Genomic DNA, 112,185 nt, shown 5'->3' with positions numbered 1-112,185 from the left:
GCCTTCGTGGCTGCACTGCTCTCAAGCAATCATCCAGCCACATCCGCAGTCAACCTGTCCTAGTGAAGGGCGGGCTACGCCTAATGCACCTTCGCTCCACCCAAAGACGATGTTGTGCGTAAGCTTTCAGCCGGTGTTTACCCAAAAGACGGGTCTTCATGACCGCGGATTGCCCTTAAGAGCAGATGTTGCGCATGTCCGTTCACCGGTACCGTGGCGATGAATGTCCTGTGACGCGTGGTAGGGAAGCCACGATTTCACTGGAATGAGGCAACAATTCTGACAGAGGTTCACTCTGCAGTCGAAGCCTGGAAGGTTTAGGATTGCTATGTTTCTGCGTCATGATCCTAGTTCTCTATGCACCGCGACGGGCGCTCTACTCGTCGTAACGATCTCATCGGCTCTGCGGGAGATGCTGTTCGGCCGACAAGGTATTTTGGATATCACCATCACCGAGGCTCTAAACCTCGATGGCGGTAAGGTCGGCCTCATGAGCAACTTTGCACTGCTGTACAGCGGTGCATCGCGGCAATCCGCCTGAGGGCGCGTCATGGAGCGGCCGGCCCTCAGTGTCCTCATCAACAATTACAACTACGCTCGCTTCGTTGGGCGGGCGATAGACAGCGTGTTGAGCCAAGACGCTGTCAACGTCGAGATAATCGTCGTCGATGACGGCTCTACCGACCAGTCGCGGTCTGTTTTGGAAGCCTATGACAGCCGCGTGAAGGTGATCTTTCAGGAGAACGCGGGACAGGCCGCTGCAATCAATACCGCAGTGGCATCCAGCATGGGCGAGATCCTCTGTTTTCTCGATGCCGACGACTGGTGGGCGCCGGGCAAGCTGTCGGCGACCGCTGCAGCGTTCCGCGCAAACCCTCAGGCGTCGCTCGTCTATCACCGACTGCAGCCAACGCTTGTCGATGGCACGCCCACTTCCAAGCCGATCCCTCGGACCCTGTGTTCGGGCGCTTTGTCGCCGCTGCTCACCAGATCGGCCGGCTGGTGGCCTTTTCCAATGACGTCGGCCGTCGCGGTGCGACGCAGCGCGTGGAATGCCGCGGGCAGCATTCCCGAACAATTCCGCATATCAGCCGATGCCTGGCTCGTGGGGATCTATCCGTTTCTGGGGGACGTCATCGCCATTCCGGATCCGCTTGGATTCTACCGCATCCACAATAACAACTGGTATCGCACGACCGAGGACGCCACCACGCTAAGGAGGCGGATGACGCACTGGAAGCGTACCGTTGAAGCAACGAACCTATTTCTCTCAGCTCATGAGCTGCCGGCAAGACTACATCTGACGGATCACTATCCCTATCGCATCGCGTCGGCAAAGCTGCAGGGAGCCGATGCACACACCCGGTTCAAGCTTGCCGTCGAGGGCCTCTTCTTTGCCGGCGAACCGAACCTGCTCAGGCGGACGCGCGATAGTTTGCGCGCGGCGCGCGGCCTGTCACGGCTCGGTCTGGACGTCGGCTTGTCGGAGGCAGCGACATGAAGGCGCTGCTCCTGGTTTCCGAACTGGAAGATTATACCATCTCGTTTGCCAGCGGCGTTGCCCAACACCTCGACGTTGTGCTTGCCGTGCCGCGCCGGCGCTACGCACATCTCGCCTCTTCCATCGATCCGGCTGTCGATCTGCACCTTCTGGACTGGCCAAGACACCGTTCTCTCTCCAATCCCTGGTTTCTGTACCATCTTACGCGTCTGATCCGGCAGGAACGGCCGAACCTCATTCATCTCCTCAGCAATTCTACACTTTGGCTGAACCTCGCCGTGCCGTTCTGGCGCCCGATCCCGCTTGTGACGACCGTTCATGACGTGGCAATCCATCCCGGCGATTCCGATACGCGTACGCTGCCCGGCTGGGCCCCCGAATTGATGGTGAAGCAATCCGGACATATTGTCGTCCACGGCGAGGGACTGAAGCGGCTGGTCCTCGACCGATATTCGAAATCGCCGGGCTGCGTCCATGTCCTGTCGCATCCCTCCATCCTTCGCTATGCGGAGCTCGCCCGGCAACAGAAAATGGCGCCGCGCGAAGCGGATGGAACTGTCCGCGTGCTGCTCTTCGGACGGATTTTTGCCTACAAGGGCCTGGAACATCTGGTCCGGGCCGAGGCGATGCTCAAGGACGCGCTTCCCAACCTGCGCATCACGGTCGCAGGTCGCGGCGACAATCCGCTGATATTCAAGCCGCTTATGGGGGATGCCAACCGCTACGATATTCGCAATCGCTTTATCGAGGATGCAGAGGTCGCCCAGCTTTTCCTGGATACCGACATCGTCGTGCTTCCCTACACGGAAGCATCTCAAAGCGGTGTGCTCAACCTTGCCGCTGCGTTTGGCAAACCGGTCATCGTTACTGATGTCGGCGAGTTGCGAGACACGGTTCAGCCCAATGGGCTGGGATTGGTGGTCCCTCCCGGAGATGCCAAAGAGCTCGCGGCAGCGATCAGGACATTGGCGGACAACGGCGCGCTCAGAAGCATTTTCGGCGACAACGCGCTCGAATGGGCCAAAGGACCGAATTCGCCTGAACGGGTCGGCGCCCAGGCTGCGGCTGTTTATCGGGAGGTTGTGGGATCATGCTGATGGAGGCCCTCACGGACAGAAATCGAATGGCTGTGGGGAGCGCGGCTAGCGTCCGCCACTATGTTCCGGGCGGTTGCGAGAACGGCGGCGGCATTGGCAGGCTGGTCGGCTATATAACAGAGACGGCGAAAGAGACCGGCACGAAACATTTCGTCACCGATACCAGAGGAGCTCGATGGTCGAAGGTGACGTCACCCGCACGCCTGCTCGGCGCCGTCCTGACGATGGCAAAGGACCGGATCGTTGCGCCAGCCCGCATTCACCATATCCATATCGCCGGCCGCGGCAGCACCTCCCGAAAACTGATCCTGACGGAGGCAGCCCGCTTGTTCGGGTGTTGCCACATGTTGCACCTGCACGACTACGATTACGCCGGCGATTTTGCACAACGCTCGCCGCGTCAACAGCGGCTCATACGTCGGATGTTTCAGAACGCCGATTGCGTTGTGGCGCTGGGCGAGCGCGATCGCTTGACGCTGACGACACTTCTTGGCGTTGACGAGCACCGCACGGTCGTGGCCCATAATTGCGTCCCCGACCCCGGGGCGCACAATATTCGTGTCGGCCAGACACCCTTGATCGTATTCCTCGGCCGGTTGAGCGAACGCAAAGGTGTCACGGAGCTCCTGTTGGCGCTCAGCCATCCGGTCATGAAAGCACTCCGGTGGCGGGCTGTGCTGGCAGGCGACGGACCCGTCGAGGATTATCGCCGTCAGGCTGACGCCCTGGCGCTTTCAGATCTGGTAGAGATGCCCGGCTGGCTTGACGCCGGTGAGGCGCGGGCCTTGTGCGCGCGTGCAGATATCCTGGTCTTGCCTTCGCACGCCGAAGGTCTGGCGATGGCCGTGCTCGAAGGGCTGTCCCACGGGCTCGCGGTCGTTACCACGCGCGTCGGGGCGCATGAAGAAGTCATTACCGACGGTGAAACCGGGATCTTCGTCCCCGTCGGAGACCCGAATGCCCTGGCTGCAGCCCTGGCCAAGCTGGTGTCCGATCCTGAAATCCGCATCCGGCTCGCGGCCCAGGGGCGCGCGCATTACCTCAACCACTTCAGCATGAGGGCCTATATGCGGTCGCTCGAGAAACTTTACGAAACCGTTTCCGCGAAACCTCAAGTAATGGTTGGCGCACGATGACGATTTCCACCCTTCCGCCCGACCGCAACCTTCCGATCTCGCCGATGCGCTATGATCCACGCTTTCAGGTCGAGACCAAGGCGGACCAATTCGATCTGGCAGCTGCCGTCGGTCTCGTCCGGCGAAGAATGATCATGATCATCACGATAGCGGTGCTGCTGATGGTGCCCGCGGCGATGATGATCTCTGGGTTGAAGCCCGCCTATCAGGGATCGGCCCGATTGATTATCCGCCAGCCTCTCGCAACATTACTTGGTGTGGACGATACCAGCCGCAATGATCTCATTGACGTGAAATCGGAGACCGAGCGGCTTCTCTCCAGAGGCATCTCAGAGCGAGTCGTCCGCGAGCTGCGGCTTAACGAGCTGCAGGAATTCAATCCAGCGCTGCGGAAGATCTCGTTCATTGACAGGATCCGAGCGACGTTGCGCAGCCTGTTCGACACGAAAAAACCCACCTTGCCGGCAGGAGACGGCATCGAAGCCACCATCCCGGAATATTATCAGGCGCTCGGCGTATGGCACGAAGATAAGAGTGAAGTTATCCAGATCAGCTTCACTGCGAATGATGCTGAACTCGCAGCCGCGGTTCCGAACCGGGTCGTCAGCATTTACCTCGATGAGCGGAAGGACAGTGTCCGTGGCCGCCTGGTTTCAGCGGGAGACTGGCTCCGACAGCGCGTCGCCGAACAGCAGGCTCGCGCAGATACCGCTCGCGACGCTGCCCGCAACTATCAAGAATCGATGGAGATCGTCTCGAAAGAGGATGCTCAGGATGAACGTATCAAATCACTCCTGGAACTCACTGGCCGCGAAGGGAAAATCGAGGAAAGCCGGGTTGAGGTAAAGGCGACGATATCCACGCTGGAAGCAGCGGATAACGCTTCTGCCGCGACGCAGAATATCGCCATGCCCGACAACATTGCCACAAAGCAACGCGACCTTCACGCGCAGGAGCAAGATCTCGCCCGTCTTCTTGAAACATATGACGGCAATGCCGAGGCCGTGGTGGATTTACGTGGGAAGATCGAACAATCCCGTGCCGATCTCGACCGTGCGACCAAGCAATATCTGCAAACGATGCGCGCCAAGCTTTCCGCACTTGATCATGAAGCTAGCGCATTGGAATCCCTCTTGGCTGATGCTCAGGAAAAGCGCACGCGCGATGCCCTGGCGCAGACGGAATTGACGCGACTGCAGCGTATTGCCGACAAGGAGCAAGCGGCACTCGACAAGCTTGAGGACCAGCGCCGCGACCTTGCCGCCAAGGCCAGGTTGCCGGGGGCGGAACTGGAGGTTTTCTCACCGGCTTCAGTGCCGCTCAATCCACAGGGGCGTGGACGGCTTTTCTATCTGGTGGGCGCCCTCCTGGCTGCAATCTCGGCAGCCGTAACGGCTGCTTTCGTGATCGAAATGTGGGATCGGACGGTTCGGAGTTTCGACCAGATAGCTGGAATAGCGCGCACGATACCGGCTGGCCTTATCCCGCGTCTGGCGCGGCGGGAAAATTCAAAAACGATGTTCGAGCATATGCCGGTCCCGATGTTTGACGAAGCAATCCGTACCGTGGTGCTTTCACTCAAGCAGTCCAACGGCGGCAAGTTGCCGAGCAGTATCGTCGTTACCTCGGCTCACAGCGGGGACGGCAAGTCGCTTGTCGCGAGATCGCTGGCTATCGAACTTGCCGCCGCCGCAATTCCGGTGCTGCTCGTCGATGGCGACCTTCGGCGGGGAAAACTCGATTCGTTTTTCAGGTCGGGGTTAGTGCACGGACTGAACGAATTCCTGAATGGTCAGGCCGATCTCCGCGACATCGTCTACCACCATCCAAGCGGTATCGATTTCATTCCATCTGGAAGATTCAGTCTCCAGCGGCGCGTCCGTTCGAACGGCCTGGCAGACATCATCGAGTTGGGGGGCGCGGCCGGCCGGATTGTCATCTTCGACAGCGCGCCGGTGCTCGCCTCGGCAGACACCGTGCATCTGGCTGCCCTGGCGGAAAGAACGCTTGCAGTTGTCAGATGGGGAAAAACGAGCCGCCGCGCATTCGAGTTCAGCCTGCAGCAAATGAAAGGCTCGCGAAATTCGGAAATAGTTGTGGCGATCAATAACGTAGATCCCAAGATACACGCCTTGTATAACTTCAGCGACTCGGAGTTATTTTCTAGATCTCTTATGAAGTACTACAGCTTAAAATCCTAATACATCATACAGAATCATCTGCTTCTGCATTCGTACTCGAGTTGGAGAGCATCATGGATACCGGAATGAGACATGACAGGAAAGTTGCGCTGATTACCGGCGTAACAGGTCAGGACGGTGCTTACCTGGCCGAGTTGCTCCTGGACAAGGGCTATATCGTTCACGGCGTCAAGCGGCGTTCGTCGTCCTTCAATACCAGTCGCATCGAGCATCTCTACGAGGATCCTCATGTCGAGAACCCGCGCTTCATCCTGCACTACGGGGATATGACCGACGCGACAAACCTCATCCGGATCGTCCAGGAAACGCAACCCGACGAGATCTACAATCTTGCCGCACAAAGCCACGTCCAGGTGTCTTTCGAGACGCCGGAATATACCGCCAACGCGGATGGGACGGGCACCCTGCGGCTGCTTGAAGCCATTCGCCTTCTGGGCCTGACCAGGAAGACCCGTTTCTACCAGGCATCCACCTCCGAACTCTACGGTAAAGTTCAGGCGGTCCCGCAGAACGAAACGACGCCTTTCTACCCCAGATCTCCCTACGCGGCTGCCAAGCTCTATGCCTTTTGGATCGTCGTGAACTATCGCGAGGCCTATGGCATGCATGCCTCGAACGGCATCCTGTTCAACCACGAAAGCCCGATCCGCGGCGAAACCTTCGTGACGCGCAAGATCACCCGGGCGGTGGCTGCCATCCATCTCGGCCTGCAGGACCGGCTCTTTCTCGGCAATCTGGATGCCAAACGCGATTGGGGACATGCGCGAGAATATGTCCGCGGCATGTGGCTGATGCTGCAGCAGGACGAACCGGAGGATTATGTTCTTGCCACCGGCGAAACGCATTCGGTTCGCTCCTTTGTCGAGAAGGCCTTTGCCAGGGTAGGCATGCCGATTGATTGGCGTGGGGAGGGTGTCGAGGAAAAGGGATACGACAAGATATCCGGCCGCTGCGTGGTGGAGGTCGATCCGGCCTATTTTCGGCCCACTGAAGTCGACCTTCTGCTTGGCGATCCGACGAAGGCGCACACAAAGCTCGGCTGGAAACACGAGATCAGTCTTGACCAGCTGGTTTCGGAGATGGTTCGCGAGGACCTGAAAGTCATGGCCCGCAATGTTCCGTTGGTCGGTGCGAACAAGGGCTTGGTCCATGCCTGAGGTCATCTACAGCCTTGCCGGAAAAAAAGTCTATGTCGCAGGGCACCGCGGCATGGTGGGCTCTGCGATCGTGCGGCGTCTCGCGTCCGAGGGCTGCGAGATCTTGACGGCCCTGCACGCCGAGGTCGATCTGAGACGGCAGGATCAGGTGGAGGCATGGATGGGAAAAAACCGTCCCGATGCGGTCTTCCTGGCGGCTGCGAAGGTCGGCGGCATTCTCGCCAATGATACCTATCCGGCCGACTTCCTCTACGACAACCTGATCCTCGAGGCGAACGTCATTCACGCCGCTTATAAAGTTCGCGTCGAAAAGCTGATGTTTCTGGGTTCGTCCTGTATCTACCCGAAATTCGCCGATCAGCCGATCGTCGAAGAGGCGCTTCTCAGCGGATCGCTCGAACCCACGAATGAATCCTATGCGATCGCCAAAATTGCCGGATTGAAGCTTTGCGCTGCCTACCGAAAACAGCACGGCAAGGATTTCATCTCGGTCATGCCCACCAATCTCTATGGGCCAGGCGACAATTTTGACCTCGATTCAAGCCATGTCATGCCGGCGCTGATCCGCAAGGCGCATGAGGCCAAGGTCAAAGGCGAGAAGGAAATACGCATCTGGGGCACCGGAACGCCGCTGCGCGAGTTCCTGCATGTCGACGATTGCGCCGACGCCTGCATCCATCTCATGAAGACCTATTCCGCCGAAAGTCACGTGAATGTCGGCTCAGGCGAAGACATCAGCATCCTCGAATTGGCAGGGCTTGTCGCAGAGGTCGTCGGATTCGAAGGCCAGATCACGCGAGATCTCACCAAACCGGACGGCACGCCACGCAAGCTCATGAGCGCCGACAAGCTCCGCGCGCTCGGCTGGTCACCGAAAATAGGACTGAGGGAGGGCATTGCAGACGCCTACCACGCCTTCCTTGATGGGCATTATCTCGAGCGAGGCAACGGGACTGTGTCCGGCGATTTGATCGGTCAAAGCGACATCAGTTTTGAGAGGGCCAAGACCTCCGCGCGGCATGCGCCCACGCACGCGACAGTCGCACATCATCCCTCGCGATAGCGAATTTGCGCGAGGGGTGAAGAAGGTTTTGCTTGGGGGGAGGCATATGCTGGGACCAGTAGAAATCAGGATCGCAGCACTAATTTTCGTAATAGCGGCGTGGGTGATAATTATCGGTGCTCTAATGGATCTTTTCCCGGCCGAAATGCCAACATCGCTTGTCGCGCTATTAAGCGGGTAGTCCACGTCGGGTGACTCCGCGGGATTACCCTCGGCTCGACTGTCGGACAACAATCGTTCCAGTAAAGTCGACAGACGCGGCCGCACCATGTGCGAACAGCAGGTCTACCCCTTCCTGAAGCAGGGCGTTCAGTTTCTCCTCGCCGATTTTTGGGCGAGGTCGTGCCTTACCCGCATTGAGCACGCCGATAGCAGATCTGCGAAAAGCGGGCATATCCCCTGCCCGCATCCATATCGAAGTTTTCGCGTTTCGATGACGTCACTCTTTCCCGCCGGCTTGCTCCGGCGGGAAAGAGTGACGCGCATGCGGTGTCGTCAGGACGCCATGGCGTAATGGCGATGTTCCGATGCCCGGCCGCTGCCCGTCCTGAACCGGCGCAGCAGTTCTGCGAGGCTTTCGGTTTCATGCGTCAGGCTCTGGGCGGCCGCCGTGGTCTCTTCGACCATCGCGGCGTTCTGCTGCGTCACCTTGTCCATCTGGTCGCCGGCGGCCGAGACCTCGCGCAGGCTTGTGGCCTGCTCGCGGGCGGCGACCGCGATCTCGGCGACCGTCGCACTCATCGCGGTCACCTGCTCGACGATCTGTTCGAGCGAGACGCCGGATTCGCCGACCAGCTCGACACCCGTCTTGACCTGCGTCGAAGAGGTGGAGATCAGTTGTTTGATCTCTCTCGCCGCATTGGCCGAGCGCTGGGCAAGCTCGCGCACTTCCTGGGCGACGACGGCAAAGCCTTTGCCCGCCTCGCCGGCGCGGGCCGCTTCCACGCCGGCGTTCAGCGCCAGCAAATTGGTCTGGAAGGCGATCTCGTCGATGACGCTGATGATGTTGCCGATCTTCGACGACGAATTCTGGATCTCCGTCATCGCGGCGATGGCGCGGGAGACGATCTCGCCGCCCTTTTCGGCATTGGTGCGGGCCGTCGCCACGACGGCCTGGGCGCGGCCTGCGCCCTCAGCCGTTCCGTTGACCCCGCGGGTGACGTCACCCAGCGCCGCAACGGTTTCCTCGAGCGAAGCGGCCTGCTGTTCGGTGCGGCGGGCGAGATCGTTGGAGGCAGTGGAGATTTCCGCAAGGCCGGAGCGGATCGTGGTAACCGCGCGGATGACGGAGTCGATCGCCTCTTCGAGGCTCGCGACCGAGTTGTTGAAATGATCGCGGATTCTGACATAACGCGCGTCGACTTCGCCGACGCGGACGGTGAGGTCGCCCTTGGAGAGTGCGTCCAGGCCCAGTGAAATCTGGCGGAAGGCATGCTCCATCACCTGCGCGTCGCTGAGCCGCTCGGCTTCCTGGCGCAACCGCTCTTCTTCGGCGGCGAGGCGCGCGCGCTCGGCATTGGCTTCGGCGATCAGCTTGGCGCGTCCCGTCTCCTGGAACACCTTCAGCGACCGCGCCATGGCGCCGAGTTCGTGGCGGTGCTCGACGCCGGTAACGACGATCTTTTCCTCGCCACGGGCAAGCTGCTCCATGGAATGCGCCATGTTGCGCACCGCCGAGGAAATCAGCCGGCCGACGAAGTAGGACAGCACGAGACCGATGACGATCAGGAAGCCGCTGATGACGAGGGTCGTGCTGGTCGCGGAGGAAACCATGGATTCGACGGAACCGTCCAGGTTCTTCTGCGCGTCGGCCACCGTCGCCTGCAGATCCTTGAACTCGTCCGATATCTTCGGCGCCAGCACGTTGAGCTGCGTCTGGCGGATATTGCCGGAGGCCTGCAGCACGTCCTTCATGTCGCTGAGGCGGGCGGTGTAGTTCTGCATGAGCTGGCCGGCGCCCATCAGGCGCTTCTTTTGCAGCTCGTTCTTTGCGGCCGCGGCGGCGGCATCGTTGAGCGAAACCGCTTCGGCAAGGGCTGCCTGCGCCGTGTCGTAAGCGGCAAAATCGTTGGAATGCACGAAGCGCTCGGAGAAATAGAGGCTGCGGTTCAGGGCCTCCAGCGTCGCCGCCGTCATGTGCAGCAGAACCACGTCGTTCTGGCGCCAGGCACTGCGCATGACGTCGTTGAGCGCGATGCTGGTCCAGGGGCCGAATTCGGTGACCTTGGAGATCAGCAGGTCGCGGCGGCCCTGAAGGGAGACAATCTGTTCGAACGCCTTGCCGTAGGCGGCAATGTGCTCGCGGATCGCGACAAGACCGGACTGCAGGTCCTTGTTGCCAGCAAAACGCGGATCGTCGGCATCGAAGGCCTTCACGCCGGCGCGGAAGCTGTCGACGACGGCCTGGGTCGGCGTGGAGCGGAAGGCTTCCGCCGACATCTGGATCTCGTGCAGCTGATTGCTGTAATCGGAGATGGCGAGACTCTGGCCTGCTGTGGCGCGGTAGGAGGCAAAGATCGAGGCAAGCCCGTTCATGCCCGAAATCGCGCTGACGGTCAGCAGGCTCATCAGCAGGATCAGCGGCACGAAGCCCGAAGTGATCTGCGCGCGAATGCCGAATTTATTCCAGAAATGCAACATGATAGCTCTCTTACGCTCACTGGCTCTTCGGCAGATATTTGGAGATGTTCTCGGGTGTCACGAGCTCGAAGGGAACGCTATTTTCGCGCGGCACCTTCTCCTTGTTCGCGAGCTTCACGGCAGCGTCGACAGCTGCCGCGCCTTGGCCGACGGCGCTCTGGAGAATGGTGACGTCGAGATCGCCTGATACCATCGCGGCAAGCGCGTCGTCGGTCGCATCGACGCCGGCGACGACGACATCCTTCATCGGCATGCCGGCCTTCTTCATGGCGCGGATCGCGCCGAGCGCCATCTCGTCATTGTTGGCGATAACAGCGTCGAACTTGACGCCGGCCGAGAGCCATTCCTGCATCTGCTGGTCCGCATAATCGCGCGACCAATAAGCCGCCTGCCGCTCAACGATCTCGAGGCCCTTGCATTCCGGCGTGGCAATGACGTCCGATATGTCCTGGGTGCGGGCGCGAGCGGCCGCATGGAAGGTTTCGCCCATCAGCACGACGACGCGGCCCTTGCCCTTGAGAAGCGCGCAGACCTGCTTCGTCTCCAGCGTTCCGGATTCCTTCTCGTCGGAGGCAACCACCACCTGATTTTCGGGCAGGTCGAGCAGGTTGGAGGGGACGTTGTTGATATAAACAAGCGGAATGCCGGCATCCGCCGCCATCTTGGTCATTTGCGGCCCGAGATCGCCATCGGAGACGGCAAGGATGATCGCATCAACCTTGTCGGCGATGAGCTTCTGGACCTGCTGCTTCTGCACCTCGTTGTCGCCCTTGGCGTTTTCGGTGACGAGCTTGAGGCCGGATATCGTCTGCCCGTGCGAGACGACGCCGTTCAGGAGCGCCGTCCTGAATTTGTCGAGATTGGACATCGAGATACCGATCGTCTGGGCACTGGCGGCAGTGACCGACATCGCCAGGGCGATGGATGCAAGGGTGGCCGTTTTCATGAATTTTCCTGCGCGATGTGAATGCAATGCCGTTATGTCAAAACATAGTTAAATTTTACTTTGCGCCGGCAAAGGAGAAGTAACGGATCGGGGCGTGGTCCCGCCACGTTAGCCGACTGGTTTGGAATGGCTCAAGCTAGACTTGATGAGGTGACCGTAAGCCTTTGGTTTTTTTAGATATCAACGACCACCAAAGCCGGAGCTGACGCTGATGCCCTTGTAGATCACCCGCTGCAGCACGATCGCCAGGATGACGCCCGGCACCATCGAAATGGTGGCGCCCGCCATGATGTAGTTCCAGGCGGTGCCCTGCTGCGTCTGGAACAGGGTGAGGCCGAGCGGCAGCGTGGCTTTTTCGACGCCGCTGGTGGCGATCAGCGGCCAGAGGAAGCTTTTCCACTGCGCGATGAAAGTGAAGAGCGCGAGCAGGCCGATCGCCGGCATGGCAAGGGGAACGATGACCGTGACCAGAATACGCAGGCGCGAAGCCCCGTCCATCATCGCCGCCTCGTCGAGATCCTTGGGAATGCCGAGGATGAACTGGCGCAGCAGGAAGGTGCCGAAGGAAGAGAAGGCGACCGGCAGGATCATGCCGTGATAGGTGTTGATCCAGCCGAGCTTGCTGACGACGAGAAAGAGCGGAATGACCAGCATCACCTGCGGGATCATCAGCGTGCTGAGATAGGTGAGCAGCAACCCCTCCCGACCGGGGAATCGCAGCCGGGCGAAAGCATAGGCCGAGAGGCAGGATACCACGATCACGATCGCGGTGACGCCGCAGGCGACGACCAAGGAATTCAGCAGGAAGGTTCCGAAGGGCAGCGAAACCAAAGCCTCGACGAAGTTGCCCCACTGATATTCCTCGGGAAAGATGCGAACGGGCACGGCCAGCACCTCGGTATCGGAGCGCACCGCATTCGACACCATCCAGAAGAAGGGGAAGAGGAACAGCAGCGCGACCAGCGAAAGCCCGGCGTAGCTGGTAAAGACGCCGATGCGCCACAACAGGCGACGCCGGTTCGCCGACACGGAATGCGGATGCCGTGAGGTTGGGCTATTCGTCATAGTGCACCCATTTGCGCTGCATGCGGAACTGCAGGACGGTGAGCGCCATGATCATGACGAACATCACCCAGGCGAGAGCGGAGGCATAGCCCATCTGGAAATTGGCGAAGCCTTTCTGGTAGATGGCAAAGCCGAGTGTGGCCGTCGCCGAACCCGGGCCGCCGCGTGTCATCGCATAGATCTCGTCGAAGACCTGCAGCGAGGTGATGGCCGTCATGACAGTGGCGAAAAAGATGGTGGGCGAGATGAGCGGCAGGCGGATGCGCCAGAAGCGTTGCCAGGCATTGGCGCCGTCGATCGTCGCGGCTTCCAGATAATGCTTCGGCACCAGATCGAGTGCCGCGTTGAACATCACGACGTTGTAGCCGACATTCGCCCAGAGCGTGACGAGCACGATCGCCTGCATCGCCCAGCTCGGGTTCAGCAGGAAATTCGGCAGGCCGAGACCGAGCGCGCGGATGATGGTGTCGGCCAGCCCGTCCGGCGTGAAGATCAGCAGCCACACCACGGAGGCCGCGATCGTCGGCGTAAAGGTCGGCAGGAAGAAGATCACCCGGAAGATCGCCTTGCCGTGTTTGATGCTCGAAATCCAGACGGCGAGCGTCAGCGACACGATGATGTTCAGCGCCAGATACTCGACGGCGAAGAACAGGGTGTTCCTCAAGATGGTGTAGAAGGCAGGATCGACGGTGAAGAGCCTGACGTAATTCTGAAAGCCGACGAAGGACGGCGTCGAGATCAGCTGCCAGCTGGTGAAGGAGAGCGCCAGCGACGCCACGATCGGCAGGGCCATGAAGATCATGAAGCCGAGGAAGCTCGGCAGCAGGAACACCATCGCCGTCCGCGTTTCAGGCTTCAGGAAGCGCCGTGATTGAACCGGCTGCAAGGGAAGTTCGGCCACGGCGCTTTCCGACATATCTTCCTCCATGCACGGCAATTCCTGCCGCAGCGAGAGCTGGCGCATGACCCCTCAAGTAGAAATCGATTCCGGAAGGGTCATGCGCGGATTCAAGGCGACGGCGCGTCTCGCGACGCACGGTGCCTTATTGCTGCGCGAGGCTTTGGATGGCGTCCATCGTCTGCTTGGCATCGGCGCTGCCGGCGAAGGCGGGCGGGAAATACTGGTTGAAGAGGTTTTCCACCGCCGCCCAGTTATTGGTGATCACGTAGGGCACGGAATGCGACAGGGAATAGTCGATCGCCTCGCCGCCATTGGTGATGTCCTTGGCCGCCACCTTGTACCAGGAGGATTGCGAGGCGGTGCGCGCCGGCAGGGCACGCCCTCCCTCGGCAAGGTAAGCCAGCGCTTCCGGGCTGGTCAGCACCTGGATCGCCTTCCAGGCCGCATCCTTGTTCTTGCTCGCCGTTGAGATGCCGAAGCCTGAGCCCGCAGTGACGGCGGTAAGCTCTCCCTCTCCGCGCGGCAGGGTGGTGGAACCAACTTTGAACTTGACCTTGTCCTTCATACCGATGATCGACCACGGACCGTCGACATACATGGCGACATTGCCCGAATAGAACCGGCCCTGGATGACGTTGCCGGCATCCGCGCTGGAGGGTACCAGCGGCGCGATCTTGTCCTTGGCGGCAAAGCCGATCACCTTGTCGGCGGCGGCAACGGCGCCGGGATTGGTAAGGTCGAGCGCCCCTGAGTCGTTGACGTATTTATCGCCCCAGGCCGAGGCCAGGACCGAATAGTTCTGCGGAGTAATGCCGAAGCCGTACTTGCCGTCCTTCGTCAGCTTCTTGGCGGCATCGGTAAACTCGGCCAGCGTCCAACCCGGTTTCGGCAGCGGAATGCCGGCGGCATCGAAGACGTCCTGATTGTAGTAGATGACCCACGGACCGACGTCATAGGGTAGCCCATATAGCTGCTTGTCGACCGACATGCCGCCGATGATCGACGGAGTGAAGGCGGCGACGTCGAACTTGTCGGCCGCGATGCGGTCGTTCAGCGGCTCGAGCAGCGAATAGAAGTTCGGCATGCGCAGCGACTGCATGGAAACGATGTCGGCGAGCTGGCCCGATGCCGCCAACACCGGCAGCCGCGTCCAATAGTCGACCCAGCCTGTCGTTGTCAGCGTCACTTTGATATCGGGATATCTGGCAGTCACCATGTCGGCGAGGTGCTGCCAGCTCTTGGTATCGGCATCGGAACCGGTCCACATCTGCCAGGTCAGGTTGACCTGTTCGGCCGATGCGGCTGTAGCAAAAAGGCTGCCACCGATTGCGGCAAGCATAAGCGTCTTCTTCAGAACCTTCATGGGTTTCTCCTCCCTCCATGAATGCAATGGACACGCACGTGGGATCGACTACGCCTTGAGGACGATCTCGATCACCGGCACGGTGACATCAGGCCGCCGAACCGGCAGTTCCAACATGACAATGCCTTCCGGCACCATCACGCCGACATTGGGATCCACATCCCTGGTGTGGGTGACCCAGTGGATCTCGCTGGCATCATGCAGGAACTGCACATAGGCGACCTTGTCGGCGATGCCCTCGATGTGGATGTGGCGGTAAGGCCAGTTGTAGACATGCAGGTAGAGGCGGTTGCCGCGCTGGGTGTAGCGGCAGCCGGCCGGCGCCGGAAGTTTGGACGGGCCGGCTCCGTAGATGGCGCGTGCGTTGACGGCCATCCAGTTCTGGTAGACTTCGAGCGCGTCGATGGCGCGGGCATCGAACGTGCCCCGCCCGGTCGGGCCGACATTCATCAGGAGGTTCCCGCCGAGCGCAACGGAATCGATCAGCAGCTGGATGATCTGTTCCGGGCTCTTCCAGCTATCCTCGTCACGGTGATAACCCCAGGAGCCGCTGAAGGTGTGGCAAGCTTCCCAAAGCACACCCTGGCTGGCGATGGCAGGTGCCACGCGCGGCGTATATTGCTCCGGCGTGGTTATGTCGGGCAAAGTTCCCGGCGGCAGATCGAGGCGGTTGTTGATGATGATTTCGGGCTGCAGCTCGCGCGCCAGCTCTACCAGCCGCTCGCTCTGCCAGTCGTTGCGTCCCTTGCCGGGAAGGCCGCGATATTCGCGCGCGGGTCCGGGATAGCTGAAATCGAACCAGATGATGTCGACGCGGCCGAAACCGGTCAGAAGCTCGCGCACCTGTTCGCGCATATAGGCCGCATAGTTGGCGACGTTGCGGCCGGCATTCAGCGCCTTGGCGTCAGGATGGTTGCGCAAGGGATGGTGGAGGTCGATCGGGAAATCCGGATGATGCCAGTCGAGCAGCGAATAATAGAAGCCGATCTTCAGTCCCTCGGCGCGGAAGGCCTCGACCAGCGGCGTCAGAAGATCCTTGCCGCAGGGCGTGTTCGGCGCCTTGTAATCGGTAAACTTGCTGTCCCAGAGGCAGAAACCCTCGTGATGCTTGGTCGTCACCACGACATATTTCATGCCGGCGAGACGCGCACGGCGCGCCCACTCCTTGGGATCGTAGAGATCGGGATCGAAATTGTCGAAATAGCGCTGGTAATGCTCGTCGGTCAGCTCTTCGCGGTTCTTCAACCACTCATGCCTGGCGCCCAGCGCATAGAGGCCCCAATGGATGAACATGCCGAGGCGATCGTGGCTGAACCAGGCGTGCTTTCCCGCCCCTTTCAATGCCGGATTTTCCGGGAAACGCTCCGAAATCGTCACAGGTTACTCCTCCCTGTTTCCGGCCAACATCATGTCGAACCGGTTCGGTGATGGATCATCTTTCCTGAACCTGCTCCTGTCAAGCCGAAAATCGATAGTCGCAAAACTTTGGAGGAAACGCCTTTAGAGGGCGCAATTTGGTCAGATGTATTGCAACGGCGCATAAAATCTGACAAAAGAAAGCTTTAGAACCGGTTCGATAGATATGACGACCATACGAGATGTCGCGCGCCTTGCGGGGGTTTCAATCTCGACCGTCTCGCTGGCGCTCAACAGCCCGAAGCGGGTCGGCGCGGAAACGCTCGACCGCATCCAGCAGGCGATAAAATCAACGGGCTACCGCATCGATCCGGTGGCCCAGACGCTGGCGCGCGGGCGAAGCTCGCTGCTCGGCTTCGTTGCGGCCAATCTCGGCAACATGTTCTTCGGCGACATCCGCCGAGAGATCGAGCATCAAGCGCTCGACAACGGCTATTTCGTCCTGATTGCGGATTCCGCCGGCAGGGCCGATCTCGAACGGGCGCTGCTGGAACGGCTGGAGGCGCAGAAGATCGCCGGCATCGCGCTGGCGGCAAACGGGCACGGCGAGGAATACGCAACCTTCCTGCGCGACTTCAGGACGCCGATCGTGATGTTCGACCAGAAGGTGGAGGGTGCCGGACGCGATTTCATCGGCTCCGACAATCCGCTGACGACGACCATCCTGACGGAGCACCTGCTCCAGCTCGGCCATCGGCGCATCGCCTTGATCTCCGGCCCGAGCAGCCTGCACACCGCCAACGAGCGCCTGACGGGATTCTTGAACACGATGGCCGGCGCCGGGGTCGAAGTCGATCCTTCGCTGGTGGTCGAGGGCGGCTTTACCAGGAGCGGCGGCCACGCGCAGGCGATGCGGCTGCTGACCCGCCGCGACCGGCCGACTGCCATCATCGGCGCCAACAACATGACGGGCCTGGCAGCCCTGCAGGTGATGCAGGAGATGGGCTTCCGCTGCCCCGACGACGTATCGCTGGCCATGGTCGACGACGTGCCCTGGAGCAACGTCATTACGCCCCGCATCACCATGGTCGTCCAGGATGCGCACAAGCTCGGCCAACTGGCCGCACAGCGGCTGCTGGCCAGAATTGCAAGCCCCGAGGCCGCCGCCGAGCCGCCACAGGACATCATCCTGACGCCGAGATTCGTGCGCGGGGAATCAACCAGGCGGCTGTGAGATAACCCCGTAGAGGAGAGCCATTCGATGAGTTGCGCTTGGCTGGCACCGACGTTGGGATCTCATGCCAGGCAAAGCTTCTGCGTTGCCCTCCGATCTCGCCGCCATCTGCCGAGCAGGCTTATCGCCCATTCCTGATGTCGCGGAGGAGGTCGAGGCCACGCTGGTATTTTTCTGGGTTTTTACCCGCTTGTTCGGCCTGCTGAAGATTGTCTTCGAGGTCTGCCTGCTTGACCGGCAAAGCAAGCGGGTTCGAGGCTGCCCGTCGGACGAATTGATCGTCCGCCTCGTCCGGCCGCCGCGTCAGTGCGTCGACGGCGGAGACCACCGCTGGCGGAAAGCCCTCTTCCCTCAGCCTGTCGAGCGTCCAGCCGCTGCCTTTCTCGACGACGTCATGGAGATAGGCGATCGTTCGTTCCTCGTCGCCGGAAACGAGACCCGCGACCCTCTGGCAATGCGCAAAGTAGGGGCCGCCGGTCTTGTCCATCTGTCTGTCATGCGCGTCGTGAGCGATCTGAATGGCATGGTCGAGATGCTGCATGGCAATCACTGTCCTTCGATCTTCCCGATCTTCGGCCGGGAAAGCTTTTCGCCGGTCGTGATCTCGATTTCGGGCACGGTCGCTTCGACAGCCCGGCCGGCGCCGGCGCGAGGCGGATCGAAATCACCGCTCTCGCCTGCCCCTTGAAGCAGAGCCGCATCGTCCCGGTCGTCCTGGTCGATCAGATCCTGCAGCGTCTTATCTTCGTCCTCGCCGGCCAGCTCGTCGCAGGCCTGCAGCCAATGGCGCAACTCCGCGCCCTCGGGTCGGCCCTCAGCCTCCCAGATCTCGTAGGCGCGGCGACGTATCTGCTCGTGCTTGTCTGTGGCCATGATCTACTCCAATTCGCGCGGCCGATCGAGAACGTCAGGCTGCCGTCTCGCGGCAGCCTCCAGCGCAGCATCGGCAGGTATCGACGCCCTCAGGGCGTGTTGATGGTCGGGAGAAAATGCTCCACCTGGTGGCGCTCATACCCTGAAAGCGTCTCCACGCGCTCCTTCCAGAAGCGCTCGGCCTCCGGCGGATCCTCCTCCCAAAGGCGAACTGTGATGATGTTGTCGTCGATCTTGGAGCGGCGATGGCCGCCAAGGCGCAGATATTCCCTGGCAAGCCTCAAGCTCGGGGTTTCGGTGTCTTGCCCGCGAACCGACGCCTCTCTCGCATTGCGGTGGGCGTTTTCCAATGCCCTTTTGCGATCGTTTTCGGCCTCTTCCGTGTCAGCGCAACGCGCATCGTCGGTGCCGCTTTCCGGCGGCACGGTGGATATCGAAATCATGCCGTGGTCCTCCTTCCCTTCATGCGAAGGCGCCCATGGCTTGCCGCCGCGCGGAAGCATGATCCGAGCAGCGGCGGGCATCATGGATCAGCTTTCGCTGTTGTGATCCAATAACCCTTGCAGGCCCAGAGAGTTCCGGCCGGCGATGATAGAAGTGAGGATTGATTGAGGCCGGGCGCCCGGCCGGCATCAATGAACGGCCATGCTCACCATGCGATAAGGATGCACGGCCTCGAACTGCAAAATCACAGCCGTTGCTTCCTGCAATACACGCTCGGCATTCTCGGGATCGTCACGGGCGAGTTCGTCGGCGTTGACGCGGATCGCTTGGGCCATATTGGTGGAAACGGCCGCAAACTGCCTGTTGCCCTCGACCAGCGCCTCACGCGCCGTGTCTTCCAGCGTACGAGCGATATCGACGAAGATTTCCTCGCGTTCCTCGATGCTGAGGTCTTTGATTAGATTGGTCTTCTCTTCCATTTCAGCCACTCCTTTAGACGTGGGGTACAATCGAGCTCATCAAGCCTCGATCACCCAAGAGCTGGGAATGCCGAAATCCGGATTCAAGCCTTACGGCGACTTGAACTCGCCTTCGAAATCCGAGCGCGACGACTGTCGCCGTTGTTTCCAACGCGAAAGCCGTTTTTCCGTTCCCTCGGCGCGTTAGCAGTCAACGACCGAGAGTGCTAAATTTTTCCTCTAACCTCTTGAAATCGAACCCCGCCAAACCAGATCAATTGCACAAAGCGCTCGCGGCTCCGCCCCCGCCCGCGCGGGTTCTGCAGGCCGCCCAGCGAAGTTTTGCCACTCCGCCTGGACTGATCATCCGGTCCGGCGGGGGAACAACGCAGCATCGTTTATTCATGGAGGAAGACATGTCGTTCCGACCGCTTCACGATCGCATTCTCGTCCGCCGGGTCAGCTCCGAGGAAAAGACCAAGGGCGGCATTATCATTCCCGACACCGCTAAGGAGAAGCCGCAGGAAGGCGAAGTCATTGCCGCCGGTCCCGGCGCGCGCAACGACGCCGGCCAAATCCAGGCACTCGACGTCAAGGTTGGCGACCGCATCCTGTTTGGCAAGTGGTCCGGTACCGAGATCAAGATCGCCGGCGAGGAGCTGCTGATCATGAAGGAAAGCGATGTGATGGGCATCATCGAGGCGCAGGACGAAAAGCGACAGGCCGCCTGAGACAAGCTGCACAGATCAACACTGGGGCGCTTCGGCTTTCATGAAAACGGAGAACCGCTCCAACCTCTTATTTTTACGCAATTCCGAACGGAATTGCACCAGTTGCCGATGAAGGAGTGAGGAAATGGCTGCTAAAGAAGTCAAATTCAACATCGAAGCCCGCGACAAGCTGTTGCGCGGCGTCGATATTCTTGCCGATGCGGTCAAGGTCACGCTCGGTCCGAAGGGCCGCAACGTCGTGATCGACAAATCCTTCGGCGCTCCGCGCGTCACCAAGGACGGTGTTTCGGTCGCCAAGGAAATCGAGCTCGAAGACAAGTTCGAAAACATGGGCGCCCAGATGGTCCGCGAAGTCGCGTCGAAGACCAGCGACATCGCCGGCGACGGTACGACGACCGCAACGGTTCTTGCCCAGGCGATCGTTCGCGAAGGCGCCAAGGCAGTTGCCGCCGGCATGAACCCGATGGACCTGAAGCGCGGCATCGATCTTGCGGTCAGCGCCATCGTCGGCGAACTGAAGACCAATGCCCGCAAGATCTCCAACAATGCGGAAATCGCCCAGGTCGGCACGATCTCGGCAAACGGCGACGCCGAAATCGGCCGCTTCCTGGCGGAAGCCATGGAAAGGGTCGGCAATGACGGCGTTATCACGGTGGAAGAAGCCAAGACCGCCGAGACCGAACTCGAAGTCGTCGAAGGCATGCAGTTCGACCGCGGTTATTTGAGCCCCTATTTCGTCACCAATCCCGACAAGATGCGGGCGGAGTTCGAAGATCCCTATATCCTGCTTCACGAAAAGAAGCTGTCGAACCTGCAGTCGATGCTGCCGGTTCTCGAAGCCGTCGTCCAGACCGGCAAGCCGCTCCTCATCATCGCTGAAGACGTCGAAGGCGAAGCTCTCGCAACGCTCGTCGTCAACAAGCTGCGCGGTGGCCTGAAGATTGCTGCCGTCAAGGCTCCGGGCTTCGGCGACCGCCGCAAGGCCATGCTCGAAGACATCGCCGTTCTGACCGCCGGCACCGTCATCGCCGAAGACCTCGGCATCAAGCTCGAATCCGTCACACTCGATATGCTCGGCCGGGCGAAGAAAGTGTCGATCGAAAAGGAGAATACGACCATCATCGACGGCGTCGGCTCGAAATCCGATATCTCGGGCCGCATCGCCCAGATCAAGGCGCAGATCGAAGAGACCACCTCCGACTACGACCGCGAAAAGCTGCAGGAGCGTCTTGCCAAGCTCGCCGGCGGCGTCGCCGTCATCCGCGTCGGCGGCTCGACGGAAGTCGAAGTGAAGGAGAAGAAGGATCGCGTCGACGACGCGCTTCACGCAACCCGCGCGGCGGTCGAGGAAGGTATTCTGCCGGGCGGCGGCGTGGCGCTGCTGCGCTCCGTCAAGGCGCTCGACGGCATCAAAACCGCCAATGACGAGCAGCGTGTCGGCATCGACATCGTCCGCCGCGCACTCGAGGCGCCGGCGCGCCAGATCGCCGAAAACGCCGGAGCGGAAGGTTCGGTCATCGTCGGCAAGCTGCGCGAAAAGACCGAGTTCTCCTATGGCTGGAACGCCCAGACCGGCGAATATGGTGATCTCTACGCACAGGGCGTGATCGATCCGGCCAAGGTCGTTCGCACCGCGCTTCAGGATGCCTCGTCGATCGCCGGTCTCCTTGTCACGACGGAGGCCATGATCGCCGAGAAACCCAAGAAGGACGCCGCACCGGCGATGCCTCCCGGCGGCGGCATGGATTACTGACAAGCACTGGCCTGCCCGCATCGCCGGACAGGCCGTGGCGCAGCCTGCATGACGCTATGTCAGCGCAGGCGCCGCCCGGGCGAGTTCGGCCGAATGACGCTCATCTCCTCATGCTGCACTTCGTTCTGGTCGTTCAGCACTGCGCGCCAAAGCCTGTTGCCGAGGCGAAGCGACACCCGCTTCGTGCCCGCGTGTTCGGCGGTGCCGATTTCCACGGAACTGACGACGGCGCCATGGCGCATGTGGCGGCGAAGATCGGCCAGCGACAGACCGAACCGCTCCGCGAGCTCGGATGAAGCAAGGATAAAATCGCCGTTCGCGTCGCGTTCGATCAGCATCGGCTTTTTCTCCAGTGGTTCACAACCGTTGCTCATGCGACATCAGGGATGGCGGCGCTGTCGTTCGGCAGCAGCCGCGCCACGGCGCTCAGCAGATCCGTCTGCGATATCAGGCCGAGGATCCGGTAATCGTCGTCGACGATAATGACGGCATGGGTGCGCCCGTCCGTCAGCACAGGCAGCAGCGAAAGAGCGGCATCCGAAGGCCTTGCGACCGCCGGTCTTGCGATTGCGCCCGAGATCGTTTCGGTGCTCGTCGCCAGTTCCCGCAAGCCGACGGTGCCGATCAGGCGGCCCTCCGGGTCCCTCACCGGCAGCGTGCGGATATTGTGCTTCAGGAGCAGATGCCGCGCGGCTTCCGGTTCGGAAGCTTCTCCGACGGCGATCACGTCACGCGACATGATATCGGCGCAGCTGATCTCAGCGTTCGAGCGGATGACCGCCTGCAGCTCGACCTGCTGCAGCAGCCGGCTCAAATCCGCCCGGTCGATATCGAAGGTTTCATCAAGCGCTTCGAGAGCCGCATCGACATCCTCCTCGCGGAAGCCGATCCGCGCTGCGGAGGGCAGGTCCACGGTTTTATGCGTGTTCTCGGCAGGCTTGGGAACGACGTGCGGATAGTTTCTCCTGGACAGCTTGTGGAACAGCAGGCCGAGGCCAACGAGGATGCAGGAATTCAGCGCGACCGGCACGAAGGGAAAGAGAAAGCCCCAGCCGGCAACGACAGGGCCGCCGAGGACGGCGGTCAACGCCGCCGCCCCTCCCGGCGGATGAAGGCAGCGCGTGAAGGACATCGCGCCGATCGCAAGTGACACTCCGACGCCGGTCGCGATGATCGGATCTCTGAAGAAATAGGAAGCGATGATGCCCATCATGGCGGAAATGGTGTTGCCGCCGATGATCGACCACGGCTGCGCGAGCGGGCTTGCCGGCACCGCGAAGAGAAGCACCGCTGACGCGCCCATCGGGGCGACGATCAGTGGAAGATGCGGCCCCTGCCCGAAGAGATAGCCGCTGATGACACCGGTGAGGCCGATCGCCAGCAAGGCGCCGAAACAGGCGATCAATCGCTCCCGCAAGGTCGCGCCCGCGAGGATCGGCGAGAACAAGCGGAAGCGCCGAAAACGGCTCTGCCCCACCTTGGGGGAAACGGGATACTGCATGACAAGACCAATATTGCTGAGGATTATTCGGCGGACCAGGGGAAGAGAGGCGCTAGTTCGTTGATAGCCTGGGATCTCTGCTTTTTGTCGCGCTGAGGACTTCATGGAATGCGTTGAACGCACTGGGGCGGTCGCTCTTGCGGGTGACGAGCAGTGTCTCGACAGGCCCGAGCGGATGGGTCTGAACCACAGTTGGCCAGTGCATGAGATCGAGAACGGATTTCGGCATGACGCCGGCCGTGTTGCCGGTCGCAACGCTTGCCAGGATTGCATGATAGGAGCCGAGTTCGCTCGTTGGCAGGGCGGTCGATTTGCGCGCCCAGCTTTCGGCGATCCGGCGATAGGTGCAGCCGGGCTCTAAAGCGGCGAGCGCGCCGACGCGGAGGTCGGCAGCGGATTTGATCGAGGGATGGCCGGACGGCAGCACGATTAGCAGTTCCTCGACGAAGATCGGCTCCATGTCGAGCGCCATGAGCTCGGAATCGAAACCAGCGTCTTCCCCACGCATCGCCCTGGGAAGGCGGGCAATCAGCGCGCAATCCAGCGCATCGGCCAGGACGTCACGGGCAAGATCGCGGGAGGCGCCCATCGTCAGCTGAAGCGAGACATCGGGCCACATCTGCTTGAATTGGGTCAGCGCCGCCGGCAGCCGGCTTGCCGCCGTGCTTTCCATCGTGCCGACCCGCAATGTTCCGGACGGGGCGAGCGGCCGCACGGCCTGGCGCGCCTCCAGCGCAAGCGCCGTCAGCTTGTTGGCATAGGCGAGGAAGGTTTCGCCCTCCCGTGTCAACGTCATCTTCTTGCCGTCGCGGCTGAAGAGGGACGTGCCGAGATCTTCCTCCAACTGCTGGATGCGCGTCGTCACATTCGACGGCACCCGCCCGACGGCCCTGGCGGCCTTCGTGACGCTGCGATCGCTGGCGACGGCGAGGAATATCTCGATCGACGAAAGGTCCAATGAAAATCTCGTTTCCGGAATTATGGAGGCGGATAATTCTCTATATAAAAATCATTTTCGCAGCTCAAGTCGTATCACGATATAATTGGGACCAATCGAGCGAAGTGGGAAATAGTTGCCGAAAAAAGGATCGCAACGCCGAGGAAATAGCCATGCAGGCTGCGACATTGCCTCCGCAGGAGAACGATTCCGGGGTTTGCGGCTGGCATGGGGTTTGCATCCACAAGTCTATCTGCGGATCGATCGGCGACGCCCCATGTTGCACCTTGTCTTGACCTGTCTTCTCCTGAGCGTCGCTTCGGGCCTGAGCATGCGGCGTTTTCTTCTGCCCTATTTCCAGGGCGGCGATCTCGCCCAGAAGTCCGCCCCGGTGACGGTCGTCGCAAGCGCCGTTTTTCTGGCAGCGATCGCCTTCACCGTCTCCGATCAGAATCTCTGGGCAAAATCCGTCATCCTGATGCTCGGCCTTTTCCTGGCGGCCACCTTTGACGATGCGAGGCCGAAGCTGACGATCGCCCTTTCCGCCGTCAGCCTGGCCGCCTATCTCGGGCTGCGTTCGATCGGCTAAACCGTCCGGCAGGCTGCGCGGCACTGCCTACGCTGCGGTATCGAAACCCCGGTCGAGGTGATCGTAGCCAGCGAGAAGCCCCCAACGGTTTCTCGCAATACCGCGCGTTCAGCCGAAGGCTTTACCCTCAGGAGGCCAAGGACATTGACTGGCCGGCCGCGTACGTCCTGCGGCCATCGGCGACAGCGGTCTGGAAGTGCGAGATTCTTTCGTTCAGGACTTCCACCTGGTGGCGGAGCCTGTGAATTTCCGCGGTGTTTTCTTCCACCATGGCGGCGTTGTGCTGGGTGATGTGCTCGACGTCGCGAACGGCGTTGTTGACCTCCTCGATACCCTTGTATTGCGTGGTCGTGGAGGACGTGATGACCTGCACCAGCCCGTTGATCGAGGTGAAGTGCTCCATGATCGCCGACAGCGCCTGGCCGGTCTCCTCGACGAGCTTGACGCCCGCGCCGACCTGCGATGCGCTGGTGGAGATAAGCCCCTTGATCTCGCGGGCGGCGGTGGCACAACGCTGCGCAAGCTCGCGAACCTCTTGCGCGACGACGGCAAAACCCCTGCCGGCCTCTCCCGCGCGGGCGGCTTCCACACCCGCATTGAGCGCGAGAAGATTGGTCTGGAAGGCGATCTCGTCGATCACACCGATGATGCTGCTGACCTTCTCGGACGACCGGTTGATCGCTCCCATGGCGTCGACGGCCTTGGCGACGACGGCCGCTGAATGCTCCGCCTGGCGGTATGCCTCGGCGACCGAGCGCGACGTCTGGTTCGCGTTTTCGGCCGTCGTCCGCACGCTGACCGTGAGTTCGCCGAGCACGCGCGAGCTGTCTTCCAGGGCTGCGGCCTGCTGTTCGGTGCGGCGGGCCAGATCGTCGGCGGCACCCGAAAGGTTGGTGCTGCCCTCGGCGATCTCGTAGGTGGTGTTGCGAACCTCGGCGAGCGTCAGGCGCAGCGCATCGATGGCGTGATTATAGGTCCGCGCCATCGCGACATACTCCGCGGCGAGATCCTCGCTCATCTCGGCGGCGAGATTGCCGTTGGCAAGCTTGCCGAGCATATCTGACAGGGCGCTCAGCGCCTCGCTCTGTTCGGCCTCGATACGCGCCTGCTCGGCCGCGCGGCGGGCCTGCTCCTGTTCGTCACGTGTCCTGTTTGCCTCGGCGACCTCTTCCAGCCTGGTCTTCTCCAGCGCCTGGTCGCGGAAGACGGTCACCGAGCGGATCATGTCGCCGATCTCGTCGCCGCGCTTGCCGTCGCCGATCGCGACGTTGAGATCGCCGTCCGCAAGCCGCATCATCGTCTGGGTGATCCGCTTCAGCGGTCCGCGCAGCGTTTCGATCAGCATCAGGCCGCCGATAATCGCCAGCACGGTGCCGGCAATCATCGCCGAGAGCGACATCGTCGCCGAGCGCTGGCTGATCTCCCTGCCGCTCTCCTGAGCCGTGCTGACAAATTGCTCCAACGTGTGGCTTGCCGCCGCCACAAGCTCGGTTGCCGCCTCTCTGTTTTTCTGCCACCGGTCCGCGATCGAGATCAGAAGCGAGCTGTCCTTTTCGATCGAGGCAAGAGATGGCTCGATCTTCTTCGCAAGTTCCTGCAAGGCGGCGTTTTTCCCGCTCAAGGATACGAGCTGTGCGGCGCTTTCGCGCAGCGCCTTGAGATCGGCGAGAACGGCATCCCGCGCTTCGGCATCGACCCGCCTGTTCAGTTCACTCAGATGCAGGCGCAGATCGTCGATCGATTTGAAGGCGGTATTGACGATCGCCACCATCGAGCGAAGCGTGGCGATGTTCGCATCCATGCCGACAAAACGCTCAATAGCAGTATCCGCATTCCCGGAGGCGAGCTTTCCGAACTTCTCTTCAAAGCCCTGCAGATCCTGGTCGACGGGAGCATAGCCCTCGAGCGTCAGGTTGGCGCTGTCCTTGGCCATCGCCGCGAGCTTGTCCAATACCGGCTTCAGCGCGGCAATCTGGCTTTGGGCCTTGTCGGAGGCGACTGCGGCGCTAGCGCCGACCTCCTTGACGAGCGGCGGCAGGAGGCTGCCGAGAGCCTCTGCGAGATCCGCAGGCGCTGTGGCCTGCGTAGTTCCCTTGCGCAACTTCGCAATACGCTGCGCGATATTCTTGTAGGCGGAAGCGTCGAGAAGAAGCGCCCGGACGAAGGCTTCCTTTCCGTTCGCCTGATCCTGGAGAACGTCGAGCTGCTTGCGCGCGGTCTGGCTTTCCTTGAAAAGCTGCGCCACGGCGTCGTCGATCTCGTGTTCGGTATTCGTGCGCTCCTGCGACACTGCCCATAGCGCGTCGGCGCTGCCCTGCATCTTGCCGCCGAGCTCACGCACCGCGGAGATCTGCTGCTTCTGCGCGGGATCGGAGAGCATGGCATCGAGCGTCGCAGCGCCCTTCTCCTGATCGGAGATGCCGGCGATCAGCCGATCGCGCGTGGCCGCTGTCGGAAGGTCGGTAAAGGCTGTCAGCAAGGATCGGAGCTGCTGGAAACTGGAAAGGGTGTCGATCGTCTGGCGGGTGAGCGTCATCTGGCCTTTGAGCGTACCGGCGGTGAAATAGCCGAAAAGACCGATGCCGGCGATCAGGACGATCAGCGGCACCACGAAGAAGAGAACCTTCGTCACGATCCGCATGCGCTGCAACAGTCGATCAATGAATGCCATAAAATAGCCCCGCCCCAGGAATGCTCACGCCTGATGGCGCGACCATAGCCGCAACTGCTAAAAAAATGGTCAATGGTGTCGAGTTTGCTGAGAGTCATTGGAGGCGCGGTCGACGGCCCATCCGGCGTCATCCCAGGCCCTGTGCCGAGGACCGACCACATATCGACCGCCGCAGATGCTTGGGGCACAAGCCCGAGCATAACGAAAGAGGAGTTGGCAGTTTCGTCAGCCGCCTGGAGCACGCATTTCAGCGCGTGCTCAGCCAATGGCCATGAGGCTCGCATTGCCGCCGGCAGCCGCGGTGTTGATCGAGGTCGACACCTCCTCCAGCAGCCAGTTGAGGCAATAGGTCTCAGGATCGCTCGCCAGTTCCTCGGTGGTTGCGGCCTGGACCAGCAGAAGCGGGCCGGGCAGCGCAGCAATCCTCCGGTTGACGGCAAGAACCCTGTCGCGATCGCCTTCGACGAGCGCGCCCGAGAACGGCCCGTCCTTTTCCCAGTCCGAGGTCCAGGAAATCCGGCCGGCGACAGCCGCCGGAAGATTCGCCAGCACCGACGTCGATATGGAAGCCGCGTCGACGACCACGTGGTTGCCCGTGGAAAGGGCGGCGGCGATCTGGCGATAGAGCCCGCTTTCCGTCTGCGGCACGAGAAGAATGCGGCCGCGGGGATGGAGCGCGTAGAGATTGCGCTCCCCGACGGGGCCGGTGAGTTCGCGTTCGAGCCCGAGCGCCGAGCGGCTCGCATAGAAGCGCGCCGCTTCGCCCTCGCCCGGCAAGCCCTTCTTGTCGAGCCAGATGATGTAGTCGCGAAGGGCGAGATCCGTATGAACGGAATCCTGCTGCGGCGGCACGGGGGCGCGTTGCACCAGCCGGCCGATATAGAGCGGACCGCCGGCCTTCGGGCCGGTTCCCGACAGGCCGCGGCCGCCGAAGGGCTGGACGCCGACGACCGCGCCGATGATGTTGCGGTTGACGTAGAGGTTTCCGGCCTTGATGCGGCTCGTCACATGCGCGATCGTTTCGTCGAGGCGGGTGTGAAGCCCGAATGTCAGGCCGTAACCCGAGGCGTTGATATCGTCGATCAGGCGGTCGAGCCCGTTTCTCTTGAAGCGGACGACATGCAGGACGGGTCCGAAGACCTCCTTCGTGAGGTCCGACAGCGACTTGATCTCGATGATCGTCGGCGGAACGAAGGTCCCGGCCGCCGCACTTTCCGGCAGCGGCAGCTGATCCACCTTGCGGCCGGCGCCGCGCATTGTTTCGATATGCTGATCGATCTCCGCCTTCGCGCCGTCGTTGATGACAGGCCCGACATCGATGCTCAGCCGATCGGTGCGGCCGATCGTCAGTTCACGGAAGGCGCCCTTCAGCATGGCAAGCGTCCTGTCGGCCACGTCGTCCTGCAGGCAGAGAACACGCAGCGCCGAGCAGCGCTGGCCGGCGCTGTCGAAGGCAGACGTCACGACGTCGGCCACCACCTGCTCGGCCAAGGCCGAGGAGTCGACGATCATCCCGTTCTGACCGCCGGTTTCGGCAATCAGCGGGATCGGCTTGCCGGTCGCCGACAGCCGTTCGGCAAGCTGCGCCTGGATCATGCGGGCAACTTCGGTCGAGCCGGTGAACATGACACCCGCCGTTTCCTGAGCCCCGACCATGCCGGCGCCGAGGCGGCCGCTGCCGGGCACGAACTGCAGGGCGCCGACAGGCACGCCGGCCTCATGGAGGATCTTGACGCTTTCCGAAGCGATGATCGGCGTGACACCGGCGGGTTTCGCCAGTACCGGATTGCCGGCCACCAGTGCAGCGGCAACCTGCCCGGTGAAGATCGCCAGCGGGAAATTCCACGGGCTGATGCAGACGATCGGGCCGAGCGGCAGATGCGATGGGCCGAGCGTCTTGCGAGCCTGATCGGCGTAGTAACGCAGGAAATCCACCGCCTCGCGCACCTCGCCGACCGCATTGGCCGCGGATTTGCCGGCTTCGCGCATGATGATGCCCATCAGCACCTTGATGCGGGCCTGCATGATGTCGGCCGCCCGATCGAGGCAGGCGGCGCGCTCGGCCGGCGGCACGGCCGCCCATTGCGGTGCATATTCGGCCGCCATCGCAACGACACGAGCAGCCTCCTCGACCTTCAGTTCGGTGACCGTGCCGACGATGTCGCCGTGATCGGCAGGATTGAGGACGTCACGCGTCACCCCATCGGCGGAACCATCGGCGAGAATCGGGAGCGCATGCCACGGGGCCGTGGCCGTGGACGCGAGCGTCTGCGCCAGATCTTCAAGCGTCGCCTCGCTCGAGAGATCGAGGCCGCTCGAATTGGCGCGGGCACTGCCGTAAAGGGCCTTCGGCGCGGCGATCTGTACATGCGGCGCGCCGACGACGGGCATGGCCGAGACGGTCTCGGCCGGATCGGCGATCAGCGCCTCGACCGAAACGTTCGGATCGGAGATGCGGTGCACGAAGGAGGAGTTGGCGCCGTTTTCGAGAAGGCGCCGCACGAGATAGGCGAGCAGCGTTTCATGCGTTCCGACGGGCGCATAGATGCGGCAGGGCCGGTCGAGCTTTTCCTTGCCGACCACTTCGTCATAGAGAGGTTCGCCCATACCGTGCAGGCATTGGAATTCATATTTGCCGACGGCGAAATCGGGACCGGCCAGATGATAGATCGTGGCGAGCGTCTGCGCATTGTGGGTGGCGAACTGCGGGAAAACGGCATCGGCGGCGGCAAGCAGCTTGCGGGCGCAGGCGATATAGGCGACGTCGGTGTAGATCTTGCGGGTATAGACCGGATAGTCGTCGAGACCGTCCAGCTGCGCGCGCTTGATCTCCGCATCCCAATAGGCGCCCTTGACGAGACGGACCATCATCCGGCGCCCGGAACGGCGCGCGAGATCGATGATGTAATCGAGGACGAAGGGGCAACGTTTGCCATAGGCCTGCACGACGAAGCCGAGCCCGTTCCATCCCGCCAGCTCCGGGGCAAAGCAGAGCTCTTCGAGAAGATCGAGCGAAAGCTCCAGCCGGTCGGCTTCCTCGGCGTCGATATTGAGGCCGATGTCATAGGACTTGGCGAGGACGGCGAGCGCCTTGACCTTCGGCAGCAGCTCTCCCATCACCCGGCCGGCCTGCGCCCTGACATAGCGGGGGTGCAAGGCCGAAAGCTTGATCGAGATGCCGGGGCCGTCAAAGATCCCGCGCCCGTTCGACGCCTTGCCGATGGCGTGGATCGCCTTTTCGTAGTCCTTGAAATAGCGCTCGGCATCGGCGGCGGTCGTCGCGGCCTCGCCCAGCATGTCATAGGAATAGCGGAAGCCGCGCGCTTCCAACGGGCGTGCGCGCTTCAGCGCCTCTTCGATCGTTTCACCGGTGACGAACTGCTCGCCCATCATACGCATCGCCATATCGACGCCGCGGCGGATGACCGGCTCGCCGGCGCGCGCGATCAGCCGCGTCAGCGCCGCCGACAGGCTGCGGTCGTTGACCGTCGAGGTGAGCTTGCCGGTGACGACAAGCCCCCAGGTGGCGGCGTTGACGAACATGGATTTGCCGCCGCCAATATGCGAGGTCCAGTTGCCCTCGGCGATCTTGTCGCGGATCAGCGCATCGCGGGTTTCCGTATCGGGAATGCGAAGCAGCGCTTCGGCGAGACACATGAGCGCCACGCCTTCCTGGCTGGAAAGCGAATATTCCTGCACCAGCCCCTCGACGCCGGTGCCCTTATGCTTGGCGCGCAGGGCCTCGATCAGGGTGCGGGCCGTGCTGCGGATGTCGTAACGCTTCGCCTCGGAGACGCGCGCGGCAGCAACGAGCGGCGGCAGGCATTCCGTTTCCGGGCGGCGATAGGCAGCCGTGATGGCCTGGCGAAGGTCCGATTGCGGCCGGATCGGCGGCGCAAACGCCGAGAACGGCGCGGGATCATTGGATGGCGTATTGTCGATCGCTGCGTTCAACATGAAGATACCTATCAATCGAAGACTGGTTTAACGGATGAATGAAACGCCGGGCTCGTCGTCTGAGAGCGCATCGTCCGTGACAGCAGGGCCGGAATATTCCGTCTCGCTGAGCGGGCGCGCATCCGGCTTATCGCGCTTGAGGGTGAGTGCGGCTGCTACCGCTCTTATCGCCACTGGTCGGTAGTGAGCGAGCAGGTCCGGCTTCTGATCGTCATCCGGTTCTTCCCTCGGCATGCATGTCCCCATTTTGCGTGCGGCGCCGATGCGATCCTGACGATGCGTCAAGCGCCTGCGCCTTCCATCTCATTGCCGACGCATAAGGTATCACAGATCGCCGATCGCGATCTCACTTGATTTTCGCCATTTTTAACCTGTAGGAACTTATTAAATGGCGCTTGAAAGTTCAAATGGCTAGCGAACCCGACATCTTTAGTGAATTGGACCAGTTCGACAGAAAAATCCTCGCAGCCCTCGCGGAGGATGGAAGGCTGTCGATCACCGATCTTGCAGCGCGCGTCGGCCTCTCGAAGACGCCGTGCCAGCTCCGCTTCAAGCGGCTGATCAGCGAAGGCTATATCGAAGGCTTCAGAGCCGTCCTCAATCCGTCGAAAATGCAGCTCGACCACATCGCTTTCGTCGAAGTGAAACTCTCCGATACCCGCGAAGATGCGCTGAAAAGCTTCAACGAAGCCATCAAGAAAATCAGCGAAGTCGAGGAGTGCCACATGATCGCCGGCAGGTTCGACTACCTCCTTAAAATCCGCACCCGCGATATCGGCCGCTACCGCCGCGTCCTCGGCGAGCGCATCTCGACGCTGCCCCACGTGGCCAACACCTCGACCAATGTCGCAATGGAGACGATCAAGGAAGGCTGGGACAAGTTCGGGTCGAGTCTTTCCTGAACCTGTTGCCGGCGATGGGCCTGAAGCAGTTCAGCCATCTCCCAGAATAGGGAGTCGTCGGAAAACCCCGCCCACTTTTCAGCGTCATACTCTCGCTTTCCGGCCGCGTGCGCTCGGCTTCACCGGCACGCTTTTGCCATACTCGTTCCACCACGCCGTCAAAGCTTCCATCGTGGGGCCGAGACCCCGCGCTTTTTGCGTGATCTCATATTCGACGCGCGGAGGAACCTCCGCAAAGACGGTGCGCGATACCAAACCGTCCGCTTCGAGTTCGCGAAGTTGCGCCGTCAGCATGTGTTGGGTGATGCCGGGAATGGCCTTTCTCAATTCGCCGAACCGGTAGACCCGCTGATTGAGCAACCACATGATCTCAAGCTTCCATTTGCCGGAAAGCAGCGCGAACGCCCGCCGCATCTCCTCATGCATATTGACATCTTCTTCGGCCATGGTCTGCTTTTCCATACTAACGGCAAGTAATTCATCCTACTTGCAAATATAAATCTTAGACGACATTTCTCTGCATGCACAAGGGAGCGCAAGAAAAGCGCCTCTCAAAACAAACCGACAGACTCGACGAGAGGAATGTTGCTGCGTGGGCAGCGACAGGGATGAACTCATGCCTGAATATTACGCGTATTGGATCAGCACGGCACTTCTGTCCGCGCTCTACCTCGCCTCAGCCACCATCTATGTCATCAAGCGAGACTGGGTTCGCCAGGCTCTGGCCGACCTCGGATACACGGCTTCCTATCTCATTCCGTTCATGATCGTCATCAAGGTTCTCGGCCCGGTCGCGATCCTTTCCCGCGTCAGCGTGACCCTCAGCGATCTCGCCTATGCCGGCATCTTCTTTCACCTGCTGCTCTCGGCCCTCGCGCATGCCGGCGTTCGAAAACCGGCCGGCGCCCTGCCCGCGGCGATCGGCCTGGCGCTGCTGGTCACCTCGTTCATGACGCAGAACGACGTCCGCAGCGTCCCTTCCCCCTATGTCCAGGCCGCAGTGCGCTGACGTCCGATAACTCCAACCCAGATCAAGGAGATAGAAATGGGTCGACTCAATGGAAAAGTTGCCATCGTCACCGGCGCGCGCCACCGCAAAGTTTTTTCAGCCGAAGGCGCAAAGGTCGCAATTCTCTCACGCACATCCGAAGGCGTCGAACGTGTCGCCGCTGACATCGTCGAAGCGGGCGGCACGGCAGTCGGCATCGTCTGCGACGTCGGTGAGGCCGAGCAGATCATGGCAGCAGTGGACAAGGTTGTCGCGGCGTACGGTCGTATCGACATTCTCGTGAACAATGCTTTCGATGGTTCCGCGGTCTTGTCTTCGGTCATCGACCTCTCGGTCGAGCAATTGCAACGGAACTTCGATACCGGTCCGATCGCCTATCTCAGCTTCATGCAGGCCTGCTATCCTCATCTCAGGGAAAGCGGCGAAGGCCGGATCATCAACTTCGGCTCGATGGCCGCCACCAGCGGGCTGGCTGGTTATGGCCCGTACAACATGGCCAAGGAGGCGGTGCGCGCGCTGACCCGCACGGCGGCCCGCGAATGGGGTGCTGACAAGATCACCGTAAACAACGTCCTGCCGATCGCCGACACCTGGGGGGCTGCGGAAAAGGATGTTCCTCCGCCGATGAGTGCGCTCGCTCGTTTCGGCTCGCCGGAAGAGGACATTGCCCCGGTGGTCCTGTTCCTTGCCAGCAAGGATTCGCAGTTCATCACGGGCTACAGCCTCACCCCCGACGGCGGGGCAATCATCGACAGCGCCCGATAACCACCAGCAAGCAAGGGGCGCGGGGCGCGCGCCCCTTCGGCTTACCGTTGCCGGTGGCGGAAGGCTTCGACGAAAGCGGAGAAGGCAGGGGATGGATGGCGCCGGCTCGGATAGTAGAGATGATAGCCCTGAAACGTTGGCGCCCAGTCCGCGAGCACTTCCTTCAACTGACCGCTTTCGTAATAGTGCCGGACGAGGTCTCTCGGCACATAGGACAGGCCCGCGCCATCGAGAGCGGCGTTGATCGCCGGCCCTATGTTGCTCATCACAAGTTGGCCCTCTACGCGAACGCTGAACTCGCGCCCGTCCTTTTCGAACTCCCAGGCGTAGAGCGCGCCTGAGCTGGGAAGCCGCAGGTTGACGCAATTGTGGTCCGTCAAATCGTGCGGGGTCGCAGGTGCAGCGCGGCCCTCAAAATATCCCGGCGATCCCACGACAGCATAGGAGACGTCGGGACCGATGCGCACGGCCACCATGTCGCGCGCAATTGCTTCGCCGAGCCGCACACCGGCATCGAACTGACGCTCGACGATATTCGTGAAACCGTTGTCGACGATGAGTTCAACGCTGATATCGGGGTAATCCCGCAGAAATGCCGGCAGCCTTGAACGGAATACGAGGTCGACGGCATCGTCGGGACACACGACCCTGATGTGACCCGAGGGTTTGTCGCGCAGTGCGCGGATGGCGCTGACTTCCGCAGCGATGCCTTCGAAGTGCGGCTGAATGCTTTCCACCAGGCGCGCACCGGCCGCCGTAGGCGCCACGTCACGCGTCGTGCGGGAAAGAAGGCGGACGCCGAGCCGTGCTTCGAGCGCGCTGATCGTATGGCTGAGCGCCGAGCGCGTGACGCCCAGCTTCGATGCAGCCCGCGTGAAACTCCGCTCCCGAGCCACCTCCAAAAACGCACGCATCTCGGTGAATTCGTCGCGCCGCATTGTTGAATCTCCTTCATCACGGCGTTCAGATTATAGCTTCTAGTCGCGCAAAACCAGCCCGGCTATCTCTTAGGCAACGGACAGGAGACCCTGCATGAGCATCGAGCTGACATTGAATGAGACCGTGCTGGAGGAAGGCGAGGCGACCCGGTGGAGCGCGGTGACCTGTCTCTCGCTTCTGACTTTCCTTCTGGTGGGTTTGGAATTTCTCCCCGTGAGCCTTCTGACGCCGATTGCCAGCGACCTGTCGGTGTCGGAGGGGCAGGCCGGATTGGCGATCACCGTGTCCGGTGTCTTCGCGGTCATCACCAGCCTTTTCGGCAATGCGCTCCTGACGAAGATCGACAGGAAGATGGTCGTTCTGCTCTATACGGCGGTTCTGGCTGCTTCGAGCCTCGCCGTTGCGCTGGCGCCCAACTTCCTTGTCTTTCTCATTGGGCGGGTCCTGGTCGGTATTTCGATCGGCGGCTTCTGGTCGCTATCGACCGCTATCCTGGCGCGCCTGGCTTCAAGCCGTGACTTGCCCAAGGCCATTGCCTTGCTTCAGGGCGGCACCGCATTGGCGCTCGTGCTGGCTGCGCCGCTCGGCAGTTTTCTCGGCGGGTCGATCGGATGGCGCGACACTTTCCTGATCACGGTGCCGATCGGAATTGCGGGGCTCGTCTGGCAGCTGGTCGTTCTGCCGAAGATGCCCGCGACATCAACCGTCTCGGTAGCCAGAATATTCGGTTTGCTGCGCAATCGCACATTCGCGATCGGAATGGCGGCGACCGGTCTCGCCTTCATCGGCCAGAACGCATTGTCGATCTACCTTCGCCCGTTCCTCGAAGGCGTGACGGGCCTGGACTTGAATGTTCTGTCCATGGTGCTTCTCGGCCTTGGCGTCGGCGGACTGGCCGGAACCTCCGTCATCGGCTTCGTCGCCCGGCGGCGCCTCCTCCTCGTTCTCGTCGGGTTGCCGGCTGCTCTTGCAATCCTCGCCCTGCTGCTGATCGCACTCGGACCGTTCGCGGCGGCGACCGCCTCTCTACTCGTGCTGTGGGGATTCTTCTCGACCCCGATCCCCGTCGCCTGGAATACCTGGATGGCTGCCGTCGTCCCCGGCGAACTGGAAGCTGCGGGCGGACTGCAAGTGGCACTGATTCAGCTCGCCATTGCAGGCGGCGCCTTCGCCGGCGGCCTCTTGTTCGACATCGCGGGTTGGTGGAGCACCTTCCTTTTGGCCGCCTGTCTTCTCACGGGCTCGGCTATCCTCGCCGCCGTCGCCGGCCGCCGTGTCTAACCCTCAAAACAGGAGATCATCATCATGTCTCAAGGAATCGAAAACAAAATCGTCGTCATCACCGGCGCGAGCAGCGGGCTTGGCGAAGCCGCTGCGCGCCACCTTGCCGAGCGCGGCGCGTGGGTCGTGCTTGGGCGCGGCGAGACCTTGGCCGAGTAGACGCTGACGATAAATCCTTCGAGCCAACATGCCGCCTACAGCGGTCTTTGAATTTCACAGTAGACAATGCTGCGGTTTGAGCCGGACCAAACAGACACCTTCAAATCCACCCCCGTCGCGCTTTCACTGGCGATCAAGCCCATCTCTCGTTCTGACCGCAACAGCAGCGCCCAGTTCATAAATGTCTCCATATAGCCATCGACATCCGTCTCCGGAGAGAAATTGGCGAATAGGAATGTGCCGCCAGGCTTAAGCATGCTGACGCACTTCTTGGTCAACTTTACGGCTACTGCGTCCGGCAAATAGTCATAGAGACCCGCGGCATAGATGAAATCGAACATTCCCAGCACATGTCTTCCACCGATCAGAGACTTGACCGAACCGCTCATCGCCTGGACTGATGTGCCGGCGAAATCGCGGGCGACGGTTCCAACGCTCATCGGGTCTTGATCCAAAGCTACCCAGCGTCTGATCGCGCCGGCGCTGAGAGCGCGCGACAAAGGCCCCTCACGAAGATGCCCGGCCGCGATGGCGAGGACTTCGGTGAAACCAGGCCGGGCCGAAGCGATTTCGTCAACGCGGCGAGCCAGAATGTCTCGACGCTCCCTTACCGCAAGGGATGACGAAGCATTTTGAGTGTAGGCGTAGATCGAGCGTCCCAAGTTGCTCGCTGATAAGACGGCGTCCTCAATCTCCGGTCTGCCGTAGATGAAGTCGAGAAGGCGTGCGTCGCCAGAATAGCCGCGCGGCTTTTCGAACGACCAGCGGGTCAATGGATCTTGATGAAGATAGTGGGCAACTGGATGAGATTGCGCGATCGGAACGATGGCGTCCCACACCTCCGGATGAAAGCGCCGCCGCATCTGATGCAAGGCGTCGGTAAGACGCTCGATTATCGCATTAGGCTCGACGCCGGACTTGAACTGACGGATCGACACCTCAAGGCTGAGGGCAAGCTCGGCTCTGGCAACGACAAGGTGGCCGGGATCTGGAGCAGCAACCCTCCTTGCCGCCCGACGAATCTCGCCGGGCACAACAAGACTTTCACCGTCCAAGACCAGGTTTTGTGCCATTTCGAGACCCCTTGACCTAGCGTTAAGCATAATCAACCTCGAAACAGGATGCGACTAGAATCTACACGGGATAAGGGTATTTCTACTCTTGCGGGTCTGATGCTACCCCTCTAACAAAGCTAAGCAATAAGACAAACCGGTTGCAGGTTGCCGAATGTGATTTTGGAGGGCGCCGAAGTATGGCTTACTTTTCAGCTTACTTTAGATCATTGTCAGACCGGTGTTGTTGCATGATCGCGGCTTACGCTAATTTCCAGCGCGACGAACCAACCGCCAGCTTTTCATTCGCCGAGGCCCTAAAGTCTCTGAAAATCGAAAATGATGCTGTCCGAAGGCGGAGCTCGCGGCATGGTCTTTGGATCGCAGTTGCCGTTTATGTGGCCTTCGCACTTCCCGACCGTTGGCTGATTCCCGATGTTGCGCCTGTGACGATCGCCGCGCGATTCGCCGTTGCAACGATCGCTCTGCTGGTATTCGAGACCCTGCGGCTGGCAAAAGCGAAAACCGTCTGGCTTGACATCACATGTGCCGCTGCACTGCTGGTGGGCTATATGGGCTGGCTTTACCCGGCGATTGCCACCCGCGACGTCATCGCCATGTCGTACTACATGATATTCGGCGCCATCTTCATGATGGGCGCCAACCTCTTTTTCAGTTTCCCGTTTCGGCTTTCGGTGATCACCTCGAGCCTCGTTCTATGCGCATTTTTCGTTACGATCGAGGACTTTTTCCCTTCAAGCCAAACCTACAAGCTGGCCTTCGGGATGTTCTACATTTCGTGCTTTGTCTTCACGTCTTTCGTCAATTGGCGATTGAACGTGGAGCGTCGAAACGTGTTGCTGAACGCGGCGGAAGCTCGCCACCAGCACTGGGAAGCGTCCGAGCGCGGAAGGTCACTGCTCGAGCTTTCACATACTGACTACCTGACAGGCATAAGCAACAGACGCGCGCTGGATCGGCGACTCGACGAATGCTGGGCTGCTTGGAAAGACGAACGCCGCGACTTCTCCGTGTTCCTCATCGACGTCGACTTCTTCAAACGCTTCAATGATCGCTACGGACATCAGGAAGGAGACCGGTGTCTGACCGTCATCGCCAATGCGCTGAAGGCGGTGGTAGAGTCGTCCGATGGCATGATCGGCAGGTATGGTGGCGAGGAGTTTATTGTGGTCATTCCGGCCGCCCTCCCCAAGGTCGCGATGAACCTTGCCGAGAAGATCAGACTGGAAGTCGAGTCTCTTGCGGTTGGTCACGACGAGCGACCAGATGATATGTCGATCGTAACCGTCAGCATCGGCGTCGCCTTCACCCGCGAGAAAGTTGGAGAGAAGGTTGAACGAATAGTACGTGAAGCCGACCTCGCTCTCTACAATGCCAAAGCAAGTGGTCGAAACTGCATTCGTAGTTTTGATCCGTTGTTGCCTCGCCCCGACGACTATGCTGGTAAACTCGTCCCGCTGCTGGCGGCCGCCATTGATCGCAAACTGGTCTCGCTCGTGTACCAGCCGATCTTCGACCTGACGAACGAGAAAGCAAGAGCTGTCGAGGCTTTGATGCGCCTCAGGATGCCGGACGGCACTGCGGTTTCGCCGAAGACATTCATTCCGGTTGCCGAACGAAGTGGCGCTATCCTCGAACTGGGCAGGTGGGCGATCGAGACGGCATGCCGTGACATACTGATGACCGATCGCATGGCTACCGTCAGCGTCAACGTGTCGCCAATACAACTACGTTCCCCCGGCTTTGCTGCCAGTGTCGCTGATATCCTCGATCGTTGCGGGGTCTGCGGGTCGCGGCTAGCCTTAGAAGTCACCGAGGGCCTGGACATGGATATGCAGTCGGAGGTGCTCAAATGCATTGCCGACCTGCGGGCACTCGGCGTCGAGATCTGGCTTGACGACTTCGGCTGCGGCTTCGCGGGCCTCTCTTGGCTGAGGGCAATCGAGTTTCAGACGGTCAAGGTCGATAGAACCTTCCTGCATGACTGCTCGAACCCACGTGGTTTGACGATGCTTCAGGACATGATTGCTCTCATCCGCAATCGTGGAAATACGATCCTGGTGGAAGGCGTCGAAACTGCAGCACAATTTTCCCTTCTCAAGGATCTGCGCATCGACCGCGTCCAGGGCTTTCATATGGGAATGCCGGTTAGCGCTGAACTCCTGAACGCGGCATAATTCGACCTCAAGGTTTGCAGATGGCTCAGCTCGTTGTGGGGGCTTGACGTCTGTGGCTTTCGGTCAACCGTGCAGTGACGCCGTCAGCCAGGCGGCAGCGAGATTTCGTGCATTGCTTCGTTTCGCCTTGATAGGCACGATCACGTTGTAGCGGTCTTCGGCGGCAAGCTCGTCGCCGCTGGCCTGCACCAGGGTTCCGTCCTCCAGAAAAGTGCCGATCAGCATGCGCCATCCCAAGGCAATTCCCTGCCCTGCGCGTGCGGCAGCGATGGTTTCGGTATAGTGGTTGAACCGGAGCGACGGCTTGAACTCGACGTGGTCGCCGGTCAGCGAAAACCATTGCGACCAGCTGTACCAGGAACGGTCGACCACATCGGTTTCGATGAATTCGTCGGCGCCGCCGAGCGACCCATCGCCCCGGCGCTTGAGATAATCCGGCGAGCAGACGGGGCAGATGACGTCGCCGCGCGAGGCGATGACCGTTCCATCGCTGAAGGGCGGCATGCCGTATCGTATGGCGACGTCGATCTCTCCGTCGTCGAGAGCGATCGGGCTGTCCTGGGAGATCACCCGCACCAGAATGCCCGGGTTCGCCCGGCGGAATTCGGCGAGCCGCGGCAGCAACCAGAAGGACGAGAAGGCGACGGTCGCCCCGATCGTCACCACGTCCTGGCCGCGCGACTGGATCGCTTCCACGCTCTCGGCGATATCGGCAAAGCTCTTGGCGAGCGTTGCGCCGAGGCTGACGCAGGCCGCCGTCGGCTCGATCGCCCGATGCTTGCGCAGGAACAGGGGCTGGCCAAGTTCTTCTTCGAGAGCGGCGATCTGCCTGCTGACCGCCGCCTGGGTGACGCCGAGTTCGCTCGCAGCAAGCGTGAAGCTTTTTCTTCTGAGCACCGCCTCCAGCGTCACCAGCGCCGTCAGCGAGGGGAGCCGTTTTCGAAACTGCATTCGAAACTCCTTTTCGCATGAGATTAAATTATGCGAACGTAATTTTTTATGCCGTTGAAAGCCCGTAACTGCAAGAGCAATCTGGGGAAACTCTCACATAAGGGGTCATCATGCTAAACAGGCTTCCATCTTCCATTTCAGCATTGCTGGACTCCCGCTCGGAAGGCCATTCGCTGCCGGCTGGTCTCTACACACGCGAGGACGTGTTCGAAGCTGACATCGAGGTCTTCTTCCACAAGCACTGGATCTGCGTCGGCCTCGATTGTGACGTTCCCGAACCCGGCGACGCCACGGTGATCGATATCGGCAAGACGAGCCTGATCCTTCTGCGCGACGACGACGGCGAAATCCGCGTACTGCACAATGTCTGCCGCCATCGCGGCTCCCGTCTTCTCGACCCGGGCAAGACGATCGTTTCGAAGCTCGTCTGTCCCTATCACACCTGGACATACGAGTTGACGGGGGAACTTAGCTACGCTCCCCATATGGGCAAGGAATTCGACAAGGACTGTCGCGGCCTCAAGCCGGTCACCTTCAAGTCCATCGGCGGGCTCATCTATGTCTGCCTCTCCGACAATCCGCCTGACGATATCGCCGTTCTCGAGCAGACCATGACCGAGCGGCTGGCTCCCTACGACATCCGCAACGCCAAGGTCGCCCACCAGACCGACGTCATCGAAGACGGCAACTGGAAGCTGACGATGGAGAACAATCGCGAATGCTACCATTGTTCCGCGAACCATCCGGAACTCTGCGTCTCCTTCGTCGATCTCGACTTCGGTTTCGATCCGGAGACGCTGAGCCCGGAGGACCGCGCACAGGCCGAGGAACACTTCCGGCTCTATGAGGAACGCACGCGGGCATGGGAGGCCGACGGCTTTCCCTCGGCTGCCGTCGAGCAGCTCACGGACTGCGCCACCAATTTCCGCACGCAGCGGCTGATCATATCAGGCGCCGGTGAATCCCAGACCCACGATGCCACCGCCGCGTCCTCCAGGCTGCTGGGGCAGATGACCCGCAAGGATCTCGGCGACACGCATCTCTGGGGCCACAACAGCTGGAACCACTTCATGGGCGACCATGCGGTCGTGGCGATCGTCATCCCGCTCTCGGCGGGCAAGACGCTCGTCCGCACCAAATGGCTGGTGCATAAGGATGCCGTCGAAGGGGTCGATTACGATCTCGACAAGCTGACGGACGTCTGGGTCCAGACGACCGACCAGGACGCCGATCTCGTCGCCCGCTCCCATGCCGGCACTCTCGATCCCGCTTATCAGCCCGGCCCCTATTCCCGCTTCTCCGAGACGAACCTCGACAAGTTCGCCGCCTGGTACATCGATCGGATGCGCGCCCATGGATACTAGGAGCCCACAGGCATTATCAGCGAAGGCCGCCCTCCCCGACATCTGGAATCCCGAGACAGACGACGCGCTTGTCTGCCTCGACGTCCAGCAGGAAACCCATGACGTCAAGACGTTCACCTTCGCATCGCGCGAGGGCAAACGCTTCGCGTTCAAGGCCGGACAATATTTCCTGTTCGACCTCGAACATAATGGAGAGGCCGAAAGCCGATGCTACAGCATCTCGTCGTCGCCGCATCGCACGAACGCCTTCTCCGTGACGGTGAAGCGCGTTCCCGGCGGCAAGATCTCCAACTGGCTTCATGACACGCTTGCTGCAGGCGCGACCGTCAAGGCGAACGGCCCGCTCGGCCATTTCACAAGACCCGATGCGTCAGGACAAAAGCTTCTGCTGCTCTCGGGCGGGTCCGGCATCACGCCTGTGATGTCCATTCTGCGTGAACTCGCTGACAGCTGCGAACCGGCCGACGTCGTTTTCATGCACGCCGCCCGCGCGCCGCAGGATCTGATCTTTCGCGACGAACTGGCCTGCATTGCCCGACGGCTGAAAGGCCTTCGTCTCCACTTTCTTCCCGAAACCGTCGCGGGCGAGCCGTCCTGGCCGGGTCTCACCGGTCGCATTTCGGCGGAGTATGTCAGGCTTGCAGTTCCCGATATCGCCGATCGAACGGTGATGTGCTGCGGCCCCGCCCCGTTCATGGCGGCGGCGCGCGGCACTACCGCCGAGCTCGGCGTGCCCGCTTCGCGCTATGTGGAAGAAAGCTTCGACGCCGCGGTCATCGACGAACCGGAAACAACAGCGGTCCGGGAGGCGGCCGCCAAGGTCTTCCAGGTCACCTTTTCCAAGCAAGCCCGCAATATCGAGGTCACGGGCAATCAGAGTGTGCTCTCCTGCGCCAAGAAGGCAGGCATCAGGATACCCTCGTCCTGTGCCAACGGCGTCTGCGGCACCTGTAAGTCGAAGCTGACTTCGGGCGCGGTCGACATGAATCACAATGGCGGAATTCGCCAGAGGGAAATCGACGCCGGCTTCTTCCTGCCGTGCTGCTCGAAACCGCTCAGCGATCTCGTCATCGAGCGCTGAGCGCCGGCAATCTCGCCTCAAATGGACAAGCAGGAATTCTCAGATGTTGCGGGATGAAAGCGATTCCGCAAGGCTCCTCATGTCGATATCCTGATCAACAATGCGGGCATCTTCCAGCCCCTCGACTTCTTCGACGCGGACGACGAGGTGTTGCAGAACGTTGACGGGGGTCGCGTTATCGTCATCGCATCTCGAAGCCGAACGATCTTTTGGCCGCGCTTCGCGAAAGTGCCGGGATGATGAAGGCCGCCGATAACAAACCGAAACGCACTGCCGCCAACGGCACCGGTCGGGAGCGCGCCGCGCGCGCAGTAGCTTCCAAAGGCGCCTCTTCCGGGGCTACTCCGCGGCGCAAGGCCAGCTAGGGAGATCGGTCATGGCTCTGAGATACTACTGGAAGGGCTATCTTCGTTAGCAGCGTGAATGCGGGCGGACCAACCGTCGTGGCCGGAAAAATTTCCGTATAACGGGACCTGCCTTCGCAACCATGAAAGGAATTGAATCGAACTCGAAAGATGCTGCCCTCCAAAATTTCGGCAGGATCGACCGCTTGGAACAGAACCTCCTAATATACGTTTGTGGGAAGCTTGCCCCACGGAGGACGCCATGATCAGCATCTGGGACGCGAACGTCGAATTGAAGATAGATGATCGTGTCCACGTCATCAGGAACGCTCGAGAGGCGGTCGCATGTTTGAAAAAATACTGGCCCGACAACAGAACCGCGAGCTACGCGGCAGCGCGTAAGGCATGCCTGGACGCGGCGAGTGGCGTTGTTCCCGATGTGGAAGCGCGAGCTGCGTTTGAAGCTGCGGCGAAGGAGGCCGGCATTCTGCGGCAAACGTAACATCGCTTCGTTTGAAGTGAGAACCTGGATCATGCCGCCACCCGGCCGGAATGGTTCTTGCACGGTTACTAATATATTCACCGTGGGGAGGCATAACGTCATGAAGTGGCACATAACCGAAGAGTTTACCCCTCTGATGCTCGTTGTCACTGGGCCGGAAAAATACAAGCTTGTCGCAACCCTTTGGGATGCCGCCCAGTTGCTGACGGCTTGCTGGCCAATCGACGACGGCGATGAATATCTTATCGCGATCAGGGCGTGCCGGGACGCCATCCACGGGGACATTTCCGCTGAGGACGCGCGAGAAGCGCTGATCCGTGCCGCCGACGAAGCTGGCATTCCGGTGATCACCGTCGTTCACTGAGAGTACTCGATGCCACGGCGGATTTCCGGTCTGTAACCCCGGCCAGCGCCGGGCAGGCCAAGCGCTGATTTACACCGCCAGTGGGTTCAAAATTGGATGCCGATAAGGGGTGAATTTTGGATGCTGATTGACAACCAGGCTATGGCGAAACTCGCCCTATACTTCCCGGATTCCATTTGGTAACGAGTAATAGCAACAACTGGTTGCAGATTTTTCTGTCGCGTTGACTAAAAAGCCGCGCGATTTAGCCGGGGACAAGACTCGCATGCCAATCCAAGTAAGGCAGACTCGATATTTTTTTGTAATTTCGGCGGCTCTTCTAAGCGCCGCGAGCATCCTTCAGGGATGTCAGAGTGAGACACGAAACGCCCAAACATTTCGGCCGAATGACAAGTTTCTTTCGAACAAAGGCGGCTCGTCAAGCAGTGCTGAAGACGCGCCAAGCCAACCTAACTCGCCGACCCACTCAAGCCCGCCGAGCGGTATGGGCCCAGCCGGCAACGGTTTTGGGGGCCCAGCCGGCAGCCCTATGGGTGGCCCTCTGCACTAAGCCAGCGCCGATCGGCCTCGTCGACTGCCGGCGCGATGTCAGGTTCGACCTGGCCGGAAGGTAGCAAATCCTTAAAGCGCCGGATTTAAGACCGCCAGCCACCGTTGTTGATGTGCTCAACTGGAAAGCCTGATCGCCGAAGCTGGATCCGAGAGCATCAAACTGGAAACCCAGGCCCTGATCACGAAGAAGGGCGCGGAGCGGTTGGACAGCTTTCCCTGGGAAGAGATCTGAACGGTCGCCCGCTTCAGTGTGCTCTCGAAGCCGCGCGATGCTGCGAGGGCGTCTGCCCGAATGTGCGCTTGAACGTCCGCGTGAACTGCGAGGCGTTTTCGAAGCCGACATCGAGCGCAATCTCGATCAGCGGCGCCTTCGACTGGGCAAGGATCGATTTTGCCCGTTCCATGCGAACGCGATTATAGGCCTTGGCCGGAGACATTCCCGTCTTGTCGATGAAGATCCTCTCCAGCTGGCGCCGCGAGAGCCCGACCATGGCGGCAAGCTTCTCGATCGGCATGCTGCCGTCGACGAACTGTTCCATGGTGATCATCGCCGCCTTGACGCGGGTATCGTCGTAATCGTCGTAGAGCGGACGCCGCGGCTGGATGTCGGCCGGAGCGCGGGCCTTCTCGATCTGCAGCACTTCGAGCGCGTTTCGCTCGGCATCGCGGCTGATGTATTTCCTGACGAGCAACGCCGCCATATCGGCGGCACTGCTGCCGCCGGCGCAGGAACCGCGCTGGCGATCGAGATTGAAGAGCCGGTCGGAGCGAACGCTGAGATCGGGAAACCGCTCGCGAAACTCCTTGTAGTGCAGCCAGCTCACGCAGGATTCGTGACGCTTCATCAGGCCGGCCGCCGCAAGAATGAACGAACCGGTGCACACGCCGATCAACGGCACTTTCTTGGCGTCCGCCTGTTTCAGGAAGGTGATGGTCTGCTGGTCGACAGGATTTTCCACCGTCAGCAGACCGCCGACGACGACGATGTAATCGAACCGCGAGGGATCGACGAAGTCCGAGGTCGGGGCGACCTGGACGCCGCAGCTCGAGGTTATCAGATGCCGCGTGCTGCCGATCACCTGCCAGTCGGCCAGCACCCTCCCGGAACGATCCTGCTCATCGCTAGCAAGCCGCAGCGTATCGACAAAGAGCGCGAAAGCCGACAGCGTGAATGACCGCGACAGAACGAAGCCCACCTTGAGCCGGGCCGTCTGCTTCGCCGCGTCGTCTGCCAGCCGATGCTGGCCGGGCCGCATGGTCATCTCATCACCGTTCCTGAATGCGCTCATCGAATCTGGAAACCGTGCGCTAGCGGATCACGATCGTCAACAAAAATGGTGTTGTGGCCGATAATACGCGCCCAACCTCCGATGCTCGGGAGAATGCCGCGATAAGATCCGATGTCTGCTTCGGCTTCGACCCGGCCCTCGAAGATCGTTCCGATCAGGCTTTCGTGACGATATCGACTTCCCAAGGTAAGCCGTCCCTTTCCATGGAGCTGCGCCATACGTGCCGAGGTGCCGGTTCCGCCCGGCGACCGATCGATGGCTTTTTCCCCATAGAACACCGCACAGCGCCCGTCAGAGACGTCGTTCACAGCGCGGTCGCACCAGATTGCGTGATGCACGCCTGATATCCTGGCATCGTCCGGATGAACGGGATTGCAGACATTCACAAGTGCCGCCCTGAGCTTCTGGCTGCATCGGACGATGTCGGATGCGTTCATGCCGTCGAGACCGACCCAGTTCTCCTGTGGTTCGACGACCGCATAATAATTGCCGCCATAGGAAATATCGACGCGCAGGCGGCCCATTCCGGGCACATCCACCTCCACATCGCTCTCATGGAGATAGCTCGCGACATTGTGGAGACGAACGGAATCGACATAGCCGCCCTTCTCTTCATAGGTGACGTCGACCCTCCCCGCCGGCGTTTCGATGGCGACCCGGCCAGGTTCGCGCGGCCTGACCAGCCCTTCCTCAATCGCGGCGGTCACGGTGCCGATGGTGCCGGCGCCGCACATCGGCAGGCAGCCGCTCACCTCGATGAAAAGAACGGCGAAATCGCAGTCGTTGCGATAGGCGGGATAGATGATCGCGCCCGACATGATGTCGTGCCCCCTCGGCTCGAACATCAGCGCTTTGCGCACCCAATCATGGTCGCGGACGAAGATCTCCCGGCGTTCGCTGATCGGCGCGTGCGGCAGCAGCGGACCACCTCCCGCGACGAGGCGGACGGGGTTGCCGCAGGTATGCGCATCGATGCAGAAGAAGCTGTTTCTCATTCCGTCATCTCCTTGCTCATCTCGGCTTCGGCAGCCTGTCCCGGTCGAGCAGGCCGCGGGACAGCCGGTCGAGCAGAAGGGCGACAGCGACGATCGCAAGACCCGCCCTGAGGCCAAGCCCCATCTCCATGCGCGTCAGACCGCGCGTGACTTCCGCGCCGAGGCCGCCCGCGCCGACGAGGCCAGCCAGGACGACCATTGCCAGCGACAGAAGAATGCACTGGTTGAGCCCGACGAGCAGCGTCTGCTTGGCCAGGGGAATTTCGATCTTCCAGAGGATCGAGCGCGGCGGCGCGCCGATGGCGTTGCCAAGTTCGACGAATACCCTCGGCACCTGATTGAAGGCCAGCGTGGTCAAGCGCAACATCGGCGGAATGCCGTAGACGATGGTGGCGATGATCGCCGGCACGCGTCCGAGACTGAAGATCATCACCGCGGGAATGAGATAGACCCATGGCGGCACGGTCTGCATCACATCGAGAACGGGGCGAACCATCGCTTCCAGCGTCTTGTGGCGCGAGCACAGGACGCCGATCGGGAAGGCGACGAGCACGGAGATCAGGACGGCGACGGTAACAAGCGCAAGGGTTTGCATCGATGCCGTCCACAGCCCGACAAGAAGGCAGAAGCCGAGGCAAAGGCCGGCAAGGATGGCGGCGCGCAGGCTGACGGCCAGAAATGCCAGGACAACGACGATTGCGATCAGCGCATAAGGCGGCACGAAGAGGAGCGCCGCCTCGATTGTGGAAAGGACCGCTTCGACCAGGGTGCTGATGGCCGCAAAAAGCGGGTGAAGATTGGTGTTGAGCCAATCGACCGCCGGCGCCAGGAAGGCGCCCGGCGAAAACTGCAGGACCGAAGAATTCATGACTTCCTCCCTGTTCCCAGGCGGGCTGCGCTCTGGGTGATCCGGTCTAGCACCATGGTGAGCACCACGATGGCGATCGCTCCGTTGATCGAGGTCGCAATGTCGAGCGTCCTGATCGCGCCGTAGATCGTCTCCCCGAGCCCGCCGGAACCGACGATGCCGGCGATGACGACCATGCCGAAAGCCATCATCAGGCTCTGGTTGATGCCCGCCATGATGCTTGGCAGCGCAAAGGGAAGGCGGATCTTGAAGAACATCCGTGCCGGCGTCATCCCGAGCGCCTCTCCGAGTTCGACGAACTCCCTGGGCGTCATCCGGATACCGAGAGATGTCAGGCGGATCGCCGGCGGCATGGCGACGATCACGGTGGCGATCATTGCGGTGGCCGGTCCGTAGCCGAGCACGGCGATCGCCGGCAGCAGGTAGATATAGGGCGGAAGCGTCTGGATGAGATCGAGGCCCGGCTCCATGAAGCGGTCGAGGCCGGTGAAGAAGCCGGCGGCGATTCCGATCGGGATGCCGATCACCAGGGCAAGCGCGGTCGCGGTCAGGACCAGCGCCAGCGTGCTCATCGTCTCCGGCCAGAGCCCCATGGAAAAACACAGCGCCAGCGCGATGCCGGCGAGAACGCCGAACCAGACATTGACCAGCCGGCAGCCGATGAGCGCCACGATGAGCGCGACCACATAGAAGGGCGGAAGCTGAAGAAGCCACAGGATCCCGTCATAAATCCCTTCGAGAACCTGCCTGATATGGTCGAACAGGAACTCGCCGTTGTCGCTCACCCATTCGAGCCCGGAGTCCGTCCATTCGTCGAAAAGATCGGTAAAGGCTGAAGTATCCATCTCAATCAGCTCCCCTTGGGCTCACGCCGCTGTCAGATCATGGGCGGAGGTTCCCTTGACGCCCATCAGGAGGCTACGCGGCGTGACCACGCCGACGACCTGATCCTTGTCGACGACGGCGATGGCGTCTCGCTCCGACTGCATCGTCAGCGTGATGAGCTCGTCGATATCGGCGTCCGGCCCCGTGCGCATCAGCGACGCGATGTCGGAATTCGGCGCGCTCTGCTGGAATTCGGCGACGCTGCGCATGACGGAATGCGCCTTGATCAGATGGAGGCGGGAAATGCCGGCGACGAATTCGGCGACATAGGCATCGGCCGGGTTGAGGATGATGTCCTCCGCCGTGCCGGTCTGGATGATGACGCCGTCCTTCATGATCGCGATACGGTCACCGATGCGGATCGCCTCGTCGAGATCATGCGTGATGAAGACCGCGGACTTGCCGAGCGACTTGGTCAACTGACGGAACTCGTCCTGAAGCTGGCGCCGGATCAGCGGATCGAGCGCGCTGAACGGCTCGTCCATGAGAATGATTTCGGGGTCGGAGGCAAGCGCGCGGGCAAGGCCGACACGCTGCTGCATGCCGCCGGAAAGCTCGTTGGGATATCGGCTCACCCAGTCGGCGAGGCCGACTTTTTCAAGAGCGGCGGCAGCGGTCTTGTTTCGCTCCGGCTTGGTTATTCCCTGGACCTCGAGGCCGAAGGCCGCATTTTCCAGCACCGTGCGATGCGGCAGCAGGGCGACGCTCTGAAATACCATGCCGATGTTCTTGGCGCGCATCTGTCTGAGATCGACCGGCGACAGGGCAGCGAGATCGCGTCCCTTGACGAGAACCTTGCCGGAGCTCGGCGCAATCAGCTTGTTGAGAAGGCGGATGAGCGTCGATTTTCCGCTGCCCGACAGTCCCATGATGCAGAAGATTTCGCCCCGCCGGACCTGGAGGCTCGCCTCGGATACGCCGACGACGCAGTTGAATTCCTGCAGGACCTCTTTCTTGCCGAGGCCGCGCTCCTTGATCGACTTCATCGCCGCAGCGGACTTGTCGCCGAAGACTTTCCAAAGGGATTGGCAGTCAATCAGGACGTCATCGATATCGACATTCGCGGTTTTCATAGCGATCCCCTTGAGCCAATAGCGCTGGCTTCTTTAGATTGGGCCTCTGGATGGCCGCCCGATGAGGATCGGACGGCCAAGTCGCGGTTCAGCTCTTTTTGATGTTTTCCCAGCGCTTGATCAGGTCGGCATGGGCGCCAATCCAATCCTGCACGGCCTGGTCCATGGTCTTGCCGTCCTTGACCTCACCGTTGATGGTGGTGATGTCTGCGATCGGCACGTAGACGCTGGCCATCACTTCGCGTGCATGCGGGTTTTCTTCGGTAAAGCCCTTGTGGCCAATCCAGTAGTAGCTCTGCGGTGGCGGGAAGACGCCCTTCGGATCCTTGAGGTACTTGACCTCGTACTTCTGGACCATCCACGACGGCTCCCAGATCGTGACCGCAATCCATTCCTTGCGGTCGTAGGCCGACTTCAGTGCTGCCGTCATTGCCGCTGTGCTGCCTTCGACGAGCTGCAGCTTGAGGCCGTAGTCCTTGACGGCGTTCGAGGTGTCGCGCATCAGACCGGAGCCCGGCTCGATGCCGATGATCTTGCCGCTGAACTTGTCAGCGTTTTCATTCAGCTGTTCCAGCGAGTCGATCGGGACGTATTTCGGAACGGCAACACCCTGGTAGAGGCCGTGCGAGACCGGCGAAATCTTTTCGAGGCGGCTCTTGTTCTTGTCCCAGTAGTCCTGGGCGACGTAGTCCGTCTGCGAGGCGAGAACCTGGATGTCGCCCTTGGCAAGAGCGGCATAGGCGATGCCCCATTCGGAGAATTCGGTCACCTTCACGGTGTAGCCGGCGTCTTCGAGCACCTTCTTGGTGATGCCGGTGATGGGCGTCAGGTCTTCCCATGACAGCGTGCCCATGGTGATCGTCTTTTCCTCCGCGCGGGCGGGAAGGATGCTGATCCCGATCATCGCGGCGGCGCAAAGCGCCTTCCACAAACTCTTCATTGTTTGTACTCCTGGTTCTTGTTCCCATTCTCTGAAGTCTGCGGCGGGCAGCCTTCATATTACGTGGGCCGAGGGATCATCCCTCGCGGCCTGCACGCAATTCCTGCAGGCGGATGACCGAGTTGACGCCAAGCCACGCAATAGGCTCGGGAGGCAATCTGGCCGGTTCCGGCTGGTTCTTGTATGTGTCGAGCTCTGGGCTTGCGGCGCCTGTCGCGAGATCGGCCGCCATCATCCCCGCGAGCGTGCTCTTGACGGTGCCGAGACCGTTCTCGCAGCAGGCGGAAAAAAGCCCCTCTTCGACTTCGCCGAATGCCGGCACGTGGTTCCTGCTGAGGCACAGCGCACCCGCCCAGCTATATTCCATCGGCAGCCGCTCCAGCCCGGGGAAACGGGCGTCGAAAGACCGGCGCTGCTCGGCCGCCACGCCGGCGACGCGCTTCTCCGAGACTCTGAGGCTCGGGTCGTAGGTGAACCTCGTCCTGATGACGATCCTGGAAAGACCATCCTTGGTAATCTTGCGCACCGTCGCGCCCATCGGGTCGGCCGGCAGCAGCGCCCAGCGATCGACGCCGGTGACATCGCCCGCGAATTCGTTCTGGGAAAAGGCTGATGTCATCGAGGCATAGGTGAAGATGTGCATCAGCCGTCCACGGAAATGGCCGAAGCTTTGAATATGGCCGTTCACGCCCAGAATGACCTTCGGCGCGGAAACGGAGCCGCGGGCCGTCTTCGCCTTCCAGGTCCTGCCCTCACGGGAAAGCTCTAGAACCGGCGAGCGCTCGTGGATGACGACCTTCGCGGAAAGCCCGCGCGCCAGGCCGCGGATATAGTCGGCGGGCTGGATCATCACCGCGCCCGGTGTGTAAAGCCCGCCGCGATAATAGCGCGAGCCGGTCATCTCCCGCATCTCTTGTGCGTCGAGAATGCGATGCTCCTCGCCGATCTTCTCGAGCGATTTTCTGTAATTGTCGTTGAGCCCAAGCCCGCGCTCGGAGGCGGCCGCATTCACCTTGCCGGCGGGATCGAAGGTTTCCCTGGACATGCCGTATTCGGCCGCGACATCGGCTGCGAAGGAAATCGCCAGGCGGTTCTGCCGGATCTCGCTCTTGGTCGCCTCCTCGCCGGCCACAGAATACTCGCCCGAAGAGAGATTGTGCGGCACGTCGATCATGAAGCCGGAATTCCGCCCGGCCGGACCCTTGGCGAGTTCACGCGCCTCCAGCACGACGATCTTGTCGTGAGGCCGCGCCTGCGAGAGGCGGCGCGCCGCCGACAGGCCGGCAAATCCGCCGCCGATGACCAGCCAGTCGGCAGTCATGTCGTGCTCAAGCGCCATTGCGGGAAAGGCGCGTCCGCTGATCGCCTCCCATCCCGAAACGCCGGTATCGATCGGCAGGCGCTTGATCACGTGGCGGGTCATCGGATCGTCTCGTCGACGGACCGTTCCGAGACGTCGATCCAGATGGTCTTCAGCTCACAGTAGTTGTCATGGGCGAAGACCGACTTGTCGCGGCCGCCGAAGCCCGACTCCTTGTAGCCGCCGAACGGCGTGGTGGCGTCCCCTTCCCCGAAGCAGTTGACGGTAACGACGCCGGCCCGGATCTCTCGCGAGAGCTTGATGGCGCTCCTCAGGCTGCCGGTATAGACGGAGGCCGTCAGACCGTAATTCGTATCGTTGGCAAGCGCGATCGCCTCGGCAAGCGAATTGAAGGTCGTGACCGAGAGCACCGGCCCGAAGATCTCTTCCTGGAAGAGGCGGCTGGCCGGCGCCACACCCTCGACCACCGTCGGCTCGATGAAGATGCCGTTATAGGTTTCGCCGCCGTGAGCAACCGACAGCTTCTCCGTCTTGGCGTCGTCGAGGAAGGATTTCACCTTATCGAAATGCGCCTTGCTGACGAGCGCGCCGATGCGGTTTTCCGGATCGAGCGGATCGCCCGTCTTCCATTCGCGCAGATAGGCGCCGATGCGCTTCATCAGTTCGTCCTTGACCCTGGAATGAACGATGAGGCGCGATGTGGCCGAGCAGTTCTCGCCCATGTTCCAGAAAGCGCCGTTGACGACCTGCTCGGCGACAAGGTCCAGATCTTCGGCATCGTCGAGAACGACCGCGGGGTTCTTGCCGCCGCATTCGAGCACCACCTTCTTGAGGTTCGAGTCGGCGGCGTAACGCAGGAAGCGGCGGCCCGTGGGCGTCGAGCCGGTGAAGGCGACCATATCGACATCCATGTGCAGGCCGATCGGTTCGCCGACCTCGCGGCCCGAACCGGTCACGACGTTGAAAACACCAGCCGGGATACCGGCCTCATGGGCAAGCTCGGCGACGCGCAGGGTGGTGAGCGTCGTTTCCTGCGCCGGCTTGACGATCACCGAGCAGCCGGCCGCAAGCGCCGGGCCGATCTTCCAGGCCAGCATCAGCAGTGGGAAATTCCAGGGCAGCACGCAGCCGACGACGCCGATCGGCTCGCGCACGATCATCGTCAGCGCGTTCGCGCCGACAGGAGCGGTATTGTCATAGAGCTTGTCGACCAGCTCGGCATGCCAGCGCAGCGTATGAATGGTATCGGGAACGTCGACCGTCTGGCATTCGCGGACCGGCTTGCCGCTGTCGAGACTTTCCATGACGGCGAGTTCGTGCCTGTTCTGCTCCATCAGCCTGGCAAGCTTCAGAAGCACGTCCTTGCGCTCGTTCGGTGAGCGAAGCCGCCAACGTCCGTCGTCGAACGCCTGCTTCGCCTTTTCGACGGCGAAGTCGACGTCGGTGGCATCGCAGGCCGCGATTTCGGCAAGAACCTCGCCCGTCGCAGGGTTGGTTGATGTGAACGTCTTGCCGGAATTTGCCGGACGGAATGCGCCGTCGACGAAGGCGTTCGTCGGGAACTGAAGGCCAGCGGCGATCGCCTTGTATTCGGCGGCGGTCAAGGGTTCATGCATGGTTTGCTCCCGACGTGATCTGGCCGACCGTGCGCTTCAACGTGGCGACGACGGTCTGGAGGGTTCGCTTTTCTTCGGAGTTGAGCGGGCGCAGCGGCGCGCGCACCGAGCCGACATTCAGCCCGATCAATTCGCATCCGTGCTTGATCGATTGGACGAATTTGCCGCATTCGAGGAAATCCATCAGCGGCAGCATTGCGCTCATGATCGCCCGGCCCTTGTCGAAATTCTTCTCGACGACGCAGGCTTCATAGAGGGCGACATGCTCGCGCGGCAGGAAGTTGGAGCCGGCGCAAACCCAGCTCTTCGCACCCCATGCGAAGAATTCGAGCGCCTGGTCGTCCCAGCCGCAGGAGAGCGCGATGTGCGGAAATTTCCGGGCGAGCAGGTGAAGATTGCCCATGTCGCCGGAGCTTTCCTTGATGGCGACGACGTTCTTCGATTTGCCGACGCGGGAGAAATACTCCTCGCCCATGACGACGCCCATGCGGGCTGGATAGTTGTAGAGCATGATCGGCAAGTTCGCCGCGCGATCGACGGTGAGCGCGTGGACCGCGTTCTCGCGCTCGGTCGGCAGCGCATATGGCGGCGACGATACCAGGATCGCATCCGCGCCGATTTCCTTCGCCGCCTTCGCATATTCGACCGAATCCTCGGTGCGGGTTGCGCCGGTGCCGATGACGAGCGGCAGCCGCGTGCCGATGACGTCCTTGGCGTGGGCGGCAAGCTCGAAACGCTCCTGGCTGCTCTGGGCGTAATATTCGCCCGTCGAGCCGCCGACGATGATGCCGTGAACGCCCGCCTCGATCAGGGATTCGAGCACGGCCGCGAATGCCGGCCGGTCAATCTGACCGTTTTGATCGAGCGGCGTCACTGCCGGCGTATAGATCCCCTCAAATTTCACGATGACTTCTCCAATATTTGCGTAGCCGGACCGCCAAGCAGGGCGTCCGCCTTGAGTCCTTGCGGAGCGATGAACATCTCCATGTTCTCGCGGGACAGTTCCCAATGCTCGAAGACGAGGTCGACGACGGCTGTCTCGTCGTGAGAGCCGAGGGCCTCGATGAAGCTGTCATGATGGTCTACGGCGATTTGCAGCCGCCGCTTCATGTCCTCGTTGCGCGGCCGGAAGAAGGTGTGGCCGATGCGCGCGTGGTCGATGAGCAGCCGGCCGAGGCTCGGCTGCAGATAGTCGTTGGCCGACATCTCACCGAAGATCTCGTGGAAGCGATTGTTCTCGAGCACCATCGCCAGGGGATCCATAGTCTGGCTGGCGGCGCGAAAGCGCTCCTGCGTCTGCTTCAGGTCGGCAAGCTGCGTGGGTTTGAAATTCTGCACGGCAAGACGGCCGATCGCCGCATAGATCATCGGGGCCACAAGGAAGAAGTTCCGCAGCGTCGAGTGGTTCATCGGGATGACCCGCGCACCCCGGTTCTCGCGGATGTCGACATAGCCCTCGCCGGCCAGGCGACGGAATATGTCCCGCACCGGCGTCCGCGACAGCCCGTACCTCTCGCTCAGGCTGGCCTCATCCAAATCGGCGTCCGGGTCCAGCTCCATCGTCAGAATCTGGCGCTTCAGATCTTCGTAGAGATTGCTCTTGAGTGTCTTCGCCATCGTACTCTCCGGCCTCGTGTTGCTCTACTCCCACGAAAATGACACGCCTCCTTGGCTGAGTCAACAATTGTGTACTCTGCGTACACAATTAGTATTTATGAAATACACAATTGAATGAAGACAGCCGACACCGCCGCCTGTCCGGGGGTCGTTTCAAGGCGAAGGGAGGGATAGGACCGGCGAGGGATGGCCGGCATCGCACGCGCAATTGCGTCCGGAAAGACGCGTGGCGTCTGCCGTCGCGAGTTCTTCCCAGGATATCGTGTCAGGTCTGTTCGAAAATTCTCTGGAGCGGCATCCGCGCCTTCTGCGCGTAATTCCGATCATCAGGCATGGGAAGCCTGGCCGCCGGCAAACCGGCGCGCCGCCATCAGGCAATAGGCTGATGGCGGCTAACTTGTCGGGGCGCCGGAGGGGCGCGCCGTGAGATCAGGCGGCCAGGACACCGCTCTTCTTGGCCGTCCAGGTTGCCATATAGTCCATCAAGCCGGGCGAAAGGCAATCATAGGGCTCGAGGCCGGACGCCTTCAACTGCGCCCTTACGGCGTCCATCTTGGCGGGATCGAAGCCGCTTTCGATGATCGACGATACGAAGGCCGCAAAGGTCGGCTTTGCCCAGCCGCCCTCCTGGAAGCGCTCGGGATGAACGAACGACAATCCCTGGAACGGATGTTCGCGCTCGACCGGGCCGTACATATGCACACCGCACTGCTTGCAGGCATGGCGCTGGATCAGGGCAGTGGAATCGACGACGGCGAGCTTGTCACCGTTCTCGAGCACTTCGACACTCTCTGTCGGAGCCACCGCCACGACCGAAAAGACGGCGCCCTCGGGCTTCCAGCACTTGGTGCAGCCGCAGGCGTGGTTATGGGCAATGTCGCCCTTGATCCTGACCTTGACGGGATTGCTTGCGCATTTGCACACGAGCGTGCCGCCCGCAAAGGCAGCGTCAGTCGCTCGAAAGCCTGAATCCACTGCCGGATGAATGGCTATGCTGGTCATTGCTTCACTCCCTTCCTCCCTGGCCGTTTGCGTTATGCCCGGCCGAGCTCTGCGTTATTTCCGATCTCCCAGCCTCTGCGCGTGCCAGCGCAGATGGTCTTCCATGAATGTCGAAATGAAGAAGTAGGAATGGCCGTAGCCGTCCTGCATGCGAAGCTGCAGCTTGATGCCGGCCGCCTCGCAGGCCTGCTTGAGCTCGCCGGGACGCAATCCATCCTCCAGGAAGGAATCCGCCGTTCCCTGGTCGACGAGCAATTCAGGGAAATGATGCCCGTCCTCGATCAGCGAGCAGGCGTCGTAGGCCCGCCAGGTCTTTTCATCGGCCCCGAGATATTTCCGGAATGCCGGCTTCGACCAGCCGGAGACCGAGGGATAGCTGATCGGCGCGAAGGCCGAGCAGCTCCGGAAACGGTCCGGGTTCTTGAGCGCGATCGTGATCGCGCCGTGTCCGCCCATCGAGTGGCCGAAGATCGCCTGGCGGTCCATGTCGACCGGAAATTCCGCGGCAAGCAGGCGCGGCAATTCATCGACGATGTAGCTGTACATGCGATAATTCGCCGAAAACGGCGGCTGGGTGGCATCGACATAAAAGCCGGCGCCCTTGCCGAACTGCCAGTTGTCGGGCTCATCGGGAACATGCTCGCCGCGAGGGCTGGTATCCGGGCAGACGACGATGACGCCGAGCTCGGCGGCAAGCCGCCGATACTCGCCCTTGTCCATGACATTGGCATGGGTGCATGTCAGACCCGACAGGTACCATAGAACCGGGCAATTGCCCTTGGCCGCCTGCGGCGGCACGAACACCGCAAAGGTCATGTCGCAGCCGCAGGCATCAGAGCGGCTGACGTAGACGCCCTGAGTGCCGCCGTGGGACTTATCGGTCGAGATCGTCTTCATCGCTTAATACAGCACCACGCCGCGGATGCTTTCCCCCTTGTGCATCAGATCGAAGCCCTTGTTGATGTCTTCGAGCGGCATGGTGTGGGTGATCATCGGATCGATCTGGATCTTGCCCTGCATGTACCAGTCGACGATCTTCGGAACGTCGGTGCGGCCGCGCGCGCCGCCGAAGGCCGTGCCCATCCAGTTGCGCCCGGTGACGAGCTGGAACGGACGGGTCGAGATTTCCTGGCCGGCGCCGGCAACGCCGATGATGACCGATTTGCCCCAGCCGCGATGGCTGGCTTCGAGCGCCTGGCGCATCACCTTTGTATTGCCGGTGCAGTCGAAGGTGTAGTCGGCGCCGCCGATCAGGTCGCCATGACGCTTGGTCAGGTTGACCAGATAAGGAACGATGTCGTCGCCGACCTCCTTCGGATTGACGAAATGTGTCATGCCGAACTTCTCGCCCCAGGCCTTGCGATCTGGGTTGATGTCGACGCCGATGATCATGTCGGCGCCGGCCAGCCGCAGGCCCTGGATGACGTTGAGGCCGATGCCGCCGAGGCCGAAGACGATCGCCGTGGCGCCGATTTCCACCTTGGCGGTGTTGATGACGGCGCCGATGCCGGTGGTGACGCCGCAGCCGATGTAGCAGACCTTGTCGAAGGGCGCGTCGGGGTTGATCTTGGCGAGCGCGATCTCAGGCAGAACGGTGAAGTTGGCGAAAGTCGAGCAGCCCATGTAGTGATGGATCTTGTCCTTGCCGATCGAGAAGCGCGAGGTGCCGTCCGGCATCACGCCCTGACCCTGGGTTGATCGGATCGAGGTGCATAGATTGGTTTTGCGGGACGTGCAGGAATAGCACTCGCGGCATTCGGGTGTGTAAAGCGGAATGACATGGTCGCCCTTCTTGAGCGAGGTCACACCCGGGCCGACATCGACGACGATCCCCGCACCCTCATGGCCGAGAATGGCGGGGAAGAGGCCTTCCGGATCGGCGCCCGACAGGGTGAAATCGTCGGTGTGGCAGATGCCCGTCGCCTTGACCTCTACCAGCACTTCGCCGGCCTTCGGGCCGTCGAGCTGCACGGTCATCACTTCGAGCGGTTTTCCGGCCTGAACGGCAACGGCGGCGCGAACGTCCATTTGATAATTCCTCCTGTTAAATTGAATTCAGTGGCTGCATATGCGGGTAAGCGATCTGGCCCGGCCTCACCGCAATCATCCCGGCTCGATCTGGCACCAGACCGCCAGAAGCGGCTGGGCCGTGCATCTTATCGCGAAGGATTGCCCGGCATCGTTGGCGAAGACTGTGCCAGTAGCGGCAGAAAACCATTGGGAATCGCCAAGGCAGATTTCTGCCGGCGAAAGCAGGATGAAGGCGCGCGGCTGCGTCTGAACGTGATCGGGAAACCGGGTGTAACGGTCCATATAGATCACCCCGACCCTGAGATCGGCGCGCTCCTCCATGCCACCGGGGCCGACCACGACCGCATGGGAGTGCGTGTTGCCGAAATTCAGGCTTGCGAAGGGTCCGGAGCGGCCGCGCCTCCAGAGCAGCTTGTCGGCGAGACTATGGAACTGGCTGGCGATCGCCTCGTATTTCCGTCCCGACTTTGCAAGATGGCCGATGGCGTCGTCGAGCCCTTCGGGTACGCCTGGAAGAGGCCCGCCGCCCTCCGGCCGCACCTTTCCTGTCTTGAGCAGCCTCTGGAGGACCTTGCCCGCAACGAAACTGGCGACGGCAGGAGCCTCCGCCGACAGCATCAGCCCGCCGACGTCGTTGAGGAATTCCTGCAGCGGCCGAGGCCGCCTCTCCCTGCCGATGTCGTGCAGCCGTATGTATGCCGGCTTCTCGTCATCGTTCAGAAGAAGATCGGCACCAGGTTTGATTGGACGTCCCACCGCGCGAGCCACGTTCTGTTTCCCCAGTCAGAGCGCCTTTTCGAATTCCGGCAGGATGTCGAAGAGATCACCGACGAGACCGTAGTCGGCAACCTGGAAGATCGGCGCCTCCTCGTCCTTGTTGATGGCGACGATCACCTTCGAATCCTTCATGCCGGCCAGATGCTGGATGGCGCCCGAGATGCCGCAGGCGATATAGAGCTGCGGCGCCACCACCTTGCCGGTCTGGCCGACCTGCCAGTCGTTCGGCGCATAACCGGCATCGACGGCCGCGCGGCTTGCGCCGACGGCAGCCCCGAGCTTGTCGGCGAGCGGCAGAATGACTTCCTTGAACTTCTCGGCAGAGCCGAGCGCCCGGCCGCCGGAGATGATGATCTTCGCCGACGTCAGTTCCGGACGGTCGGAAGCCGACAGCGCATCGGAGACGAAACGCGACAGACCCGGATCTGAAATCGCCGGGATCGCCTCGACGGTCGCCGAACCACCTTCCGCTGCGGAGGCGAAGGAGGCGGTGCGCACGGTGATCACTCGTCTGGCATCCGTCGACTGCACCGTCTGGATGGCATTGCCGGCATAGATCGGCCGCTTGAAGGTATCGGATGAGATGACCTCTGTTATCTCCGAGACCTGGGCGACATCGAGAAGGGCGGCCACCCGCGGCAGCACGTTCTTGCCGACCGAGGTGGCAGCCGAGAGGATCGTGTCATAGCCGCCGGCCAGCGAGACGATCAGGTCGGAGAGCGGTTCGGCAAGATTGTTGGCAAGCTCGTCGCTTTCAGCGAGCAGCACCTTGGAGACGCCGGACAGTTTTGCAGCCGCATCGGCCGCAGCCTTGGCGCCCTTGCCGGCGACCAGAATATGGATATCGCTTGCCTGCTCCTTGGCAATCTGGGAAGCCGCCGTCAGCGCCTTGGCAGTCTGATCGGAGAGGCTGACATTGTCGTGGTCGGCCAGAAGAAGAATGGTCATGATAATTTACTCCTGTTCCTGTCCGATCAGAGCACGCCGGCTTCGTTCTTGAGCTTGTCGACCAGTTCGGCGACCGACTTGACCTTGACGCCGGCCTTGCGGCCCGACGGCTCCTCGGTCTTCAGCACCTTCAGCCGCGGCGTCGTGTCGACGCCGAAATCGGCAGGAGCCTTCTTGTCGAGCGGCTTCTTCTTCGCCTTCATGATGTTCGGCAGCGAGGCGTAGCGCGGCTCGTTCAGGCGCAGATCCGATGTGACCACCGCCGGCAGCTTGATCTCGATCGTCTGCAGGCCGCCGTCGACCTCGCGGGTCACGGTCGCCTTGCCGTCACCGATCTCGATCTTCGAGGCAAAGGTCGCCTGGGCCGCGCCCATCAGTGCCGCCAGCATCTGGCCGGTCTGGTTCGAGTCGTCGTCGATCGCCTGCTTGCCGACGATAACAAGCCCCGGCTGCTCGGCCTCGGCCACACCCTTCAGGATCTTGGCAACCGCCAGCGGCTCGACCTGATCGTCGGTCTCAACCAGGATGGCCCGGTCGGCGCCCATGGCGAGTGCCGTGCGCAGCGTCTCCTCGGCCTTGGCAGGACCGATTGACACCACGATCACCTCTTCAGCCTTGCCGGCTTCCTTCAGCCGCAGCGCCTCTTCCACCGAGATCTCGTCGAACGGGTTCATCGACATCTTCACATTGGCAAGCTCAACACCCGTGCCATCCGGACGTACCCGGATCTTCACGTTGTAGTCGACAACCCGTTTGACTGGGACGAGAATCTTCATTTGCGAACCCCTTTATGTCTAGACTTTCCGGCCGTCAGTGCGGCCGGTCGGCGAGCAGTGCCCAGAAGGCGAAGAACGGCGTGTCGACCGATCTCATGGCATGTTTGATCCCAGGGATATTGTAGAACGATCCGCCCATTCCAGGCGAAAACCAGTCCCCCTCCCCCTGTCGAAACTCCCCCTCGGAAAGCACGAGATAGACTTCCTCCGGCGCATGGTCGTGATCGGGATAGCGCACGTGAGGCGCCATCAACGTCACGCCGAGCCACAGGTCACTTCGCTCCTCCAATCCGCCCGGGCCGATGATCATCGCATTGGCATGCCCATCGACGAAATTGTCGCTGGCCGTGTGGTCATACTTGGTGCGCCGACGCCATTCAAGCATTGGCTCGATGCCTTTGAAGCCCTCGATCAATCGCGCCAGAGAAGCATAGGACGTATCGACCGAGAGCGCCATATCGAGGTCGGCGCAGACAGGCAAGCGGCTTCCTTCTCCTGCTCGCGCGGTCCCCGGACGTTCCAGCGCCGCAAAGAACTGACCGATCGAGCGGCGGGCTTCCGGGGCGGTGGCGAACTGACCGAAAGCCAGGGATGCCGCCTCCAGGAAATGCTGGAGGCTTTCATTGCGTAAACTCATCTCATCCCCTCCCGAGACGATCAACCGGCGACGCCGCTGCTGCGATCATAGATCCTTCGCGATGCGCAGACCGTCATAGATGGCGGCATGCGTGTTGCGCGCAGCGACGGCATCCCCGATGCGGAACAGCTGGAACCGGCCTTCGGGATTGCGAAGGACGGACTGAGGCTTCCCCGAAAGAAGCTCGTCGTGCGAGACCTCGCCGAGGTTGCTCGAACGGGGCTTCAACTCGAAATAGAGCTCGTCGAGCGGAATAGTTCCGTGGTTGACGACGATCTGGTCGAAGCTGCGCTGCTTGGCAACCCCGCCGTAATCGCTGCCGACATGGGCGACGAGCTGGTTGCCGCTCTTTTCGACGGCGTCCAGGCGATAGGTGACGGTAAAGGTCACGTCATGCTTCTGGAGGGAGCGCATGTAAGGCACGAGGTTCATGGCCATGACCTCCGGCGCGAAGGACCGGTCCGGCGTCATGATCTCGACCTTGGCGCCCGCCTTGGCGAGAAACTCCGCCGCCTGAAGCCCGGCGTGATCGCCGGCATCGTCGAAAACAAGCACGTTCGAACCCGGCTTCGCGTCGCCGGAAATGATGTCCCATGAGGAGACCACCAGCTCGTTGCCGTGCGTCAGAACCTCCGTATGCGGCAAGCCGCCGGTCGCGATGATGACGACGTCGGGTTTCTCGGCTTCGATCGTGTCGGCTTCCGCCCAGGTGTTGAAGCGGAAGGTGACGCCGTATTTCTCGCACTGGTTCATGCGCCAGTCGATGATGCTGATCATTTCCCTGCGGCGCTCGCTCTGGGCGGTGAGCCGGATCTGGCCGCCGGGATTGTTGGCGGCTTCGAAGACGACGACCTCATGGCCACGCTCGCCGGCGACGCGCGCCGCCTCCAGGCCGGCCGGGCCGGCGCCGACGATGACGACTTTTTTCCTGGCGTCGGCCTTGGCCAGGATATGCGGCATGGTCAGTTCGCGGCCGGTGGCGGCATTGTGGATGCAATAGGCCGCGCCGCCCTGGTAGATGCGGTCGAGACAGTAGTTGGCGCCGACGCAGGGACGGATATCCTCCTCCCGCTTCTCCATGATCTTGCGCACGATATGCGGGTCGGTCATGTGGGCGCGCGTCATGCCGACCATGTCGACCTTGCCGGCCGCGATCGCGTGGCGCGCGGTGGCGACATCAGGAATCTTCGCCGCGTGGAATGTCGGGAAGTTGGTCGCGGCGCGGATTTCGCCGGCAAAGTCCAGGTGCGGAGAATTTGCCATGCCCTGGATCGGAATGACATCGGTCAGACCTGGATCGGTATCGATGTGGCCGCGAATGACGTTCAGGTAGTCGATGAGGCCGCTATCGCGCAGCCGCTTCGAAATCTCAATGCCTTCCGCCGGCCCGTTGCCGCCGGGCAGACATTCATCCGCCGTGTAGCGCACGCCGAGAATGAACTCGTCCCCCACTCTCTTGCGGATCGCCCTGAACACATCGAAACAGAAGCGCAGACGGTTTTCGAGCGCGCCGCCATAGGGACCATCGAGCTCGTTGGTCAGCGGAGACGCGAACTGGTCGATCAGGTGGCCATAGGCCTCCAGCTCGATACCGTCCATGCCACCCGCCTTCATGCGTTCGGCCGCATCGGCGAAATCCCTGATGATGCGCTCGATGTCCCAATCTTCCACCTTCTTCGGAAAGGCGCGGTGCGAGGCTTCACGGTGATGCGACGGGGCGACGACCGGCAGCCAGTCGCCCTTGTCCCAGCGGGTGCGCCGGCCGAGATGGGTCAGCTGGATCATGATCGCCGCACCTTCTTCGTGCACGGCGTCGGTCATTTCCCTGATCCAGGGCACGATCTCGTCCTTGTAGGCGAGCAGGTTGTTGAAAACAGGCGGGCTGTCCCTGGAAACCGCGGCCGAACCCGCTGTCATCGTCAAGGCCACACCACCCTTCGCCCGCTCCACCGTATAGGCGCGATACTTCTCCTTCGGCATGCCGTCCTCGGGATAGGCCGGCTCGTGGGACGTCACGATGATACGGTTACGCAGCGTCAGATGCTTGAGCTGGTAGGGTTGCAGGAGAGGGTCATTCGACATGGGCCGTGGTTCCGGATTAAAAACATCGGGGCAGACGCTAAGCGCAATGTACATATGTGTCAACGTTGAAAACAGTTAAGTCTTCAATATCGACACAGATGTACATTTTTCTTGTGCATCGCCTCACAATTTGATAGGAGATAAGCCCATGGACCAGGCTTTGAACGACACCGGTTGGCGCGGATCACAGGAGGGGTGGCTGGAAGCAGCCTACCAGTCACTGCTGGAATCCGGCGTGGATTCGGTAAAAATTCTACCGCTCGCCAAGAAGCTCAACCTCTCGCGAACGAGCTTCTACTGGTTCTTCAAGGATCGGGAAGAACTCCTGAGCGCCCTCGTGACGCGGTGGCGAGAGAAAAATACCGGCAACATCATCAAGCAATCCGAAGCCTATGCGGAATCGCTGGCCGAGGCGATGCTCAACGTCTTCGATTGCTGGCTCAGCACCGATCTATTCGATGCCAGGTTCGAATTCGCCGTGCGCAGCTGGGCGCTGCAGTCCGACGAGCTTCTCGCAGAGGTCCAGCAGGCGGATCAAATTCGGCTGGAGGCGCTCAAGCGCATGTTCATGCGCTTCGGTTTACCAGAAACGACATCAGATGTCAGAGCCCGAACAACTTACCTCGTACAGATCGGATATATTTCCATGCAGTCGAAGGAGGATATCGCCGTCCGCATGAAACGGATTCCGGAATATATCGCGATCTACACGGGTGAAATACCACAGCAGAGGGAGCTTGACCGCTTCTTCTCCCGGCATGGCTATAGACCGGATGAGGGAAACCCGAGGTGAGCGCTCCTTTGAGAATTGGCATAATCGGTGGCAGTGGCTGGCTCGGCGGTGCAATCGCCGGCTCGATCCTCGATGCCGGCCTGATCAATTCTCAAGATCTCTCCCTCTCCTATCGCAGCGAGCCGCCCTCCCGTTTCCCGAATTCCTTCTGGACCTCAGACAATCAGGAACTTGCCGACCGCTCGGACGTGATCCTTCTCTCTGTCCGTCCCGATGACTGGCGTCCCCTCGCGGTCGATGCCGGCGGCAAGCTCGTCATCTCGGTGATGGCCGGCATCCGTCTTACCGCCCTTTCCGAGCGCCACAACACCAGCCGCGTCGTCCGTGCCCTGCCGAATGCCGCCGCCGAGGTGGGAAAATCCTATACGCCCTGGATCGCCGCACGCGATGTCACGCAGGACGACCGCGCTGTCGTCCGCGCCATTTTCGAAACCTGCGGAGCGCAAGACGAGGTCGCGGGGGAAAGCGACATCGACTACCTCACCGGCCTTTCCGGGTCCGGACCGGCATTCCCGGCGCTGCTTGCGGCCGCCATGATGCGCGACGCCGTTGCCCAAGGTCTGCCGGCGGAGATTGCGCGCCGCGCCGTCAACACGGTGATATCGGGCGCCGGCCGCTTGCTGGAGCGCCATGACGGATCTCCCGACGATGTCGTTCAAACCTTCCTCGACTATCGCGGCACCACCGCGGCGGCCATCGAAGGCATGCGCGTTGCCGGGTTCGACGCTTCTGTCGCCGACGGACTGTCGGCGGCATTCAAGAAATCGGTAAGTATGGGAGAAGCTTCCTGACAACCGTTGGAGCGGGTTCTGCGGTGCCCCGTTCGACACAACAAGCCGCTAAGCAGAGGGAACGAGAATGAAGAAACTACTCGCAACGACGTGTCTGACGTTCGGCCTGATCGGCGGGGCGTCTTTCGCCAGCGCCGCCGAATGCGGCAGCGTGACCATCGCCAGCATGAACTGGCAGAGCGCCGAAGTTCTGTCCAACCTGGACAAGTTCATCCTGAACGAAGGTTATGGCTGCGAAGCCGATATCACCGTTGGCGATACCGTCCCCACCATTACGTCCATGGCCGAAAAGGGCCAGCCGGATATCGCGCCTGAAGCCTGGATCGACCTGCTGCCGGATGTCGTCAAGAAGGGCACGGACGAAGGCCGGATCGTTCAGGTCGGCTCGCCGCTGCCCGACGGCGGCGTGCAGGGCTGGTGGATTCCGAAATATCTCGCCGACGCCCATCCCGATATCAAGACCATCGGTGACGTGCTGAAGCATCCGGAACTCTTCCCCGATCCCGAGGATCCGAAGAAGGGCGCCATCTACAACGGCCCGCAGGGCTGGGGCGGCACCGTTGTCACCTCGCAGCTCTACAAGGCGTTCGGCGCCGACAAGGCCGGCTTCACCCTCGTCGACACCGGTTCGGCTGCTGGCCTCGACGGCTCGATCGCCAAGGCTTACGAACGCAAGGAAGGCTGGGCCGGCTATTACTGGGCGCCGACCGCGCTGCTCGGCAAATATGAGATGGTCAAGCTCGAAGCCGGCGTGGCGAACGATGCCGCCGAATGGAAGCGCTGCAACACCGTTGCCGACTGCCCCGATCCGAAGCCCAATGCATGGCCGGTCGATCACGTCGTCACCCTCGTTGCCAAGCCTTTCTCTGAAAAGGTCGGCCCTGAGGTCATGGACTACCTGAAGAAGCGCTCCTGGAGCAACGAAACGGTCAACAAGCTGATGGCCTGGATGACCGACAACCAGGCGACCGGCGAAGATGGCGCCAAGCACTTCCTGCAAGAAAACAAGGACGTCTGGACCAAGTGGGTCTCGCCTGAGGCAGCCAAGAAGATCGAAGCTGCCCTCTAAAGCAAATATTGCGGTGCGCGAAAGCGCACCGCTTCTCGCTGCCGATAAAATCAAAAAGACTGCCACGGCTCTTTGAAGAAAAGGGGAACCGAATGGAATGGTTTTATAAATTCCCGCATATGAACGACGACGCGCTTCGAAATCTGAAGAAGGCGATCGATGACGGTTTTCGTGCCTTTACCCGCGCCTATGGCGACGGCATCGAAAATCTCTTCATCCCGCTCCAGCATTTCCTCATCGGCGCCGAACGTTTCATGACGCAGACGCCGTGGCCGATCATCACCCTGATCGTTCTGGTCATTGCCTGGTTTGCGAGCCGCAGCCTGAAGATCGTGGTCGGCTGTCTCGTGACACTGCTCCTGATCGGCTATTTCGACATGTGGGACGATACGATGCGGACGGTCTCGATGATCTTCGTCTGCACGGTTCTCTCCATTGCCATCGGCATCCCGATCGGCATCATGATGGCGCGCTCCGACCGACTGCAGCGCATCGTCAATCCGATCCTCGACGTCATGCAGACCATGCCGAGTTTCGTCTACCTCATTCCCGTCGTGATGCTCTTGGGCATCGGCAAGGTGCCGGGACTGATCGCCGTCGTCATCTATGCCATCCCGCCGATGATCCGGCTGACCGATCTCGGCATCCGCCTGGTCGACAAGGACGTGCTCGAGGCGGCCGACGCCTTCGGGACGTCGAGGTCGCAGAAGCTGTTCAAGGTGCAACTGCCGCTTGCCCTTCCCACCATCATGGCCGGCATCAACCAGACGATCATGATGGCGCTCGCCATGGTGGTCATCGCCTCGATGATCGGTGTCCAGGGCCTTGGCCAGCCGGTGCTGAAGGCGATCGCCAACCAGTATTTCACGCTTGGCATTTTCAACGGGCTTGCCATCGTCGGCATCGCCATCATCTTCGACCGGGTCAGCCAGGCGTATGGCAAAAGGCTCCAGAAGCATCGGGAGACCGTCCATGGCTGACCATCGTTTCGGCGGCATCAAGATCCGCAATCTCTACAAGATCTTCGGTCCCAACCCCTCCGCCTATGTCGATGCGGTTCAGAAAGGCCTGACGAAGACCGAACTCAACGCAAAGCACGGCCATGTGCTCGGCCTCAGGGATATCAATGTCGAGATCCCTTCCGGCCGCATCCAGGTCATCATGGGCCTTTCGGGATCGGGCAAATCGACGCTCATCCGTCACATCAATCGCCTGATCGATCCGACGGCGGGCGAAGTTCTGGTCGACGGCGTCGATGTCGTGAAAATGAACGAGACCGAATTGCGGACGTTTCGCCGGCAGCAGACGGCAATGGTGTTCCAGAAATTCGCGCTGCTTCCGCACCGGAATGTCCTCGACAACACCATCTTCGGCCTCGAAGTGCAGGGCATGGAGCGTGCGAAAGCGGTCGACGTCGCCATGGGCTGGATCGAGCGCGTGGGGCTCAAAGGTTTCGAAGAGAAATATCCGAACCAGCTTTCCGGCGGCATGCAACAGCGTGTCGGCCTGGCGCGCGCCCTTTCCAATGATGCGCCGGTGCTCTTGATGGACGAGGCCTATTCGGCACTCGATCCCTTGATCCGCACAGACATGCAGACGGTCCTGCTCGACATCCAGAAGGAGATCAAGAAAACGATCGTCTTCATCACCCACGACCTCGACGAGGCCCTGCGCCTCGGCGACCAGATCGCCATCCTGCGCGACGGCGAAGTCATCCAGCAGGGCACCAGCCAGGATATCGTTCTGCGTCCGGCGGATGATTACATCGCCAACTTCGTCAAGGAGGTCAATCGCGGCCGGGTCATCCATGTCGAAGCCGTCATGACGCCGGTGCACGCCGGTGCGGCACCGATCGGACTGGCGATTGCGGCGGGAACGACGGTCGAAGAGGCCGTCCGGATGATGGCATCTGCGCCGGAGGGCAATGCCAAGGTGGTGTCCCCGTCCGGGGAAACGCTGGGTCTCGTCACTTTCCGCCAGCTTGCAAGCGCAATGGTGAACTCGAAAGAGATGGCAGCTCGACACGATAGCCCCCTTTCGGTCGCGCTCTGAAGCAACCGCAGCGGCGAGACGGAATGCCGCCTGGCCTACAGTGCCCGCAGCGCATCTTTCGGGACGCGCTGCGGGCACTGCAGTTTTGAATTCATGCGCCACATCTGATAGTCGTTCCCTTGGAATCGCGATGGTGCAGGTGCTTCCGGCGCAGTGCCTGAATCGAATTCTTCCTTCGTCCCGAACGCGTGATTCAAGATTTTTGCCCGATTTTCACAGGTCAGCCCCACGGAACAAGAGGCTTCACGCGAGTACCCTATGTACAATTTGCGCAAGATCGATCCGGTCTGCGTCACGAAACACAGATCCGCGGACAATATCGCGCCACGACAATTGCTCCATGGCTGCGAAACAATAAGATGACATTCGACCCGGACCATGATGGTCTGCGGTCCCGAAGCAAAGCCCATCCATCGTCACCCCATTGGGATGGAAGGGACTCTATCCATACGCGCTCCATCCCGTGCGTATGCTTGCCTGTCTGCCTGCCGGAGGCCCTCTCAGCGGTCCACTAGAACCTTCGGCAGGCAACCGCGCCCACCAATGCCGCGCTTGAGCCTGCGTCGCCCCCAAGCGAACAGAGATAAATAGCTTCGATTGAGGCTATCGTCTCATCCTGAGACCATATCGAAACCATCCGCCCGGCTCTCCCCAATCTCCTCGACCTCTGTCAGTTTCCTGCCGCCTCGCTGGGAAAAATCTCCCCGGGAACGGGTCGGCTTTCTTAATGACAATTCCGCCTGAGCCTGAATTAACTGGCGCGCCGCCGACACGCGGCATGCCGCGCAAAGAGACAGAGGTTTGGCGATCACGACATGCGGAAAATCAAAGACATTAAGGTGCAATGAGCGATTTGAATGATCGCGACGCGCTCTGGCCCCAAATTCCACCAGCTCAACCAGGGCCTGCTGCATTTCGGGCTCTGATCGGCTAATATCCTCATCTGGCTTCGTCCGCCACGCCTCTGCTGGGCGCTGGGGGCAACGGAGGATAACGAGCAATGTGCGAAGCAAAAAGAGGGACGTAAATCACTGAATTCGGCCTAAGCGCCGAACCGGTATCTGCGAGCGGACAAAGATGCAAGCCGACGCAGCCGCATTCAATGGGAGCAGCATGTCAGAAAACAATACGCCGCAATTCTCGTTTCGATTTCGCGGTTCATCCTTCGACAATATGGTCGAAACCCTGGGAGGCGCGTTTGGCGCATTTGATGCCGCGCCTGTCGGCCGCGCCGAGAACTTCCGCTGGGGGCTGGATATTTCCGCGGGCAGCAGCGCGGTCATGCTCACCGGTTATCACGAGGCGGAGTTTCAGTTCAATATCGAGCCGACCGTCGATACGGCGGAGTATTTGTCGTTTGTGGTGCCGCGCAGCGGCGGCATGGCCGTCACCTATGGGGACCGCATCGCCGAGGCCGGACAGGGAAAATTGCTTCTCTATAACAATTTCGAGCCGGACAGCGTCATCATGTACGGGCAGTCGAATGTCATAGACGAATTGCTGATCAATTGGTCCGTCATCCTCCAGACCATCGGTCAAACCTTCGAAATACCGTTCAGCGGATCTCTCGACCTGCTGCCCGAACTGGATCTGTCGACGCCCGTCGGCCAGACGATCGGCAACCTGACGGAAACGATCATGTCAGGCATGCGTGACGACGGCCCGCTTTTGCAATCGCCGATCGCCATGGCGCATATGACGCAGGCGCTGGCCGATCTGGTGGTGCGCCTGCTGCCCCACAAGCTGTCGCATTTCCTGGAGACGGGGCCGGCCCTGATCGCTCCCCGGCATGTGCGCAAGGCGATCGAATTCATGCATGCCAATATCGATCAGCCGATTACCATGCCGAAGGTCGCCGAAGCGGCTGGCGTTTCCAGCCGGGCGCTCGAAACCGGCTTTCGCGCGTTTCGGGGGACGTCTCCGGCCGTCTATCTGCTGACGCTTCGACTGCGCGCGGCGCGCCAGGACCTGCTCAATCCCGAGAGCAGGGAGACCATGAAAGCGATCTGTCTCAAATGGGGCTTCTTTCATTTCGGCCGGTTTTCCGCAGTCTACAAGTCGACATACGGGGAATATCCTTCCGACACCCGCAAACGCGTCGGCCAACGATAACGGCCGCGGTTTCCCTATGACGGCGGCATCTCGTCCCGCGGCAGGAGTGCATAGTGCACTCTCATCGTCCTCGCATCCCGCCTGACGATCTCAAGCACACCGTCGCGTTCCGCCAGCGCATTGAGTTCGCGCAGCACGAGGGAATGTGCGATCCCCAGCATGCGCGCAAAGGAGCGGCTGTCATTTGCAATCCCGAGCTCTGCGGCGACGAGGAGACCGGCTTGGATGGATGTCAGCCTGATATCCCTCTCCTGCGCCTCCGTGACGAGGGCGAGAAATCGGTCGACGTCGGAGACCTCTTCGCTCACGCGGCGTTTCGCCGGCGGAAGGACACCATGATCGATTTGGAGGTGGGCGTATCGCTCTCCTTGCCGGCGCTGCCAAGCGGCACGAGCACGTTCAGCTCGGGATAATAGCCCGCGATGCTGCCCCTCGGAATGTCGTAGGGCACGAAGCGGAAATCCCGCGCGATGCGCTCGATGCCGTCATCATGCTCGCCGATCACGTCGACCCGTTCACCGGCTCTAGCATTCATCGTCTTCAGGTCTTCAGGATGGATGAAGATGACCTGCCGCTCGCCATAGACGCCGCGGTACCGGTCGTCGAGGCCGTAGACCGTCGTATTATACTGATCGTGCGAGCGGAACGTCTGCAGCGCAAAACGCCCCTCGCTTTTCCGCGCACGCTGATGCACAGTCTCCTCGGGAAGCGGCCCGGAAGAGAACGATGCCTTGCCCGCCGGCGTCTGCCACTCCCGATGGGCGGCCGCGTTGCGGAGATGGAAACCGCGCGGCTTTCGCAGGCGTTTGTTATAGTCTTCGAAGCCTGGAATGGTCGCCTCGATATGATCGCGGATGCGGTCGTAGTCGCCGGCAAGCTCTGCCCAGTCGACCACGACGGAGCCGACCGCAGCTTCCGCGATGCCGGCGATGATGGCGACTTCCGAGAGAAGATGCGGCGAAGCCGGCCGGTTGATGCCGGCCGAGCCATGCACCATGCTCATCGAATCCTCGACGCTCACCAGCCGCGAGCCGCCCGCCGCATCCCGGTCCATCTCGGTGCGTCCCAGGCACGGCAGGATGAAAGACGCCTCGCCGGGCATGAGATGCGAATGGTTGGGCTTGGTTGCGATGTGGACCGTCAGCTTCAGCCGTCGAAGCGCCTTTTCGACGAGCGCGCTGTCGGGCGTGGCACGCGCGAAATTGCCGCCGAGGCCGATGAAGGCTTCGGCCGAGCCATCGAGCATCGCTCCGATCGCGGCTAGGACGTTGTGGCCATGGCGGCGGGGGACGGCGAAGCCGAAGTGTTTCTCCAGCGCATCGAGAAAATCCTCCGGCGGCTGTTCGTTGATGCCGACAGTGCGATCGCCCTGAACATTGGAATGGCCGCGAACAGGGCAGAGGCCGGCACCCGGCCTGCCGATATTGCCGCGCAGAAACATGAAGTTGGCGATTTCTCGGATCGTCGCCACCGAATCCAGGTGCTGGGTGACGCCCATCGCCCAGGTGCAGATCACCCGTTCGGCCTTGATATAGACCTCGGCCGCCCGCTCGATCTGCTCGCGCGTCAGTCCCGACTGGTCCTCGATCTCTGCCCAGCTGGTCGCCTCGACCGCGGCGCGATATTCCTGAAAACCCGCGCAATGTGCGGAGAGGAAGGCATGGTCGAGAACGGGCGGCAGGCCGGCGGCGACCGCAGCATCCTCTGCGGCCAGGACGGCCTTCGCCATTCCGCGCACGGCGGCCATGTCGCCGCCGAGCTGCGGTTGCAGATAATGGCTGGCAATGTCGGTCGAACCGCCGCGCATCATCTCGATCTTGTCCTGCGGGTCGGAGAAGCGCTCCAGGCCGCGCTCGCGAATGGGATTGAAGACGACGACGCGGGCGCCGCGGATCGCCGCGCGGCGCAGGTCGCCGAGCATTCGCGGATGGTTTGTGCCCGGGTTCTGGCCGATCACGAAGATCGCATCGGCCTCTTCGAAATCCTCCAGAAGCACGGTGCCCTTGCCGACGCCGACGGCCTGACGCATGGCGATGCCGCTCGCCTCATGGCACATGTTGGAGCAATCGGGAAAATTGTTGGTGCCAAAGATGCGCACGAACAGCTGATAGAGGAAGGCGGCCTCGTTGCTCGCTCGGCCCGAAGTGTAGAATTCCGCCCGATCGGGATTGTCGAGGCCTTTCAAAATGCCGCCGATCTCGGCAAAGGCATCCTCCCACGAAACCGGCAGGTAACGGTCGCTCGCCCCGTCATAGCGCATCGGATGCGTGAGGCGGCCATTAAGTTCCAGCTCGTAATCGGTCAGCTGGCGAAGCTGCGAGACCGTGTTTGCCTCAAAAAAGGCGGGCGTCGCCCGTTTCTCCGTCGCCTCCCACGCGACAGCCTTCACACCGTTCTCGCAGAATTCGAACGACGATCCGTGTTCCGGATCGCCCCAGGCGCAGCCCGGGCAATCGAAGCCATCAGGCTGGTTCGCCTTCAGCATGGTTCGAGCCCCTGATAGAGGCATGCCGCTTTGAAGCAACTGCTTGCCGCAGCTCTTCAACGCGCCCCAGCCGCCGGCTGCCGCCGATTTCTTGCCAATGAATTTTGTGTCCATGCGCCCTGTATTGTCGAAGCGCGGAAAACATCAAGCCTGCAGGAACGATGGTTCGATAGAAAAAACCTATCGATGCGGGCGGATGACCGTCTTCGCCGGGGATTTCGATCTAGCCGACGTCCTTCATGCCATGCCTTTCGTCCGGCGAATGGGCGAGAATCCGGTTGCGGCCTTGCGTCTTGGCGTCGTAGAGCGCGGCATCGGCCTCGGTTAGGAGGCGGGTCGGGTTGACCCGCAAGGTGGCTCCCGTAGCGCAGGAAATGCCGATGCTGGCGGTGACCCGTCCGAATTCGCTGCCGGAATGAACGATATTTTCCTGGGCCAGGCGACGAGCGAATTGCTCCGCGACAATCATCGCTCCTTTCGCACTGGTTGCGGGGAGCAGAACCACGAATTCCTCTCCGCCGTAGCGCGCGACGATGTCTGCCGGCCGGCTGACGGACTGGTGCAGGCACTTGCTGACGATACGCAGACATTGGTCTCCGACGGGATGGCCATAGGTATCGTTATAGGCCTTGAAGCGGTCGATATCGATCATGAGAAGGCTGAAGGGCGTGTTCTTCCTGGCGCTGCCGGCGGTCTCGCGGGCGAAAGCCTCGTCGAAAGCGCGGCGGTTGGCCATACCCGTCAATCCATCGGTCTCGGCAAGATTCCTCAGTTGCTCCGCCGATAGCCTGAGCGCGATTTCCGCCTCCTTCGTCGCCGTGATGTGCGAAACGACGGCCATTGCCGCACCGTCTTCGGCAAGCCTCGTCCGGATGCTGCGCCAGTCGCCGTTATGAAGCTGAACTTCCTCATCCTTATTGGTGTGCAACGAGGCGCTGGCGGCCTTGATCCACTCCTCGCGATCCTCCGGGATGCCGGCCCGCTCCTCCGTTTCAGCGACCCGGCGAAGGATATCGCTGATATGCGCGCCGACCACACGGGCATCTCCGGAGAGCGGAAACGCGCTGCGATACTGCTCGTTGCAGAAGATCAGGAAACCCCTTTTGTCGTACATGGCGATGCCGTCGGACATGCCGGCCATCGCATGCGACAACAGGTTCTTGCTTTCGCGCAATTCCCGCTCCAGCGCAGCACGCTCTGTCACATCACGTGTCACGCCGGCAAGGCCGATCACCCGGCCCTGCTTGTCTCGCAGCGGCACCTTGGAGGCGAGCAAGGCTCTGCCTTCGATAAGTTCGGGGCAGTCGATCAGAGGCTCGCCTGTCTCCATCACTTGCTGCTCGCGATGATACAACTCCTCAGCGAGCGGCCGCGACATGAGATTGAAATCCGACAATCCCGTCATCTCCGCCGTCGTCCGGAAACGGTAGAGACGGATCATGTTTTCATTGACGGTGATGAAGCGGCTGTTTCGATCCTTCACATAGAGATAGTCGGGCGACTGCGAAAATGCGGTCACCAAGATGCTGCGTTCCAGCTGCCATTGCTGCATCTTCAGGAGAACGAAACCGCACAGTATCGTCGCCAGGCAATTCAGTGCCGTCAGGGGAAAACCGATGCCGGCCAGCACATCGGCACTCGCCAGGGTGGGAAGCAGCGTCATCGATGCGACGATCACGCCGGCAAGAGCAATGCTCAGCAGCACAACGTCCGTGAACCTGGGCGATCTCTTGCGAATCCAGAAATGGGCAATCAAGCCGATGGCTGTCGCGGCAGCCATCGAGACGATAGCGTCAGGCATTACCGCGCCCCCGACGGCAAAACGGAAAGCTCCCGCCAGCGCAACCGCAAAGGCCGCCGCAATCGGCCCGCCGAACATACCCGCCAGCGCAAGCGGCGAGAAGCGCAGATCGATATAGATGCCGGGATGGAATTCGACGGCCAGCAATATCGAGCCGATAGAGGCGCCACCGGCGATGATTCCGAACGCGATTTTTTGCTGCAGGAGCGAATGACGCTGAAACTGGGTCGAAAAATGCGCCCAGAGCGATATTGCCAAGCATACGAAGGAAAGATTGCCACCGAATTGCGTCCAGATGCCATTCACCACGTGGATCCACCTTCCAAGACTTGTAACGAACTGATCATAGGGCAACACTGGTTTGAGCTTAGTTAAATCGAAGGCCCAGCGGCCTGTATTTGCTCGCAGACATTGTCTCTTCCTGAACCATCGACTGCCCCGAAAGTTGTGCGCCTGCGCTTTCCCGATGCAGTCTGAGCGAAATCTCGTAGGGCGGCGCGGGTTTTCCGACCAGGAAACCCTGAAGCTGATCGCAGCCGCAGTCTCGCAAAATCTCCATCTGCCACTGGTTCTCGATGCCCTCGGCCGTGACAGGAATCCCGAGTGCGGTCGCCAGGGCGATGGTCGCGCGCAGAACGCCGACGCCGCTGTCGTTCTCCCCGACGCCGGAGACCAGCGAGCGGTCGATCTTCACGCGGTCGAACCCGAACTGCCGCAAAGCGCCGATGCTGGCATAGCCGCAACCGAAATCATCGAGCGCGAACTTGATGCCCACGCGCCTGAGCTGATCGATGGAGCGGCGAGCCTGATCGGGGCTCGTCATCAGCACGCCTTCGGTTATTTCAAGCGTCAGGCGGGTGGCGTCGAAACCGGACTCCTCCAGGATTGCGGTCACCTGTGCTGCAAAATCCGGATTGCAGAGCTGGACCGGCGAGACATTGACCGACAGGGAAAGGCCCGGCCAGTTCCTGGCATGCTCGATCGACCTCCGCAGCATATGCGCGCCCAGTGCATCGATGAGGCCGGATTTTTCGGCGAGCGGAATAAAAACCTCAGGGCTGATGTTTCCGGCCGGGCTGCGCCAGCGCGCCAGCGCCTCGAGGCCGATAATGGCGCCCGTCGCAGCCGAAACGAGCGGCTGGAAGGCAGGTTCGATCACGCCATTCCTGATCGCGTTCCGCAATCCGTCTTCCAGTTCCGCGAGGCGCTGGCGTTCGCGATCGAACTCCGGATCATATGCGACGACCTGGCTCTTGCTATTTTCCTTGGCGCGGCAAAGGGCCATGCCGGCCCGGCGCAGCAGCTCTAGGGGCGTGATATCGTTGGCTCGAAGCGCAACGCCGATGCTCGCCCTGACCTCGATCGTCCGGCAGCCGATCTTGAACGGCTCGGCAAAGAGCCCGAGGATTGCGTTCTCCATCCCGCTTCCCGCAGCCGAGCCAAGACGCACCAGCGCGAACTCGTCGCCGCCCAGCCTGGCCGCCGCAAGGATTTGCCGGTGGCACGCTTGGAGAGCGTTGGCGACAATATTGATGAGCTCATCTCCAACCGCATGGCCCCAGGCATCGTTGACGGCTTTGAATCCGTCGAGATTGATCACGTAGAGGGACACGTCAGGCGCTGCGCTATCGACATGTTCCAGGGCCTCGAGGAGGCCATGCCTGTTGAGCAGGCCGCTCAGACAGTCATGGCTTGCGACGAAACGCGCGGCCTCGGCCTGTCGGCGCAGGCGCTGCGTCTCGAACATGCCGGCTAACAGGGCGGCCATCAGAAAAAGCATGAGAATGCCGACGGAGGCGGCGATATAGGGATAGACCTCTTCGAAGACGGCGTTTCCGGGCGCCTTGCTCGGCCAGACGAGGTAGGCGATGGCGCCGCCGTTCATGTCGGTGATCGCATTGCTGAGCAGCCCGGGCTCCGGCGTCGATTGCAGCAGCAACCCATCCAGCCCAAACTCTTGCGAGAGCGTATCGATAGCCTCCGGCGTCAACTCCTTCGAGAACGTCAGGACACTGGGTTTTGGAAGCCCTTTGGCGGCGTTGAAAGGCTGGATCGCCTGGGATGCCGCAAGCGCGACGCCGGTCTTCGTCTTGAAGAAATTGATCAGCGGCGCCGAATGCGGGCTGGCGGCGGCTTCGATCTGCCTGTCGAAGGCTTTCCCGAAATATTCACGTGGCTCGAACGGTTTGCCTTTCGAAAAGGCGGAAATGGCATTGCCGCCCGGGCCGATCACGATCGCGGCGTCATAGAGCGGATAATCGGCTGAAGTCTTGCCCCAGTTCTCATAGGCCCAGTCGGCGAACGTGGAGGAACCGACGGTCGCATAGGCGTCGTCCCAAATGGCATTGTCCTTGACGGTCGCTCCCAGCCTGCTTGCAAACGCATCGAGAGCGGCATGCGCTGCGCGATTGGCGCGCGCATCGTCGATTTCATTTGCCGACCGCGTCATCGTCATGACGACATGTGTCTCAAGGCCGGTCAGCAGGAATGCCACGGCCAGAAAGCAGGCGGTCGCCGCAGCAATGGGGGAGATATGGGCGCGAACACGCCCTGCCAGAGTGGACCACATGAGACGTACGCAAACCGGGATGGAAAGATCATGCCCAAGGACGGCAGAAGACATCATGTCCGCAACGCGCTGCAGTCCAGCCGCTAACATCCGCTGCCATAAGGCATGCTTAACAAGCGCGCCCTCTGCTCGGGGATAGGCGCTCCCGTGACGCAATTGTGCGCCGTTCGGATAGTTTTGCGCAAACGGACCACTTCCTCTCCACGGCTTGCAGCGACGCCGATATCGACGGCGCGGTCAATGCCGCCATCTTCAGCACATTCATGGACCAAGGTCAGATCTGCATGTCGACGGAGTGGATCATCGTCGACGAGGCGATCGCTGATGAGTTCCTCGCCAAGCTGGCGGCCCGCGCCAGCCAGTTGCCAGCCGGCGATCCCCGCGGCCATGTCGTGCTCGGCTCGCTGATCAGCCGCGACGCGGCGAAGAAAATGGAGGCGCTGATCGCCGATGCCACGGCTGCGCTGGATCACAGCGGAGGATTCCGCCCGGCATTATCCGTTCTGACGGCGCAGGGCATCACCGGCGCCGCTACGGCCACTGCTGTCGTGGCGCTGCCTTTTACGCAGTTTTGCCGGAATCGTTCTGGGGACCATCCAGCGCGTCGGCAAGCTTCACCCAGAGATCATGGGCTGGCGAGGGGATGGGGCGCGAACCCTCGTCGGAAATCCGAAGTCCGAAGGAAACCTCGTTCGATTTGGAAGTCGTCAGCATCTGGCGAAATTTTGCAGCCTTGTCCGCGAACTGGTCGCCCCCCTGTTCCCCCAGTACCGCGCGAAATGTTGCTACGGCGAGATTGAAGTTCCTCTGGAGCTGCCCGAACGCGCCACGGTGTTTCTCCCGCATGCTTCCATGGAGATCTCCCTGGGCAAGAGCGGCTGTCGCCTGGTTGAAATCGGAAAGGTTATCGTCGATCGACACGATCAGTTCGTTGAGGATGGCCGCCGAACGGCGAAGATCCGGATCGGCGTAATCGGTATTCATTCGCCGCGCCACGTCCCCGCCAATGACGGCGGTGACCAACCCCGCCATCTCGGCGCAGAAGCGGGCCTTCTGATCGTGTAGATCGGCTATCGGGCCGTTCGCTCTCTCGACCATGCGCGCGCAGCCCTAGCGTGAAACGCCGGTGGCGCAAGACCCGCGGCCGAGCACAAGCGCATAAATGCTATGAACCATATCCTATTCCCGTCTGCCTGCTGACCAATCCTGCCACTGCCACACAAGCCGGCATCACGAGGTGACAAGAGCGCCCCCATCCAAGGCGGCAGCACTTAAGAAAGTCCTTCGGCGCTTCGACGGCCGGATTTTTTGCGCGCAAAACGGATAGCATCTACGCATTTCGATCGGGGCGGCGGCATTCAGACTTCGAGGGGATTGATGTCGGGGGATGTAGGGAGGCAGGAAGATGAGTCCGGCCCCTGTCTTTCGGATAGCCCGGCGCACAGCCTGGCCTTTGTGGCTGCCGAGATTGTCGAGGACGACGATGTTGCCCAGCGACGGAGGCTAATCTCTTTCGAGAAATTGCCGCCATTTCAAAACGTTGCTGATGCATTAGAGCGGTTAGTGGCCGATAATCGCTCCCGCGAATCTCAGATTAAATGCCAAACGACATGAGCCCCGTTCTGCGAACGAGCATGAAGTGGCGCGAACGTTTCAGTGTGCGACGCCTGGTTCCTCGCGTGCCCTCACGATGGCGTCCGCTTCCTTGCCGTATAGCTCCTCGAAGTGATCGAAGGTCTTGGAAAAATAACCAATGCCCTGCGTCGCCGAGCGCAACGCCCGCGCCAGATCGTCAAGGGCGCTGCCCGGAATGAGTGCCCGGAAGATGTCCCATCCCTTAGCGGTTTCATCCCGGTCGAAGCCGAGAACCTGACCCTTGAGAGCGGAGACGATCTGGACGAGGCTGCCGGAATAGATCGACGGAATGTGAATTTCGCTGCGGAAGACCGGTTGCATTAAAACGGCCGACCCTTCGGAAAGCGCCTGTCGCACTCCCATTTTCGACGCAGTCCGGAAGGCGTGTTCCGAACTGTCGACGGCATGGTACTGACCATCGTACAGCGTTACGCCGACATCGATGACCTGGAAGCCTAGCGGCCCTTTCTCCATCGCTTCGCGCGCGCCTGCTTCGACAGCAGGGATGTAGTTGCGCGGAACGACGCCACCCTTGACGGTTTCGCTAAAGGTGAAGCCCCGGCCCCGCTCATTGGGGCGAATGCTCAGCTTCACATCCGCGAACTGTCCGGCACCGCCGGTCTGTTTGCGGTGACGGTAATGAACCTCAGATGGTTTCGCAATTGTCTCGCGGTAGATCGGGCTGGGCGTTCGATCGGTTACGTGGATGTGAAACACGTCGGAGAGGGTTCGGCAGAGATCGCGCAGATGCACCGGCCCCTGAGCGCAGACGAGCTGGGCGCCGGTGCTTTCCTCCTGCAAGACCGTTAGGCCGCGATCCGTCTCGGAAAGTTTTGCCAGCGTTTCGGAGAGCTTGTTTTCATCGCGCTCGCTGCCTGGGACTAGAATCCTTTCAAGCATCGGCGTGGGTGGCTCCGTCCATTCAGGCGGGGCGACCACCGCGTCTGATGTCAACAGCGAAGGGACGGGCAAATGGTCGGACTTGACCGTCGCAAACACATCCCCCGACGCAGGCACAACCGCCGAACTGGACCGCCCGTTTGCGAGATTCTGTACGGCGCCGAGGCTGGAGCCGCCCAGTGATGCGCCCTGCCGCAGTCCCTCGCCAAGCGCGCGCACGAGCACTGTCTTACCGACATTCTGGCGATGATAGGCATGGAAGCTCACGGCGGTCAGCTTGTTTTCATCGACACTGCCCGCCCGAGCCAGGCGCTGTCGAAGAACCCCCACCGGCGGCGCCTCGTGGCGCAGCGCCTTCATCAGCCTCATCATGCCGTTGCCGTGACTTGCGGCACCGATCAGGACTGGAATAATCCTGTTTTCCCTGAGAACCCGCGATGAAATGGCATAGAGCGCGTCGCTGGGCGGCTCGCGATCTTCGATCAGTTCCTCGAGAAGCCAGTCATCGAATTCGGACAGGTGTTCCAGGAGCGCGCTGCGCGCTTCGTGCTCGCGCTCGGCGGCGCTTTCGGGGATTGCGATCAGCGCCGAAGTCTGGCCCTCCCGGTAGCGCCACGCCCGCTCCGAAATCAGATCGCAACTGCCTATGATCCTGTCCCCCTCACGGATCGGGATCTGGCGAAGCAAGAGCGTGTGGTTGGCGTAGTCTTGAAGCGCGGCGATCACGTCCCTCAGCCGCCCTCTCGGTTCGTCCATCCGGTTGACGAAGAGGATGCACGGCGTCTCCGAGGCCTCGATTACCCGCAGATAGGGCGCGGCGAGCACAGCCTCCTCGGGTGCCGATGAAACACACAGGATGCAGGCGTCGCTGGCAAGAAGCGCGTGCTGTGCATGCGCCAACGCTTCGTTGGGTCCTGGCGCATCCAGCGCACACCACGCCTCGTTTCCAAACGTGAATTCTGTGAGGTTCAATCCATAAGGGGAGCTGGATTTTCTCGGCGCCCCCTCCAGCGAGCCGAGCTTTTCCACGACTGTTGATTTTCCGGTCTGCGAGGGTCCAAGCACGGTAAAGCAGCGCATCGGCATTCCTCCAACTGCCATAAACACAATTTTCAGCCATCATAGGATGCCCTGAACCGCGGCAAGGCGCCAGAGGTGTTCGGTTTCACAACGCTTTGACCTGGACTTGCATTTGAGGCTGATGTCGTCTTGCATTCAATCATGAGATTCTGTCTGCAACGGTTTCAAGAGGAAACCTACCGGGGCAAATTACCGGACGCTACCAGCAGGGATCGTTTGAGATACAATTTGCTGCTGCCCTCCGACTTCGACTGCAAATGAATAATAGATTTCGTCAGGCACCCGCGAGACAGCCTCGGAAATTTTCAGTTTTTGATAATGGTCAGCTGTATTTTGTCCCGCATTTCTATTTCGAAAATAGATCTCGTTTTGCGAAAGCTCGCCGTGGCTGCGGCGGAGCTGCGGTGTGAGGGCCGCCCTCTCCCGCATCAAAAATTTCCGGGAACCTTTTTGGCCGAGCTGCATCCAATGCCCGCCGCCAAAGACGTGGCAGCGCCGCTGCCGGCAGGCATTCCCTTTGCAAAGGAGACAGATCATGTTGAAACGAATTCTCGGCGCAACCTTCATAGTGGCGTCGCTCGGCACGGCTTCGATCGCCGCCGACGCCAAGCCGACCGATCCTCAGATCGCCCACATCGCCTATACAGCAGGGCAGATCGATGTCACCGCCGCCGAGCAGGCGCTGAAAAAGAGCAAGAATGCCGAGGTGGTCGACTTCGCCAAGACCATGGAACGCGACCACAAGGCCGTCAACGACCAGGCGCTTGCTCTCGTCAAGAAGCTGAAGGTAACGCCGGAGGACAATGCCGTCAGCCAGTCCTTGTCGACGCAGGCAAGCAAGGAACTGACGACGCTCGCCGCACTCGACGGCGCGGCGTTCGACAAGGCCTATATCGAAAACGAGGTCACCTACCACAAGTCGGTAAACGACGCTCTGGCCAAGGTGCTGATCCCTTCGGCTCAGAACAAGGAACTGAAATCGCTGCTGGAAACGGGCCTGACCCTGTTCAAGGAGCACCAGATGCATGCCGAGCATCTCGCTTCGATGATCAAGTAGGTCGCGATGGGATCGCTGACGAAACGGCTGCCGCTTTTGTTCGCGCTGTTTTGGGCAGGCAGCGGAGTTGCCGCAGCGGCGGAATATCAGATCACCATCGCTGGCATGAAATTCGGCGCGCCGCCGGCCAAGCCGCATGTCGGCGATGTGATCGTCTGGCGAAACGGTGATATATTCCGGCACACGGCAACGGCGCGCGACAAGAGCTTCGATATCGACCTGCCGCCGAAATCGGAGGGACGGATGACGATCAGCCGAGCGGGAGCGGTCGATTTCTATTGCCGCTTTCATCCCGCCATGACGGGCAAACTGGACGTCCAGCCATAGGGCCGGACTCCTGCAAAAATGAGGCAAGCAGGCGGAGGTTTCCATGGCAGCCACTCCGGTTCCGGTCGAACGACACCGGCAGCACTTATCGACACTCTCCGACGCCGAACTCGTGCCGCTTGCGAAGATGGGCGAAGAGCCCGCTATCCGCGCCATCATCCAACGTCACAACCAGCGCCTGTTCCGCACGGCCCGCGCCGTCATCCGCAGCGATTGGGAAGCGGAAGATATTGTGCAGGCAGCCTATGTGAAAGCCTTTACCAATCTCGCGACCTTCCGCGGTGAGGCCGAGCTTTCGACATGGCTGACCCGGATTACGCTCAACGAGGCGCTGGGCCGCGTGCGGAGCCGAAAGAACACGACCGGGCTTGAGGAAATCGACATGCAGACGACGTCGCCGGGCGGCGAAGTACTCCAGTTTCCATCTTCGCTTTCGGCAACCGACCCGGAAACCGAGCTGTCACGAAGCCAGGCGCGGCACTTTCTCGAACATGCGGTCGACGACCTTCCGGATGATTTTCGCGCCGTCTTCGTGCTGCGGGATGTCGAGGGCATGAGCACCGACGAGACCGCGTCTTATCTCGGCATCAAGCCCGAGACAGCCAAAACCCGGCTGCATCGGGCGCGGAAGATGATGCGCCAGTCGATCGAAAAACAGCTTTCCGGCGCATTCTCGGCCCTCTTCCCCTTCGACGGCGCCCGCTGTGCTGCCATGGCCGATCGCGTCATCGTCACCCTTCGTCAGACGCCGTAATATCTTACGCCATCACGCGGGACCTGCTCGATGTCTTGTCCTGAACTGAGCGGTGAAACCAGCTTCGAGGTGAGGATCTTGCGGCGGCGTCAGGCTGGGAACGACCTCGCCATGATGCGCTTCACAAAACGATTTGCCGTGACGTGGCTCTGGCTCATCTCTGCAATGTCGAGATAGATTTGGCGAAGGTCGCTCAGTGCCTCGCGCCGGTAGACGACCTTAACGCGCCGCATTGCGGGATGCTTTTTCCTGACCTTTCATGAAGCGGTCCATGTCCGCTTCCGCCTCGTCTTCCGTCAGACTCGGGCGCGGATCGTCCAAAGAACGCCGGATGCGAGCCCGCATCGCATTGAGGCGCTCGGCATCCTCGAGCCGCTGTCGCTGCCACACTCTCACCGCATCGCGCATCGCTTCGCTCGTGGTGGCGAACTCGCCGGCCTCTACCGTATCGCGGATGCCCTGCAACATGTCCGCCGTGAGGGTAATCGTTACCTTTTCCGCCGACCGATATTTTGTCACGGAAAAGCTTCGATGCGAACATCGCTCAGAGCAGCGTCGGCTGGGACACCGGATCGCCAGACGTGGTCACGATGGTCGAACCATAGGGCTCCCGCGACGTCACTACGATCTGGTCGTTTGGAAGCGGCCGGGCGAGCGCCTTCGCTTCCTCCCACGGTGCACGCATCCAAACGTCCACCTCTTCCTGTGTCAGCAAGAGAACCGGCATTGCTTTCTGGTGGATCGGCTTGACGATGTCATTGGGATCGGTGGTTAGGAAGGCGTAGAGGTCGTCGGTCGTCAGCCCGTCCTTGACCTTCCGGACGCTTTGCCACTGCGGGACATGTACCCCGGCGAAGAACATCAGTGGTTTGCTTTCGCCGTGGGCGAACCATGCGTTCGGTGTGCTCCCGCCCTCCTGTTTGCTGGTGGGATCAGGTTCGGCAAAGCTTGTCACCGGCACGATGCAACGGCTCTGGACGCCGAACCATTTCTTCCAATGCGGAAGATTGAGATTTCGAATGTTGGTGACGCCCTTGTCCGGTTCCATCCGGATGAGCACGTCCATCTCGACGGGCTTACCCTTCTGCCGCAATTTTTCAGCCCGTGCCTCGGCAGCCTGCTTGATCGCGAAAAGCGGCGATGGCAATCCCCAACGCGCATGCACGAGCTGCTTGCGGCCGTCGGCTGTGTTGCGGACGATTGGTCCAGCCTGGTCGGGGTTCATTTGGTAGGCGGGCATCAGGTTGATCAGGCTCTCGGCATCCTGGGCCCATTTGCTGACCCAGTCCTTGTCCTCCATGCGGTAGAGATTGCACATGACTACAACGACCTCGATTTCCCGTGGTCCACAGCGTAACCCTTCCGATCAGGAGGTCAAACTTTCTCTCTGGAGCCGCCCCCTCGTATTCAATTCAGAGGCGCTTTCTTATCGACATCATCAGCAGAGCGTCAAATCGGCGTTCGCGGCAAGGATGCTGCACCTTGAAGATGTCCTTGTCCGTCTCGATGAGGATGTATGCGTATTTTACGAGGTTTTCGTGTTTCTCGTTCGGCCCCGGCAATGCTTGGCTTCCGGTTTCCTTGACCGTTCCTTCAACGATCCGAACATTCTTCGGGAAATCCTCCTGCTTCGAAAGAGCCTGTTGTCCTACGAAAGCTGGGGCAAGCCTGAGCTTGTCTGAATCTTCCTTGAACTTTGAGATTCATGACGCCCTCCGCCGGATAGGATGTGCGGCGCTCGCCTCATTCCGCGGTAGCCGGGACGCTTCGGCCGACCATGAATTCCATCCGTGCTGCCCTTTATCCATAAGCCGAGACCCTTGGCCAAATCGCGATAATTTCATGGCAAACTCTTCGCAATGAGCTGATTTTTCTGCCCTTTCACAAAAACATTTACGCTTCTGAAACCTGAGCGTCACAGATTTGGCATCCAGATGCGGGCTGCTTGTACTTTCCCCAAGAAGACGGGTTTGGGACGAGCCGGCAATCCGCGTTGTTCGTCAATGCACGATGGCGCGCGTGCCGGGGCGGAAAAGTTCGATAATTCATATGTGCATGACGATCATTAATTTCCCAGCAATGCAGATGGCGCGATTATGCCGGCACTGGAAACCGGGGCACTGTCTGGAGCGACTGACTAAAGGGGCCGACTGCGAACGGCCGCTGAAAGCCTCGGCCGAATGGGCGCCGCCACGTGGCTCAGGTATATTTTATGTTTTCCGGCGCGCCAGTGCTCGACGCGCGGACCTGGGCCATGACGGCCGATCTCTCATCATCGTGACGCAACTGTCCGGCGCAAAGGCGCTCGGCACCAAGCCGCGGGCTGGAAGCAGCAGGGGTTTTTATTGCATTTTCAAGGACGAGCAGAACGGGCAAGACGCCGCAATCTGCTTAGCCGGCTTTATGTCTTTCAGATGGAGCGCAATCGGCGGAGGGTACGGATTTGAAAAATACGGTGACGCCGTCAGGAGAGTCCCATTCCTCCGTGGCGAGATATATCCGCTCCATCGGGCGCCATTACGTCATCGCCGTCGTTGTCATGACGGCTCTTCTCGCGGCGACCTTCTTCACCGTCAAGGTGGCGCTCGATCGCCACTCCCTGCAGCAGAACATCAGTTACATCATCGGACGCCAGTTCATTCGCTTTCAGCAGCTCGCCAACCAGACGCGGGCGGTCATGCGGGCCTCTGCCGATCCGAATATGCCGGAATATATTATCCGGCCGATGGTCGAAGACATTCAAAAGGCGATCGACGACATCCGTGCCATGAGCGTCCAGCTGGAGGGCCTCAACAATCAGGTGGAGGCAAACCTCCTCGAACGGTTGAACGGCCACGACGAGGCGTCGGAAAAAATGCGCATCGAGCTTGCCGGACGCCTGGAGGATTTCCTTCAAAGGGCAGAACGCGTCGTCTCGACGAAACTGCAGGAGCGGCGGGAGCGCTACAGCTTCTGGGGACCGATCGACTTCGCCGTTTCGTCCGACAGCATGCTCATGCGTCAGTTCAGCGCCGTGATCGAGAGCGCGCATGACCGAAGCGATGGGAGCATAGATCATGCCCGCCTGATCAGCGCCGGTCTCCTCGGCCTGACGGCGGCCACGCTCATCCTGGCGACCCTCATCCTTTTCATCCCGTTGCTTATCAAGCTGCGCACGGAGCACCGCCGCACACTCGATTTCGAGATCAAGCTGACGCATCTCGCCCATACCGACACGCTGACGGGCCTCGGCAACCGATCCTCCTTCAATGAGGCTCTGAACGGGCTATTCGGCTCCCTCGAGCGGACGGGCACAGGCTTTTCCATGCTGCTGGTCGATCTCGATCACTTCAAGGCAACCAATGACAGCTTCGGCCATCCGGCCGGGGATGCGGTTCTGAACCATGTCGCCGCCGCGCTGCAGAAGACGTTCCGAGCCGGCGACTTCGTCGCACGGCTTGGCGGCGACGAATTTGCCGCGCTCCTTCCCGGAATTTCCGATGCGGCGAAGCTGGAAGACATTGCCGGGCGCGCGGTTGCCGCCATTGCGGCGGAATGCAATTTCGAGGGCCGGCAGATATCGGTTTCGGCCAGTGTCGGCGGCGCCGTCGTGCCTGGCTATGCGTCTGACGAGGTGACCCTCATGCGCATCGCCGATCTGGCGCTTTATGCCGCCAAGGCCAAACGCAACACGGCCGTCATCTTCGATGAATCGTCGTTCGCCCAGCGCCTGGAACAGAACCGGCTTGCAGCCGCCCTCGCCTTCGCCGCCGACCGTGACGAGTTCGTCGTCTACTACCAGCAGAAGGTCAATCTGCAGACCGGCGAACATCTCGGCTTCGAAGCGCTGGTGCGCTGGCGTCATCCCCAGCTCGGCATCCTGCCGCCCGGCCGCTTCCTGCCGCTCATGGAGGGCCATCTCATACAAAGCATGACGCGCTGCATCGTCGATATCGTCGCTCGCGATCTGAGAGCGTGGAAAACGGCGGGGCTGCACGTGGGGTCGATCGCCATCAATCTGCCGGAAGCCCTGCTGGTCAGCCAGGACGGCTATGACCTCATTGCGGCAGCGGTCAACGCCAACCGGCTCGACTGGCGCGATTTTGCCATCGAAGTCACCGAAGACGTTTTTCTCAATCGCGGCGCCGATCAGATCGCCGAGACCATCTCCCGCTTCCGGAAACAGGGAGTGTCAGTCTCACTCGACGATTTCGGCACCGGCTTCGCATCTCTCGTGCATCTGCGCGATTTCCCTTTCGACGAACTCAAGATCGACCGCAGCTTCGTTGCCGAGATCGGCAAGGATATTCGCTCGGAACAGATCATCCGGGCGATCATCGATCTGGCCCGCAACCTCGGCAAACGATGCGTCGCGGAAGGCATCGAGGAGGAGGGCCAACGCGATTTCCTGCTGAATGCCGGCTGCGAGATCGGCCAGGGCTATCTCTACGCCAAGCCGGAACCAGCTTTTGCGGCGGTCGAACGATTGGCGCGCAGGCGAGCCCCGCGAAAACTCGAAGCGGTCAAGAACATCGCGGGCTGAAAGCCTTTCCTGGAAAGCGCCGCGGGAACGGTGCGGCAGGATTGATCAATGAACGAGGGGAGAAAGAATGAAACAGGCAATCAAACGGGCATGGCTTGCCGCGGTTTTGGCGGCTGCGGCTCCCGCGGCACAAGCTTTTGCGGAACAGGGCCTGGCCGTGGATGTCGTGCATTTCTGGGTATCGAAAAGCGAGTCGGCGGCGCTTGACGTTTACCGCACGGCCTGGGCCGCCTCCGGCAACCGGTGGATCGACATGCCGGCGGAGAACAAGGTTGCCGTCCACCGCGTGGTCAGCGACCGCATCGCGAACGGATATGCGCCGGCGGTGACGCAGTGGAACGCCAACTATGGCGCGCGCGAACTACCGGAAATGGGCATCGTGCTTGATATAGACGACGTCGCCAAGGCGGATCATTGGCAGGATGTCATTCCCGCGACGGTTCTCGACCGGATTTCCGACAAGGGAAAGGTCTACTTCGCACCGACCAATATCCACGCCGAAAACTGGCTCTGGACAAGCACGGCGGCGTTGGCCGAAGCCGGCGTGAAGACGCCGCAATCCTGGGACGACATCCTCGACGCGGCTGACAAGATCAAGGCGACCGGTCGCCTGCCGATCGCACTCGGCGGCACACGCTGGGAAGTGTCTCTCATCTTCAACGACATCATCTATCTGAAGTTCGGTCCGGAAGGTTATGCCCGTCTCATGAGCGGCGATGCCGCCCTGGTGCAGGATCCCCGCATGATCGAAGCCCTGGACATGCTGCGACGTCTGTCCAGCTATGTGGAACCGATCGGGCAGCGAAAGGACAAGACCTGGGCCGATGCCGCCGCGGCCGTGGGCCAGGGCAAGGCCGGCATGCAGTTCATGGGCGACTGGGCCAAGGGCGAGCTTGTCGCGCGCGGCTATAGCGTCGACAAGGATTTCGATTGCAGCCTCGTTCCCGGCACGTCGATCGCATATTTCATGGTGATCGATGCCTTTGCCTTCCCGCTGACAAATCGGGAGGGCACGGCGGAAGCGCAGCAGGCTTTCGCCCGCATGGTGCTCGATCGGGACAATCAGGTTGCGTTCAGCCGGTTAAAGGGATCGCTGCCCGTACGCACCGATGTCGATCCATCGGGGCTCGATCGTTGCGGCAAGCTCGGATTGGAGATGATCAAGGCCACGAAAGGTGAAGTCAGCGCGCAATCCCAGGCCATGCCGAGCCAGATGTCGGAAGGCTGGATCGGCGTTATCGGTGATTTTTTCAACGATGGGACCATCACCGCCAAAGACGCGCAGCACCGTCTGCACGACCTCCTGATGCAGGACGAATAGAATTTGCCCGCACGCGCCGGCAGCGTGCGGGCAAAGCCCGTGATCCGTCTTCATGGCAGGCGATTGCGGAACGGCCCTCCGGCGATCGCCTGCCGCATTCCATGGCGTGCTCAGTGTTTCAGCACGACCTTGCCCTGGATGCCGGCGGCGACAGCCTTTTGCGCCGCGCCGATCTCATCGAGCGGGAAAGTCTTTGCAACCGGCAGAACCAAAATGCCGCGGGACGCGGCGTCGGCCACGGCTGCGAGCGTGGCGGCATCGGCGCGGTGATAGAGTTCGTGGATGGTCACACGATTGCCGGCATTGGCACCCTCGGGCACGGGAACGATGCTGGCGACACGGCCGCCGTCCCTGACATGTCCGATGAGATGGGCTGCGACAGGGACTGCAGCGCTGATCGCGTAATCGAACGCGGCGTCGGCCGGGGCCAAGCCGATGTCGAGCGCCTCGCCGGCAAGTCGGCGCGCCTCGGCGAGCCTGTCGGAGCGGACACCGGCCACCGGTTTGGCCCCGATCTCCTGGAGATACTGGATCGCGGCGCGGCCGACGCCGCCAAGACCGCCGGAAATCAGCACGCGGTCGCCCGCCTTGACGCCAAGAGCATCGACCGATTGCCGGCCGGTGAGCCCGGCCTTAGGCAGGGCGGCGCCCTGTTCGAAGCTGAGATTGGCCGGGAGTTTGGCAATCGCCGAAACCGGAACGACACCATATTCGGCATGCGAGCCACGGCCGTTCGGGGCGAAGTCGGCAATGACGCGATCGCCGACGGCAAATCCGGTCACGCCGGAGCCGAGCTCGACGATGGTGCCGGCCGCGTCTCCGCCGAGCACGGCGGGAAGCTCCAGCGGAATATATTGGGCCACATAGCCCTGGCGGATCAGGAGATCGAAGTGGTTGACCGCGGACGCTTCGATCCTGATCAGGACCTGGCCGGCTTCGGGCTCGGGTCTCGCGACGTCATCGATCGAAAACTGGTCGACATCGCCATAGGAATTGAGACAGGCAGCTTTCATGGATCGGCACCTTTGTATATTCTGGTTGGAGATACGATAACGTTCATTATCGTTGATACGATATGATTGATTATCGCATGGAGTCAAGCGCATGAAGTCGTGGTCATCCGATCATCCGAAAGCAAAGCTGATGGCGAGCAAGCGGGCAGATATCCTGGCGGCCGCCAAAGCATCGTTCCTTGATACCGGCTATGAGGGAACGAGCATGGAAAGCATCGCCAAGGCGGCGAATGTCTCGATCATGACGCTCTACCGGCATGCGGAGAGCAAGGACGATCTGTTTCTGGCCGTGATCTCCAATGCCTGCGATCCGGATGACGAGGCCGAACGGGCTGAAATGGAAGCGCTTCTGGAAAAGCCCCTGAGAGACGTCCTGCTCTGGGCGGCGGCGATGACGCAAAGCCGCCTGACGGATCCCGACACGATCGCCCTCATGCGCACCGTCATAGCAGGCGCCAGCCGGTTTCCCGGCCTGGCGGAGATGGCGCATAAGAGCCTTGTGGGCAATCTTGAAGGCATGGTCGCCTTCATGCTCGGCCTCAAGCAGGAGGCGGCCGGCGCCAACGCCGAGCGCCGGCACGAACTTGCCGTTCGTTTCATCGACCGGCTGCTCGGCACCCATATGCTCGGCGTGCTGATGGGACTGCCCGGTCCGTCGCTGCAGGAGCAGGAGGAGAGAGCCGAAAATGCCGCCGACGCATTGATCGCCGCGCTTGGGCAGCCGGCCCGCTGAGTATGAACGGGGCGCCGGCGAAAATGAATCTCATCATGAACGATTTAAGGACGCAACGCTTGTTGATCGTCGGCGATATCCATGGCTTTCCCGAAACATCTGTCGAACTGCTGGGTATTGGACGCTTTGAGCATCGCGCGTTGCAACTGGCCGACTTGAGTGGGCGTCCTGGTCTGCGTGGAGACGAGCTTCACGATCAACTTTTCAACGAAGACGGCATATTGCGTGCAGTTCGGGCGCTTTGCGAAATTGATGGACGCGCCTGCGTCGGAATCGGCTTTAGCGCTGGCGGAACGGCTCTCTGGCAAGCGGTCAAAGCCGGGTTGGATCTCCAGGCCCTGATCTGCGTATCATCGACCAGGCTACGCTTCGAAACATCTCCCCTGCATATACCCACCATGGTTGTCTGGGCAGAATTCGATGCACATCGACCAACTGAAAGCTGGAACGATACTGTTCCGGGATGTTGCAAAACCTATACCGGCAAGCAGCACGACTTTTATCGCATCGACGCTCTTACGCCTAAATCATCTTTGCTGACTGATGTTGCCGCCTTTGTCGAAGGCCGCGCCCCTTGCGCGTAGCGGCAGCCCCTATGCCGGTCTATCGCCATTTCGGATCGATGCGCGCTTAGCGCATAGACATGCCCTTCACTGGTGGAAATCCCGGCCATAGGTATTCCTACAATCCCGTCGTCAACAAAGGAGACTTGTAATGTCGCAGGAAATGTTCGAACGCGGCCTGGCGATCCGCAAGGAGGTTCTCGGCGCCGAATATGTGGAGCAGTCGCTGGATGCGGCCGACGATTTCAACCGGGATTTCCAGAACCTCGTCACCGAATATTGCTGGGGCGCAGGCTGGGGGCGGTCCGCTCTTACGCGCCGCGACAAAAGCCTTCTGAACCTCGTCATGCTCGGCACCTTGAACCGAAGCCATGAGTTCAAGCTGCATCTGAAGGGCGCCCTGACGAACGGCTGCACCCGCGAGGAAATCAAGGACACACTGATGCAGCTCGCGATCTATGCCGGCATCCCAGCGGGCGTGGAAGCCTTCCGGCTGGCGCGCGAAGTCTTCGCCGAAATCGACCAGGCCTGACTTCAGTCCTTCCGTCGACAGCTCGGCGGCGTCATGCCATCAGACCCGAAAACCCGCGGCTCAAACTGCGGGTTTCTCGCATGGAAAGGAGGCATACCCGGCCTTCAAGTCTTCCTAAGACGGGACCAGGCGCCGCCCGTGAATATCCATAAACCGCAACCTTGTCCGATGCGCGCAGAAAACAGCACGCCAACGGCCGGCTTTCCGCCGAGACTTGAAGAATTAACAGAGGTTTAGGTTTTATCGACCCATCCTGCTTTTACTATTTTTTACGTGCTGCGTAACGGTGTATTTTTTGAAATCTGCTCTTTCATATTCACTTGGTCAGGTCTCCCGAACCCTTCGCAATTTCGGTCGAAACAGGAGCGGCAACGTCGCGATGGTCGTTGCATTCTGCCTGGTGCCGATGCTCGTCGCGGTCGGCGCGAGCTTCGACTACATCCGCAGCTACAATATCCGCCAAAGGATGCAGAGCGACCTTGACGCGGCACTGATCGCCGCCGTCAAGCAGATCAACAACACCGGGGATACCGAAGCTCTCAAACGGAAGATCTCCGACTGGTTCCATGCGCAGGTGGAAAGCAGCTACACGCTGGGCGCAATCAGTATCGATACCACCAACCACAACATAACGGCGACGGCGAGCGGCACCGTTCCGACGACCTTCATGAAGATCGCCAACATCGATACCGTCGATGTCAGCGTATCAAGCGCCGTCAAGGGGCCGGCTACATCCTTTCTCAATGTCTACATCGTCATCGACACATCCCCATCGATGCTTCTGGCGGCGACGACGGCAGGTCAGTCGGCGATGTATTCCGGCATCAAATGCCAGTTCGCCTGCCACACCGGCGATGCGCATACCGTCGGCAAGACGAAATACGCCAACAACTACGAATACAGCACGGCAAAGAACATAAAACTGCGCGCTGACGTCGCCGGCGACGCCGTCCGAGACGTGCTCGACATGGTCGACGCATCCGACAAAAGCCATGAACGGATCAAGGTCGGGTTATACAGTCTGGGAGATACTCTCACGGAAGCTCTGAGCCCGACGCTGAGCACGGATACGGCGCGAAACCGCCTGGCGGACCAGAGCTACGGCCTGACCAGCGCTACCTCGACGGCCGCTACCTATTTCGACGTTTCGCTTGCGACGCTCAAGCAGAAAGTCGGCCCCGGAGGAGACGGAACGTCCGCCGCCTCACCGCTCAAGCTGATCCTGCTACTGACGGACGGTGTCCAATCGCAGCGCGAATGGGTGACCAATGGCTCGAACTATTGGCCCAAAGTGGCGCCCCTCAACCCGGCTTGGTGCAGCCCCTTGAAAAATCAATCCAACACGATGGCGGTGCTTTACACCGAATATCTGCCGATCACCACGGACTGGGGCTACAACGCAACCGTCGGCGCGACCATGGCCAGCGCCAACTGGAAGAACACCTGGGGCGGCACCATGGACAGCGGCGTATCCACAAGCATCACGCGGCGGGACTACATTCCCTACGCTCTGGCCGACTGCGCATCCTCGAAGAGCCTGTTCATTTCAGCGGCGTCCTCGACCGAGATCACGGCGGGCTTGTCGGCACTTTTCAACCAATATCTCTCTTCCGTCCGGCTGACCCAATGATGTCGGGGAAATTGTTTACGCGGCCTCGCCGCCTGCTTGCCGATCGCAAGGGAGCGGCTGCGATCGAATTTGCGATCCTCGCCCTGCCGCTTTTCATGATGATCTTCGCCATAATCGAAGTGTCGCTGATGTTCTTCATCAACTCCGCGCTGGATGCTTCGGTTCACAAGATCTCCCGCATGGTCCGCACCGGCGAGGTTGCATCGTCCAAGATCACATTGGCCGATTTCAAAACACGAATCTGCAACGACATGCTTTTCTCGTTCGGCTGCTCCGACAATCTCCTGGTCAAGGTGAACGTACTTTCCGACCTGTCTTCGGCCACCAACGCCAATCCCATCGACAAGAGCGGCAATCTCGTCGTCGCCGAGACCTTCGATATCGGCAAGGGCAGCGACTATATTCTGGTCCAGGCATTCCTGCCCTGGAGAACCGTCGCCAATTTCTTCAGCCTGTCGAGCGCCAAACTGTCCGACGGCCGCTATCTCCTCGGATCTTCCGCGCTGTTTCGCAACGAGCCGTTCTGACATGACCGAGAACCGGAGCCCGTCCTTCTTCCGCCTGGTCCGATCCCGCATCCGCCGTCTTGCGCGCGACCGGTCGGCCGCCTCCGGCGTGGAATTCGCGCTCGTGCTGCCGATCCTGGTGATGCTGCTGTTCGGCACCGTCGATCTCGGCCATGCCCTGACCGTCAGCCGGAAGATAGACGAGATCACCTCCAGCACCGGCGACATGATCGCACAGCAGGGAACCTGGACGAAGTCCGACGTCGCCAAGCTACTTTCCGGCGCCTCCTTCATCCTGCAGCCGTATGACACCAGCCAGTTGACGATCACGGTCGCGGTCGAGGATGTCGACAGCAGCGGCAAAGCAACCGTCAACTGGTCTGCTTCATTCAACACTTCGGCGCTCGCTTCCGGCACGGCGAGCACGATCGACATACCGGCACAAATACAGGATGCCGGCGTGCAGGTCGTACTGACGCGGGTGCAATACAAACTGACGACACCGGTCTCGGCGTTCTTTTCAAACTTTACCGGACAGAACGGCTACAGCTTCGACCACCATTTCTTCAATCGTCCCCGGGTCAGCGACACGATTAAATACAACTGAGCCACGGGCTCCGTCGCGATCGAACGAACAAACCGTCCGCTGACATTCAGGCCGTTGTCGCCGGGCCGACAATGGTGCATTGCTTCCGCTGGTTGATGGATCGGCTTTTCCGAGGGAATCGCAATGAATGATTGGATATGAAGGGCATGACGTGATGGCGGAAAGAGTTTTCAGCGGCATGCGGCAATTACCTATCTTCGTGCCTATCGGCCTGGTGGCAATGGTGTGTTCGCAGGGGATTGCCGCGGCTGCCGATCTTCAATGGTCGCAGGATCAGGGCAACCACTGCAATTTCGTGGCGCCATCTTCCCTGACCAGCGGCCCAACCTTCTGGATCGGCGCCTGTGTCGATGGAAAGGCCTCCGGGGAAGGAATGCTGCGCCGCCGGGACGGCGACAAGGCCGGTGCAGCCTTTTTCGGCCGAATGAAGGACGGTGTGCCCGAGATCGGCGTCGTCGATCTCAGCGAGGGATATAAAGCCGGCAGCTTCACCGACGGCGACATCGGCGGGCAAGCCGAGTCCGACCCGCAGAACCGGATAGATGCCTTTCGTGTCGCAGCCGAGGCGGCCCGGTCCGTCAGCACCAAATATGCCGCCGAGAAGAATGCGAGATCTGCCCGCTTTTATGAAGAGCTGGCCAAGACACTGGAACAGCAGACGGATTGAGTATGGGCGAGAGGCTGCAACGGTGATCCTTTCTGGCAGCGCTGTCGGCAGGGCTCACCCGGCGAGCCTGACAATGCCGTACGGATTGAACTTGAACTCATCCACGTCGTAGGTCGAATCGAAGGAGAGCTTCGCGCGGCGCGCCTCAAGCGTCGGCTCAAGTCCCCGCTCGGCGATCTCATCGGCAACCGCATCCATATGGCGACGACCTGCCTTTCGCTTCCGGCCGATTTCGGCAAATAGACCTCCGGCAGTCCGACGAGATGAAACCCGACGCTCTCCAGATATTCCTGGTCCGATAGCGGCCGCTTCGCGAAAGCCAGGCGGCCGATTTGCTGCTGGGCGAGCGTATCCTTTGCCTTCAGGGCCTTGGCGCCCTGCACGATCGGCGCTCGCCATCGGTCCAGCCCGTTGGCGACGCCGGCGGATTCGCCCTTAACGGCGACCGCTCCTGCGCCAATCAACGTTCGACAAGGAGGAGAGCCGCCATCGAAACCGTCACGGTCTCGCCCTGCTGCATGCTCGGCCCGAGGATATAGAGGACGGATTGATGATGAGCGACGGCTTCCTCGTCCGCCGCGCTCCAGGCATCGGGCTCGACGCGGCCCCAGCATACGGCAAACGATTGGCTCATCCGGTCATCCGGCTCGGCCTGCGAGTAGCTCTCGTCGATGCTGAACCCGGCGGCGAAATCGGCGATCGCCTGCGATGCCGCCTCGGACAGGTGGCTCAGATCACGATCCTTTCCGAGAAAGCAGAGGACATGCCGGGGCGTCACCGATGAAGCCTCGGCATGCGCCTTGGTTTGCTCGCCGGCTTCAGGGCCGTATTGCTTGGCCGACGACGGCTTCCAGCCGATCATCGCCAATATGGACCCAAGAAGCGTGCGACGCATGAGATTCATGAAACCTTCCGTTCGGTCGAATGTTCACGAGCCACGACCTTGTAAGCGTATGAATTCCAAAACGAAAGCAGGATCATGACTTGAGACGGCGTCAGCGAGCGATACAGGAAAAGCACTGCGGGCGAAGAGTGCGGTTCCACTCGTCGGGTCCGGTCGTTTCTGTTATTTTCATCTCGGAGCATATTGGAGCAATCACGTGACGATAGACAACATCGGGTTCGTCGGAACCGGCGCGATCACCGAAGCAATGGTTCGCGGGCTTCTCACTGAGCCGGCCTATGCCTCGGCGATTCACGTTTCTCCGCGAAGCGTTCATATTGCGGCGACACTGGCGGACGAATTCGCTGCCGTAAGGGTCGCAGAAGACAATCAGGACGTTGTCGATCGCAGCGACATGGTGTTCCTGGCGATACGGCCGCAGGTCGCCGAGGAGGTCGTGCGCGCCTTGTCGTTCAGGGATGGCCAAATGGTCGTCAGCCTCGTGGCGGCGACGGAACGCGAGGCCCTCTCCGACTGGATCGGCGCCAACGTGCATCTCGTCCAGGCGATCCCCCTGCCCTTCGTCGCGAAGCGGCAAGGCGCAACCGCCCTTTATCCGCCCGATGACGGGGTCGCAGCGCTGTTCGACACGCTCGGAACAGCCGTCCAGTGCCAGTCGAGAAAGGAATACGATCTTCTCGCAGCCGCGAGTTCCATGATGTCGACCTATTTCGGCATCATGGAGACGGTTGCTGGCTGGCTTGAGAAAAGCGGCCTCGAAAGGGAGAAGGGCCACGCCTACATCGCCCCGCTCTTCGCAAGCCTGGCGCAGAAGGCGACAGGTCCCAGCGGCGAGCCGTTCAGCACGCTGAGCCGCGAATTCGCGACCAGGGGCGGATTGAACGAGCAGGTTCTTTCCGATTTCGACAAGAACGGCGGCATCGCAGCGCTGACCGCCGCGCTCGACGGCGTGCTTGCCCGCATCGAAGGCAAGAATTAGCAAGATCTAGAAGGTCGGCGGCGTGCAGGCGCTGATGACCTCGCAGGGCACCGGCCCGACGCAGCGGAAGCGGTGCGGGCGCCTGCTTTCGAAATAATAGGCGTCTCCCGGGCCAAGGATGCGCCGCTCGTCGTCAACAGTCACCTCCAGCCGTCCCGAAAGCACGATCCCGCCCTCCTCCCCTTCGTGGACAAGGGGCACCTTTCCGGTGTCGGCACCCGGCTGGTAACATTCCTTGAGTATCTGCAGGCTGCGTCCGAACAGGTTTTCCCCGACCTGCCTGTAGGAGATGGCGCCCTTGCCGATCTCCACCAGCTCTTCGGCCGCATAAAAAGCCTTCTTCGGACGGTCGGGCTCGAAGGCGAAGAATTCCGCCAGACCGATGGGAATACCGTCGAGGATCCGCTTCAAAGCGCCGACCGAAGGGTTGGAGGCGTTCGATTCGATGAGCGAGATCGTCGAATTCGGCACGCCGGTGCGCTTGGCGAGCTCCCGCTGTGAAAGCTTGTGGGCGATGCGGAGATGGCGAAGGCGGCTGCCGATATCGACTGACATGTGGGTCCGTTTGCGTTGTGCAGAATACCCAAAACATATCTTCCAATCTCTTTAATTTCAATGGCTTGCGCCGACAAAGAAAAGGACTTGTTTGCAGAGAGGAAATCGCCATCCTTCACACCATCCCAAAGGAGGCCAGGATGGACCAGATCAGCAAGACGAACGCGCCCGTACTCGAAAATTTCTGGATGCCGTTCACCGCGAACCGGCAGTTCAAGGCGGCGCCGCGGCTTCTCGCTGCCGCTGAGGGCATGTATTACACCGACGTCGACGGACATCAGGTTCTCGACGGCACAGCCGGGCTCTGGTGCTGCAATGCCGGCCACGGCCGCAAGAAGATCTCCCACGCCGTCGAGCGGCAGCTGGCAACGCTCGACTACGCCCCGACTTTCCAGATGGGGCATCCTATCGCCTTCGACTTCGCCGCGAAATTGGCCGCGAACGCTCCCGGGGGCCCAGCGGCCAAGCTCGACAGGGTCTTCTTCACCGGCTCGGGTTCGGAATCGGTCGATACCGCCCTCAAGATCGCCATCGCCTATCAGCGCGCCATCGGCCAGGGCACCCGCACGCGGATCATCGGGCGGGAAAAGGGATATCACGGTGTCGGCTTCGGCGGCATTTCCGTCGGCGGCCTCGTCAACAATCGCCGGGTCTTCCCGCAGATACCGGCCGACCACATGCGCCATACGCTCGATCTCGAGCGCAATTCCTTTTCCAAGGGGCTTCCCGCCCACGGCTCGGAACTGGCGGACGATCTCGAGCGCCTGGTGCAACTGCACGGCGCCGAAACCATCGCCGCCGTCATCGTCGAGCCGATGTCAGGATCGGCGGGCGTGATCCTGCCGCCGAAGGGCTATCTGGAAAAGCTGCGCGGGATCGCCGACAAGCACGGCATCCTGCTGATCTTCGACGAAGTCATCACCGGCTTCGGCCGTCTCGGCACGCCTTTCGCGGTCGATTACTTTGGCGTCGTGCCCGATCTCGTCACCACGGCAAAGGGCCTCACCAATGGTGCGATTCCGATGGGCGCGGTCTTTGCCAGCCGCAAGGTCTATGACGGCCTGATGGTCGGACCTGACAATGCGATCGAGCTCTTCCACGGCTACACCTATTCCGGCCATCCCGTCGCCTGCGCCGCCGGCCTCGCCACCCTCGAAATCTACGAGGAGGAAGGCCTGCTGACCCGCGCATCAGAGCTGGCCGAACACTGGCAGGAGGCTCTCCACTCGCTGAAGGACGCGCCTCATGTGGTCGATATCCGCAATCTCGGCCTGGTCGGCGCAGTCGAACTGGCGCCGAGGGCCGCAGCGCCGGGAACCCGAGCCTACGACGTCTTCGTCGATTGCTTCAAAAAGGGCCTGCTGATCCGCGTCACCGGCGACATCATCGCGCTCTCGCCGCCGCTCATCATTGAAAAGGGCCAGATCGACACAATCGTCTCGATACTCGGCGACGCGCTGAAGCGCGCGGCATAGACACCGATGCGGCGGTAAACAGTCGCCGCATCGCGCTATCCCACAGGCACGCCAAGCCCGACCTTGACGCGATCCATCGCGACGAAGGTCCGGAAGCGCTTGACGTTGTTGTTGCCGAAGAAGAGCCGCCGCGTCAGCGCTTCGTAGTGGGCCATCGAAGGCACAATGACAACAAGAATGAAATCCGCTTCGCCTGTGACGTAATAGCATTGCTGGATCTCGGCGGCGGCTGCGAATTCGCTCTTGGCGCGCTCGATCTGCTCGGCGGTTTCGCTGATGACTTCCACCTCGACGAAGATCGTGATCGACTGCCCCAGAGCCTCCGGCTCGACGACCGAGACATCCGCCCGGATCACGCCCTCCTCCCGCATGCGCTTAATTCGGCGCTGAACGGCCGGCGCGGAAAGGTTCACCGCGTCGCCGATCGTTCGCTGCGGGGTCATATTGTCCCGCTGCAGAATGGCGAGGATCTTCCGATCGAACTCGTCGAGATGCGTGGGCTGACCGCGCTTGCTCAAATCGATGCTCCGATGAAACAAACTTGCAAATGGACGCCAAAATATCAGCGCCTTTTGCGCAACCGTTGCAATAGAGTTCAGCGAAACCAACCATTGAGGATCCCCATGTTTCTCCTGAACGCGACCGCAGATTATCGACAGCCGCTTGATCCGAGGGATGCGGAAACGCTCGGACCCGCCGCTGCCGAGGAAGTGGAACGCCACCTCTCGGTCCGGGAAAACCATGCAGTTACACCGCTTGTCGCATTATCGGGGCTGGCGCGCGAGGTCGGCGTCGCTGCAATCCATATCAAGGATGAAGGCCACCGCCTTGGGCTTGGAAGCTTCAAGGCGCTCGGGGGTGCCTATGCGGTGATCCGCCTCGTTCTGGAAGAGGCCGGGCAGCGACTCGGCCGCACCGTCGATCTGGCCGAGCTGCATTCGCAGGAGGTCCGCGCCGTTGCGCGTGAGATGACCGTTGCCTGCGCCACTGACGGTAATCACGGCCGCTCCGTTGCACAAGGCGCAGAACTCGTCGGCGCGCGCGCCGCAATCTTCGTCCATTCTGGCGTCAGCGACGAGCGCGTCGCCGCCATTGCCCGCTTCGGCGCGGAGATGATCCCCGTCGAGGGAACCTATGACGACTCCGTCCGGGAAGCGGCTCGCATCGCCGAGGCAAAGGGTTGGATCATCGTTTCCGACACGTCCTGGCCGGGCTATGAGCGGATCCCCGGCCTGGTGATGCAGGGCTACACCGCTCTCGTCAGGGAGGCTCTGAGACAAATGCCGGAGCCGCCGACCCATGTGTTCATCCAATCCGGGGTCGGCGGCATTGCCGCGGCGGTTGCCGGTCATTTGGCGATCGCGCTCGGCGACCGGCGCCCGGTCTTCACGGTCGTCGATCCCGCCCGCGCGGCATGCCTGTTCGAGACGGCGCGCGCCGGGCGTCCCGTGACGATCGCACATGGCGAACCGACCGTTATGGCGATGCTGGAATGCTACGAGCCGTCGCTTGTCGCCTGGCGGATCCTTTCCCGCGCGGCGGACGCCTTCATGACGGTTGACGAGGTGGACGCGACCGGGATCATGAACCGCCTTGCCCGCCCTGTTTCCGGCGACCAGGCGATCGTCGCCGGCGAAAGCGGCGGCGTCGGCCTCGCAGGCGCCCTCAAGGCCATCGCCGATCCCGTGATCAAGGCGGCCCTGTCGATCGACCACCGCTCCCGCATCTTCGTCGTCAACACGGAAGGCGCGACCGATCCGGGCAAATATGCAGAAATCACCGGGCTGTCGCCGCCGCGGTCGCCGCGAAGAACAGGGAAGGAGCTTTGATATGACCGGGCAGTCGATCGATGCCGCGCGTCTGCTCGGGCGCTTCAGGACGCTCGGCGATCTGTGCTTTCAGCACCTCGCGCACGGCATCCCGGATCGGTTGATCCGGATATGCTTTTTCGGAATCCCGTCGCCTGACCGACGGCAGCGTCGCCGAGCATCTGCATCAAGCCCTTTGACCGGTCGACGAAGAAGCCGCCCTCGCGGACAGAGCCGTCCTTCGGCTGTCGACGATTTCGCCGAGCTCGTCCTCCAGATCGATATCGATCGGCGCCGGCTCACTGTCATAGAGATCGGCCGGCAGGGGATCGATGGCAGCGCGAGGGCGCTTTCAAGTACCTCACCAGCGCGGCTGGCATATATAGGTCTCGCCGAACGTCCCGAGGACAAAGCATGCATTCGCGGTGGTGAGACCATAGCCGTTGAGCTGGCGTTCCAGATCCGATGAAAATTGCATGCTTCATCTCCGTTTCGTAACAGTCTGAAGGTGGGCGCAAAATTTTGCGGCCATCAACAGGTTTTCAAGGAAGAACGTCAGTTTATTGTTCCTTTCCAGCACGTTAGCAGCAGATCAATACGAGTGCTAATTTTTTCGTGCTGACCTCTTGAAATCGAAAAACCGGCAAACCAGATCATTTTGCGCAAAACGCTCGACTGAGGTTTTGCACCCGCCCGGACTGGTCATCCGGTCCGGCCAGGGGAACAACGTCATCATTGTTTGTCCATCGGAGGAAAACATGTCGTTCCGACCGCTTCATGATCGCATTCTTGTCCGCCGGGTTGAGTCCGAAGAGAAAACGAAGGGCGGAATCATCATTCCTCCGGCGCTCCCCGCCTGTGCCGGCAAGGATTTCTAAGCGATCAATCGGGCTCGCCTCACCGCAAGAAGCGGGCCCTTTCCGGAGCACCAAATGAGCTTACCGTCGAAAGAAGATGCCCGCCTATGCGCCAGCGTCATCAAGGAGGTTGTCGAAGCGCGAGGCCTCAAGGGCGACCACCAAGCGATTGCAACGCTGACCATCACGGTCGCGAAGCTGTACAACAAGGGCATCCGCGAACGCGACGCTCTTTTTGCTGAAACAATGCGGATTGCCGAGATACCCACCACTTCAAGCAATCGAGCCTAGCCTGTTCCCAGGGCGTGAGAACCACAGGTGCCATTGATTATCCATGGAGCCAGAAATGAGAGAGGACATTAAGACAAGAGATAAAACGCACGATGTCGCTGTCACGATAACTGCGGGGCAGCTGCTTCATCCTTCTCGACATTTTGCTGATCCATGTGAGGAACTTGCCGCTCAAGACATCAGTCGTGGCGACAAGCGTGCCCTTCTCGCTTCATGGGCGTCTGATAGCGTTAAGACGCTGGACAACCACAATGAGCCATCTGGACAGCGAGAAACTTCCGGCCTGTTCGATGCTCATGGGAGTTGCCGGAAGATCTTGGGCTCATCGCCAGATCGAGAGGTCTCAGGATGCAGAAGGTCGAACAACAGGGAAATCTTTTACCCAAACTCAATACGGTGAATGCTATAGCAGGAGCGGTTTTGTTTTGCTGCCCCTGGGTTTTGAGCTATGACGGGCTCGTGCTTGCATCAATCAACGCATGGATCGGTGGCCTGGCATTGATGGTTGCCGCCGTCGCTGCTGCAACAGACCTCTGGCCGAAGCTGAATTTGGTATGTTTGTCGATCGGCGTCTGGATCTTCGCAGCGCCATGGCTCCTGAATTTTTCCAACAAGGTTGATCCTGCCACCTCACATTTCGCGACAGGGGTTATAGTTATGCTCGTATCCCTTGTATGTTTAGGTGGCAGATGGATCACGATGAAGCCCTCGAAAGAGCCAAGGCCATGATGGTCCAGTTGACCGCATACGGGACGCGCGGTGGAGTGCGCCAATCTTAAACTCATACGATGCCGTCACCAACGGCAATTTCGACGACGACGAACCGCTTCTGGACACCCGGCATTAGTTGCATCGGGCTCAAAATTCTTCTGCAAAGATTCTGCCTGAGGATCGCGCATCATGAGGCATGTTCATTTATAAGAATTCTGATATCTTCCGCGATCGAACGGAGTGGGTGTTATGTTTACCGCGAGTTTGGTTCCGGAAGCCTATTACTGGGCGCGTTCATCAAAGCACTTCGACGGGAAGCTCACCGTCGTGCAGGTCTCGACTGTCTTCGGGGAAGAGCCCAACTACTGGACGCTTGCACTGCCTGGCACCGACCAGCACGCCATGCCGTCCGATTTTGAGATCGTCGGACCGGTGGCACCCCCGGAGAAATACCCGATGGGGCAGGCCGCCGAATAGTTCTTTCGGACGCAAGCGTTCTCGGTTCCCCACAATAGAAAATAGCTCTCCTGAACGAGAAGGTTTTCGCGCATCTAGTGCGATCCAGTGCCCCGAGATGGTCGTGGACATCATATCGGACCTCTGCAATTGTGGGCTGTCGGTGGTGCTCCGAACTGTCCAAATTTCATCTCAATCCTCGGGGTAGTCACCCAAGGAAAATCGTTGTGTCACGGATCCTGATTGTCGAAGACGAATTGCTCATTGCGTTCACATTGGAAGCAATGCTCGTTGAGCTAGGCCACGAGGTGGTCGGCATTGCAAGTCGGCTCGACGAGGCGTTGGAGATGGTCAAGACGACGAGGTTCGACATTGCGGTTCTTGACCTGAAGCTCGGAACCGAAAAGTCCTTCCCCGTCGCCGATCTTCTCCTCGAACTGAAGAAGGACTTCATCTTCTCGACGGGATTTGACGAGGCCGCCATGGACGGCCGCTACAGCCAGCCTGTCCTCGAAAAGCCATACGACGAGGCCCGGCTGGTCGAGTTGATCGCTCGGGCTTCGTGACGCTTTGGGAAACGGCTGCCGCCGCGGGCCTTGCCAACCCGGGCAAATCAGCTCACCTTCGCCTTCCATGACCGAGATCACGCGACCGTCGGTGCCAGAGGATCATCCTGATCGTCACATCCGTTGCCAGGATGCGATCCAGTTCGCATTCCAGCATTTGTTGCGGCAGGCAGTGGCCTCCGGATGGTCGGAAAGCGAAGCTGTCGCTGCCTTCATCGACCTCGCCGACAACCACATGCTTTCGATCGCGGCGAATGACGAGACGAACAAGCTCATCGAAAGGCTGAAGCGGATGACCTGATCGGTCAACCTTCCGCTGCCGCAAGGCTCCCGACGGTCGGAACATTCGGCCCGATGCAAGATTATCCATCCTCCTATATTGGAGGAAACCATCATGGACCACACCAACCACGTTCGCCTGACGAGTTCGGAACTCACTCCCGCGGTTCTCGAGGGAGCAACTATCTATGGAGCCGACGACAACAAGATCGGCAAGGTCGACCACATCCATGTCGCTGGCGCCGGAAGCTCCGTGGTGATCGATGTCGGCGGTTTTTTGGGCATCGGGGCTAAACCCGTCGCGGTTCCCATTTCGGATCTCGAGTTCATGCGCGATGAAGACGGCGACGTCCATGCCGTCACGAACTGGACCAAAGATGAACTGAAGAACATGCCCGAACACCGCGACTGAGTACCGCTATTCGATGCTTCCGCCCTGCACTATTCGTTGACGCTGCAGGGCGGAAGGCCCATCTAACTCTTGCATGACAAAACCCAAGAACAATGACGATGCGGAGCTGATTAAGGAGTGGCCGTTGCCGCCTGCGGCTACGCTCGGATCATCCGTCCGCGCGAAGGGAATTCTCCTGGAAGTTCGCGCTCGATTGCCTTCAACAGTGCGAAAATTGCTCGATATCGAGGCGGGTGTTTTAATCCTGGCTATGTCGGAGACCTCCGGGATCGAGTTCCGCGCTGCTTCGGCGGTCGTTGCCAACACACTTGAAGGCATTGAAATACTACCCGTGATCCCTCGGGAGATTGAGGACATTTTGACGATGTCGACGACTGAGAGGCATCGTTGGCTCAATGACGGCCGCTTACCCAGCGCAGGGACGCGCACCGTCAAGCTGCGAGGGCGCGCGAAGAAGATTACCTTCCACGTTTTCGACCCACGAGTCGTGGAGGACATCCTCGACCGAGACTTGGTCACCGTCTGGCGTGAAGAGGACGCCGAAGCTGCGGCCGAGAATAGACGGCGGGCGGCCCTTAAGGCGAAGCTCACGCGTTCGCTACGGAGTGGCAAAACACCTTCGACCAAGGGAAACACTGACGATGCTTCCCGTCCGAACTTGAGCGGCTGGGACGAGTTCGGGCGCGACGGACTCCTCCGCTAGTTTAGGAAAACAGGGCCGAAACCGGATAAGGCAGCGCAAGGGATGGCATGTCCTCTTTGGCAAAATATCGAAGCGACTTTGTTTCGGCATCCGTCCACACGCCTCCGCCCTGAAACACTTGGCATTTGAACAGGGTCACGACATACTCAACTTGATGACCATTCGGGTAGGTGTATCTGAACTGATGTCCGCCGAACACGCTGACAATGCTGGTTGAAGAGACCGTTAGGCCAGTCTCTTCCAAAACCTCTCGAATGACAGCCTCCTCCGGCGCCTCGCCAGGCTCGATTGCACCAGCCGGCAAACTCCACCTTTCCCCTGATGTCTTCTCTTGGAGGAGCAAATTGCCCGCATGGTCATGAATGACAGCGGCAACTGAGGGAAGCAGAAGTAGGCGGTTTCCAATCAAACCGCGAAGCTCCATTGCATACGATGTCATTCATGCGCTCGCTTTGGATTAGAATGCTCATAGTGTTTGCCGAAAGAGCCTCTGCAAGGCAATCGGCGAGCGTATCTCGCGTTTTCGTGACGGTGCCGAAGCAAGCGAGCCAGAGGAGACTAATGGAAATTCCTCGCCTTCACCTTCAGGGTGTCGATGTGGAGATCCGGAATGAAGATGTTCCTCGGCTTTGCGGCCGCCACCCTATCCCGCGAATCCGGGGCTCCCGGCGAGCCGTGGGCGAACTCATCTCCCCTGCCCGTCGGCAGCCGGAATTCGGCGTCGCGGTCGGCCAGCCCGGAGAGATCGCCGGACAGGTCGAAGGCTTGCTGGGCAACAAGATGAACGACGTCGCCTTCGCGCTGAATTCTCCCATTAATCGCTATCATCGATGCCCCGAGGACGACGCGTCGGCGCTGCTCGAAGAGCTTGGGCCAGACGACCACGTTGGCCGGACCGGTCTCGTCCTCGATCGTCATGAAGATGACGCCCTTGGCGCTGCCGGGTCTCTGCCGGACGAGAACGAGGCCAGCGGTCATCAACCAGCGACCATCCCGCGCGTTCATGGCTTGCGCGCAAGTGACGATCTGGCGCTCCGTCAAGGCCTTCCGAAGGAATGCGACGGGGTGTTCGCGTAGCGTCAGCCCAATATGACTGTAGTCCTGGACAACGTTGTGCCCTTCCGTCATTTGACGGAGGGCGACGTCGGGTTCCTGCTGCTCGGCGATCGCCCTCGCCTCGCGTTCCGAGGCGGCTGCAAAGAGCGGAAGCGGTTCGTCACGCAGGGCCTTGATCGCCCACAGGGCGTCGCGCCGCGGAAGTCCCAGCGACGGCAGGAAGGCGTCTGCCTCGGCGAGCTCGACCAGAGAAGCCACCGGAACACCGGACCGTCGCCACATGTCGTCAACGCTTTCAAACGACTGATCCATGCGGGCAGCGACGATACGAGCAGCAGCGGCAGCGGCAAGGCCGCGCACCATGCGCATCCCGAGGCGGACAGCGTGACGGTCTGTATCGCCGATACGCTCGAGCGTGCAGTCCCACCGGGAATTGTTGACGCAGACGGGCCGAATCTCGACGCCGTGGTTCCGAGCACAGCCGACAATCTGGGCCGGCGCGTAAAATCCCATCGGCTGGGAGTTTAGCAGCGCCGCGCAGAAGACGTCCGGGTGGTGGCATTTCACATAGTTGGAGGCATAGGCGATCAAGGCGAACGACGCCGCATGGGATTCCGGGAACCCATAGCTGCCGAATCCTTCAAGCTGGCTGAAGGTCTTCTCGGCAAACTCGGCCGTGTAGCCATTCTTGATCATGCCGGACACGAGCTTATCCTTGAAGCGCGAGACGCCGCCAGTGAACTTGAAGGTCGCCATCGATTTTCGAAGCTGGTCGGCCTCGCCGCCGGTGAAGCCGGCGCAGACCATCGCGACCTTCATCGCCGACTCCTGGAAGAGCGGAACGCCGAGGGTCTTTCCGAGGACGGCCTCCAGTTCCGGCGTCGGATAGACGACCGCCTCCTTGCCTTCCCGGCGGCGGAGATAGGGATGCACCATGTCGCCCTGGATCGGACCAGGCCGGACGATTGCAACCTGAATGACCAAATCATAAAACGTCCGCGGCTTGAGCCGCGGCAGCATCGCCATTTGTGCTCGGGACTCGATCTGGAACGTCCCCAAAGTGTCCGCTTTCCGGATCATCGCATACGTCGTCGGATCCTCCTGGGGGATCTTCGCCAGGTCAAGGTCTTCGTCCTTGTGTTCTCGGATGAGGTCGAAGGCCTTTGCCATGCAGGTCAGCATGCCGAGCGCCAGCACGTCGACCTTCATCATGTGGAGCGCCTCGACGTCGTCCTTGTCCCATTCAATTACCTGCCGGTCGACCATTGCGGCGGGTTCGATCGGAACGAGATCGTCGAGACGGTCATGCGTCAGGACGAAGCCGCCTGGATGCTGCCCCAGATGCCGAGGAGCGCCCATGAGCTGCTGCGCAAGCTTGAGGGTCAACGCCAGACGGCGGTCTTCCGGGTTCAAGCCCTGCTCTCGAAGACTGCGGTCGCTGACCAGCTCCTCCGACCATGCCCACATGCCCGAGGACAAGGCCTTTATGAGATCCTCGGGCAGCCCTAATGCCTTTCCGACATCCCTGATCGCGCCCTTGGCACGATATCGCGTGACCGTCGAACAAAGCGCGGCCCTGTCCTTGCCGTAGGTCTTGTAGATCCATTGAATGACCTCCTCGCGGCGTTCGTGTTCGAAATCGACGTCGATGTCCGGCGGCTCGTCGCGCTCCTGGGAGACGAAGCGCTCAAACAGGAGGTCGTTGGTCGAGGGGTCGATGCTGGTGATGCCAAGGATATAGCAGACAGCCGAATTCGCGGCCGACCCCCGCCCCTGACAGAGGATGCCTTGAGACCGGGCAAAGCGGACGATCGAAAATACGGTCAGGAAGTATGGAGCGTATTTCATTGTCCGGATCAGATCGAGCTCGTGACGGACGATTTTAAGAACCTCCGGCGGCAGGCCTTCCGGATAGCGGTTGGGCACACATTCCCAGACATAGTGCTCGAGGGATTCCTGCGGGGTCTTGTCTGGGAGGATCACCTCCTCGGGGTACTGGTAGGTCAGTTCCTCCAGCGAGAACCGGCAGCGGCCGACGATCTCAATCGTTCTCGCCAGCGCCTCGGGGTATCGTGGAAACAGTCTCTCCATTTCATCGGGTGGCTTGAGGTAGCGGTCGGCATGCCTTTCTCTCTCGAAGCCGACGTCGTCGATGGTAGTATTATTGCGGATGCAAGTGACGATGTCCTGGAGCTGCCGCCTCGAAGGCTCGTGGAAAAGTACGTCATTGGTGACAACCGTCTTCACTCGGTGCTTGACGGCTATGTTCGACAACGCGTGCAGCCTCAACTGGTCGTTCGGACGGCGCCGGAGACAGAGCGAGACGTACGCCCTGTCCCCGAAGATCTCCGCCATCTTGCGAAGCTGGACGGCGCAGGCTTCATCCGGGAGGTCGGGCACAAGGATACCGAGGAGGCCTTCAGAATAGAGGGCGACGTCGTCAAGGTTCAGGATGCAGTTCGCCTTGCCACCCCTGCCCTTGCCGAGCGTCAGCAAACGGGTTAGGCGCGAATAAGCCGCACGATCCGTGGGAAAGACGAGGATCGACATGCCGTCCTGCAGATCGAGCCGGCAGCCGACGACGAGGCGGACGCCCGTCGCGCGGGATGCTTCCAGCGCTCTGACGATGCCTGCCAGAGAGTTTCGGTCGACCACGCCGAGAGCTTCGATGCCGAATTCCTTGGCGGTCGCGAAGAGCTCGTCGGCAGAGGACGCGCCGCGAAGGAAGCTAAAGTGCGTCGTGACCTGAAGCTCGGCATATCTCATCCGAATATCCCGTGCATGAACCACTTATGGGAGCCCGTTTCGGGATCGATGCCGTCGCCGGAGCGAAAGATCCAATATCGTTCGCCGATCTCGTTTTCGATGACGAAGTAGTCCCGCACCGCCTCTAGCTCGCTGTCGCGCATCCACCATTCGCCGAACACGCGCTCCGGGCCATCCGCGCGATTCACGCGATGGCGCTTGCCGCGCCACGTGATGCTGGCCGGCGGATGATCCGGCAGCAGGGCTATCGCCTCGATCGGATCCGGACGCGCAAACAGCCGCACCGGCCGTCGCCAATGGTGAACCCAATCTTCCGTCACGTCCTCGCCGACGGCGGCGATCCGCTGGACGCTACGCTCCGGAACGTCGGACGCGACTGGCGCGACCCGGTAGACGCGCTGGCCTCGATTGCCGAAGACGTCGATCAGCGGCGTGATGTCGGCGTCCTCGTCATCGACAAGCGAGGACGCCTTCTGCTTCTCCTCGAGCGGTTCCGACATCACCGCGACGAGGGTCAGCTTCTCGATCCCGTAACCCGGCTCGATCCTTTCCGTCCGGTCGCGGAACAGTTTCGTCAGCCAGGCGACGTCTCGCGCGGGTTTGGCGGTGCCCGCTCTGATCGCTTGTCTGGTTCCGTCCACCTTCTCGACGATGAGATCGGTCCGACGGACGCCAAGACCCTTGCGCTGAAGTTCGGCGACGAGTTGAACAACCAGCCGTCCGACATACTTGTTGATCGTCTCCGCCGCGCCGATCGGTTCGGCGAATGATCGACTGACCTCGACGAGTTCCGGGCTACGAATGGGATCTATTGGTTCGCAGACGCGACCGAACATCTGGTCGAGACGGCGACCCACTTCCGGTCCGAAGCGAAGCGCCAAGGGAGCGCGCGGCGTCGCCGAAAGCTCCCCTATTGTCCGAAAGCCTAAAGTGCGCAGATCGCTCACGATCTTCTCGGGCAGCCGCAGCAGCGAGATCGGAAGGCGTTCGACGGCCCGGATAGTCTCCCCACTCGGGACGACGACGGTTTCCCGGTTGATGGCGCGGGCGCATGCGTGGGCGGCACCCCATGTGTCCGCTATGGCGACCCGTATTGTCAGGCCCTTGGCGCGGAAGCGGTTGGCGATGCTCGTCAACATCCGCTCCTCGCCGCCCTGCAGATGGTCCGCGCCCTCGGTATCCATGACAATGCCGTCCGGCGCGTCGACGGCGACGATCGGCGAATACTGGCTGAGCGCCCACATGGTGATGCGCTCGAGCGCCACCGCATCGGCGGCGGGATCGGCGTCGATCATCCGGAGGCCCTGGAAAAGCGCCTGCGCCTTGGCGGCCGGCATGCCCACATGAACGCCAGCCTTCCTGGCCACGGCGTCGGCGGCCGACACCCAGCGCTTGGAACCGCTCTTCGAAATGATGGCGATCGCCTCCTCAACGGGAATGGCGGGATCGGCCCGCCTGATCCTGTCCGTCGGCAGATCGGGAAAGAATATCGATACAACCCTCGGCATTGCAGGCTCCTACTTCGAACTCGGCGCACTCACCCGCTTTCACCCTCATCAGTTCCAGAAGCCACCTCGCCCGCCCGACGCCGGGAACTGGCAGCTCCTCGCTCGGAATGACGCTCACCCTCCAGCGCGTGGTCGACGCCGTCGGCTGGCCAAAGTCACTGGCCTCGGTCTGCCGCCGCCATCGCCGGACAACCAAGGCCATGGTGCCGCTCTTCTCGGCTGCGAGTTGCAGTCGCCGGGACGCCGCCATCGGAAGCCGGACGATCTCGCCGATCACCGCGCCGAGGCCGCCGTATGAAAGGCCCTCCTCCATGTTCGCAAGGACGTCCTCTTCCCTATCGGACTCGACGAAGACGACTCGGTTCGGATGCAAACCCGCCTGCGCCAGGGCCGGAAAGAACAGGTCAGGACGTGTCAGGCACCAGACGACCTTGCCTTTGGTGCGAGCGGCGATCCCGGCCACGAACAGAGCGGCGGCTGCCCCGTCGACGGTGCCGGCCCCGCCGCCGGCACACTCGTGCAGCGCCCCATAGGCCAATCCGCCGCCCGGAAGCCGCTCGTCGATCTGCGCCACGCCGAAAGGCAAAACGCCTCGGTTGCGCCGATTGGCGCTTTCAAGGTGCGCGATCTGCTCGCGCAGACCGTCTAGGACGGCGTTTCGGGCGACGGCTGGGTTCATGATCTCCTTCGACGGCAACCCGTTTTCAGCTTGAGTAACAGCAATATGTTCTGTATTTGTTCTCAAGAGATAAATGAGTCAATGTGCATATGACCCGCTGAGGTTGAGCACGGGTGCAAAGCAAAAAAATCGTCAGCAGATTCAATCGGATGATGAGGAAGGAATATTTTCGTATGCGCCGAACGCGGCTTGTGGACGATGCGGTCCCGACACTGAAAGATCACAAGGTCCCCGTGGTCGAACTCATCTGCCGTATCTGCGATCGCCGTTGTGCGCACGAGCGCCGGTTGTTGGTGAAAACGTTTGGCGCAAGCGTCACCTTCGCGGAAATCCGCCGGCGCATGGCCATGGGCTGTGAGCGGATGCAGACGACCATGGGTGACAAGTGTGGGGCACACTTCCCATGTTTAAGCGATGGTCTCGCCGATGGAAGCTAGAGAATGACAGGCGAAGACAACCGCGAGCGACCGCGCAAGATCGTGCATGTCGACATGGACGCCTTCTACGCATCGGTCGAGCAGAGCGACAATCCCGGATCGACGAGGCTGGGAAAGCTCGGAATTATGTAGCAATGCCACCAACCAAAAGCCCTGCGGCGCTGACAGCTTTGGGCCAAAGCGCGGCCGGTGGTCATCGTCCGCAATGCCTCGATACCGTTGAAAAAGTCGGTGTTGCTGTCGGTGTGAAGTTCTGATTCAGTCGTTCCAGGCATTGGGAGGACAGTACGATGATGGGCGAGCGGACAGTGATGCAGGAAGCGCTGTTTT

107 protein-coding genes and 6 pseudogenes are annotated in these 112,185 nt (G+C 60.9%); 54 read left to right on the top strand and 59 right to left on the bottom strand.

Features of this window, described 5'->3' with window-relative positions:
* The first annotated feature begins 328 nt into the window (after nt 1-328).
* The 7 genes from EFB14_RS21150 to fcl are packed head-to-tail and all read left to right on the top strand — an operon-like array spanning nt 329 to nt 8,155.
* Nucleotides 329-541 carry a hypothetical protein gene (locus EFB14_RS21150; protein WP_126828689.1) on the top strand — a complete coding sequence of 71 codons (213 nt, stop codon included), beginning with the start codon at nt 329-331 and terminating at the stop codon, nt 539-541.
* 9 nt (nt 542-550) lie between these two features.
* Nucleotides 551-1,501, top strand: a complete 951-nt coding sequence (locus EFB14_RS21145; RefSeq protein WP_126828687.1) for a glycosyltransferase family 2 protein — start codon at nt 551-553, stop codon at nt 1,499-1,501.
* Complete coding sequence (locus EFB14_RS21140) at nt 1,498-2,598, top strand: glycosyltransferase family 4 protein (protein WP_126828685.1); 1,101 nt, start codon at nt 1,498-1,500, stop codon at nt 2,596-2,598. The genes EFB14_RS21145 and EFB14_RS21140 overlap by 4 nt, the downstream gene beginning before the upstream one ends.
* Nucleotides 2,592-3,734 (top strand): glycosyltransferase family 4 protein, encoded by a 1,143-nt coding sequence (locus EFB14_RS21135; RefSeq protein ID WP_126828682.1) that lies wholly within the window; start codon nt 2,592-2,594, stop codon nt 3,732-3,734. Before EFB14_RS21140 ends, EFB14_RS21135 begins: the two co-directional genes overlap by 7 nt.
* The gene (locus EFB14_RS21130) at nt 3,731-5,935 is read left to right on the top strand and encodes a GumC family protein (RefSeq protein WP_126828680.1); all 2,205 of its coding nucleotides are present in this window, start codon (nt 3,731-3,733) and stop codon (nt 5,933-5,935) included. The genes EFB14_RS21135 and EFB14_RS21130 overlap by 4 nt, the downstream gene beginning before the upstream one ends.
* Before the next feature lie 53 nt (nt 5,936-5,988).
* Nucleotides 5,989-7,092 carry a GDP-mannose 4,6-dehydratase gene (gmd, locus tag EFB14_RS21125; protein ID WP_126828677.1) on the top strand — a complete coding sequence of 368 codons (1,104 nt, stop codon included), beginning with the start codon at nt 5,989-5,991 and terminating at the stop codon, nt 7,090-7,092.
* A complete protein-coding gene (fcl, locus tag EFB14_RS21120; RefSeq protein ID WP_126828674.1) occupies nt 7,085-8,155 on the top strand; it encodes a GDP-L-fucose synthase in 1,071 nt (356 codons plus the stop codon). Before gmd ends, fcl begins: the two co-directional genes overlap by 8 nt.
* A 495-nt stretch (nt 8,156-8,650) precedes the next feature.
* Here fcl and EFB14_RS21115 read toward each other — a convergent pair whose 3' ends face one another.
* The 6 genes from EFB14_RS21115 to EFB14_RS21090 form a co-directional block, all read right to left on the bottom strand.
* Nucleotides 8,651-10,795 carry a methyl-accepting chemotaxis protein gene (locus EFB14_RS21115; RefSeq protein ID WP_126828672.1) on the bottom strand — a complete coding sequence of 715 codons (2,145 nt, stop codon included), beginning with the start codon at nt 10,793-10,795 and terminating at the stop codon, nt 8,651-8,653.
* A 16-nt stretch (nt 10,796-10,811) separates the two neighbouring features.
* On the bottom strand, nt 10,812-11,741 hold the full coding sequence (locus tag EFB14_RS21110; RefSeq protein ID WP_125844159.1) for a substrate-binding domain-containing protein: 930 nt from the start codon (nt 11,739-11,741) through the stop codon (nt 10,812-10,814).
* A 180-nt stretch (nt 11,742-11,921) separates the two neighbouring features.
* Nucleotides 11,922-12,806 (bottom strand): carbohydrate ABC transporter permease, encoded by an 885-nt coding sequence (locus EFB14_RS21105; protein ID WP_125844157.1) that lies wholly within the window; start codon nt 12,804-12,806, stop codon nt 11,922-11,924.
* Entirely contained in the window at nt 12,796-13,770 is a 975-nt protein-coding gene (locus tag EFB14_RS21100) for a carbohydrate ABC transporter permease (protein ID WP_183604890.1), read from the bottom strand. The genes EFB14_RS21105 and EFB14_RS21100 overlap by 11 nt, the downstream gene beginning before the upstream one ends.
* A 79-nt stretch (nt 13,771-13,849) precedes the next feature.
* Complete coding sequence (locus EFB14_RS21095; RefSeq protein ID WP_126828670.1) at nt 13,850-15,070, bottom strand: ABC transporter substrate-binding protein; 1,221 nt, start codon at nt 15,068-15,070, stop codon at nt 13,850-13,852.
* 48 nt (nt 15,071-15,118) lie between these two features.
* Nucleotides 15,119-16,447: an alpha-L-fucosidase gene (locus EFB14_RS21090; protein ID WP_126828668.1), complete on the bottom strand. Its 1,329-nt coding sequence runs from the start codon at nt 16,445-16,447 to the stop codon at nt 15,119-15,121.
* 205 nt (nt 16,448-16,652) lie between these two features.
* On the opposite strand from EFB14_RS21090, the gene EFB14_RS21085 reads away from it, so the two are divergent.
* The gene (locus tag EFB14_RS21085; protein WP_126828666.1) at nt 16,653-17,660 is read left to right on the top strand and encodes a LacI family DNA-binding transcriptional regulator; all 1,008 of its coding nucleotides are present in this window, start codon (nt 16,653-16,655) and stop codon (nt 17,658-17,660) included.
* 121 nt (nt 17,661-17,781) lie between these two features.
* Here the strand turns inward: EFB14_RS21085 and EFB14_RS21080 are convergent, their stop codons facing one another.
* The 4 genes from EFB14_RS21080 to EFB14_RS21065 all read right to left on the bottom strand — a co-directional run bounded on the left by EFB14_RS21080 (nt 17,782) and on the right by EFB14_RS21065 (nt 19,456).
* Nucleotides 17,782-18,201 (bottom strand): HD domain-containing protein, encoded by a 420-nt coding sequence (locus tag EFB14_RS21080; RefSeq protein ID WP_126828664.1) that lies wholly within the window; start codon nt 18,199-18,201, stop codon nt 17,782-17,784.
* Nucleotides 18,202-18,206: 5 nt separating this feature from the next.
* Nucleotides 18,207-18,533, bottom strand: coding sequence for a DUF2934 domain-containing protein (locus EFB14_RS21075; protein WP_125844148.1), 327 nt, complete (start codon nt 18,531-18,533; stop codon nt 18,207-18,209).
* An 89-nt stretch (nt 18,534-18,622) separates the two neighbouring features.
* Complete coding sequence (locus tag EFB14_RS21070) at nt 18,623-18,976, bottom strand: hypothetical protein (protein WP_126828662.1); 354 nt, start codon at nt 18,974-18,976, stop codon at nt 18,623-18,625.
* 189 nt (nt 18,977-19,165) lie between these two features.
* A complete protein-coding gene (locus EFB14_RS21065; protein WP_126828660.1) occupies nt 19,166-19,456 on the bottom strand; it encodes a hypothetical protein in 291 nt (96 codons plus the stop codon).
* Between the two features lie 395 nt (nt 19,457-19,851).
* Here EFB14_RS21065 and EFB14_RS21060 point away from each other — a divergent pair, with 395 nt between their 5' ends.
* Together EFB14_RS21060 and groL are read left to right on the top strand one after the other, a co-directional pair.
* On the top strand, nt 19,852-20,166 hold the full coding sequence (locus tag EFB14_RS21060) for a co-chaperone GroES (protein WP_125844141.1): 315 nt from the start codon (nt 19,852-19,854) through the stop codon (nt 20,164-20,166).
* Nucleotides 20,167-20,290: 124 nt separating this feature from the next.
* A complete protein-coding gene (gene groL / locus EFB14_RS21055) occupies nt 20,291-21,919 on the top strand; it encodes a chaperonin GroEL (protein WP_126828658.1) in 1,629 nt (542 codons plus the stop codon).
* A 59-nt stretch (nt 21,920-21,978) separates the two neighbouring features.
* On the opposite strand, the gene EFB14_RS21050 is transcribed toward groL, so the two are convergent.
* From EFB14_RS21050 to EFB14_RS21040, 3 genes are read right to left on the bottom strand one after another with little or no spacing between them, the layout of a single operon-like run.
* Nucleotides 21,979-22,257 carry a DUF6522 family protein gene (locus EFB14_RS21050; protein ID WP_126828656.1) on the bottom strand — a complete coding sequence of 93 codons (279 nt, stop codon included), beginning with the start codon at nt 22,255-22,257 and terminating at the stop codon, nt 21,979-21,981.
* Nucleotides 22,258-22,289: 32 nt separating this feature from the next.
* Nucleotides 22,290-23,420, bottom strand: a complete 1,131-nt coding sequence (locus tag EFB14_RS21045) for an HPP family protein (RefSeq protein WP_126828654.1) — start codon at nt 23,418-23,420, stop codon at nt 22,290-22,292.
* A gap of 52 nt (nt 23,421-23,472) precedes the next feature.
* A complete protein-coding gene (locus tag EFB14_RS21040) occupies nt 23,473-24,378 on the bottom strand; it encodes a LysR family transcriptional regulator (protein ID WP_126828651.1) in 906 nt (301 codons plus the stop codon).
* Nucleotides 24,379-24,634: 256 nt separating this feature from the next.
* Here EFB14_RS21040 and EFB14_RS21035 point away from each other — a divergent pair, with 256 nt between their 5' ends.
* Entirely contained in the window at nt 24,635-24,946 is a 312-nt protein-coding gene (locus EFB14_RS21035) for a hypothetical protein (protein ID WP_126828649.1), read from the top strand.
* A gap of 127 nt (nt 24,947-25,073) precedes the next feature.
* Here the strand turns inward: EFB14_RS21035 and EFB14_RS21030 are convergent, their stop codons facing one another.
* The 3 genes from EFB14_RS21030 to EFB14_RS21020 form a co-directional block, all read right to left on the bottom strand.
* Complete coding sequence (locus EFB14_RS21030) at nt 25,074-27,617, bottom strand: methyl-accepting chemotaxis protein (RefSeq protein ID WP_126828646.1); 2,544 nt, start codon at nt 27,615-27,617, stop codon at nt 25,074-25,076.
* Nucleotides 27,618-27,875: 258 nt separating this feature from the next.
* Nucleotides 27,876-31,574 carry a trifunctional transcriptional regulator/proline dehydrogenase/L-glutamate gamma-semialdehyde dehydrogenase gene (gene putA / locus EFB14_RS21025; RefSeq protein ID WP_126828644.1) on the bottom strand — a complete coding sequence of 1,233 codons (3,699 nt, stop codon included), beginning with the start codon at nt 31,572-31,574 and terminating at the stop codon, nt 27,876-27,878.
* A gap of 27 nt (nt 31,575-31,601) precedes the next feature.
* On the bottom strand, nt 31,602-31,808 hold the full coding sequence (locus EFB14_RS21020) for a hypothetical protein (RefSeq protein ID WP_125844125.1): 207 nt from the start codon (nt 31,806-31,808) through the stop codon (nt 31,602-31,604).
* A gap of 173 nt (nt 31,809-31,981) precedes the next feature.
* Here EFB14_RS21020 and EFB14_RS21015 point away from each other — a divergent pair, with 173 nt between their 5' ends.
* Nucleotides 31,982-32,476 (top strand): Lrp/AsnC family transcriptional regulator, encoded by a 495-nt coding sequence (locus EFB14_RS21015; RefSeq protein ID WP_126828642.1) that lies wholly within the window; start codon nt 31,982-31,984, stop codon nt 32,474-32,476.
* A gap of 84 nt (nt 32,477-32,560) precedes the next feature.
* Here the strand turns inward: EFB14_RS21015 and EFB14_RS21010 are convergent, their stop codons facing one another.
* A complete protein-coding gene (locus tag EFB14_RS21010; protein ID WP_126828639.1) occupies nt 32,561-32,938 on the bottom strand; it encodes a winged helix-turn-helix transcriptional regulator in 378 nt (125 codons plus the stop codon).
* A 154-nt stretch (nt 32,939-33,092) separates the two neighbouring features.
* Here EFB14_RS21010 and EFB14_RS21005 point away from each other — a divergent pair, with 154 nt between their 5' ends.
* Together EFB14_RS21005 and EFB14_RS21000 are read left to right on the top strand one after the other, a co-directional pair.
* Entirely contained in the window at nt 33,093-33,485 is a 393-nt protein-coding gene (locus EFB14_RS21005) for a DoxX family protein (protein WP_126828637.1), read from the top strand.
* 36 nt (nt 33,486-33,521) lie between these two features.
* Nucleotides 33,522-34,250, top strand: a complete 729-nt coding sequence (locus EFB14_RS21000; protein WP_126828635.1) for an SDR family NAD(P)-dependent oxidoreductase — start codon at nt 33,522-33,524, stop codon at nt 34,248-34,250.
* A 41-nt stretch (nt 34,251-34,291) separates the two neighbouring features.
* Here EFB14_RS21000 and EFB14_RS20995 read toward each other — a convergent pair whose 3' ends face one another.
* On the bottom strand, nt 34,292-35,188 hold the full coding sequence (locus EFB14_RS20995; RefSeq protein WP_126828633.1) for a LysR family transcriptional regulator: 897 nt from the start codon (nt 35,186-35,188) through the stop codon (nt 34,292-34,294).
* A gap of 94 nt (nt 35,189-35,282) precedes the next feature.
* On the opposite strand from EFB14_RS20995, the gene EFB14_RS20990 reads away from it, so the two are divergent.
* Both EFB14_RS20990 and EFB14_RS20985 read left to right on the top strand, forming a co-directional pair.
* On the top strand, nt 35,283-36,470 hold the full coding sequence (locus tag EFB14_RS20990; RefSeq protein ID WP_126828631.1) for an MFS transporter: 1,188 nt from the start codon (nt 35,283-35,285) through the stop codon (nt 36,468-36,470).
* 24 nt (nt 36,471-36,494) lie between these two features.
* Nucleotides 36,495-36,605: pseudogene (locus tag EFB14_RS20985) on the top strand (SDR family NAD(P)-dependent oxidoreductase); the annotation flags it as partial.
* Between the two features lie 59 nt (nt 36,606-36,664).
* Here the strand turns inward: EFB14_RS20985 and EFB14_RS20980 are convergent.
* Complete coding sequence (locus tag EFB14_RS20980) at nt 36,665-37,702, bottom strand: class I SAM-dependent methyltransferase (protein ID WP_126828629.1); 1,038 nt, start codon at nt 37,700-37,702, stop codon at nt 36,665-36,667.
* 179 nt (nt 37,703-37,881) lie between these two features.
* Here EFB14_RS20980 and EFB14_RS20975 point away from each other — a divergent pair, with 179 nt between their 5' ends.
* The gene (locus EFB14_RS20975; RefSeq protein ID WP_126828626.1) at nt 37,882-39,879 is read left to right on the top strand and encodes a putative bifunctional diguanylate cyclase/phosphodiesterase; all 1,998 of its coding nucleotides are present in this window, start codon (nt 37,882-37,884) and stop codon (nt 39,877-39,879) included.
* A 63-nt stretch (nt 39,880-39,942) separates the two neighbouring features.
* Here EFB14_RS20975 and EFB14_RS20970 read toward each other — a convergent pair whose 3' ends face one another.
* Nucleotides 39,943-40,830 (bottom strand): LysR substrate-binding domain-containing protein, encoded by an 888-nt coding sequence (locus EFB14_RS20970; protein ID WP_126828624.1) that lies wholly within the window; start codon nt 40,828-40,830, stop codon nt 39,943-39,945.
* Nucleotides 40,831-40,940: 110 nt separating this feature from the next.
* Between EFB14_RS20970 and EFB14_RS20965 the strand changes: the two genes are divergently transcribed.
* From EFB14_RS20965 to EFB14_RS20940, 5 genes and pseudogenes are all read left to right on the top strand, one after another.
* Nucleotides 40,941-42,194, top strand: coding sequence for an aromatic ring-hydroxylating oxygenase subunit alpha (locus EFB14_RS20965; protein WP_126828621.1), 1,254 nt, complete (start codon nt 40,941-40,943; stop codon nt 42,192-42,194).
* Complete coding sequence (locus EFB14_RS20960; protein WP_126828619.1) at nt 42,184-43,275, top strand: FAD-binding oxidoreductase; 1,092 nt, start codon at nt 42,184-42,186, stop codon at nt 43,273-43,275. Before EFB14_RS20965 ends, EFB14_RS20960 begins: the two co-directional genes overlap by 11 nt.
* Nucleotides 43,276-43,460: 185 nt before the next feature.
* A pseudogene (locus EFB14_RS33500) lies at nt 43,461-43,640 on the top strand (non-homologous end joining protein Ku); the annotation flags it as partial.
* 241 nt (nt 43,641-43,881) lie between these two features.
* Nucleotides 43,882-44,121 carry a DUF982 domain-containing protein gene (locus EFB14_RS20945; protein ID WP_125851102.1) on the top strand — a complete coding sequence of 80 codons (240 nt, stop codon included), beginning with the start codon at nt 43,882-43,884 and terminating at the stop codon, nt 44,119-44,121.
* A 100-nt stretch (nt 44,122-44,221) separates the two neighbouring features.
* Nucleotides 44,222-44,485: a DUF982 domain-containing protein gene (locus tag EFB14_RS20940; RefSeq protein WP_126828617.1), complete on the top strand. Its 264-nt coding sequence runs from the start codon at nt 44,222-44,224 to the stop codon at nt 44,483-44,485.
* A 797-nt stretch (nt 44,486-45,282) separates the two neighbouring features.
* Here the strand turns inward: EFB14_RS20940 and EFB14_RS20935 are convergent.
* The 18 genes from EFB14_RS20935 to EFB14_RS20850 all read right to left on the bottom strand — a co-directional run bounded on the left by EFB14_RS20935 (nt 45,283) and on the right by EFB14_RS20850 (nt 63,894).
* Nucleotides 45,283-46,293, bottom strand: coding sequence for a GlxA family transcriptional regulator (locus EFB14_RS20935; RefSeq protein ID WP_125851131.1), 1,011 nt, complete (start codon nt 46,291-46,293; stop codon nt 45,283-45,285).
* A 29-nt stretch (nt 46,294-46,322) separates the two neighbouring features.
* Nucleotides 46,323-47,321, bottom strand: coding sequence for a 4-hydroxyproline epimerase (locus EFB14_RS20930; protein WP_125851106.1), 999 nt, complete (start codon nt 47,319-47,321; stop codon nt 46,323-46,325).
* Nucleotides 47,322-47,337: 16 nt separating this feature from the next.
* Nucleotides 47,338-48,189, bottom strand: a complete 852-nt coding sequence (locus EFB14_RS20925; RefSeq protein WP_125851108.1) for an ABC transporter permease — start codon at nt 48,187-48,189, stop codon at nt 47,338-47,340.
* On the bottom strand, nt 48,186-49,034 hold the full coding sequence (locus EFB14_RS20920) for an ABC transporter permease (protein ID WP_126828614.1): 849 nt from the start codon (nt 49,032-49,034) through the stop codon (nt 48,186-48,188). The genes EFB14_RS20925 and EFB14_RS20920 overlap by 4 nt, the downstream gene beginning before the upstream one ends.
* A gap of 21 nt (nt 49,035-49,055) precedes the next feature.
* Nucleotides 49,056-50,147, bottom strand: coding sequence for a quaternary amine ABC transporter ATP-binding protein (locus tag EFB14_RS20915; protein ID WP_126828612.1), 1,092 nt, complete (start codon nt 50,145-50,147; stop codon nt 49,056-49,058).
* An 88-nt stretch (nt 50,148-50,235) separates the two neighbouring features.
* The gene (locus EFB14_RS20910; protein WP_126828610.1) at nt 50,236-51,087 is read right to left on the bottom strand and encodes a glycine betaine ABC transporter substrate-binding protein; all 852 of its coding nucleotides are present in this window, start codon (nt 51,085-51,087) and stop codon (nt 50,236-50,238) included.
* A gap of 76 nt (nt 51,088-51,163) precedes the next feature.
* Nucleotides 51,164-52,510 carry an NAD(P)/FAD-dependent oxidoreductase gene (locus EFB14_RS20905; protein ID WP_126828608.1) on the bottom strand — a complete coding sequence of 449 codons (1,347 nt, stop codon included), beginning with the start codon at nt 52,508-52,510 and terminating at the stop codon, nt 51,164-51,166.
* On the bottom strand, nt 52,507-54,024 hold the full coding sequence (locus tag EFB14_RS20900) for an aldehyde dehydrogenase (RefSeq protein ID WP_126828606.1): 1,518 nt from the start codon (nt 54,022-54,024) through the stop codon (nt 52,507-52,509). Before EFB14_RS20900 ends, EFB14_RS20905 begins: the two co-directional genes overlap by 4 nt.
* Nucleotides 54,017-54,928 carry a dihydrodipicolinate synthase family protein gene (locus tag EFB14_RS20895; RefSeq protein ID WP_125851120.1) on the bottom strand — a complete coding sequence of 304 codons (912 nt, stop codon included), beginning with the start codon at nt 54,926-54,928 and terminating at the stop codon, nt 54,017-54,019. The genes EFB14_RS20900 and EFB14_RS20895 overlap by 8 nt, the downstream gene beginning before the upstream one ends.
* Entirely contained in the window at nt 54,925-55,641 is a 717-nt protein-coding gene (locus EFB14_RS20890) for a GntR family transcriptional regulator (protein ID WP_125851122.1), read from the bottom strand. Before EFB14_RS20890 ends, EFB14_RS20895 begins: the two co-directional genes overlap by 4 nt.
* Nucleotides 55,642-56,070: 429 nt before the next feature.
* Nucleotides 56,071-56,643 (bottom strand): S-(hydroxymethyl)glutathione synthase, encoded by a 573-nt coding sequence (gfa, locus tag EFB14_RS20885; protein WP_125851124.1) that lies wholly within the window; start codon nt 56,641-56,643, stop codon nt 56,071-56,073.
* A 54-nt stretch (nt 56,644-56,697) separates the two neighbouring features.
* Complete coding sequence (gene fghA, locus EFB14_RS20880; protein ID WP_126828604.1) at nt 56,698-57,540, bottom strand: S-formylglutathione hydrolase; 843 nt, start codon at nt 57,538-57,540, stop codon at nt 56,698-56,700.
* A 3-nt stretch (nt 57,541-57,543) separates the two neighbouring features.
* Nucleotides 57,544-58,671 (bottom strand): S-(hydroxymethyl)glutathione dehydrogenase/class III alcohol dehydrogenase, encoded by a 1,128-nt coding sequence (locus EFB14_RS20875; RefSeq protein ID WP_125851128.1) that lies wholly within the window; start codon nt 58,669-58,671, stop codon nt 57,544-57,546.
* Between the two features lie 75 nt (nt 58,672-58,746).
* Nucleotides 58,747-59,442, bottom strand: a complete 696-nt coding sequence (locus EFB14_RS20870) for a dimethylsulfonioproprionate lyase family protein (protein ID WP_125851130.1) — start codon at nt 59,440-59,442, stop codon at nt 58,747-58,749.
* Between the two features lie 15 nt (nt 59,443-59,457).
* Nucleotides 59,458-60,399: an electron transfer flavoprotein subunit alpha/FixB family protein gene (locus EFB14_RS20865; RefSeq protein WP_126828602.1), complete on the bottom strand. Its 942-nt coding sequence runs from the start codon at nt 60,397-60,399 to the stop codon at nt 59,458-59,460.
* A 26-nt stretch (nt 60,400-60,425) separates the two neighbouring features.
* Nucleotides 60,426-61,175 (bottom strand): electron transfer flavoprotein subunit beta/FixA family protein, encoded by a 750-nt coding sequence (locus tag EFB14_RS20860; RefSeq protein ID WP_126828600.1) that lies wholly within the window; start codon nt 61,173-61,175, stop codon nt 60,426-60,428.
* 34 nt (nt 61,176-61,209) lie between these two features.
* A complete protein-coding gene (locus EFB14_RS20855) occupies nt 61,210-61,812 on the bottom strand; it encodes a dimethylsulfoniopropionate lyase (protein ID WP_126828598.1) in 603 nt (200 codons plus the stop codon).
* Nucleotides 61,813-61,857: 45 nt separating this feature from the next.
* Nucleotides 61,858-63,894 carry an NADH:flavin oxidoreductase gene (locus EFB14_RS20850; RefSeq protein ID WP_126828595.1) on the bottom strand — a complete coding sequence of 679 codons (2,037 nt, stop codon included), beginning with the start codon at nt 63,892-63,894 and terminating at the stop codon, nt 61,858-61,860.
* Nucleotides 63,895-64,042: 148 nt separating this feature from the next.
* Between EFB14_RS20850 and EFB14_RS20845 the strand changes: the two genes are divergently transcribed.
* From EFB14_RS20845 to EFB14_RS20825, 5 genes are all read left to right on the top strand, one after another.
* Entirely contained in the window at nt 64,043-64,687 is a 645-nt protein-coding gene (locus EFB14_RS20845; RefSeq protein WP_125850561.1) for a TetR/AcrR family transcriptional regulator, read from the top strand.
* Nucleotides 64,684-65,478 carry a pyrroline-5-carboxylate reductase family protein gene (locus tag EFB14_RS20840; protein WP_126828593.1) on the top strand — a complete coding sequence of 265 codons (795 nt, stop codon included), beginning with the start codon at nt 64,684-64,686 and terminating at the stop codon, nt 65,476-65,478. The genes EFB14_RS20845 and EFB14_RS20840 overlap by 4 nt, the downstream gene beginning before the upstream one ends.
* A 67-nt stretch (nt 65,479-65,545) precedes the next feature.
* On the top strand, nt 65,546-66,547 hold the full coding sequence (locus EFB14_RS20835; RefSeq protein WP_125850565.1) for an ABC transporter substrate-binding protein: 1,002 nt from the start codon (nt 65,546-65,548) through the stop codon (nt 66,545-66,547).
* 92 nt (nt 66,548-66,639) lie between these two features.
* The gene (locus EFB14_RS20830; protein WP_125850567.1) at nt 66,640-67,527 is read left to right on the top strand and encodes an ABC transporter permease; all 888 of its coding nucleotides are present in this window, start codon (nt 66,640-66,642) and stop codon (nt 67,525-67,527) included.
* Nucleotides 67,520-68,599 carry a quaternary amine ABC transporter ATP-binding protein gene (locus EFB14_RS20825; RefSeq protein ID WP_126828591.1) on the top strand — a complete coding sequence of 360 codons (1,080 nt, stop codon included), beginning with the start codon at nt 67,520-67,522 and terminating at the stop codon, nt 68,597-68,599. Before EFB14_RS20830 ends, EFB14_RS20825 begins: the two co-directional genes overlap by 8 nt.
* 611 nt (nt 68,600-69,210) lie before the next feature.
* Here EFB14_RS20825 and EFB14_RS20820 read toward each other — a convergent pair.
* Nucleotides 69,211-69,513 (bottom strand): hypothetical protein, encoded by a 303-nt coding sequence (locus EFB14_RS20820; RefSeq protein WP_126828588.1) that lies wholly within the window; start codon nt 69,511-69,513, stop codon nt 69,211-69,213.
* A gap of 199 nt (nt 69,514-69,712) precedes the next feature.
* Between EFB14_RS20820 and EFB14_RS20815 the strand changes: the two genes are divergently transcribed.
* Nucleotides 69,713-70,711 (top strand): AraC family transcriptional regulator, encoded by a 999-nt coding sequence (locus EFB14_RS20815; protein ID WP_125850572.1) that lies wholly within the window; start codon nt 69,713-69,715, stop codon nt 70,709-70,711.
* A gap of 14 nt (nt 70,712-70,725) precedes the next feature.
* Here EFB14_RS20815 and EFB14_RS20810 read toward each other — a convergent pair whose 3' ends face one another.
* The 4 genes from EFB14_RS20810 to EFB14_RS20795 all read right to left on the bottom strand — a co-directional run bounded on the left by EFB14_RS20810 (nt 70,726) and on the right by EFB14_RS20795 (nt 77,566).
* Entirely contained in the window at nt 70,726-71,019 is a 294-nt protein-coding gene (locus EFB14_RS20810; protein WP_126828586.1) for a hypothetical protein, read from the bottom strand.
* Nucleotides 71,016-73,310, bottom strand: coding sequence for an FdhF/YdeP family oxidoreductase (locus EFB14_RS20805; protein ID WP_126828584.1), 2,295 nt, complete (start codon nt 73,308-73,310; stop codon nt 71,016-71,018). The genes EFB14_RS20810 and EFB14_RS20805 overlap by 4 nt, the downstream gene beginning before the upstream one ends.
* Nucleotides 73,311-73,419: 109 nt before the next feature.
* Nucleotides 73,420-75,303: a diguanylate cyclase gene (locus tag EFB14_RS20800; protein WP_126828866.1), complete on the bottom strand. Its 1,884-nt coding sequence runs from the start codon at nt 75,301-75,303 to the stop codon at nt 73,420-73,422.
* Nucleotides 75,304-75,364: 61 nt separating this feature from the next.
* Nucleotides 75,365-77,566, bottom strand: coding sequence for a bifunctional diguanylate cyclase/phosphodiesterase (locus EFB14_RS20795; RefSeq protein ID WP_126828582.1), 2,202 nt, complete (start codon nt 77,564-77,566; stop codon nt 75,365-75,367).
* Between the two features lie 215 nt (nt 77,567-77,781).
* Between EFB14_RS20795 and EFB14_RS20790 the strand changes: the two are divergent.
* Nucleotides 77,782-78,027 (top strand): annotated as a pseudogene (locus EFB14_RS20790) (aldehyde dehydrogenase family protein); the annotation flags it as partial.
* A 100-nt stretch (nt 78,028-78,127) separates the two neighbouring features.
* Here EFB14_RS20790 and EFB14_RS20785 read toward each other — a convergent pair.
* The 4 genes and pseudogenes from EFB14_RS20785 to EFB14_RS20775 form a co-directional block, all read right to left on the bottom strand.
* Nucleotides 78,128-78,664: a methyl-accepting chemotaxis protein gene (locus EFB14_RS20785; protein ID WP_125850581.1), complete on the bottom strand. Its 537-nt coding sequence runs from the start codon at nt 78,662-78,664 to the stop codon at nt 78,128-78,130.
* A gap of 266 nt (nt 78,665-78,930) precedes the next feature.
* Nucleotides 78,931-79,057, bottom strand: a pseudogene (locus EFB14_RS33495) (transposase); the annotation flags it as partial.
* Nucleotides 79,058-79,219: 162 nt separating this feature from the next.
* A complete protein-coding gene (locus tag EFB14_RS20780) occupies nt 79,220-81,181 on the bottom strand; it encodes an elongation factor G (protein WP_126828580.1) in 1,962 nt (653 codons plus the stop codon).
* Nucleotides 81,182-81,370: 189 nt separating this feature from the next.
* Nucleotides 81,371-81,646 carry a hypothetical protein gene (locus EFB14_RS20775; protein WP_126828577.1) on the bottom strand — a complete coding sequence of 92 codons (276 nt, stop codon included), beginning with the start codon at nt 81,644-81,646 and terminating at the stop codon, nt 81,371-81,373.
* A gap of 70 nt (nt 81,647-81,716) precedes the next feature.
* On the opposite strand from EFB14_RS20775, the gene EFB14_RS20770 reads away from it, so the two are divergent.
* From EFB14_RS20770 to EFB14_RS20760, 3 genes are read left to right on the top strand one after another with little or no spacing between them, the layout of a single operon-like run.
* On the top strand, nt 81,717-82,238 hold the full coding sequence (locus EFB14_RS20770) for a DUF4142 domain-containing protein (protein ID WP_126828575.1): 522 nt from the start codon (nt 81,717-81,719) through the stop codon (nt 82,236-82,238).
* 6 nt (nt 82,239-82,244) lie between these two features.
* On the top strand, nt 82,245-82,565 hold the full coding sequence (locus EFB14_RS20765; protein ID WP_126828573.1) for a cupredoxin domain-containing protein: 321 nt from the start codon (nt 82,245-82,247) through the stop codon (nt 82,563-82,565).
* Between the two features lie 43 nt (nt 82,566-82,608).
* Nucleotides 82,609-83,319, top strand: a complete 711-nt coding sequence (locus EFB14_RS20760) for an RNA polymerase sigma factor (RefSeq protein ID WP_126828570.1) — start codon at nt 82,609-82,611, stop codon at nt 83,317-83,319.
* Between the two features lie 89 nt (nt 83,320-83,408).
* Here EFB14_RS20760 and EFB14_RS20755 read toward each other — a convergent pair whose 3' ends face one another.
* The 3 genes from EFB14_RS20755 to EFB14_RS20745 form a co-directional block, all read right to left on the bottom strand.
* Nucleotides 83,409-83,552: a hypothetical protein gene (locus tag EFB14_RS20755; RefSeq protein ID WP_245438273.1), complete on the bottom strand. Its 144-nt coding sequence runs from the start codon at nt 83,550-83,552 to the stop codon at nt 83,409-83,411.
* Complete coding sequence (locus EFB14_RS20750; protein WP_125850593.1) at nt 83,539-83,787, bottom strand: ribbon-helix-helix domain-containing protein; 249 nt, start codon at nt 83,785-83,787, stop codon at nt 83,539-83,541. The genes EFB14_RS20755 and EFB14_RS20750 overlap by 14 nt, the downstream gene beginning before the upstream one ends.
* Nucleotides 83,788-83,863: 76 nt before the next feature.
* Entirely contained in the window at nt 83,864-84,637 is a 774-nt protein-coding gene (locus EFB14_RS20745; RefSeq protein ID WP_126828568.1) for an SOS response-associated peptidase, read from the bottom strand.
* On the opposite strand from EFB14_RS20745, the gene EFB14_RS20740 reads away from it, so the two are divergent.
* From EFB14_RS20740 to EFB14_RS20730, 3 genes are all read left to right on the top strand, one after another.
* Complete coding sequence (locus EFB14_RS20740) at nt 84,636-85,001, top strand: hypothetical protein (protein ID WP_126828566.1); 366 nt, start codon at nt 84,636-84,638, stop codon at nt 84,999-85,001. The genes EFB14_RS20745 and EFB14_RS20740 overlap by 2 nt on opposite strands.
* A gap of 857 nt (nt 85,002-85,858) precedes the next feature.
* Entirely contained in the window at nt 85,859-87,841 is a 1,983-nt protein-coding gene (locus tag EFB14_RS20735; RefSeq protein WP_376772349.1) for a putative bifunctional diguanylate cyclase/phosphodiesterase, read from the top strand.
* A 67-nt stretch (nt 87,842-87,908) separates the two neighbouring features.
* Entirely contained in the window at nt 87,909-89,162 is a 1,254-nt protein-coding gene (locus EFB14_RS20730) for an ABC transporter substrate-binding protein (protein WP_126828562.1), read from the top strand.
* A 110-nt stretch (nt 89,163-89,272) separates the two neighbouring features.
* Here the strand turns inward: EFB14_RS20730 and EFB14_RS20725 are convergent, their stop codons facing one another.
* Entirely contained in the window at nt 89,273-90,175 is a 903-nt protein-coding gene (locus tag EFB14_RS20725) for an NADP-dependent oxidoreductase (protein ID WP_126828560.1), read from the bottom strand.
* Nucleotides 90,176-90,266: 91 nt separating this feature from the next.
* Here EFB14_RS20725 and EFB14_RS20720 point away from each other — a divergent pair, with 91 nt between their 5' ends.
* The 7 genes from EFB14_RS20720 to EFB14_RS20690 all read left to right on the top strand — a co-directional run bounded on the left by EFB14_RS20720 (nt 90,267) and on the right by EFB14_RS20690 (nt 95,413).
* Nucleotides 90,267-90,908: a TetR/AcrR family transcriptional regulator gene (locus EFB14_RS20720; protein ID WP_126828556.1), complete on the top strand. Its 642-nt coding sequence runs from the start codon at nt 90,267-90,269 to the stop codon at nt 90,906-90,908.
* Nucleotides 90,909-90,931: 23 nt separating this feature from the next.
* Complete coding sequence (locus EFB14_RS20715) at nt 90,932-91,492, top strand: alpha/beta fold hydrolase (protein ID WP_245438272.1); 561 nt, start codon at nt 90,932-90,934, stop codon at nt 91,490-91,492.
* A gap of 130 nt (nt 91,493-91,622) precedes the next feature.
* Nucleotides 91,623-92,003, top strand: coding sequence for a carboxymuconolactone decarboxylase family protein (locus tag EFB14_RS20710; protein WP_125850607.1), 381 nt, complete (start codon nt 91,623-91,625; stop codon nt 92,001-92,003).
* 295 nt (nt 92,004-92,298) lie between these two features.
* Nucleotides 92,299-93,633 (top strand): TadE/TadG family type IV pilus assembly protein, encoded by a 1,335-nt coding sequence (locus tag EFB14_RS20705; RefSeq protein ID WP_126828553.1) that lies wholly within the window; start codon nt 92,299-92,301, stop codon nt 93,631-93,633.
* Entirely contained in the window at nt 93,630-94,160 is a 531-nt protein-coding gene (locus EFB14_RS20700) for a TadE/TadG family type IV pilus assembly protein (RefSeq protein ID WP_125850611.1), read from the top strand. Before EFB14_RS20705 ends, EFB14_RS20700 begins: the two co-directional genes overlap by 4 nt.
* A 1-nt stretch (nt 94,161) precedes the next feature.
* Complete coding sequence (locus EFB14_RS20695) at nt 94,162-94,746, top strand: TadE/TadG family type IV pilus assembly protein (RefSeq protein ID WP_126828551.1); 585 nt, start codon at nt 94,162-94,164, stop codon at nt 94,744-94,746.
* 127 nt (nt 94,747-94,873) lie between these two features.
* A complete protein-coding gene (locus tag EFB14_RS20690) occupies nt 94,874-95,413 on the top strand; it encodes a hypothetical protein (RefSeq protein WP_183604889.1) in 540 nt (179 codons plus the stop codon).
* 54 nt (nt 95,414-95,467) lie between these two features.
* Here the strand turns inward: EFB14_RS20690 and EFB14_RS20685 are convergent.
* Nucleotides 95,468-96,317 (bottom strand): annotated as a pseudogene (locus EFB14_RS20685) (hypothetical protein).
* A 196-nt stretch (nt 96,318-96,513) separates the two neighbouring features.
* Between EFB14_RS20685 and EFB14_RS20680 the strand changes: the two are divergent.
* Nucleotides 96,514-97,296, top strand: coding sequence for a pyrroline-5-carboxylate reductase (locus EFB14_RS20680; protein ID WP_126828548.1), 783 nt, complete (start codon nt 96,514-96,516; stop codon nt 97,294-97,296).
* A gap of 6 nt (nt 97,297-97,302) precedes the next feature.
* On the opposite strand, the gene EFB14_RS20675 is transcribed toward EFB14_RS20680, so the two are convergent.
* Nucleotides 97,303-97,851, bottom strand: a complete 549-nt coding sequence (locus tag EFB14_RS20675; protein ID WP_126828545.1) for a cupin domain-containing protein — start codon at nt 97,849-97,851, stop codon at nt 97,303-97,305.
* A 140-nt stretch (nt 97,852-97,991) separates the two neighbouring features.
* Here EFB14_RS20675 and aptA point away from each other — a divergent pair, with 140 nt between their 5' ends.
* Nucleotides 97,992-99,326: an omega-aminotransferase AptA gene (gene aptA / locus EFB14_RS20670; protein WP_126828542.1), complete on the top strand. Its 1,335-nt coding sequence runs from the start codon at nt 97,992-97,994 to the stop codon at nt 99,324-99,326.
* A gap of 35 nt (nt 99,327-99,361) precedes the next feature.
* Here aptA and EFB14_RS20665 read toward each other — a convergent pair whose 3' ends face one another.
* The gene (locus EFB14_RS20665; protein ID WP_126828539.1) at nt 99,362-99,844 is read right to left on the bottom strand and encodes an Lrp/AsnC family transcriptional regulator; all 483 of its coding nucleotides are present in this window, start codon (nt 99,842-99,844) and stop codon (nt 99,362-99,364) included.
* A gap of 105 nt (nt 99,845-99,949) precedes the next feature.
* On the opposite strand from EFB14_RS20665, the gene EFB14_RS20660 reads away from it, so the two are divergent.
* From EFB14_RS20660 to EFB14_RS20615, 9 genes and pseudogenes are all read left to right on the top strand, one after another.
* Entirely contained in the window at nt 99,950-101,155 is a 1,206-nt protein-coding gene (locus EFB14_RS20660; protein ID WP_126828537.1) for a diaminopropionate ammonia-lyase, read from the top strand.
* Between the two features lie 713 nt (nt 101,156-101,868).
* Nucleotides 101,869-101,976: pseudogene (locus tag EFB14_RS20650) on the top strand (co-chaperone GroES); the annotation flags it as partial.
* A 90-nt stretch (nt 101,977-102,066) separates the two neighbouring features.
* Nucleotides 102,067-102,282, top strand: coding sequence for a hypothetical protein (locus EFB14_RS20645; RefSeq protein WP_126828534.1), 216 nt, complete (start codon nt 102,067-102,069; stop codon nt 102,280-102,282).
* Nucleotides 102,283-102,630: 348 nt separating this feature from the next.
* The gene (locus tag EFB14_RS20640) at nt 102,631-103,011 is read left to right on the top strand and encodes an SPW repeat protein (RefSeq protein WP_126828531.1); all 381 of its coding nucleotides are present in this window, start codon (nt 102,631-102,633) and stop codon (nt 103,009-103,011) included.
* Between the two features lie 231 nt (nt 103,012-103,242).
* Nucleotides 103,243-103,470, top strand: a complete 228-nt coding sequence (locus EFB14_RS20635) for a hypothetical protein (protein ID WP_125850634.1) — start codon at nt 103,243-103,245, stop codon at nt 103,468-103,470.
* 206 nt (nt 103,471-103,676) lie between these two features.
* Complete coding sequence (locus EFB14_RS20630; protein ID WP_245438271.1) at nt 103,677-104,015, top strand: response regulator; 339 nt, start codon at nt 103,677-103,679, stop codon at nt 104,013-104,015.
* Nucleotides 104,016-104,106: 91 nt separating this feature from the next.
* Nucleotides 104,107-104,316: a hypothetical protein gene (locus EFB14_RS20625; RefSeq protein ID WP_245438270.1), complete on the top strand. Its 210-nt coding sequence runs from the start codon at nt 104,107-104,109 to the stop codon at nt 104,314-104,316.
* Between the two features lie 93 nt (nt 104,317-104,409).
* Nucleotides 104,410-104,706, top strand: coding sequence for a PRC-barrel domain-containing protein (locus EFB14_RS20620; RefSeq protein ID WP_126828527.1), 297 nt, complete (start codon nt 104,410-104,412; stop codon nt 104,704-104,706).
* A gap of 73 nt (nt 104,707-104,779) precedes the next feature.
* Nucleotides 104,780-105,409, top strand: coding sequence for a hypothetical protein (locus EFB14_RS20615; protein WP_126828525.1), 630 nt, complete (start codon nt 104,780-104,782; stop codon nt 105,407-105,409).
* A 1-nt stretch (nt 105,410) separates the two neighbouring features.
* On the opposite strand, the gene EFB14_RS20610 is transcribed toward EFB14_RS20615, so the two are convergent.
* The 4 genes from EFB14_RS20610 to EFB14_RS20595 all read right to left on the bottom strand — a co-directional run bounded on the left by EFB14_RS20610 (nt 105,411) and on the right by EFB14_RS20595 (nt 111,418).
* Nucleotides 105,411-105,848 (bottom strand): NUDIX domain-containing protein, encoded by a 438-nt coding sequence (locus EFB14_RS20610; protein WP_125850642.1) that lies wholly within the window; start codon nt 105,846-105,848, stop codon nt 105,411-105,413.
* A gap of 119 nt (nt 105,849-105,967) precedes the next feature.
* Entirely contained in the window at nt 105,968-109,231 is a 3,264-nt protein-coding gene (locus EFB14_RS20605; RefSeq protein WP_126828523.1) for an error-prone DNA polymerase, read from the bottom strand.
* A complete protein-coding gene (locus tag EFB14_RS20600; RefSeq protein WP_126828521.1) occupies nt 109,228-110,739 on the bottom strand; it encodes a Y-family DNA polymerase in 1,512 nt (503 codons plus the stop codon). Before EFB14_RS20600 ends, EFB14_RS20605 begins: the two co-directional genes overlap by 4 nt.
* The gene (locus EFB14_RS20595; RefSeq protein ID WP_126828518.1) at nt 110,660-111,418 is read right to left on the bottom strand and encodes an ImuA family protein; all 759 of its coding nucleotides are present in this window, start codon (nt 111,416-111,418) and stop codon (nt 110,660-110,662) included. The genes EFB14_RS20600 and EFB14_RS20595 overlap by 80 nt, the downstream gene beginning before the upstream one ends.
* Before the next feature lie 173 nt (nt 111,419-111,591).
* On the opposite strand from EFB14_RS20595, the gene EFB14_RS33485 reads away from it, so the two are divergent.
* Nucleotides 111,592-111,855, top strand: a complete 264-nt coding sequence (locus tag EFB14_RS33485) for a hypothetical protein (protein ID WP_126828863.1) — start codon at nt 111,592-111,594, stop codon at nt 111,853-111,855.
* A 65-nt stretch (nt 111,856-111,920) separates the two neighbouring features.
* Here EFB14_RS33485 and EFB14_RS33250 read toward each other — a convergent pair.
* The coding region (locus EFB14_RS33250; RefSeq protein WP_208661878.1) for a hypothetical protein at nt 111,921-112,185 on the bottom strand (265 nt) is incomplete at its 5' end.

This window comes from Rhizobium fabae (assembly GCF_003985135.1).
Lineage (GTDB): Bacteria > Pseudomonadota > Alphaproteobacteria > Rhizobiales > Rhizobiaceae > Rhizobium > Rhizobium pisi.
The sequence above is the reverse complement of the archived record's forward strand: the minus strand, read 5'-3'. Positions and strand labels throughout refer to the sequence as shown.

What these genes read in the sequence shown, in the direction of transcription:
- EFB14_RS21150 (WP_126828689.1), top strand. Translation starts at nt 329, where the DNA reads ATGTTTCTGCGTCATGATCCTAGTTCTCTATGCACCGCGACGGGCGCT.
- EFB14_RS21145 (WP_126828687.1), top strand. Translation starts at nt 551, where the DNA reads ATGGAGCGGCCGGCCCTCAGTGTCCTCATCAACAATTACAACTACGCT.
- EFB14_RS21140 (WP_126828685.1), top strand. Translation starts at nt 1,498, where the DNA reads ATGAAGGCGCTGCTCCTGGTTTCCGAACTGGAAGATTATACCATCTCG.
- EFB14_RS21135 (WP_126828682.1), top strand. Translation starts at nt 2,592, where the DNA reads ATGCTGATGGAGGCCCTCACGGACAGAAATCGAATGGCTGTGGGGAGC.
- EFB14_RS21130 (WP_126828680.1), top strand. Translation starts at nt 3,731, where the DNA reads ATGACGATTTCCACCCTTCCGCCCGACCGCAACCTTCCGATCTCGCCG.
- gmd (WP_126828677.1), top strand. Translation starts at nt 5,989, where the DNA reads ATGGATACCGGAATGAGACATGACAGGAAAGTTGCGCTGATTACCGGC.
- fcl (WP_126828674.1), top strand. Translation starts at nt 7,085, where the DNA reads ATGCCTGAGGTCATCTACAGCCTTGCCGGAAAAAAAGTCTATGTCGCA.
- EFB14_RS21115 (WP_126828672.1), bottom strand. Translation starts at nt 10,795, where the DNA reads ATGTTGCATTTCTGGAATAAATTCGGCATTCGCGCGCAGATCACTTCG.
- EFB14_RS21110 (WP_125844159.1), bottom strand. Translation starts at nt 11,741, where the DNA reads ATGAAAACGGCCACCCTTGCATCCATCGCCCTGGCGATGTCGGTCACT.
- EFB14_RS21105 (WP_125844157.1), bottom strand. Translation starts at nt 12,806, where the DNA reads ATGACGAATAGCCCAACCTCACGGCATCCGCATTCCGTGTCGGCGAAC.
- EFB14_RS21100 (WP_183604890.1), bottom strand. Translation starts at nt 13,770, where the DNA reads ATGCGCCAGCTCTCGCTGCGGCAGGAATTGCCGTGCATGGAGGAAGAT.
- EFB14_RS21095 (WP_126828670.1), bottom strand. Translation starts at nt 15,070, where the DNA reads ATGAAGGTTCTGAAGAAGACGCTTATGCTTGCCGCAATCGGTGGCAGC.
- EFB14_RS21085 (WP_126828666.1), top strand. Translation starts at nt 16,653, where the DNA reads ATGACGACCATACGAGATGTCGCGCGCCTTGCGGGGGTTTCAATCTCG.
- EFB14_RS21080 (WP_126828664.1), bottom strand. Translation starts at nt 18,201, where the DNA reads ATGCAGCATCTCGACCATGCCATTCAGATCGCTCACGACGCGCATGAC.
- EFB14_RS21075 (WP_125844148.1), bottom strand. Translation starts at nt 18,533, where the DNA reads ATGGCCACAGACAAGCACGAGCAGATACGTCGCCGCGCCTACGAGATC.
- EFB14_RS21070 (WP_126828662.1), bottom strand. Translation starts at nt 18,976, where the DNA reads ATGATTTCGATATCCACCGTGCCGCCGGAAAGCGGCACCGACGATGCG.
- EFB14_RS21065 (WP_126828660.1), bottom strand. Translation starts at nt 19,456, where the DNA reads ATGGAAGAGAAGACCAATCTAATCAAAGACCTCAGCATCGAGGAACGC.
- EFB14_RS21060 (WP_125844141.1), top strand. Translation starts at nt 19,852, where the DNA reads ATGTCGTTCCGACCGCTTCACGATCGCATTCTCGTCCGCCGGGTCAGC.
- groL (WP_126828658.1), top strand. Translation starts at nt 20,291, where the DNA reads ATGGCTGCTAAAGAAGTCAAATTCAACATCGAAGCCCGCGACAAGCTG.
- EFB14_RS21050 (WP_126828656.1), bottom strand. Translation starts at nt 22,257, where the DNA reads ATGCTGATCGAACGCGACGCGAACGGCGATTTTATCCTTGCTTCATCC.
- EFB14_RS21045 (WP_126828654.1), bottom strand. Translation starts at nt 23,420, where the DNA reads ATGCAGTATCCCGTTTCCCCCAAGGTGGGGCAGAGCCGTTTTCGGCGC.
- EFB14_RS21035 (WP_126828649.1), top strand. Translation starts at nt 24,635, where the DNA reads ATGTTGCACCTTGTCTTGACCTGTCTTCTCCTGAGCGTCGCTTCGGGC.
- EFB14_RS21030 (WP_126828646.1), bottom strand. Translation starts at nt 27,617, where the DNA reads ATGGCATTCATTGATCGACTGTTGCAGCGCATGCGGATCGTGACGAAG.
- putA (WP_126828644.1), bottom strand. Translation starts at nt 31,574, where the DNA reads ATGTTGAACGCAGCGATCGACAATACGCCATCCAATGATCCCGCGCCG.
- EFB14_RS21020 (WP_125844125.1), bottom strand. Translation starts at nt 31,808, where the DNA reads ATGCCGAGGGAAGAACCGGATGACGATCAGAAGCCGGACCTGCTCGCT.
- EFB14_RS21015 (WP_126828642.1), top strand. Translation starts at nt 31,982, where the DNA reads ATGGCTAGCGAACCCGACATCTTTAGTGAATTGGACCAGTTCGACAGA.
- EFB14_RS21010 (WP_126828639.1), bottom strand. Translation starts at nt 32,938, where the DNA reads ATGGAAAAGCAGACCATGGCCGAAGAAGATGTCAATATGCATGAGGAG.
- EFB14_RS21005 (WP_126828637.1), top strand. Translation starts at nt 33,093, where the DNA reads ATGCCTGAATATTACGCGTATTGGATCAGCACGGCACTTCTGTCCGCG.
- EFB14_RS21000 (WP_126828635.1), top strand. Translation starts at nt 33,522, where the DNA reads ATGGGTCGACTCAATGGAAAAGTTGCCATCGTCACCGGCGCGCGCCAC.
- EFB14_RS20995 (WP_126828633.1), bottom strand. Translation starts at nt 35,188, where the DNA reads ATGCGGCGCGACGAATTCACCGAGATGCGTGCGTTTTTGGAGGTGGCT.
- EFB14_RS20990 (WP_126828631.1), top strand. Translation starts at nt 35,283, where the DNA reads ATGAGCATCGAGCTGACATTGAATGAGACCGTGCTGGAGGAAGGCGAG.
- EFB14_RS20980 (WP_126828629.1), bottom strand. Translation starts at nt 37,702, where the DNA reads ATGGCACAAAACCTGGTCTTGGACGGTGAAAGTCTTGTTGTGCCCGGC.
- EFB14_RS20975 (WP_126828626.1), top strand. Translation starts at nt 37,882, where the DNA reads ATGGCTTACTTTTCAGCTTACTTTAGATCATTGTCAGACCGGTGTTGT.
- EFB14_RS20970 (WP_126828624.1), bottom strand. Translation starts at nt 40,830, where the DNA reads ATGCAGTTTCGAAAACGGCTCCCCTCGCTGACGGCGCTGGTGACGCTG.
- EFB14_RS20965 (WP_126828621.1), top strand. Translation starts at nt 40,941, where the DNA reads ATGCTAAACAGGCTTCCATCTTCCATTTCAGCATTGCTGGACTCCCGC.
- EFB14_RS20960 (WP_126828619.1), top strand. Translation starts at nt 42,184, where the DNA reads ATGGATACTAGGAGCCCACAGGCATTATCAGCGAAGGCCGCCCTCCCC.
- EFB14_RS20945 (WP_125851102.1), top strand. Translation starts at nt 43,882, where the DNA reads ATGATCAGCATCTGGGACGCGAACGTCGAATTGAAGATAGATGATCGT.
- EFB14_RS20940 (WP_126828617.1), top strand. Translation starts at nt 44,222, where the DNA reads ATGAAGTGGCACATAACCGAAGAGTTTACCCCTCTGATGCTCGTTGTC.
- EFB14_RS20935 (WP_125851131.1), bottom strand. Translation starts at nt 46,293, where the DNA reads ATGCGGCCCGGCCAGCATCGGCTGGCAGACGACGCGGCGAAGCAGACG.
- EFB14_RS20930 (WP_125851106.1), bottom strand. Translation starts at nt 47,321, where the DNA reads ATGAGAAACAGCTTCTTCTGCATCGATGCGCATACCTGCGGCAACCCC.
- EFB14_RS20925 (WP_125851108.1), bottom strand. Translation starts at nt 48,189, where the DNA reads ATGAATTCTTCGGTCCTGCAGTTTTCGCCGGGCGCCTTCCTGGCGCCG.
- EFB14_RS20920 (WP_126828614.1), bottom strand. Translation starts at nt 49,034, where the DNA reads ATGGATACTTCAGCCTTTACCGATCTTTTCGACGAATGGACGGACTCC.
- EFB14_RS20915 (WP_126828612.1), bottom strand. Translation starts at nt 50,147, where the DNA reads ATGAAAACCGCGAATGTCGATATCGATGACGTCCTGATTGACTGCCAA.
- EFB14_RS20910 (WP_126828610.1), bottom strand. Translation starts at nt 51,087, where the DNA reads ATGAAGAGTTTGTGGAAGGCGCTTTGCGCCGCCGCGATGATCGGGATC.
- EFB14_RS20905 (WP_126828608.1), bottom strand. Translation starts at nt 52,510, where the DNA reads ATGACCCGCCACGTGATCAAGCGCCTGCCGATCGATACCGGCGTTTCG.
- EFB14_RS20900 (WP_126828606.1), bottom strand. Translation starts at nt 54,024, where the DNA reads ATGCATGAACCCTTGACCGCCGCCGAATACAAGGCGATCGCCGCTGGC.
- EFB14_RS20890 (WP_125851122.1), bottom strand. Translation starts at nt 55,641, where the DNA reads ATGGCGAAGACACTCAAGAGCAATCTCTACGAAGATCTGAAGCGCCAG.
- gfa (WP_125851124.1), bottom strand. Translation starts at nt 56,643, where the DNA reads ATGACCAGCATAGCCATTCATCCGGCAGTGGATTCAGGCTTTCGAGCG.
- fghA (WP_126828604.1), bottom strand. Translation starts at nt 57,540, where the DNA reads ATGAAGACGATCTCGACCGATAAGTCCCACGGCGGCACTCAGGGCGTC.
- EFB14_RS20875 (WP_125851128.1), bottom strand. Translation starts at nt 58,671, where the DNA reads ATGGACGTTCGCGCCGCCGTTGCCGTTCAGGCCGGAAAACCGCTCGAA.
- EFB14_RS20865 (WP_126828602.1), bottom strand. Translation starts at nt 60,399, where the DNA reads ATGACCATTCTTCTTCTGGCCGACCACGACAATGTCAGCCTCTCCGAT.
- EFB14_RS20860 (WP_126828600.1), bottom strand. Translation starts at nt 61,175, where the DNA reads ATGAAGATTCTCGTCCCAGTCAAACGGGTTGTCGACTACAACGTGAAG.
- EFB14_RS20855 (WP_126828598.1), bottom strand. Translation starts at nt 61,812, where the DNA reads ATGAGTTTACGCAATGAAAGCCTCCAGCATTTCCTGGAGGCGGCATCC.
- EFB14_RS20850 (WP_126828595.1), bottom strand. Translation starts at nt 63,894, where the DNA reads ATGTCGAATGACCCTCTCCTGCAACCCTACCAGCTCAAGCATCTGACG.
- EFB14_RS20845 (WP_125850561.1), top strand. Translation starts at nt 64,043, where the DNA reads ATGGACCAGGCTTTGAACGACACCGGTTGGCGCGGATCACAGGAGGGG.
- EFB14_RS20835 (WP_125850565.1), top strand. Translation starts at nt 65,546, where the DNA reads ATGAAGAAACTACTCGCAACGACGTGTCTGACGTTCGGCCTGATCGGC.
- EFB14_RS20830 (WP_125850567.1), top strand. Translation starts at nt 66,640, where the DNA reads ATGGAATGGTTTTATAAATTCCCGCATATGAACGACGACGCGCTTCGA.
- EFB14_RS20825 (WP_126828591.1), top strand. Translation starts at nt 67,520, where the DNA reads ATGGCTGACCATCGTTTCGGCGGCATCAAGATCCGCAATCTCTACAAG.
- EFB14_RS20820 (WP_126828588.1), bottom strand. Translation starts at nt 69,513, where the DNA reads ATGCAGCAGGCCCTGGTTGAGCTGGTGGAATTTGGGGCCAGAGCGCGT.
- EFB14_RS20815 (WP_125850572.1), top strand. Translation starts at nt 69,713, where the DNA reads ATGTCAGAAAACAATACGCCGCAATTCTCGTTTCGATTTCGCGGTTCA.
- EFB14_RS20805 (WP_126828584.1), bottom strand. Translation starts at nt 73,310, where the DNA reads ATGGACACAAAATTCATTGGCAAGAAATCGGCGGCAGCCGGCGGCTGG.
- EFB14_RS20795 (WP_126828582.1), bottom strand. Translation starts at nt 77,566, where the DNA reads ATGTGGTCCACTCTGGCAGGGCGTGTTCGCGCCCATATCTCCCCCATT.
- EFB14_RS20785 (WP_125850581.1), bottom strand. Translation starts at nt 78,664, where the DNA reads ATGGTCGAGAGAGCGAACGGCCCGATAGCCGATCTACACGATCAGAAG.
- EFB14_RS20780 (WP_126828580.1), bottom strand. Translation starts at nt 81,181, where the DNA reads ATGCGCTGCTTTACCGTGCTTGGACCCTCGCAGACCGGAAAATCAACA.
- EFB14_RS20775 (WP_126828577.1), bottom strand. Translation starts at nt 81,646, where the DNA reads ATGCAGCTCGGCCAAAAAGGTTCCCGGAAATTTTTGATGCGGGAGAGG.
- EFB14_RS20770 (WP_126828575.1), top strand. Translation starts at nt 81,717, where the DNA reads ATGTTGAAACGAATTCTCGGCGCAACCTTCATAGTGGCGTCGCTCGGC.
- EFB14_RS20765 (WP_126828573.1), top strand. Translation starts at nt 82,245, where the DNA reads ATGGGATCGCTGACGAAACGGCTGCCGCTTTTGTTCGCGCTGTTTTGG.
- EFB14_RS20760 (WP_126828570.1), top strand. Translation starts at nt 82,609, where the DNA reads ATGGCAGCCACTCCGGTTCCGGTCGAACGACACCGGCAGCACTTATCG.
- EFB14_RS20755 (WP_245438273.1), bottom strand. Translation starts at nt 83,552, where the DNA reads ATGCGGCGCGTTAAGGTCGTCTACCGGCGCGAGGCACTGAGCGACCTT.
- EFB14_RS20750 (WP_125850593.1), bottom strand. Translation starts at nt 83,787, where the DNA reads ATGTTGCAGGGCATCCGCGATACGGTAGAGGCCGGCGAGTTCGCCACC.
- EFB14_RS20740 (WP_126828566.1), top strand. Translation starts at nt 84,636, where the DNA reads ATGACTACAACGACCTCGATTTCCCGTGGTCCACAGCGTAACCCTTCC.
- EFB14_RS20745 (WP_126828568.1), bottom strand. Translation starts at nt 84,637, where the DNA reads ATGTGCAATCTCTACCGCATGGAGGACAAGGACTGGGTCAGCAAATGG.
- EFB14_RS20735 (WP_376772349.1), top strand. Translation starts at nt 85,859, where the DNA reads ATGACGGCTCTTCTCGCGGCGACCTTCTTCACCGTCAAGGTGGCGCTC.
- EFB14_RS20730 (WP_126828562.1), top strand. Translation starts at nt 87,909, where the DNA reads ATGAAACAGGCAATCAAACGGGCATGGCTTGCCGCGGTTTTGGCGGCT.
- EFB14_RS20725 (WP_126828560.1), bottom strand. Translation starts at nt 90,175, where the DNA reads ATGAAAGCTGCCTGTCTCAATTCCTATGGCGATGTCGACCAGTTTTCG.
- EFB14_RS20720 (WP_126828556.1), top strand. Translation starts at nt 90,267, where the DNA reads ATGAAGTCGTGGTCATCCGATCATCCGAAAGCAAAGCTGATGGCGAGC.
- EFB14_RS20715 (WP_245438272.1), top strand. Translation starts at nt 90,932, where the DNA reads ATGAATCTCATCATGAACGATTTAAGGACGCAACGCTTGTTGATCGTC.
- EFB14_RS20710 (WP_125850607.1), top strand. Translation starts at nt 91,623, where the DNA reads ATGTCGCAGGAAATGTTCGAACGCGGCCTGGCGATCCGCAAGGAGGTT.
- EFB14_RS20700 (WP_125850611.1), top strand. Translation starts at nt 93,630, where the DNA reads ATGATGTCGGGGAAATTGTTTACGCGGCCTCGCCGCCTGCTTGCCGAT.
- EFB14_RS20695 (WP_126828551.1), top strand. Translation starts at nt 94,162, where the DNA reads ATGACCGAGAACCGGAGCCCGTCCTTCTTCCGCCTGGTCCGATCCCGC.
- EFB14_RS20690 (WP_183604889.1), top strand. Translation starts at nt 94,874, where the DNA reads ATGATTGGATATGAAGGGCATGACGTGATGGCGGAAAGAGTTTTCAGC.
- EFB14_RS20675 (WP_126828545.1), bottom strand. Translation starts at nt 97,851, where the DNA reads ATGTCAGTCGATATCGGCAGCCGCCTTCGCCATCTCCGCATCGCCCAC.
- aptA (WP_126828542.1), top strand. Translation starts at nt 97,992, where the DNA reads ATGGACCAGATCAGCAAGACGAACGCGCCCGTACTCGAAAATTTCTGG.
- EFB14_RS20660 (WP_126828537.1), top strand. Translation starts at nt 99,950, where the DNA reads ATGTTTCTCCTGAACGCGACCGCAGATTATCGACAGCCGCTTGATCCG.
- EFB14_RS20645 (WP_126828534.1), top strand. Translation starts at nt 102,067, where the DNA reads ATGAGCTTACCGTCGAAAGAAGATGCCCGCCTATGCGCCAGCGTCATC.
- EFB14_RS20640 (WP_126828531.1), top strand. Translation starts at nt 102,631, where the DNA reads ATGCAGAAGGTCGAACAACAGGGAAATCTTTTACCCAAACTCAATACG.
- EFB14_RS20635 (WP_125850634.1), top strand. Translation starts at nt 103,243, where the DNA reads ATGTTTACCGCGAGTTTGGTTCCGGAAGCCTATTACTGGGCGCGTTCA.
- EFB14_RS20620 (WP_126828527.1), top strand. Translation starts at nt 104,410, where the DNA reads ATGGACCACACCAACCACGTTCGCCTGACGAGTTCGGAACTCACTCCC.
- EFB14_RS20615 (WP_126828525.1), top strand. Translation starts at nt 104,780, where the DNA reads ATGACAAAACCCAAGAACAATGACGATGCGGAGCTGATTAAGGAGTGG.
- EFB14_RS20610 (WP_125850642.1), bottom strand. Translation starts at nt 105,848, where the DNA reads ATGACATCGTATGCAATGGAGCTTCGCGGTTTGATTGGAAACCGCCTA.
- EFB14_RS20605 (WP_126828523.1), bottom strand. Translation starts at nt 109,231, where the DNA reads ATGAGATATGCCGAGCTTCAGGTCACGACGCACTTTAGCTTCCTTCGC.
- EFB14_RS20600 (WP_126828521.1), bottom strand. Translation starts at nt 110,739, where the DNA reads ATGCCGAGGGTTGTATCGATATTCTTTCCCGATCTGCCGACGGACAGG.
- EFB14_RS20595 (WP_126828518.1), bottom strand. Translation starts at nt 111,418, where the DNA reads ATGAACCCAGCCGTCGCCCGAAACGCCGTCCTAGACGGTCTGCGCGAG.
- EFB14_RS33485 (WP_126828863.1), top strand. Translation starts at nt 111,592, where the DNA reads ATGCGCCGAACGCGGCTTGTGGACGATGCGGTCCCGACACTGAAAGAT.